This window comes from Acinetobacter sp. 8I-beige (assembly GCF_902505955.1).
Classification (GTDB): Bacteria; Pseudomonadota; Gammaproteobacteria; order Pseudomonadales; family Moraxellaceae; genus Acinetobacter; species Acinetobacter johnsonii.
In genome coordinates this window covers 1,495,156-1,610,498 of the sequence record NZ_LR732790.1, presented here as the reverse complement: position 1 = coordinate 1,610,498, position 115,343 = coordinate 1,495,156, and the positions used below count along the sequence as shown (strand labels likewise).

Here is a 115,343-nt window from a genome sequence, read left to right as displayed (position 1 = left end):
TTACGAGCGCAACGCTGCTTGTAATTTCGCTCCATTAATCAAGTGGGGGCAAGCTGGTGCTACACCTGTCAAAGATATTCAATCTATGATTGATTTGTCTGTGGAGCATTCAGGCACATCACCAAGTATGGCTCTGACGACATCGAAGGTGTACAACACCTTGATTAAAGACCCAGAGTTTAAAGAAAAGTTTATTGCACCGTATGCTGGTATTAACGTACCACTCACACCAACATTTGATCAGATTGATAAACCTCAGTTCCGTGGCACTGTTGATAATATTGAATTCTGGACGTATGACGTTAAGCACAGCATTGGTGGTGGTCAATCAGAGCGATTCATTCCTGAAGACTTCTTTGGCTTAATCTCAGATGCAAATGGTTGGATTGCACATTGTGCATTGCAGAACGTAGAAGCATTTGGCCAAGCTTTAGAATTTTACCTAAGCCAATGGCAGGAAAAGAACCCATCTAGCATTCAAATGTTAGCTGAATCATCACCACTTGCAGTCCCTAACAATAAGAACGGTCTTGTTGGTGGTCGTGGGTTTGTATAAGGAAAATAGCATGCCAAAGTACATTGCAAAACAGTCCCTAGGTCACTACCGACCAGGGCAAGAAGTCAAAGGGCTTGAAGATAAACAACTTCAGGCCCTTTTAGCATCTGGAGCTATTGAAGAAGAAAAAGCTCCAGAACAACCTAAGGCCGATGGTACTGCTGCCCAGCTTGCAAGCCTTGCTGCAGAAGTGGCAGAGCTGAAAGCAAATGAGGTAATCCTTATTGAGGGTAAAGATAAAGCCGATGCAGAAGTGGCAGAGCTTCAAAAGAAATTAGAAGGCTTGGAAAAGGCTTTAGCCACAACTGAAGCTGCTTTAAAGAAAGCCACCACCGAAGCCAAGAAAGCTACAGCTGATAAGTAGGGTGATCCATGTACGCGACTGAAGCTGATTTAAAAACACGGTTTGGTGCGCAGGTAATTGATGATCTTAAGTTGGGGCGTGAAGGTGGGGCAGATCCTGTTGATGTTGTACAAGTCGCACTGCAGGATGCAGAGGAAGAAATTAACGGTTACATCGGTAGCCGTTATTCTTTGCCACTCGCAAGTGTACCTTCCAACTTAAAACGTATAGCGTGTGATATCGCACGTTATCGTCTTTACACTGAAGATCCTCTGGAGCATATCACCAAGCTTTATGACGATGCGATTGCTTTCTTAAAACGCGTCCAAGACAAGAAAGCGGATCTGCAAATCATCGATGAGCAGAGTAAAGAAATTATCGACGATGCACCTAAAAACAAACCATCTACAGCCCCAGTAGGCACGACTTATACAGGTGGTGTTTTTGGTGATGATGTCCTTGGAAAAATGCCGAGCATTAAGTGAGGTGATGCATGCCAGGCACATTAATTGAAATCCGTGCCGATGGTGACTCAGCGATCTCAAAAGCTCTAAGTTTGTATGCTGACGTTGAAGAGCGTCAGTCCAGACTTTATGAGCGCATGGGTGCAGCCTTGGTGGAGAATATCCGCGAACGCTGGTCACGCGGGGAGGGCTTATACGGCAAGTGGCCATTATCCGTAAGGGTGATGCGCCAAGGCGGTACCACGCTTCGTGACACATCGCGACTAATGAACTCTATCACCAACAACAACATCAGCAATGGTTTTGAGGCTGGTACAGACGTTGAGTATGGTGCGATCCATCACTTTGGCGGTGAAATCAAACATGAGGCACGTCAAAGCACGGTTTACTTCCGACAGAACCAAAAGACCGGTGTTGTCGGTAATCGTTTTGTTCGTCAAACACGATCTAACTTTGCTCAAGATGTGACCGTTGGTGCTTATACCGTGAAAATGCCTGCACGTGCTTGGTTGGGTTTAACTGTAGATGACGAGCAGGATTTATTAAACATTGTTGAGGATGTTGTGCTAGATGAGCGATGAAAATCTATATGCGGTACGAGATGAAATAGTAGCGCGCCTCGAGCAGTTCATGGATGAATGGGGTGTAAAGAAAATCTATACCCCTAAGAATCTCGGCATGACGACTGAGCTATCCCAAGTCACCCCCAACATCCAAGTTAATTTTCGCCGTACCAAAAGCGCAGGAGTGGTGAGTAAGGGTGATGCACTTAAGCTGAAAGTGGTCTGGGAAGTCACAGCGTGTTGTAAGCATGCCGCATCACAAGTGACAGATGGTTCTAAAGCATTTGATATGGCTGGTGATCTAACCATTAAGATCATCAAAAAACTGAGTGGCTGGGAACCTGAATCTAGTGCCGAGCCACTGATTTATATGAACACCGAAGAAGACATTTCTAAAAGCTGTGTCTACTCAACGGTGGTTCTAGAGTCCGAGCTATTCATTCAAACCGAACCTGATTAAGGAACCTTATGAAAATGCAATACAAAGCCTTAAAGCCGATTGGTCCATGGGTTAACGGTCAAATTGTGGGCGATTTACCACAAGCAAAAATTAAACAGCTTTTAGAGGATGGCGTGATTGAAGCAATCAAGCCTGAGGTAAAAGCAGAAGCTAAACCAAAAACAAAAGAGGTGCCTGCGAATGGCTAAGAAGTACATTTCATTGCGCGGTAAGTTCTCCCTTGCCCCGATTGTTGAAGGCGTTGTTGGTGCCATGCGTGAACTCGGCAACATTCCTGACTTTACGCTTGAAATCACAGCTGACAAGATCGAACATACCGAGTCAATGTCAGGTGATGATACGACCGATTTAGTGCTATACAACACCACTGCGGTTTCGTTCAGTGGCACACTTGAGCAAGTTGATGCAGATAACCTGGCATATATCCTGTCGGGTAAAAATGTAGCTGTAGCGACCAAAACCGTAGCTGACCATGATTTAGGTGCAGTCACCAAAGGTCAGAAGATTAAACTGGATGGTTTTAATCTAACTCTACCAACAGTGACTGATGGTGCATCAACACCAATTCCTATTGAATCAACGAAATATAAGCTAGATGCGGTTTATGGCACTATCGAGTTTCTTGATGATCTGCCAAAAGTTGTGATTGGTTATACGACTGGCGCCGTGACACATACTACGATCGCATCTGATTTCGGTGCTGAATATGCATTGTTCTTTGAAGGTATTGATAAGATCAGCAAAGACAAAGTGTTCTTAGCTTTGCACCGTACAATTAAATCGCCCGATTCGAGCTTTGGCCTAATTCATGAAGAATTTGGTTCATACGAAATCAGTGGTGATGCCTTAGGTGATCTGACCAAAGACAAAGATGGTGCGCTTGGCTTATACGGTTACTACACCCAAATCCCTAAAGCAGCATAAACACATACAGGCACTTAAATAGGATGCATTAGGCATCTTTTTTTGTGCCCATAAAAAGCAAAAGCCCAGCGACTGCAATCGTTGGGCTTTTTATTTCCACCCGCCAGATAAAAGCAAGGGAAAGAAACTTGTGGTTGAAATTATAGCAGTAGTTTTACAAAAAGTAGAGGTTGTAATGGAAAAACATGGTTATTGGAAAGTAACAGGTGCCATTTTGATGGGTATTTTTATCTGGCAACTCTCAAACATCATTAATGCATTTGTGGCACTAGCTAAGGTATTTCAATGAATGATTTTTTTATCGCTTCAAATCGACCTGTCAAAGTTGGTGAGCTATCGGTGCACCAGCTGCAGATGAATAACTTTGATGAGTGGTCGGGTGCAGCGCAGGTCATCAAAGACTTTTTGAATAATCATCCAGATGAAACTACACAAAAGATTTTTGATACTCATCCATTTGAATCGACTCAATTGATAGCCCATTGTATGCAACACAACATTGAACAGGTCATCGATCTATTTAAGAAAGAGGGCTCACTCAATGTCTTGTTATTGGATACTGTCATTAAAGTGAATGACACATTTTTTTCCGAGCCGAAACCTAAACACCGGGATGATGTAGATCCGCGTAAAAAGAGTAGTTGGTTTGATGTATTTCAGCTTCTCGTATCCAATGGCCACTCACATGAAAGCATCATGCAAATGAGCTACGGTTCATTCCGACACTATCTTAAAGCGGCTCAAAAAGCTGAGCGTATGAAGATGCGTAATTTAGCGATTGCAACTCGGGCGCAGAATGCTATCAATAAGAAGTTCAATGAATTCATTAAGAGCCTTGAGAAAGAACAGTAACTTTCACATTGTGCTGTGAATTTGATCACGCTATGATTTACCCAATTATAACGAGGGGTAAATTCATGAAAAAATTACTTGCTGGCTTGTTATTAGTCACATCATTTTCGGTCATGGCTGCTGAAACTCGCAGTTTCCGTGTAGGCGGTGATATTGTTCAAGTTGGCGATTCGGTTGGCTCATTAGTAATTAAAGCAGGAAAGCCTATTCATCAACAATCTTATACAGTTGATACTGGCAACAATACTACGATCTCAGTGACAGATTACATTTATGAAGTTGGAAACGAGATTTATACCGTAACCGTTCGTGAAGGTCGCGTATCTAAAATTACTTGGGAACGTCGTTGAGGGTTGGATGGCAAATAAATGTATTAGCTGTAATAACTGTGGTCATATAGGATGGTCGAAAAATCGTGGTAATTTTCTAATCACGTTAGTTTTAGCATTCTTCTTTTTCTTACCAGCTATTGTTTACGAGATCTGGCGCAGAACTGGGGTGGGTGTTTGTGAGAATTGTGGCAGTGATTTAGTTACACCATCTCGTGCTTGCGCAAGCAACAAACCCTCGGATTTAGGGGATCTATTAGTGCTAGGTGTATTGGGGGTTATTGGTGGAATTGTTGTAGTAGCTTTATATGCTTTAACAAACGCCGCTATTAATGCTTATAAAAATAAGGACGCACCACCACCCCAACTAACACAGCAAGATTACGAGTCGAGCTGTATGTTGCATGGCATTAAATATTACCAATCAATTAAACAGCACCCTATTACAAGTAGTGGTGAGTTGGTTTTGGATAAAGTTCAAGCAGTTTGCAAAGGCTCCAAAGATGGAAACTATAAAGCACCCTAGGGTGCTTTTTTATCGAGGTAAAATTAATGAATAATCCTAAAATTGATGTGAATGCTATCGAGAGTTATACGCCTGAGGCATACCCGAAGCTATTTAAGCAGGTTGGTACACAAGGTCTAATTGAAATACAAAAACACGATCAAGATTCAGCAGAGCTTGTTTCGAAACTCCCTGAGTGTGATTTAGTTGAGTATGTTGGACATTCAAGCACGAAAAGTAACTATCCAGACCAAATTGCCTCATTCGTTGATTGTAAAAATGGCAAGCGATTTTATGTTGTGAATCGAATAGTTCAAAAATGATTTAAATAAGCACTTCAAACCCACCGATTGGTGGGTTTTTTAATGCCTGAAATTTGAGGTCGCCATGTCTGGTAAAAATTTAACTTTCAAATTAATCATGGATGGCGATAGTAAAGGCCTTGTTGCTGCAGCTAAACAATCCAAAGATGTTAGTAAAAAACTATTTGAAACCATTGGAAGTGAAGCTGAAAGATTAAAGCAAACAAGTGCTGAAACCGCAAAAGAGATTGGTAAAATCATACCAACAGACTTGCCAAAAAAAGCTGAACAAGTAAAAGGTGAGTTGGGCGAACTTGGTAGCGAACTACAGGATGTAGCAAATACTGCCAAAAATACTGGTGCAGAAATTGGAAACATCATTCCAAAAAATGCCAGCGAACGCGCAGCAACTTTAATTAAATCGCTTAATGAAACAACCGAGATTATTAAGAGCACAGGTACAAGTGTTGTAGGTACTTCAGATAGTTTTGAGAAGTTTGGAGTCGACTCCGTACGATCATTAAATCTTCTTAAAGCAAACTTAGCTACTGCAAAAACTAAACTTGAAGAATTTTCAAAGACCAAAGCCACGCCCGAAGATATTCGAATTGCTCAGCAACAGATCGACTCGTTAGAAAGAGAGGTCAAGCAAGCTGATCAGGCATTTAGCGCATTCAAATCAGAACTAAGTCTCATTACCCCTGAATTAAGCAAGCTGGATGCTGAATTAGGTAAAGCAAATGCGGAACTCCAAAAAAATGAGGCACTAGTAAGGCAAGTTAGTGGGGAGATTCAAGGCTTAAAAACTGGTTATACAGCATTAACCAGTGCAATGGCTACACTTGGAATTGGCATGTCCTTAATGGATATTGGCCGAACTGCTGATGAATTTAAGGTTTTAGAAGCAAGGATTGATCTTGCAACCTCTAAAAGTGGGAACTTCGCAGAAGCTTTTGAGGGTGTAAAAAATATTGCAATTGAAACTCGCTCAAATCTTACTGCTACTGCAGAGTTATTTACGCGGGTTAAAAGTGCAACCGATCAGCTGGGTTATTCGCAGGAGCGAGCTTTAGGAATAACTGATTTAGTTAATAAATCACTGATTGTTGGTGGTGGTCTTGCAGCATCAAATGAGGCTGCTATTTATCAATTTAACCAAGCCTTGCAGTCAGGAGTTCTTCGTGGCGAAGAATTCAATAGTGTGATGGAGCAAGCTCCACGCTTAGCAAGAGCCCTTGCAGATGGCTTGGGCGTAAATATTGGTAAGTTACGTGCAATGGCGGGTGAAGGAAAGCTTACATCCGAAGTGATTGTTAAGGCACTTGAAAGTCAATCCAAAGCCTTAAATGCTGAATTTGGGAAAATGCCTGTCACAATAGGTCAGTCAATAGAGAATCTTAAGACTGCTTGGACCTTGTATATAGGTGAGGCGGATTCTGCAACTGGTGCAAGTGAAAGAGTTGCTAATGCTATTAAGTTTGTATCAGAAAACCTCGATCAAATTGTATCAACTCTTATTTTGGCAGGTCAGGCATTTATTGCTTATAAAGCATTAAACATTGCCAACGTATTTCTTGATAAGGCTGCAGGAGTAAAAGCAGCACAAGTTGCGATAACTCAAGAAACAGCGTCTGTGGTTGCTAACACACAAGCTCAACTTGCAAATGCTGCTGCTACACGCTCAGCAGCTGCCGCTAAAACCCAATTAGCTACAAATACAACCGTTGCTGCTACAACTGCAACTACTGCCAGCGGATCTGTGATGACCTTAATTAGTCGTTTAGGTGCGCTAGGTGTTGCTGTAACAGCTGTAGGGGTGTTAATTCCAACAGTATTTATGCCTGTTGGCACAGCCATTGGTGAGGGGGTTGCCAAAGGGGTTGAAAGGGCAACTATTGCTTTTGATAACCTAGAGAAGTCTGCAAATGGTGTAAAACTCAAATACACAGATACTATTTCAGCATCCGAAAAACTTGAGTTTCAACTAGCGAATGAAGAGGCACAGACAAAAGCTGTGGCGGAGGTAAAAAAATCCTTTGCTGATGCCGCAGACAAAGCACGCGATAAAACATACCAGCTCACCGAAGAGTCTAAAAAGTTAGTCAAGGAGTTCGATGAGCTAATCAAGAAAGGAGCACCAACCAAAGAGGCCCTTGATAAAATTTCTGGTGCTATGAAATTTGATTCAACCAAGGGAATCAATGATGCTGTCACAAGTCTTAATCTTCTTCGCGAACAGGGAAAAATTACATCTGAGGAGATGCAAGCAAGGCTGGTTGCTGCACTAGATGGTAAGGACCTTTTAGTTTTTCAAACCAATGCTAAAGCTGCCTTTGCTGGAACTGCACAAGAAGCCGCTAAATCTGCCGCAGTCACAGAAGCGGTAATGAAAGCTGCATTGGGGCGAACAGGTTTAGAAACCCAGCAACTTAAAGGTGCATTTTCAAGTACATTCCAGTCTGCTAATAACGACATCCAAGTCATTATTGGCAATCTTGAAGCCTACAAAGCCCAAGGGATTGATACTGGTTTAGCTTTAAGTGCAAATCTCAATAAGGCTATTGACTCAGCCCAAACCAGAGCTGAAATTGATTACGCTAAAAGTGCGCTGATTGAGTTCGGTAAGCAGGGATTGATTGCAGGGGAACAGGTTGCTCTAGGTTTAAGTAAGATCGAACAAAAAGCGGCACAGTTACCTGAGATCCTAAACCCAGCACAAGCTGCTTTTAATGCCATGGGTGTTAAAACTCAAGAACAGTTAGATTCAGCAGCACAATCAGCACAGGCTAATTTTGATGTGATTAGCAAAAGTGGTCAGGCAACTGCTGATGGTATTCAGCAAGCGTACAAGCTGATGCTGGATTCAACCATTGCAACTGGTGATAAGGCCAAAATTGCTGTTGCTCAGGCAAAAGCAGCAAGTCTTGGTCTACAAGTCCAACTGGATGCTACTGGCAAAGCCACAGTTACTAAACTGGGTGAGATCCAGCAGGCTGCAATCGAGACTCAGCGCACTGTAAGTCAAGTTAGCCAATCTACGGCACGGGAAGAACCTGAGATCAGTGCTGAGCAGCAGGCTACCAATGACCATTGGGATGATTTCAAGGCCAAGATGAAAGCACGTACCGATGAGCTGAATGCCAAATCACAAGCACGTGGTACAGGTGGTGCTAATGCTTCATTACTGTCGAATAGTAGTGATTCAACTCAGCAAATCTCTGCCGTGCCTGATGCGCCACTTATTGCGACTTCATTCGATATACAGGGAATTGAAAACATGCAACCGACTGAAAAGAAAGTGCTTGAATTGCAATCTGGTGGTAAAGCAGCAGAGCTACAAGGTACGCCTGAAGCCGTAGATAGTGTTGAAGAGATGCTTCGTGAATTTGAAATGCTTAAACGGAGTATGTAATGAAGTTAATTCGTAAAACTACAGGAGAAACCATCCAACTAGAGGATGGTTTTTTTTGGTCTGATGAAAACTGGTCTGTCGTTGAACAGAACCAGGAGTATGCCATTAGTGGTGCCTTGATTATCCAAGAGGGGCGTAAGCAAGCAGGTCGACCAATCACCTTACAGCCAGCCAATAAAACTAAAGGTTGGATCAAGCTGAGCGACCTGAATACGCTTCGTTTATGGCAGAACCTGCAGGAGCAATTCACGCTTCAGTTTGAATGGCCACATGACCAGCGTGTATTCAATGTGATTTTGAATCATAAAGACGGTGCGCTGGAAAGCTCTACAGTTAAAGGCACTCCAGCAACATCACTTGATACTTATTTTAACGTTACCATGCGATTCATTGAGGTAAGCGATGCCAATTGAAACCAAAAATTTAAAGCTCCTTGAGTCAGAACGCATCCGTACAGATGCTGATGATGGTGGGGGTAAATACTCTGGCCGTGAAATTATCGACGGCCAAAGTAATAACCTGTTCAATGATATTTCTGAGATGGATCGCACCACAGGTCGTACTTCGATCCAAAAGATCTATGCTGCAGTGGATACAGCCGATACCGATGCATTGATGGGGGCGACGGTATTCATCTCGCAGAATGCCCAAGACCCCAATGTTTCCGCCGTGTTATTCAGTACAGATAGCTGGACGGATGAGCGTAAAGAAGCGCAGAATCGCATTGAAAACTATAATGCCAAAGGTGCTCAGATTGCTGGTACACCGTTGGACACGCATTGGAAAGGCATGAAGTCTCTACAAGTGGCCATGTTTCCTCAGGAAGCGGAAAGCGCTATTGGCACATCAATTGCGTTGATCTCGAATGAGGGCAAAACTTTAGAAATTGAGCAATACCTACGGATCACTGAGGTGTCGACCCGCACGGCTTATGTGATGGTCGACGGCAAACAGGTGGAATATAAGATTGCGACTTATGGTCTGAGTGATGCATTAAAAGCTGATTTTGTGGGGCTATCTGCGAAGCAATGGTATAGCGGGGAAAAAAGTACCACTATCATCCGTGACACCATTGTGGCGGATACAGGGAAGTATTACTCCAGTGCTAATCTTAAAGAAGCTGCACAAGTCGGTGATTACTCTGTGGTTGCAGAGGATGTCTATACGCAGTTGGTTCCTTCAGCGCAGACTGAAACCCCCATGGTAAATATCAATGCTGCAGGTGATTCTGTGGCCTTGGTGAAAGCCAAGAATGGTTTACTGAGCAAGACTTTCAGTAATGTCATCATTAATACTGTGTCGAGCCTGTATCTCGGCTCATCCGTCATGCCGAAATCGGTAGAGTTCACATTATTTGGCTCCGCGATCACCGATGTCGGCGGTGAACTTAAAAATGCCGCCGGTACATCCATTGGTACCATCAACTATCAAAATGGTTCTATTGTGTGGAACGCAAGCGCAGGGACAGGTACTACAAACTTAACGATTAACTTTATGCCCGCAGCTGCAGTAACAGCACCTGTTGAATCCGATCTTATCTATGTCAATCAAGAGAACATCGGTTTTAACTGGATCCGTAATTTGGTCCCGTTGCCATCACCAGGCAGTTTGCAAGTGTCGTACTTGGTACAGAATCAGGTCTACACGCTTCGAGACAATGGTGCAGGGCAGTTGCGCGGTGGGGATTCGTCATTTGGCTCAGGCAGTATTGATTACGATACCGGTACCATGTCATTAACGACAGGTGAGCTCGCCGATGTCGGCAGTGCAATCCTGATAACGTGGAGCAATATGATCACGGCTCAGGAGCGTTCAGGATTAACCATCAATAAAGCCTATGTCGAGATCCCTGTAAATGATTCGATTGTGGCAGGAAGCTTAACGGTCGGCTGGCTTTTGAATGGTGTAGCCAAGTCAGCAACCGATAATGGTCAGGGACAATTCACAGGGGATGCCACAGGGACCATTGATTATGCGGATGGTGTGGCCAAGTTGATGCCAACCTTGTTACCCAATGGTGGTACCACGTTCAATGTATCAGGCCAGAAAGGATCCAAGTCAGCAGTTCAGGTGACTGCGGTACCGACTAACGGGACAATCTCAATTGAATTGGACAATGGCTCTGCTGCACTCATTCCCAAGTCTGTGAAAGTACGTGTACCCGTCAAGTATATGAGCCACACGGGTGAGGTTGAACTGCGCGATATGCCGATTGATGCCACAACAGGGCGTTTAATCAATGGTGAGGGGCAACAACAAGGCACCATTAACTATTCATCTCGTACGATGAGTATCACTCCGAGCACTACACTTGAAGCGATTGAGCGCGAGAAGATCATGCGTCCTTACTACGGCACGCACAATACTTCGCAGGAGGCAATTGAAGCTGGTCTTTTGGGTATGACGATCAAATATCAAAACACCAGCGAAACGCACACTTTAAACTTGAATGAAGTAGCGACTGCTGTGACAGTGAGTGTCTCATATCGCGATAGTTCAGCGGCTCAATCATGGTCGGATACTGTCATTGGGTCTACCCTAAAAACGGATTTAACCGAAGGCTTTGCTGAGCAGATTCTTGCAGGTTCGGTTCGCTTTACCTTAGCCAGCTCAACCTATGTCGATAAACTTGGATCACTGTATCGTAACCCATCGGTGACCACGGGTGCGGGAACGGTAGCTGGCCAGATCCATTATGGAAATGGCGTGGTCGAGTTATCCACTTGGGATGTAGGTGGTGCGAATAATCCGACCATAGAGACCTTAGTAACTCAGCTTGAAAGTGTAAAAACCAACCAAGTGGCATACCGTGCACCAATGATCCCGATCCGGGCGCAGTCCTTAACCTTGTCAGCAACAAAGGTGGAAGGTGGTGTTTTGAATATTATACCAGCGGGATCTGGTGTGATTGATACAGCGGAGTGCGATGGTTTTTTTAACTACGATCAGGGTTATGGTCAGTTTGTTTTTCGCGAAAAGATTGAAGTGACTTCTGCAAACCGTGCTGAAATTATGGCGCAGGATTGGTATGTGGCAGAGCTTGAATATACCAGGGATGGCAAGCAGTGGATTCACAAGCCCATTATGGTCCTGCCTGAAACCATCAAATACAGTGCAGTGGGTTATAGCTATATCCCAATTGATGCTGAGTTATTGGGTTTATCTGCAGTACGTTTGCCGATTGATGGTCGGGTACCGATTTTCCGTTCGGGTGAAATTGGGATTGTGAGTGCGAGTAAGTCGCAGGAATTACCTGATTTTATTGCTGGTCAAACCTACCCATTGAATGATGCACGGATCTCCTGGTGTGAACTTGAAGATGCCGATGGTATTAAAATTCCATTTGATATGTATGTGGTTGATTATGACTACAGCAAAGTGACTTTAAACGGTGATTTTGCTTTAGGTAATCTGACTGGACCACTTACTGCTAAGTATCGCTATCAGGATATGGGCTTGGTCCGTGATGTCAAAATTAATGGCCAAGTGACTTTCACAAAACCACTGACCCACAACTATGATCCAGTAAATACGATTGTGGGCTCGGTGTTGGTGATTGGAGACATGCAGTCTCGCTACACACGTAAGTTTGTACAGTCGACATGGGATAACTTGTGGAAGGATGAGGCGGTTGGTGCTGCCATATCAGCCAACTACAACGACACACTTTATCCGATTGAGGTTACAAATCAGGGCAATATTCAAGAGCGTTGGGCAATTGTATTCACAGGAAACTCTGCATTCCGAGTTATCGGTGAATATTCTGGCCAGATTGAAACTGGTGTAACAACAGAAGATTGCTCACCAATCAACCCAGTCACAAACGCACCTTACTTCATCATCAAAAAAGAAGGTTGGGGTAGTGGTTGGGCGAGCGGAAATACGTTGCGTTTTAATACGATCGCAACCAATCACCCAATCTGGGTGATTCGTACGGTGAAGCAGTCTGAGCCAACAGTGCTGTCTGATTCTTTCCAGATTATGCTACGCGGTGATATAGACCGAGTTACTTAGTTCTTAATTTCAATAAGACCGCTTTTGCGGTCTTTTTTATGGACCTTCGCTTATGGCAACAGATGTAGATGTTCAGTATTTTAGCCATTTGAATGGCTTGGTTCTTGATAACAACTGGGGTGATATGATCCGTCTTTTGGATGCATGTCTGGTAAATGGGGTTGAACTGCCTAGTGTGACATCAGCTTCAATTGATGAGCAGGGTGATGTGCATCTAACCTTATTTTCCCCTCATAAGGCCATGCTATTACAAGTTGTTGAGCTTGCAGGTTTTGAGCCAGTCTCCCTTAATCAAAAGTATCGAATCAAAGGAATACCAAGTCCTACACAATTAATTCTAAAACCTCAAAACACGATTGTTGAAACCGCGGTTACGACAAAAGGTGTAAGCAAATTAGCATCATTAGGTTATGACATGGTTTTCAGAGATGCAAATGATGTTAAGCGAGTTTATCGTGCTAAAAATCCTACAGCTCGGCACCCTTATATTCGTGTTGATGAAAGCTTAACAAGTCTTGATGGGGTGAGTGGAGTTTATAGTTCAGCATATGCAAAATCCGCCATGGTGGGGTTGCTTGAGCATATGGATCATATTGATGACTTCAGGAACCCAGAAGTTCTTCAGTTACCCATGGATACTGCCAACCTTACAAAGAACTGGGAAATCAATGGAACAAGCGGTGATGTAATCCGAGGTTGGTCACGATGGCATTACGCCAATAATGGTAACTATGTTATGGGTGGCGATGGTGAGTCTTTAATTCCACATAATGGGGCTAGAAACTTTACTCTAATCGGTGATCAGGATTGTTTTTACTTAGATCGATCCATGACAGCTGGTAGTGTTGATAAAATTTTATGTGGCTGTGGGCTGTTCAATTCAGCATTACCCGATGATGTTGTGCCACCATGGTTTTTAGCAGCTTATACCCGAATAAATACTGCAAATAATGGACTCTATTATGCCAATCAAGCCCGTGATACTGGTACACACCCATTTATGTTTGGAGCCAATGAAGCAAGTGTACAGCTACCTAAATTTGATGCACTCAGGAGAATATCAAATAGTCAGTGGGCTATTCCGTTGATGCCATCCTATGCTTCTGGTGGGGCAGATTATTATAAGAATAATGTTGCAGCCTTAGAAATACCTCTTGTTGATAGTGATACATATTTGAGAGGAACCTTTAAGCATATTGCATATTCTGGAAAAGCACTCGGGAGTGTAAATACATCACCGTTTATATCTGAAAATTCGATGTATGTTTATGATTCTTTATCTATTTTTAGATCTGTTGGTGGAATTTGCTTTTACCTAGGAGAGCTATGATGAAGCCATGTGGAAGAAAGGTATTCAATAGCGGGAATTTATTGCAAGGTGCCTTAATTGGAATGAATTCGGTTGCTTCTATTCGCGGTTCAACTAAAAAACTAGGAAAGAAATATAAAAATGCACTGGTGGTTTTGTTCAGCAAAGCAAATCTAAGCCCACTTGCTGTAAGAAAGCCAGATGCAAATTGTGAATATCAATTCGCAGGTCTTACTACTGACTTAAAAACTTTTATTGTGGCCTTTGATCAAAATCAGCACTACAACGCAGTCATTCAAGATAATGTGGTGCCAAAATGATTACACCATCGCTCAAAGCTGGGCTTGCACAACTGCGAGCATTGGCTGATTTTATTGACCTGGGAAGCGGAAATGCTTCCTTTGTTTATTATGAGTCTGCAAAACCTGAAAGCACATTAGTTCCGGCAGACGATACGACCAAACTGGCAACACTAACATTGCCAAAACCTTGTTTTAATCGACTAAACGAAGACAGCATTGAACTCAAACCAACCAACGACGCACTTGCGCTTAAATCTGGAACAGTTGTTTGGGCAAGATTATTTAATGCCAGTGGTGAGGTTGTCGCTGATTTTGAAATGGGTGTAGATATTATTTTGAATAGCTATGAGATCGTAATGGGTGCCACACAACGGCTTGATTCTATAATTTTAAAACCAGTGATTTAGGTGTCTTATGAGCGACAATTATGAGCACAAGGAACCGTATTCGCTCACAGCATCTTATCTTGATATTGTTGAGCCAAGCGCATTAACTGCGCCATATGACCTTCATGTTGTTTACGATCCTGAATTGGTTGCAAATTACCTAAGAGCCACACTGAATACTGGTTTTATCTCTGAAATCACAGGCCTAAATCTTCAACCTGTAGACAATAGTGGTTATGTTGATGCTTACATAAGCTGTGGGCTTAATTCACTATCAACTGGCTTTCAGGATATTAATCATCAGTTGGGCGTTGAGCGTAGGTTTGGTAGTCATTTTAAAAAGAGTAAATCTCTACTTGGTTTTAGAGGAATGGCGTGGCAGAAGTCAATTTTAAGAGTCTCGAATGAGGCTCTTTTTTTTGATCAAGGCTTGGTGATCAGTCATAGGAATGAGATTGGCTTTGATCGCGGTTTAACTTTATCTGAATCTATTCATGCTGCATTTAACCAGGGAATAAAGCTCAGTCGAAACCAAAGAGTATCCTGGCAAGAAAACCTGAAGATTCGAATTACGCGTGATCTGTATTTTGATGAGTCAATCAAGATTCAATTGAATCGTGAATTGGCACATCAAGAAATGATCCGCAAACGCCGCAATATCTCGTTTTCACACCAAGTCGCGCATGTGTTTGAAAAGCGATTCAGCTTCGATTGGGACAAAGGGCTGGAGCTGGTCACACAAGATGAAATCCCTTGGGATAAGGCTAAGTCCCTACATTATCGTAAGCATCCCATTGAGCCGTGGCCAGAGCCTGAAACTCCTCAGTATGAAGGTACAAGGGATCTTGAGTTTATATGTCTATGTCATGAGGTGGATTCGCATGATGTTGTTCTTAACTTCGGTGCAGATGATTGCATACCAGGCATTCCGAATCGTAATTGGTGGTACATATTGAATAGTTTATCTGTGACTCGCTTAGATAATGGCATAAAAATTGAAGTCTATGATGGGAATTACAGTACCGATCGCAGCTGCTGGTGTTGGTCCTATAGTTTGACTGTACCGGCTGCTGAGATTGGCAAACTTGAACCCATCAATGGCCAACCTGTGATTTTAAAAATTATCGTGAATGGTACCGAGCATCAGATGTTGCTTGAGAACCGCCGACGTTCTCGTAAATTCGCCCAAGATACCTACACCTTGATTGGTCGCAGTCAAACTGCACTCCTTGCAGGACCGACAGCGCCTTTACGCTCATTCTTACAAGAGAATGTTCGAACCTCAGTCCAGTTATGCCAAGCAGAGCTTGATCGCGTGTTTAGCGATACGGTGTTGAACTGGCAACTGATAGATGCACTGGGCTGGATCGTTGAGCGTGAATGTTTGAGTTATTCTAATTTAGCGCCGATTGATGCGATCAAAATGGTGGTTGAAAGCGGTGGTGGGTTTATTTATAGCGAAAAGGGCAGCAATACACTGACCATTAAACCGCTTTACAAAAAGACATTTTGGGATGTGCTATCGATCGCTGAATATGATCGCTTGTTGCCTGAATCTGCGGTGGTAAGTCAATCCACAGATTATCAAATCTATCCCGATTACAACGGCATCACGCTGACCAACGATCGTAAAGCATTAGTGGCTCAAGTGAAACGTACCGGTACAAGTGCGGACACCTTACTTCAACCTGAAAATAATCCACTGTTTAACCATGTCAGCATGGGGGCTTATGGTAAGGCTAAACTCGCCAAAGCGGGGATGATTGAAACACACACCTATAGCATGCCGATTTCCCCTGAAGTGGGTGAGTGTGTACCTGGAGAAATCCTTGCCTTTAATGCGGAATGGTGGGGCATTGTAGATAGTATTAGCGTCTCGTTCAGTCATGCGCTGGTCAATCAAATAGTGAAAGTGGAGCGCGTCAATCGTGAGTAATGCATTACAGCGTTTAATTGATTTACTTCCTACAACCCCTGAGTTCGTAGGAACCATTACCAGTGTGGATCATCCAAACTATAAAGTCTTGGTGGTTGGGGGCTCAGGTTTAAATTTGGTGACCAGTTCATCACGTTATAACTTGGGCGCAACTGTATTTGTCTCTGATGGCGAGATCAAACGATTCGCACCACTCGGTGATGTGATTCAAATTGAGGTATAGAAATGGCAGGTGTAAGACTTGAGTTTGCTCAATTTGGGCACTTTGATTATTTCAATATTTATAGAAATTCAGTTTCAACCGCTATAGAAAATTTAGAGCAACCGATTGGTACGTCATCAACAATGTACTATGAAGATTTAACTACTGAGCCAAACAACGACTATTACTATCGCATTGGAGTTGTTCGGGATTCAATTGAAGAGTTTAGTGAAGAGATCCATGTAAGAACTGAGGTTATGTTTGATCCTCCTTACAATCTTATTGTTGAATTTAAGAATGATGAAACCAATCGCTTAGAATTGAATTGGAGCTTGGATGGTTTTGTTGATGAGCAGCGTTATTACTGCTCTGAAACACCGATTGAACTAAATGCTTTACCTGTTCCTAAGGCTTTTTTGGCTGGTGATGTACGGACTTATGTGGACAATGTTGATATACATATCGGAAGAAAAAAATATATTGTGATCAGCTCAATTAAGAGTTTAGTTGAAAAAGTCAGCTCTCAAAAATTAGCGTATTGCTTACAATCTCCGCCAAAAGTGTGGTCAGAATTTAAAGAAAATTTAAATGAAGATTTTGGCACGATTTGGACTGCAAGAAACGGTGCAGCAATTTCAAATAATGCTTTAAAGCTTGTTAGATCGAGTGCGCAAAGAGTCGATGCACCGCATTCTGATAAATTTCATTTTTCAAATAGTGAAGATGTGACGATCAGATTTAAAGCTAAAATTTCAAGCTTTGCTTCAGATCGCCGAGTTTTATTTACAACTCGAATGGAAGGAAGCGGTGCAAAAAACTGGTGTATTTACGCAGTGCCAAACGGTATCAATTTTCTTATTTGGCGATCTGATATAGCGGGGAATATAATCGATAAGACATGGAGTTCAGCATATCAATTTAATGAAGAAACTGAATTTTCATTAGAGCGAAAAAATATGATTTGGAGGCTCTACGTAAACGGAAACTTACTTGGTGGTTCCATTACCCAGAATATGAGCTACACACCGCTCTCTCAAAAGTTGACAATTGGTTCTGAGTTTAATAGTAATAGTTCTAATGATAAGTCAAGAGATTTTGATGGTGAAATCTCAATGTTTCAAATCTTACCAACTGCAATTGGTAATGGCGGATCTACAACACCACGGATTTAAATATCAGCTTATAGCACCCAATAGGGTGCTTTTTTATTACCAAAAATTAGGGGGGGAAATAAATGGAACCAGTGTCCACAAGTGGTTTTGCTGCGTTTTTAAAGTTCTACGGTGCAGCAATTATGGTCACTTTAGCGATAGCACTTGTTGCAACGGTTGTCATCATGATGCGTTTGCCACGCTCACCACAAGAGTGGGCAGTGGGTTTGATTTGCACGGTTGTATCCAGTCTGACTGGTGGAGCTTTCATTATTGTGAAATGGGGGCTTCATGAGTGGGTAACGGATATTTGGGGGATGATTGCTTTAGGCGGTTTCTTCTTTGTATGTGGGTTGCCGGGTTGGGCTGTTGTGCGGTGGACGTTTAACTTCATCAATAAACAGGAGGGGAAGACCATTATTGAAGTAGTTAAAGAGCTTAAAGAAGCCAGAGAAGATTTGAAGAAATAACGCACCAAATGATATGCCGCCTTAGGGCGGTTTTTTAATACTTGAAGGAAAGTAAAATGAAATTAATTGAAAATTGGCAACAGGCTTGGAAACTCAAGTCAGTACAAGTAGGCGCAGCAAGCGCCTTTTTTTATGCCTTGATTTTATTATCTGAGCAGTTTTTAGGTGTGTGGAACGTAATCCCACAGGAGCTTAAAAATAAGATCCCTGAAAACCTTGCTGAGTGGTTGGGGATGTTTGTTGGTGTAGCCATGGTTCTTGCACGTTTGAAAAAGCAGCCTGAAGTGCATCCTGTACCTAAACTATTAGGCTTTGCCACACTGCCCACAAATTCGATTACCTTTGATCAAGCCTTTCAACGATTGATTGGCCATGAAGGTGGGTACAGTAATGATGAGCGTGATCCAGGGAACTGGACTGACGGCAAGGTTGGGGTAGGTACTTTAAAAGGCACAAAGTTCGGCTTAGCTGCTAACACATACCCAAGTCTTGATATTAAAAACATCACATTAGCCCAAGCTAAAGAGATTTATAAAAAAGACTGGTGGGATAAATTAGGCGGTCACGGTCTGCATTCAGCTATTACTTTTCAGCTTTGGGACTTTGCAATTAATGCGGGGAAGAAACGAGCAATCATTGAACTTCAACAGGTTGCGGGTGTGACTGCTGATGGCATGATTGGACCTAAAACAATTGCAGCAGTGAATGCACTCGATCTGAATGATGTGCTGCTTTCATTAACGGCCGAACGATTGAAGTTTTATACATCACTTTCAACATGGACAACATACGGAAAGGGCTGGACGAATCGTGTAGCGGATAACTTGAAATATGCTGCTCAGGATAATTAGCCTCATGTTGCTGTGCATCCTCTTATCAGGTTGCACAGCGCATTCGATTTCGACAAAGGTGCATATCACGGTATGTGTGCAGTGTGTGAATTGAGACGTTTTGAAATTTTGTAGTAGCTTGATAATTGTAAGTGTTTGTGGAACTTTTATGTTCCACACTATTGCTTATTTATAGCAAATGCTATACTTTGAATAACAATAAAAGGTAAGAATAGTCTTGCCTTTTGTCGTATCTATATGAAGGATTTTAAAATGTACACCGTCACTGTTTTTCGACAATGTTGAGTCTTAGTCTATTATTTCTAAGTTCTGTTGATATTAGTGTTTTATGTGAGGTGGGTTATGAATAATTATAAAGCAATTGATATTGCTAACTATATTGTTGAATATGTAAATCAATCTTTAGGTAAAACAAGCTTAACTCCAATCAAATTACAAAAGATTTTATATTACGTATATGTAAACTGCTTAGTTAATCGTAATAAAAAACTCTTTGAGCAACCAATTGAGAAATGGAAATTTGGTCCAGTTGTTAGCCATGTTTATCATAACTTTAAAGTGTTTGGTACGGGACATATCGACTCTACAATTTCTACATTTCAGTTTTCGGATGAAACAAATGGAGGATTTTCTTTTACGGAAATCAAGTTTAATCCAAATAACCTTGCTCTAACGCCAGAAGTTCAAGAGGAAATTCATTTAACAATTCAATCTTTAATTGATGAAAAGCCTTTTGATCTCGTTGAAAGAACGCATAATGAAGATCCTTGGAAGCTTTGTGAGCCGCGTATTCTTGCAGGAGAAAGGGGTTTGGTTTATACGGATCAAGAAATTAAAGACTATTTTTTAAATAAACAATAATTTTAGGTAGGGTTAGTTTTGGATTTGCAGACAGATATACTCAATATTTTTGTGTCTCGTTTAATATCTAGCCCTGCTAATGATGACGCCATACAAAGTTTAATAAGAATTTTTGATCAAGTTATTGTTCTTAAAAGATGCCTACCAAACTTTGATATTCCTTACGATGATATTACTGAGCTGATTTATGATTATTCTCAAGATATTAATCTTGATGAATTAGATTTAATGATGGAAGAGTTGGAAGGTCGTTATCAGGAAATATATCCACCTTTAGAGGGTGGACAAAAGCATCCTCATCATAAGTGTTTAACCAAATTTAGAAGACATATATATTTGGCTGCGACGCAAAGAAATTACATTAAAAAAGTTACTCAAGAAGAAGCAAAAACAGCTCGAAACATTGCTCAGTCTGCGCAAGAGATATCAAGGAAAGCAGAAGGAATATCAGCTAAAGCAGAATTATTAGCCCAAAAATCTGAGCAACTGGCTACTGAGGCTGACCATCAGGCCAAATCAACAATTGCCAACTATATTTCTATTCTAGGTATTTTTGCTTCAATTATTTTTACATTATTCGGTGGTGTTAATTTAATAGGCTCTACAGTAAAGCTTTTGGAAGTTAACTCTAGGTGGCCATACTTAACTTTTATCATTGCACTTCTAATGATTTGTCTACTGACGCTATTGAATATGATGGTTAAGTGGATTAACTCGATGAGCAATTTAAAAAGGGCATTAGAAAATCAGAATATGTCAGAGAATGCAGGTGTTGAAGAATTCAATTGGTGTGAGCCAAAAACATGGGACTTCTACACAAAATCAGTAGCTGGGTTTTTGATTATTCTAATTGTTAGTTTGGTTGGAATGTATAGAGTAAATAAAGAGAATTTATTTACTCTAACAACAGAAACTACTACTAAAACACCACCAAAGGTTGAAGGAAATACACCTCTGAAGCCGACAGGCGTTGAAGGAAATACACCTCTGAAGCCGACAGGCGTTGAAGGAAATATTCCTAAAGCAGATTTGAAACAAGAGTCTAATGGTGAGGCTAAAGAAATTACCATAGTGGAAAAATTTACTTTATCAAATCATTCGAATGAAAAGAGTTCCGATAAAGAAGAGTGAGCGTAATTTACTTTGAAAAAAAGACCCTCAAGTGAAGGCTATTTTTCTTAAACATGAATGAAATAGAAAAGAAAATTATCATCTAATAATTCATATGGTTTTATATAAAAATTCTCATGTTGTTGGTGAAACTATAAAGCTTAATTAAGTGATTTCCTAAATTCTATAATATCCTTAAATACATTATCTAATGCTACATTTAATTTATCATTATATTTGTTGACAGCAGCAGGATCATTATTCCTACGGTAGTGATTATAAAAGCCATTGCTAATATAAAAGCATCTTTGCAATAGTTCTTTATGCTCTTCTGAGGAGGATTCAGCCTGAAAAGCTTCATTATCAATACTTACTCTATAAAAACAAGCATCCAGTCCTTTAATACATGAATTCAAAACATCATATGCATCACGCCCAAAAGACTTTGACATAAATGCATGTGAACTAACCTTGTCATCATATAAATAAATTTTTAAATTTAAAATTCTTAATTTCTCAAGTAGGGAAAAGATATTCTTAAAATCAGGCAATTCAAACTTCTCTTTTTCAAAATCTTCATTGAATACAGAATTGTATAAAATATTTTTCATTAGAGATGTACAAACCCTTGTGTCTTGACGGACTTCGCTGATTGCGTTAGAAATCTCAGAAAGCACATGAACCATTTCTGTTATTAATTCTAGATTTGCATTGTATTTAGTTTGATCTTTCCAGCTATCTAAAAGAAAAAAAGCAGCTACTGGTGCAAAAATTGTTGCAGACCATCCTAACAAACCAATTATTGCATTAACCTTTTCAGCACCACTGGTGGGGAGTACAACTAAACTGTAAACTAAAAAACATAGAGCTAAGATGAAAATATAAGTAATAATTAATTTCGCAATTAAATCAATTTTCTTATCCATAACAATTATTTGAAAAATAAATCAATAATGGATAATTAATCATTTACAGTCAACATGCCTTCCCAGCTAAAATAATCCCTCGTCAAACTCGCACGACTCATCGACCAGCCGCGATTCGGTAATTTACATGACCCAATCGCAAGCTTCTTATCTCCAAACCTTTCCTTAACACCTTCCATTGCAAGCTGCAGCTTCTCATTTCGCTCAATAGATTCAATATCACTGAGTAGATCAGGAATGTAAGTAGCCTTGTTCTCGATACACGTTAAAATCACACCACACTTTTTAAACTCAATACCTTCTTGAAATAGTTCATCCATTTGCTTCATCACAGCTTTATTCATGACTGCAGCAGAATCGGTTGGTTCAGCAAAACCTACACTGATTGATTTCTTGTAAAAGGGCTTATTCTTATCAAATGGATTAGATTCTGCAAAAGCAATCACACATCCACATAAGCTTTTGTCCTCACGTAGACGTTTAACTGCTGACTGCAGGTAATCACTCATTGCCTCAGACAAAGATTCTTTATCCGTTACACGTTGGCCAAACGACCTTGATGAGATGATTTGTTTTTTAGCGGGTGGAGCATGTTCAATTTCAATGCATGAAATACCTTGCAGCTCGGCTACCGTCTTGGCCATAACAATAGAAAAGAGTCTTTTAATATTGCGTGGTTCGGTTCGGGTGAGATCCTGAACGGTGTGAATACCCATGGCATGCAGTTTCTTACTGTGCTGTCGACCAACGCCCCAAACCTCAGATACGTCGATCAAACTAAAAAAGTAATCCTTATGTTTTGGGTCCATGGTTACCAAATTGCAGACACCCGAAAAGCGTTTGGCTTTCTTGGCCATGTGGTTGGCAATCTTGGCTTCGGTCTTACTTCGACCAATTCCAACCGATACAGGCAAGCCGATCCATTTAGAGATACGCTCGCGCATGTCTTGAGCGTATTCAGTTAAATCGAATTTATGCTCATATGCAGTCAGATCTAGAAAGCATTCATCGATCGAATAAATCTCATGCTCTCCTGGTGCAACATATTCGGCAAGGATGCTGTGAAAGCGCTTGGACATCTCTGCATAGACTTTATAGTTACTCGAAAGCACTTCTACCTTATGCTTTTCAACAATGTCTTTGATTTGGAATAGGGGCACACCCATTTTAATCCCAAGATCTTTAGCTTCCTGTGAACGTGCCACTGCACAGCCGTCATTGTTTGAAAGCACAATGACCGGTCTATTATTCAACTTTGGATTAAACACACGCTCACAACTGACGTAACAATTGTTCACGTCAATTAAGGCATAGATCTTATTTTCGCTTCTCATCTGAAGCTCTTTAGAACGCGGGTGACAACACCCCAAATAATGAACTCTTGTCCTTCACTGAAATGAATGTCGTCGTAATCAGGGTTTTCAGCTTTTAGCCAACATACTCCAGCATCTTCGCACATGAGGCGCTTTACTGTGAACTCATTATCGACCAGTGCAATTACGATGTCCCAATGCTTTGCCTCAAGGCTACGATCGACAATCAACTCATCACCAATATCGATACCAATATTGATGAGAGAAAGTGAATTAACACGCACGATGAACGTAGCGGCTGGATTCTTTATCAGGTGCTCATTAAGGTCTAGGGTCTTATCAACATGATCTTGGGCAGGAGAAGGGAAACCCGCTTGAACGCGCTCAGTGGCTAATGGAATAGCCATATGTGTGACTGGATCAACTTGGCGTATGTGATCGATTTCAGGATCAGATTTCGCCTTCTTTAGAAAGGCTTTGATTTCTAAAACGGAAGAGTTTGGTACACGGATAAGTGTGGTCAACTCAGAGCGTTTTCGTCCCGCACCCGGTCTCACACCACCATGGTTTTTGATATCGTTCATAGCCAAACTTGATTTCTGTAACAGATTTCAAGATTGTAGATTTTGGTTAAAATAAATTCAAATTTAAAAGCTGTGGATAATCAAAGGGCCTTCAAATTAAATTAGGTTGAGCACCATTTTCAGATAAGCGGGATTTAGGGAAGGTGATGTACTCATCCTGCATTTCAAAGAAGAACTCATGCGCCTCTTTAAAGCTGCAATTCAGCCACTCTTCGCGGTATTCGTCAGGTATAACGATGATCGAGCGCTTCTCATCTTTAGGCTTGTGAAATTGCTTCATGAAGGGGTGTTGGTCTGCATTGATGGTCAGCATGCTCATCGATCGGATCTGCTCTCTATCGATGACAGCATTCTCATATATGGCCGCCACGGTAAAGGGCATACCATCTCCACGTGCAATTCCATACCAATGTGATTTACCGTCAATGTATTTGGGTTCAAAGATGGTTTCGACAGGAATTAAACCAAATTGAGACTTATGCCACGCTTCTCTAAAGCTAGGTTTCTCGGCGACGGTTTCAGTTCGGGCATTGTAGGTGTACTTACCGAAGGTCTTTTCTTTGGCCCATTTAGGAATCATACCAAAATTGACTGATCTCCATTCGATCTTACCCTTATTGGAAAAGACCAAAGGTGAGGGGTAGTTCGGAAATATGTCTTCAGGGAACTCTAATTGATCAGGCTCAGGGAGATCTAGCAAAAATGCACGATTCTTTCTGATCGCTTCAAAGTTTGCGCACATAGACTTATCCCTGTTTATTCTTTATGATCATCGCACAAATAATAACCCAACCAAGAATAAAAAATGATTTCAAAACAATTTAGGATCGTCAATGGAATACTCGCAGTCATTGGTATTGCTGCATTCATATTTTTCCAGTATCAAATGAGACCAGACAAGCTTGGAGGCTTCACGGAAGGCACAGAAGAGTATTACGGCTATCAATATGCACGTGATAACAATCTAAAGAATGCGGATCAATGTGATGATGAAAAAGATGATCCCGAAATGAACATTAATGAAAAATTCTTGAAAGGTTGCAGGACGTATTTTGATAAATAATATGAAAAACTAATTTTTATTAAATTCTAAAATAAATGATCAAATCTATAAAACTGTACAAATGGTTAATAAATATACCGAATGGTAAATTTTGTGTAATTTTGCAATACCTTTCTTGTATTGATAGTGAAATAATATTGGCGGTGAATTTATTCACTTAATAGTCATTACAAATTAGAAAATGACTAATAATCAATATAAAGGGTATAAGATGATTCAAAATATTATTCGTGGCGCTATTTTTGCTTGCGCACTGGGTGTTTCTATCAATGCTGTTGCGGCTCAACACACAATTTCTGTTGGCTATGCACAAACAAAAGCAGAAGACTTTAAAGATTTAAAAGGCGTGAATGCACAATACCGCTTTGAAAATGAATCTCCAGTAGGTGTAGTGGTTTCTGCATCATATGTATCTGGTGATGACAAATCTAATTATGGTTATGGTGTTGAAGAAGCCGAAGTTAAATCATTTTCACTTTTAGCTGGTCCAGCATACCGCTTTAACGAGTATGTAAGTGCATATGCCTTAGCTGGTTTTGCTAATGTTAAGAGCGATTATAGCGATCATGAGTTTGATGGAAGTTACAGCTATTCAAGCAGTCTTACTAAAACAGAATTTGCATATGGCGCGGGTGTGGCTGTTAATCCAGCACAAAATGTATCTGTACATGTAGGTTATGAAGGCACTAAAGTTAAATTTGAAGGCGAGAGTGCTAAATTAAATGGCTTCAATATCGGTGTTGGTTACCGCTTCTAAGCTAATTTAGTTTCAATTGTTTTATAGACAAACAAAAGCCCTCTAAGAGAGGGCTTTTGTATAAGCACTACTATGTTAAATAAATAACCTGCGTTCGATTATTTTTTTTGTATAAATGGGTTATTGGTGTCACTTCCTTGTTTCTTCTCAATGTAGCACTTCACCACAGCCTTAATGATCAGTTGTATTCACTTTGTTCTGTAAGATAGTTTTTCTCAATCACAATATATATTTTTAACACTTATCTGCTTATACTGTGCGAAGTTTTTAGCAACATTCTTTTTGCACGTCGTTTGTACTTTTACAGTTGAGTACATGATTGTGTACATATTTTTAGAGTAGTTTATGGCAGTTGTAAAAAAGTCTGTAGATATCAATAATATACGAAACTTTAGCATTATTGCTCACATTGACCACGGGAAGTCAACGCTCGCTGACCGCTTTATTCAAACCTGTGGTGGTTTGCAAGATCGTGAAATGCAAGCACAAGTACTTGACTCCATGGAGCTTGAACGTGAGCGTGGTATTACCATTAAAGCTGCGTCGGTTACTTTGTATTACACCCATCCAAATGGCCAAGAGTATCAGTTGAACTTTATTGATACACCAGGGCACGTCGACTTTTCATATGAAGTGTCACGCTCATTGGCGGCTTGTGAAGGTGCATTGTTGGTTGTAGATGCAGCACAAGGCGTGGAAGCACAGTCAGTTGCGAACTGTTATACCGCAATTGAGCAAGGTCTCGAAGTTCTACCAGTGCTCAATAAAATAGATTTACCGCAGGCTGAACCTGAACGTGTGATTCAAGAAATTGAAGACATTATTGGTATTGAAGCGACTGAAGCGCCAACCTGTTCGGCAAAAACAGGTCTTGGGATTGATAGCGTTTTAGAAACCCTTGTTAATGTCATTCCTGCACCTACTGGTGATCGTAATGCGCCATTACAAGCTTTAATTATCGACTCTTGGTTTGATAACTACTTAGGTGTGGTTTCTTTGGTGCGCGTGAAAGAAGGTCGTGTGCGTAAGGGCGACAAGATGTTGATGAAATCAACAGGCCAAACGCACATTATTACTTCTGTGGGTATTTTCAATCCTAAACATACTGAGACAGACATCCTTGAAGCGGGTGAAGTTGGTTTCGTAATTGCAGGGATTAAAGACATTTTTGGTGCGCCAGTCGGTGATACGATTACCCTTGCCAACACACCAGAAGTCAAAACCTTGCCAGGCTTTAAAAAAGTGAAGCCGCAGGTGTATGCAGGTTTGTTCCCAATTGATTCAAGTGAATTTGAACCGTTCCGTGAAGCTTTGCATAAACTTCAGATCAATGACTCGGCGTTATTCTTTGAACCTGAAAGCTCAGATGCTTTAGGTTTTGGTTTCCGTTGTGGCTTCTTAGGCATGCTACACATGGAAATCGTGCAAGAGCGTTTAGAGCGCGAGTATGATTTAGACCTCATTTCATCTGCACCGACTGTGATTTATGAAGCGGTGATGAAGAATGGTGAAACGATTTATATCGATAGCCCATCTAAAATGCCAGATGGTTCAACGGTCGAAGACCTACGTGAGCCGATTGCTGAGTGCCATATCCTTGTACCACAAGAGTATTTGGGTAATGTCATGACTTTATGTGTGGAACGCCGTGGTGTTCAAAAAGACATGAAGTTTATGGCGAACCAAGTTTCGATCACTTTTGAAATTCCAATGGCGGAAGTGGTGATGGACTTCTTTGATAAATTGAAGTCGTGTTCACGCGGTTTTGCGTCGCTCGATTATAACTTTGTACGTTTTGAAAGTTCATCATTGGTAAAAGTCGATGTTCTAATCAATGGCGATAAAGTCGATGCCTTGGCAATGATTTGTCACCGTCAAGATGCACGTCACCGTGGTATTGCATTAGTTGAAAAAATGAAAGATTTGATTCCACGTCAAATGTTTGATGTGGCAATTCAAGCGGCCATTGGCGCACAAATTATTGCTCGTTCAACCGTAAAGGCAATGCGTAAAAACGTATTGGCGAAATGTTATGGTGGTGACGTTTCTCGTAAGAAGAAACTGCTATCGAAGCAAAAAGAAGGTAAGAAACGCATGAAGCAAGTGGGAAGTGTAGAAATCCCACAAGAAGCGTTCTTGGCTGTGTTGAAAGTAGAAAGATAAAAAGGTAGGAATATAAGCCCATGGATTTTGATTTTAATTTGATACTTGTTCCTGTCACACTGATTTTCTTTTTGGTGTGGTTGCTCGATAAGTTTGTATTTAAACAACGAGCGACGAAAGGTAAGGGAAATGAAAATTTTGTCATTACGTGGGCTTATGATTTTTGGCCAGTCCTTGCGATTGTTCTATGTCTACGTTCATTCTTTTATGAACCTTTTAATATTCCTTCGGACTCGATGGTGCCGACTTTAGAAACTGGTGACTTCATCTTGGTCAATAAGTTTGACTATGGTGTGCGCCTACCGATTGTGAATAAAAAAGTGATTGATGTGGGTGAGCCTGAGCGTGGTGATGTGATTGTCTTCCGTTATCCACCGCAACCGACGATCAGCTATATCAAACGTGTAGTTGGTATTCCTGGCGATCACATTGTTTTTGATCATGGACAATTAACTATTAATGGTCAAAAAGTTGCTAAAGTTCCTGTTGAATTTAGCCGTGAAAAAGACCGTTTAGACACGCCTACTTCGATATATCATAAAGAAACCATTGGCAAGCATACCTTTACCATGCGTGAGCTAGAAGGTGTTAATGTTGCACGCCAAGCACCCTATATTAACTTTGTAGAAAATGGTAAATACTCTGCTGAAAATGGTTTATATTGGGAAGTGAAAGTAAAAGAAGGTGAGTACTTTGCGATGGGGGATAATCGCGACCAAAGTGCTGACAGTCGTTTCTGGGGAATGGTTCCTGAACAGAACCTAACAGGTCGTGCTTTCTATATTTGGATGCATAAAGAGCCTGGTTTTAAGTTGCCGTCATTTAACCGTAACGGTAGCATTGACTAATATCGATTCGGAAAATAAAAAATGCGCAAGAATCAACAAGGAGCATCTTATATCGCCATTTTATTTGCAATCATGGGGTTTGCATTTATGGCGAAAGTGGCAATTGCAGTTTGGGCTCCCTATTTTGATGATCGAATGATCAATAGCCAAATTGAGGAAGTATTTCAAAGCAGCCCGAAAAATATTCAGCCCGCGGAGTTTGAGAGTCAGCTTTCAAAGCGTTTGGATATGAATGGCATTCGTGATGTGAAGATTAAAGAAATTATGCAAGTCACCAATACCGAAGGGTTGCAGGTGAAAAAGGAGTATGAGGTAAGAAAACCATTCTTGCTGAATATAGATTTAGTATTAAAGTTCGAGAAAAGTTTTGATCAAAGCTCAGTCCAAGTTAAGTGAAGCCCGCTTAGCGAGCCGTATCGGTTATCAGTTTAAACAACCTGAGTTACTTCAGCTTGCACTGACCCACCGATCGGTGAGCCACAAATACAACTACGAGCGCCTAGAGTTTCTAGGCGATTCTTTGTTAGGGATGATTATTGCGAATTATCTCTATAAAGCTTATCCGACTGAAAACGAAGGCCGTTTGACGCGTATGCGTGCAACCTTGGTTCGTCAGGAAGCTTTAGGTAAAATTGCAAATGATTTAAAACTGAGCCAGTCACTCATTTTAAGTACAGGCGAGTTAAAATCAGGTGGACATCATCGCGAGTCCATCCTTGCGGATACGGTTGAATCGATTATTGGTGCAATCTATGTGGATTGTAGTGACTTAACGGTGTTGGAGCCGATTGTGTTAAAATGGTACGAACCATATTTAGACCATATCGAGCCAACCGATCAACTTAAAGATCCTAAATCTCGTTTACAAGAATATCTTCAGGCACGAAAAAAAGCTCTCCCAGTTTATGATGTGGTCGATATTCAAGGTGATGCACCCAATCAGCATTTCAAAGTGGAATGTAAAGTGGATGGATTGTCTGTTGTAAATGGTGAGGGCACCAGTCGCCGTTTTGCTGAACAAGCTGCTGCGGCGGATATTTTAAAACTTTTGGAGCAGTAATCTGCCATGTCAAATTCTTCCGATCACATCGATGCTGATCACGAGTCGCAAAGCGACAGTAATGATTTAATTAGCCAGTTTTTTAGCGAACAAGGCACAGAAATCCCAACGGATTTTCGTAGCGGCTTTGTGGCAATTGTAGGTCGTCCAAACGTAGGCAAGTCTACGTTGATGAACCATTTGTTGGGTCAAAAATTATCGATTACTTCACGTAAACCACAAACCACACGTCATAAAATTGTGGGAATTGATTCACGTGCAAAATCTCAAGCAGTATTTGTTGATACGCCAGGGATGCATAAAAAAGAAGTGCGTGCCATCAATAAAATGATGAACCGTGCTGCGTCTTCTGCATTGCGTGATGTCAACTTGGTATTGTTTGTTCTAGATGCAGACAAGTGGACTCAAAACGATGAGCTCGTTTTGGAAAAACTCAAAAATGCTGAGATGCCTGTGATTCTTGTGATCAATAAAATTGATACGCTTGAAAATAAAAACCATGCATTACCTTTAATTCAAGAACGTGCAAAATTAATGAATTTTGCTGAGATTGTTCCTGTTTCTGCACTACGTGGTGCAAACTTAGACCATCTGCGCGATACCATTGAAAAATATTTACCTTTCCAACCACCGATGTATTCATTGGATCAACTGACAGATCGTTCTGAACGTTTCTTGGCATCAGAAATTATCCGCGAAAAGATTATGCGTCAGTTGGGTGAAGAACTACCTTATGATTTAACCGTGCAAATTGAGTCGTTTAAGACTGAAGAAGCAACGGTGAATGAAAAAACAGGTCGTCCAAAACCAGCGTGTACATACATTGATGCAACGATTTTTGTAGACCGTCCAGGCCAGAAAGCGATTGTGATTGGTGAAAAAGGCGCTAAGCTTAAAAAAATTGGTATGGATGCCCGTATCGATATGGAAAAAATGTTTGAACAAAAGATCATGTTGACACTTTGGGTTAAAGTGAAAGGCGGTTGGTCTGATGATGAACGTGCATTGAAAAGCTTAGGTTATAGCGATATCTAAGTTTTAAGAAAACAAATTTTTATAGGGATGGTGTTATGGTCAAAGTGTTCGCAGTAATGGCTTGTATGTTGTTTTTGCAAGGTTGTATACACAAGATCGTCACCGTTCCTGTAAAGATTGCGTATAAAACCACAAAAGGCGTGGTGAAAGGAACCGCAGCGGTGGTTGGTGCTGTTATCCCAGATGGGGATGATGAAGACAGTGAACAGAATGATAAAGATAAAAAAGATTAGTTAATTCCTCATGCGCAATGAAGTACTGCATGGTTATTTAATTCACCACAGAAAATACCGTGAACGTAGTCATATTGTGCATTTATTTACCCAAGAGCATGGGCGAGTTGATGGCATTCTAAGACAAACCCCGCCGCCACAATATCAGCCGATTTGTTTACAAGCTTCGGGTAAATCTGAACTCAAAAATTTTACAAAACTTGAAATTGTCAATCAGCCGATTTTTTTCTTTGGGGATGCTTTTTTTTCAGGTTTTTATCTCAATGAGATTCTGCTCAGACTATGTCCGCTCGAAGTACAAATGGAGCAAAGTTTTGCTCAATATGCACATACGCTAACGCAATTACAACAACTTGCGCAGCAAGCAAATCCTAATCAGTTTTTAAAACAAATTCTAAGACAGTTTGAGCATGAACTGCTGGAAGATTTGGGCTATGCCTTAGATTTTTCGACCGATGCCAATCAACTTGAAATTCAAGCATCACTCAACTATATATTCCAGCTGAATGAAGGCTTTATTCCTACTGCACAAGCCTCGCGAGCGACCTTAAACGGACAGCAAATTTTAAGCATGTGCCAATATGAAAAGGGTAGGGATTTTGGTTTGGAACAGTTACAATTGCTGACCAAGTTGTATCGACAAATGATCAGTTCATTGTTGGGCGATCGACCCTTAAAAAGTCGTCAATTGTGGATTCAGAATACTCAAACTCAATCGTAATTAGGAAATGAATATGGCTGCATTACTTGGTGTAAATATTGACCACGTGGCAACTTTACGACAAGCGCGTGGGACTTCTTATCCAGATCCAGTTAATGCAGCATTGATCTGTGAGCAAGCAGGAGCGGAAGGGATTACCTTGCATTTACGTGAAGACCGTCGTCATATTCAAGATGATGATGTGCGTCGTATGCGCCCAGTACTAAAAACACGTATGAATTTGGAACTTGCAGTTACAGATGAAATGATTGCATTTGCCAAAGAAATTAAACCGCACCATGTATGTTTTGTTCCTGAAAAGCGCCAAGAAGTGACGACTGAAGGTGGTTTAGATGTGATTGGACATTTTGACGATGTCAAAGCGGCAACTCAAGCCTTGTCTGAGATTGGCTGTGATGTGTCCTTGTTTATTGATGCTGACTTTGCACAAATTGATGCAGCAGTTGCTTGTGGTGCACCAACCATTGAAATTCATACAGGTGCTTATGCTGATGCAGAAACCCCTGAAGCTCAGCAACATGAGCTTGAACGTATTGTCAAAGGTGCTGAATATGCAGCATCTAAAGGTTTAGTGGTGAATGCTGGGCATGGGCTCAACCTTGAAAATGTGACGCCAATTGCGCAAATTCCACAGATTCACGAATTAAACATCGGACACTCACTAATTGCCGATGCTATTTTTGTGGGCTTGGAACAAGCCGTGCGTGAAATGAAAGCGGTTATTAAAGCTGCACGTTAATTTTAAAGTTTTTAAGATTTGAATATGTCGAATATCAATTATGATGAACTCATGAAGCCCGTCATGGATTTCTTGGGTTGTGAAACACCAAAAGCTTGGTTGACTGAAGCACTGACTAATCTTGATGTGCTGATGCAAGACCACGCGAATTGTGAGAAGAAAGCTGCAGGTACAGCGATGAACCTGATGTTTCGTTATAGCTTTTTTACCGATCTACAAGTTAAGCTTGCACAACTGGTTCGCGAAGAAATGCTGCATTATGAGCAAGTGCTTGAATTTATGAAAAAGCGCGGGTTAGATTGGAGCAATCTGAGTGCGGGTCGCTATGCGGGTGGTTTACGTAAAGAAGTGCGGACTTATGAGCCCGAGGCTTTAATTGATATTTTAATCATTGGTGCCTTTGTCGAAGCGCGTTCATGTGAGCGTTTCTACGCGTTAGCACCTTTGGTGGATGATGAATTAGGTCGTTACTATCGCTACTTGCTAAAGTCTGAATCACGCCATTTTGAAGACTACTTGGCTTTGGCCCTAGAGGTTGCGCAAACGGGTAAATTGAAGAATCCGAAAGAAGATATTCAAGCTCGTATTGATCATATCCGTAACGTTGAAAAAGAGCTAATTAGTACACCTGATGATGTGTTCCGTTTCCATAGTGGTGTGCCTGCGGAAGTGGCTTAGGAATAAAGCGGGTGAATGCTACAGTTTGTAAACTGTTAAAAATTTACAGATTCTCAGTGTAGATAGCCCTGACTCATTAAAAAGCCCAATTTTATCGATTGGGCTTTTTTATTAAAGAAGGGTAGATATGATGTATTGAGGGCTGTAATTTCTTTCAATAAAGTCGCGAAATATGAGTCAGTGGAATGAGTTGTTTGAGTAGGGATGCTTAAGGATTTTGACGAAGATTTATTGTACTTTTTTCATATCTTCTAGGTTCCACCATTGCAGCTCATGAAAAAATGTTGCATCAGAAAGAGTATTTTGCAAAATTTCAGAGACATGACTTAATTGCGTTGAAAGATCTATTTTCTTAAAAAATATTTTTTAATGAATGGTTGTGATGGGTGAATAAAAATTAAAAATAAGTTGTCATTTTGCTCATAGCGATTATATCCAATAGAAATATCTTTATAAGCGGAATCACTAAAACTAAGCTGGTATCTCCAATCCTCATCGTGAATTGCAGCGATCTTGAGTTGTTGATTGAATTGTTCAGCAAGATGTTGGGCCAATAATTCACCGATAATTTGTCCTTCCCATTTTTTTATTTCAGTTGCTGTGATCGGGAAGTGATCTGAACGAACATCTATATGTGTTTTAAATGTGCCAATGACTTTTATTGTGAATCATTTATTAGTGTTTTTAAGATAAGTTATTTTTCGAGAGTGGCTTAGTTCTGGCTTTCTGTTGGGTTTAACTCGGGGATTTACCTCTTAAGCAGCGAAACTTTTAAGACGTAGAAAAGAAAAAAGCCCACGACATATAGTGTGGGCTTTCTAGAATTTGGCTCTCCAACCTGGGCTCGAACCAGGGACCTGCGGATTAACAGTCCGTCGCTCTACCGACTGAGCTATTGGAGAATCTGCATGCGATTATAAGGACATTTCATAGTGGGTCAAGTCTAAAATGTCATGTTGCTGTCATTTTTATATTGGATGCTTTTTATTTGAACAAAAAAATCATTTTCAAAAAAAATCGTATTGAAGTGCTTGCAATGTTGAAAAGTCGTTGATAGTCTGATTTCAACAACAGAGCGTTTAAGTGAAAACTTAAACAGTGTGGATTTATAACCAACTTGCCAGCACTAAAATGGCTAAACAGGAGAAAGCGAATGAATACGCTTACCATTTCCGATATTTTTACAAACCTAGCTGATTACCAAGATCAGTATCTCTCTATTATTTCAAACCCTGAACAATACTATACCCCTGTAGAGTCTGCCTATATTGATGTTTGGCCAGTCGGTTGTACAGACTTGTATTTGGGTGATTTATTACAACTTTGGTTTAGTGAGCGTTGGCTGGTCAATAGTCCTTGTCAGTTACTTTCAACACAGTCGACGACTACTCTTAAAAAGACTGTGCAGCGAGAACATGATCTGTATTTGTATCAGTTGTCAGGCAGTGCTTTATCAGGTAATAATCGTTCAAAAGTCTGGTCTGCTGCTGAAGGTAAAAGTTTAGACGTGAGTTTAGACAGCGCATTTAAATACTATTGTATTTATAAAGGGGCTGAGCGTCCCGATGTCTCAAAATTGCAGACGCTGAAGAGGTTTAAAACCGCAATTTGATCTGTCGTGCTGCATTAAAGTTTGCTTTAGCGTGAAAAAAGGCACTGAAATTTATCAGTGCCTTTCGTTTTTAGGAACGAATAATCATACAGGTGGCTGTGGCATGGGCGTAGAGTTTACCGTCTTCATCTACAATTTTACCTTCAGAAATACCTAAATTTTTACTGATGTTGATCACGCTACCGACGGCGAGTAGTTCTTTGTCTTTTGGAATCGGTCGGCACATTTTAATATTCAGGTCAATGGTGCCATAGCCAACACCTGCTTCAAGCATAGTATGTACGGCACAACCCGTCACTGAGTCGAGTACTGTTGCTGCAAAGCCACCATGCACGCCACCAAGCGGGTTTAAATGGCGATGATCTGCTTTTGCTTTAAAGCTAATTTTCCCTTCAGAAACTTCAAAAGGCTGCATGGGAATGGTTTCACTGATACTTGCAGGTAGAATTTTTCCTGTAGACATGGCTTCTAAGAGTTGTAGTCCTGTCATTTCTTTGGGATTCATCTTGTTCAGTCCTATATTTATCTATGAGTTCCTTTTTGGAACTTGTTACCTAATTAAGCAAAATTCAGTCTTTTCGTCAATATTGAGCATTGGATTGATCAGTATAAAATCAACGAAACCGTAATGATGGATTGAGCTCATGCTATGAACATATTGTAGGGAAAAGATTTAGGATTATTCATTTTGATAATTTGAGTGTTGATAGAACGGAGCAGCCTAAACGTGAGCATTGTTTTAAAATGGTGCACAAAATTTATACACTCTTTTGTTTTTTATTTATATATAAGATAAACAAGGTTTTAGTAATTTTACACAGTCTTCACATGAAGAAGGAACTCACAATGAACGTGTCCTGTTTATGCGGTAAAACTAAGTTCCAAGCAGCACTTAAAAATCATGATGTGCATGCTTGTCATTGTTCTATGTGCCGCCAGCAGTCGAGCGGGGTGCTCATGAGTATTGATGTCGAACCTAGTAGTTTAAAGTTTGACAATCAAGAATATTTAAAATTATTCAAGTCGTCGGATTGGGGGGAGCGTGGTTTTTGTAGCGAATGTGGCACGTCACTTTTTTGGCGAACTCAGGACGGCAGCTATTGCAATATCAATGTATTTGCGATGGAAGAACAGCCAAAAGATTTAAAACTTACAACAGAAATTTATATTGATAATAAGCCTGATTTTTACCAATTCAAGTATTCTACAGAGCAGCTCACGGAAGCGGATGTGATTGCTTTATTTTCACCAGATGATGATAAATAATAAGGTATTCAGGTTGAATCATCTGAGTTGCACATTGATATTGCTGATAAATTTCATGAGAAAAACTCTCTAGATTTAATAAGATATATTCGATATATCTAAAGCAGGCTGTTGAATAAGGACGCTCAAACATGCTGCTTAAAATTTCCATTGCAATGTTGGCCTTTGCAGCCAATTCGGTGCTATGTCGTTTAGCGTTGGCTGAGCAGCAGATTGATCCGATGAGTTTTAGCTTGCTTCGGGTCTGTAGCGGTGCAATGGTGTTATTTCTACTGTATATGCTCTCTACTCATAAGGCCAAAATAGAGTGGAGTATAAAAAACGGATTTTTTCTTGCCTTATATATTGTGGCTTTTTCACTGGCCTATTTGCATATTGATGCGGGTGTAGGTGCATTACTCCTGTTTGGGACAGTACAGTTGAGTATGGTCGGTTATGGCCTGTGTCATGGTGAAAAAATCAATTTGCGACGCGGGTTGGGGCTGTCGATTGCTATTTTAGGTCTTTTGATTTTATTACTACCAGGGGCTTCGGCACCTCCTTTGGGTTATGCTGCACTGATGATGCTTTCAGGCATAGGTTGGGCTATGTATAGCATCGCAGGTAAAAATATGCATAATCCATTGGCTAGTAGCTTGGCAAATTTTGTAGTGGGGATTCCTTTTGTTGTCTTGGTTTATTTATTTTTTTACACACAGAGTTTTATTAACCCAAAAGGTATGCTGTTGGCACTCTTATCTGGTGGTTTAGCATCGAGTGGGGCATATGTACTTTGGTATGCAATAGTGAAGAAAATTGATCGGGTCACGGCCAGTAGTGTGCAATTGTCCGTGCCATGTTTGGCGATTCTGGGTGGGGCATTGTTTATTGGGGAAGCGTTGAGTTTCCGAATCATTATTTCTGCGACGATTATTTTAGCAGGCATTGCCTTGGTGATCTCGGCGTCATCGAGCAATAAAGACGTAGATACCATAGATTCTGCTGGTACTACACGGCTCTAAAATTATTTAAACGGGCTTAAGAGCAAATTTTTCAGATTTTGTTAAAAAATAAAAAACCCGCGAAGTTCGCGGGTTTCTCTAATCTAACTTTAAAGGGTTAAATTATTTTTCAGCAGCAATTGAAGCAATCGCAGCATCTACGCCTTCGATTGAATCAGCTGCTTTCTTGATACGTGCAAGCGCATCTACAAGTACGTCATCAGCAGTTGCATAAGAAATACGCATGAAACCGCCTAAGCCGAATGCATCACCAGGAACTACGGCAACGCCAGTTTCTTCCAATAACCATTCAGAGAATTCTGTGCAAGATTTTAAGCCTTTCGCACGAATTAATGGACGGATGTTTGCATATGCATAGAATGCACCATCAGCAGGTAAGCAAGAAATACCGTTGATGTCGTTCAAACCGCTAACAACTAAGTCATGACGGCGTTTGAATGCTTCAATCATTGGCTCAAGAACATCTTGAGGGCCATTCAACGCAGCTTCAGCAGCAACTTGTGAAATAGAAGTTGGGTTTGAAGTTGATTGCGATTGGATTTTTTTCATTGCGCCAATAAGCTTAGCAGGGCCTGCTGCATAGCCAATACGCCAGCCAGTCATTGCATACGCTTTAGACACACCATTTAACACGATTGTGCGGTCATAAAGGTCTGGTGCAACTGTTGCGATGTTATAGAATTCGTCATCCCAACGGATTGGTTCGTACATATCGTCAGAAGCGATATAAACTTCTGGGTATTTACGAAGAACGTCAGCCAAAGCTTCTAATTCAGCTTTAGTGTAGATCATACCTGTTGGGTTTGATGGGCTGTTTAAAACCACTAAACGCGTTTTATCTGTGATCGCTGCTTCAAGTTGAGCAGGTGTGATTTTGAAACGTTGTTCTTCACCACATTTTACAATAACAGGAACACCTTCAGCGATAATCACCATATCTGGGTAGCTTACCCAAAATGGTGCAGGGATGATCACTTCATCACCTTTGTTTAACAAAGCTAATGCTAAGTTAAAGAATGACTGCTTGCCGCCACAAGAAACCAAAATTTGGTTTGCAGCATAATCAAGGTTATTGTCACGCTTGAATTTTGCAATAATCGCTTTTTTAAGGCCAGGCGTACCATCTACAGCGGTGTACTTTGTGAAACCGTTGTTAATCGCTGCAATTGCTGCATCTTTGATGTGTTGTGGGGTGTCGAAGTCAGGTTCACCTGCGCCCAAGCCAATAACGTTCTTGCCTGCCGCTTTTAATTCAGCAGCTTTGTTGGTAACAGCAAGAGTTGGGGACGGTTTGATGGCATTCACACGATCAGAGAGACGTACGTCCACGGCAGTATTCCTTCTTATAGGGTTTAAAAAATAAAAAGCACACTATCTTAGCTTAAAAAACTCAAGCAAGGCGTTTAAAAACACAGATTTTCTGCAAAAAACATAAAAAAAATTCAATTTTGAATTAATGATTTCAAAAATGTACAGAATTAGGAAGTTTCTCGCATCTTTATGAAAAAAACTTTAAAATAAGCGCAATTTGATGAGAGTGATGGTCATGAGTAAGCAACAGCCTACTTCAAAAAAACCTTTGGTGAATCTCCCATTCCCAATGCCAAATGCAGAACAAAGTGCTGACGATGTTGCACATAATCAGGTTCGTCCAAAACCTGAACAGTATGCAGATCGTACTTGGATGCCACCACGTGGCACCCGTCGTTCAATGGGTAAACGTTGATTCGCCATTGAGATAAAAAAGCGCCCTAAAACAGGGCGCTTTTTTATTGATCATTCGCTGGGTTGTAATTGCTAACCCGTCGATCATTTTCTGCATAGTAGGTTTTTTTGTGTTCATACATCGCAGTGTCGGCACGTTTAAGCATATCTTCAACCCGCTCATTTGGATGGCTGGTAGCAGTGCCAACCGACACACTAATCGGTTGATGATTATTAAATTGGTTATCCACCATTAAAAGCTCATGCAAACTTTCAATACAGTGGTTCAATGCGGCTTCATCGGCGGCAGGTAATAGCACCACAAATTCATCACCACCGATCCTTGATGCTGAGTATTGGGTATTTTCAATTAACTGATTCAGGGTATTCCCCATACGGCGTAATAAGCTATCGCCTTGATCATGACCAAGGTTATCATTGATAGCTTTTAAGCCATTCATATCTAAGAAAATACAAGACACAGGGCGTAGGTTGTTGCGCTCAAGTCGGTTAATTTCAGTGCTGTAGAAAGAGCGGTTATAAAGTTTGGTTAAGACATCATGCTTGCCTAAGTATTCAAGATAATTTTCAGCTTTTTTACGCGCGGTAATATCGGTGAGCGCCAGTTGAACCATACCCCAATCGTCTTCGAAGCCTGGAAACACGGCAAAATGTAACAGCACGTGGCGAATACTGCCATCGAGTGCGTAATTGACCGCCTCGCAGTTATGTTGAATATTGCCATCCCACAGTTCGAGCAGTTGATGTCGAAAGGTCTGTTGGGTTTCGTTCTGAAAGACTTTATGCAAATTTTTAAGTAAATGGTCTTTGTCACGTGCCGCAAACAAATCGAGTGTGGCTTGGTTGACATCGGTAACCATGATGTCTCTGAGACATTCATTAATAAAGTCATTGTGGACATCAAGGAAAGTTTTAAAGTCACTGATCCCCAAACGACGTAAATGATCTAAACGTGCTTTGACTCGGCTAAAGTCCTCAACCCAAAGTGAAGTGGGCGAGTATTGAAAACGTGCCTCAGCAATTAAACGACTTTTTTCTTCTAAACGTTGTGCATTGGCATAAGGTGTAATGTCTTCCGTGGTGATCAGAACCAATGAAAGATCGTGTTCATGACCCGGAAGTACTGTCCCACGCAGGCGAATGTCAAGGCGATGGCCTGTAAGCGTATAGTTTACAGCAGTATTTTCAAATAAGGTCTCACCATTCCAAAGCGCGACCAGCTCATTTAAATGAGTGCTTGACATATCTGCTTTAAAAATTTGCGCAAGGTTTGCGGTTAAGTCTTCAAAACTTTGGGCTTCAAATTGTTTTAAGGTTTGCGGGTTGACATGCAGGACTTTAATTTTATGCGCACAACTTAAAATACGTGATTCATCTTCCAACAGAAAGGACGCAATATCTTCAACACCTTCACTCCGCCAAAGATCGAATTGTTTTTGTACTTCGCTGAAGTCTTCTAACCACATGGCAATGGGAGATAATTCAAAAATAGGAGAGTCCAATAATTGCATTTATATCTCGTTTTTATGTTGGAATTTAAAGCAGTATAAGCGCTAAAAAAACTTTTTAAAATAATGTGATAAAAAAAGTTATTTTAAAAACTTATGTGAGTTTATGGGGTGCTTTAGTTAAAAAATGCATATTTATTGCTCATAGAAAGTGCATAAGTTCCAATGGTTTTGGAGCTTAAAGAGCGTATATGCTGATATTGATAAGCGCTAAATGCTTTGAGGTCGATAGCGAAAAGTTTGTGATTGTTGATATTGATGGTCGCGCCAAAATAAATTGATCACCAACAGGTTTGGAAGCAATACCATGAAGAATAAATACATCAAAAAATTGCTTCGTTGTTGTTGGTAGATCTGCAGGAAGTCTTGGCTGCTGATGGTTGTATTGTCCGCTGTGACCGATAACACCAAAACTTCTGGGTAGATAAACTGGCGACTGTCTGTGTAATAACGGATACTGACTTTTTGCTCTTGCAGGTCTTCTAAGAGCGGGCAGCTCTTAAAACGATCTATAAAATTACAGACCAGTCTTAGTGCTTGCTGCTGAGAAGGCTCATTTAAAACAACATCTTCATAATGTGATTTATTACGCCCAGAGCCCACAGTGTAGCTGTTTAAGAGAATTTGTCCCTCGACGTGTTGCGGGTTGGGTATATGTTTTGCAATACGCACAGCCGAATAGTCAGTAAATTTGCTGAGACTGGAAAGTGCAAAAACATTAATGATGAAGAAGGGCGCCGTCATGAATAAAATATTTAAGAGGAGGTTGTTCTTTTTTGGTTGTTCGTTCTTTGTCTTTTTGAGGAAGGATAAGCATACAATGAAGATAAAGTAGACTGGGGATAGATTTATAAAATTAAAATCCTGAAACTGAGGCAGTTGATAAAATGCAATCAGCATGACAACGGCAATAGCCACACTAAAAACGGCATGCTTATTTCTTTTAGACTTTAATGCTTCGATGTGTAGATTGGTTCGCATAATGTATTTAAATTTTTGAAAAATATAATTATGATTTGCAGTGTAAATCTATTTACATCAGTCGAAAAGAAAAAATCTGCAACACCTAAGTCACGTATAGACACGTTGAGCTGATATGGCGTTACGTTTAACGATCAGTTTTTATGCAAATCTATGACGCAAAAAGCCAACTCATAGAGTTGGCTTTTGGGTTTGAAAGATGGGTTTCAACGTGAGGCTTTCCGCGCACGATGTTCGGGTTTTGGTGGTGCGATTTCTCGGCTGCCTTGCCAAACCTCAATGAAGTCTTGTTCATTGAGATTATAAAGTTCCAGCAGCGCTAGAATGGCACCACCAAAAAGCATGCGCCCCTCAGCGTTGGTCTCAAAATCAAATATTTTCCCAGATAGTGCATGTAAAATATCTTCAATTTCAAACACACGATCGCGACCATTACTGTCGGTTGGATACATGCGCGTGTTGAGGATAATTTTGGCTAAGCTTTTTTCATTATCGGTTAAGGCCAAATGCTGAATCAGCATGTCATCATTTTGGGTACTGAAAATCACAGCATCGTTAAAAATGGTGTGCAAAAATTTTTTACTCAGACGTGGCAGTGTTCTTTCCACAAATGGGCGAAATGATGCGGGGAAAATAACATTATGAGAAATGCCTTTAAACATAGGAGCAATTTCTTCAACTTTATAACCTGCAATACCACAGCCAATAGAGGTTAGAAAGTAAGTCATTTTAGGGTGATTTTTGGTATAGATTTTAAAGTCATCAATATAGTGTTGGATTTGCGAGAGCGGCATTTGTTGTAAGTGTTCGTTCATAGTGGGAATGGCATAACTTTGCCCTGACCATCCGCGCCCGACGCCTTTGATTGCGCCAAAGTGTTCAAGTGCAGTTCGGGCAGCGCCATCTGCATGTTGACCTGCCATGTTACTACCAAACACAAATACGGTATGTTCATCTAGGTTTTTGACGATGCTTTCGTCATGATATTGGTAAGTCATAGGCTCTGATTTTTCGCTCTTCTTCACTTCATGTTGCCCTTGAAATACGGGGGGGTCAAGTGAAAAATCTTTGTAATATTTTCAGTAAATTACATTAAAAATCTAAAAGCAAGAATTGCTCGGGATTGAATCTGTTAAAATAGTCGGTTGATGAAGCAAATCTTGGGATATGTCTGTGAGTGAGAAACAACCTTTTGATTTAGTCACCAATTACCAACCCGCAGGTGATCAGCCGCAAGCTATCGAAAAGCTTGTTGCTGGAATAGAAAAGGGCTATCACGACCAGTTGTTACTTGGGGTTACGGGTTCTGGTAAAACCTATACCATGGCCAACGTGATTGCGCGGACGCAACGTCCGACCATTGTCATGGCACATAATAAAACCTTAGCTGCACAGCTTTATGGTGAGTTCAAATCTTTCTTTCCGAACAATGCCGTCGAATATTTTGTCAGTTATTATGACTATTACCAACCTGAAGCCTATGTGCCATCTTCAGATACGTTTATTGAGAAAGATTCAGCGATCAATGACCACATTGACCAAATGCGTTTATCTGCAACACGTTCTCTCTTAGAACGTCGCGATGCAATTATTGTTGCTTCAGTTTCTGCTATTTATGGTTTGGGTGATCCTAATGCTTATATGAGCATGCTGCTGCATATTGTACAGGGCGATCGTATCGCACGTGATGACATCATTCGTCGTTTGGTGGAAATGCAATATAGCCGTAATGAGCTTGAGTTTTTACGTGGTACCTATCGTATCCGTGGGGAAATTATTGATATTTTCCCTGCGGAATCGGACCAGCACGCAATTCGGATTGAGTTGTTTGATGATGAAGTCGATTCGATTCGTTGGTTTGATCCACTGACAGGCAAACTCGTCCGTAAAGTTCCGCGTGTAACCATTTATCCAAAAAGTCACTATGTAACACCGAAAGATAATTTAGAACGCGCTATTGGGACGATTCGTGAAGAGTTAAAAGATCGTTTAGGATTCTTCCGTGCACATGACAAATTGCTTGAAGCACAGCGAATTGAACAACGCACTCGATATGATTTAGAAATGATGCAGCAGTTGGGCTATACCAACGGTATTGAAAACTATTCACGTCATTTATCCGGTCGTCCCGCGGGCGAAGCGCCGCCAACCTTATTTGATTATGTTCCTGATGATGCCTTACTAATTATTGATGAGTCACACGTGACTGTGCCGCAAATTGGCGCGATGTATAAAGGTGACCGTTCGCGTAAAGAAAACTTGGTGAATTATGGTTTCCGTCTTCCTAGTGCTTTAGACAACCGCCCAATGCAGTTTGAAGAATGGGAACGGATTACGCCAGCAACGATTTATGTCAGTGCTACACCAGCCAAATACGAGCTTGAAAAAGCCGAGCAAATAGCTGAGCAGGTGGTTCGTCCTACAGGGTTGATTGACCCCGAAATTGAAGTACGTCCGGTATTGACTCAAGTTGATGATGTGTTGTCTGAGATCAATATCCGTAAAGATTTAGACGAGCGTGTCTTGGTTACCACCTTAACCAAACGTATGGCAGAGGATTTAAGCTCGTATTTGAAAGAGTATGGGGTCAAAGTTGCTTATCTGCACTCAGATATTGACACTGTTGAGCGGGTGAAGATTATTCATGACTTACGTTCGGGTGTCTACGATGTTCTCGTCGGGATCAACTTACTACGTGAAGGCTTGGACATGCCTGAAGTGTCTTTAGTGGCTATCTTGGATGCAGACAAAGAGGGTTTCTTACGTTCTGAGCGCTCTTTGATTCAAACCATTGGGCGTGCAGCGCGTAATGTAAAAGGCAAAGCGATTTTATATGGTGATCGTATTACCGATTCGATGCAAAAAGCCATCGATGAAACAGCCCGTCGTCGTGAAAAACAAATGGCCTTTAATGAGCTGCATGGCATTATTCCGCGTAGCACCATCAGACAAAATAAAAAGGATATTGATACAGGCGAAGTGCTGACAGATGATCAAGTTGAAAGTGGTATCACAGATCAACATCAAACGCTCAGTGCAGATGAGCAGCACTTGCTGTCCGATCCGAAACTTCTTGCCAAGCATTTAAGTAAGTTGGAAAAAGAAATGCTCAAAGCTTCTAAAGAGTTACAATTTGAGCAAGCTGCGCGTCTGCGAGATGAAATTTTGCGCTTAAAAGCACAACTTCTAACCTAAGTTGCATTTACATAACGCTACAGTAATTTGGGCAGAAAGCATTATTTTTTAAAGAGATGTTTATTTTTAGATCATAAATTCTGAAATATTAAAGGTACAGTTTATGTCTGCAAATCTTCCCAAGGCGGGTTTTACGCTTGCCAAAATTGCTGTAGGTGGTGCTGTTTTAGTCGGGTTAGGCATGGCAACCATGGCTTATGCCCAGAGCAAACCCTTAGCCGTGGTAGATAAGGTTGAATTAGACCGTTATTTGGGTGTTTGGTACGAAATTGCACGTAAGCCCATGTACTTCCAAAATAAATGCGGAAGTAATGTCTCGGCTACCTATACCTTGAATGAAAATGGCAATGTGACAGTAGATAACCGCTGTTATGCCCAAGATGGTAAGCTGATGCAGTCCATAGGTGAAGCATTTGTACAAAACCCACCTTTTAATAGTAAGTTGAAAGTGAGTTTTTTACCTGAGGCGGTGCGTTGGTTACCTGTGGCACGCGGGGATTATTGGATTTTAAAAATTGATGATGACTATGAAACGGTTTTAGTGGGTGAGCCACGTCGTAAGTACATGTGGGTGCTTTCTCGCTCGCCACAACCAGACCAAAAGGTCATTAATGAATACTTAGAATATGCAAAGTCAGTGGGTTATGATTTGAATGATTTGATTCATACCAAACAATTGCAAAAGTAAAATCTATTAAGCCTTGAAAGCCATGCTGAAGCATGGCTTTTTTAGTTTCATATACGTATCTTAAAACTTGAATAATAAAGCTTTATACAGTCGAACGCTTTATAATCGGAACCTAGTAAAAAATCGTGTAATTCAATGTGGGGTGAAGGATGTATAAAGGTGTCGCACTATCGGTTTTAGCATCCGTCACTTTTGGGGTTTTGTATTTTTATACCTTTTTTTTAAAGCCTTTAGATAGTGAGCAAACTTTTGCTTGGCGTATGCTTTCGACCTTACCCTTTTTAACCGCATTCATGTGGTGGAGTGGTGATTTAAAACTCATTTCGGAGTTGTTTAAGCGTATCTTTAAACAACCTTGGATGATTGCTTGGTTATTGTTTAGTTCGGTTTTATGTACCACGCAGTTGTGGCTATTTTTATGGGGACCCATGAATGGTCGCGGTCTACAAGTGTCGCTCGGTTATTTTTTGCTGCCTTTGGTCATGGTGTTGGTTGGTTGCATCCTTTACAAGGAAAAACTATCTCGCTGGCAAATGGCTGCGGTAGCCCTTGCAGTGCTAGGGGTAGGACATGAAATTTGGCGTATTGGTAGCATGGCATGGGAAACAGTCTATATCGCTTTGGCTTATCCTTTGTATTTCTTCCTGCGCCGTGTTTGTAAAACGGATCATTTGGGTGGCTTCTGGTGGGATCTGTTTTTAATTTTACCTGTCGCGTTCTATTTGGGCTTTGTGCATAGCGATAGTTTGGCTTTGATACAACAGTTTCCACACCTGATTTTGGCGGTCATCGGACTGGGTTTCTTAAGTGCGATGGGACTTGGAAGTTATATACTTGCGAGTCGTTATTTACCTTTTGTGATCTTTGGTTTGCTGAGTTATTTGGAGCCTGTTTTATTAGCAGGAGCATCAGTTGCCATGGGGGAGCGTATAGAGGCAGGTGAGTGGTTTACTTATATTCCAATTTGGTTTGCAGTCTTATTGCTTATTATTGAAGGCGTGTTGCATTTATATAAACAGCAACAAAATAAAAAACAGCTCGAACGAAATATTGAGCATTTTGAAAAACAGCACCATTCAGACTAATTTGATGATGTTTGGAGCTGTCATTGCACTAGAATTTGGGCGATAAGCAAGTTTCTTATTTGTTTCTTGCCCTTTAAGAATAGTTGACTGTTTGATAAAACATCATTTGCGTAACTGTTTATTTTTTATCTAAAAAATATTTTTTTAATTTTTATACTGCAAAATCATAAGACTAAATGCAATCATTTCTTAAATTAATAATGGATATACGACAAAAAACATCATGCATTTGCAGCTTTCGATTCAAACTTGGCGCTAAATCCTTTACAATTGTTGGGTTTTAAAATTTACGCTTAGATTAAATTAATTAGAGGACGTATCTGTGAGCAAAGAGACTATCATCGCCCTACACGCAGAACACCAAGGTCGCTGGAAAAACCGTGAAGAAATCGCGGAACAAATGATCGCTTTGATCGGTCAGCTTTACCGTGAAAAAAATATTGTGGTTTCAGTGTTTGGACGTTCTTTAGTTAACCGTTCAGTTATCCAAATTTTAAAAGCGCACCGTTTCACTCGTATGATGGACGTTGAGCTTTCAGTTGTACACACGTTCCCAATTCTTGAAGCGTTGGCTAAAATTGAAAATATTGGTACTGCTGAAATTGATCTAGGCAAATTAGCCGTTGCTTTTAAAGAGCAAGGTGGCGATGTTGATGCATTTGTTGCAGCAGCTGTTAAATCAGTAGAAGGTCGTGCGACTTCAGTAGAAGGTCGTGACGTTGTTCTTTATGGTTTTGGTCGTATCGGTCGTATTCTTGCACGTTTAATGATTGGTCAGTCTGGTCTTGGACGTGGTTTGAACCTAAAAGCGATTGTGGTTCGTAAGTCATCTGATGGTGATTTGGAAAAACGTGCATCTTTATTACGCCGTGACTCAATCCATGGTCCATTCTCTGGTACGATTTCTGTTGATGAAGAAAACGAAGCAATCATTGCAAACGGTCAATTCATTAAAGTCATTTATGCGTCGAACCCAACTGAAGTTGATTATACCGATTATGGTATTAGCAATGCGTTAGTGATCGACAACACGGGTAAATGGCGTGATGCTGAAGGTCTTGCTCAACACCTTAAGTGCCCAGGCGCTGCACGTGTGATCTTGACTGCACCAGGTAAAGGCGACATGAAGAACGTAGTGTTTGGTGTGAACCAAGCTGACATTCTTGATGAAGATACCATTATCTCTGCAGCAAGCTGTACAACCAACGCAATTACACCAACACTTAAAGTATTACATGACAAATACACAGTGTTGAATGGTCATGTTGAAACAGTTCACTCGTTCACAAACGACCAGAACTTAATCGACAACTACCATAAAGCAGACCGTCGTGGTCGTGCTGCAACGTTAAACATGGTGATTACTGAAACTGGTGCGGCTAAAGCAGTAGCTAAAGCACTTCCAGCACTTCAAGGTAAACTGACAGGTAACTCTGTACGTGTTCCAACACCAAACGTTTCACTTGCGATTTTGAACTTAACTTTAGATAAAGAAGTTGATCGTGATGAAGTGAACGAATACATTCGTAAAATTTCAATCAGCTCTAGCCTTCAAGGTCAGATCGGTTATACCAACTCGACTGAAGTTGTATCATCTGACTTTATCGGTTCGCGTACAGCAGGTGTATTTGATGCGCAAGCAACAATCACTTCGGGTAACCGTTTAACTGCTTATGTTTGGTACGATAACGAAGTAGGTTATAGCTGCCAAGTTTTACGTATTGCAGAGCAAATGGGTGGCGTAAGCTATCCAAAAATTCCAGCTGAAACAAATGCATAATTTGTAGTAGCGCAAAAAAAGAGCCTCAATTGAGGCTCTTTTTTTGCGCTGTTGTTGTGGATGAGGCCAATCAGGTGCGTTGGAGTGACATAAGTATTGGCTTGAGTGCTAAGAGTTGCCAATGTTTAATCCCTAGTAATTTACTTAGAATAATTAGAATACTGTGTAAAATAGGACGATAAAAACTAAAGAGTCTGGTTGGTATACCGTCCCCAATGACTTTCTAAGCTGACAAAAGGATGATATTTGTCAGATAAAAGAAAATAAAACAAAAGGAATTTGAATTTGCAAGTGAAGCATGTGCTAAGTGGATTGGCATTCATTGTGTTGGCATCTGTATGCGGTGTGCTTATCGCTATTTGGACGTTTAAACACTTTAATATTTATATTCCCTTAGAAAATCAAAAAGTCAGTATTGATCTGCAAGAGCCTTTACAAGCCGAAGTTAAAATTCATGATGCCTTAGATGTGGATGTCACAGGACGCGTTAATGCAGAAATTCCGATTCGTGAAAACCTGAATATTCCCCTGACCCAAACGCTGACTCCACGAGTATATTTTGATAATCAAGTTCCGATTAAAACCACCATTCCAGTACGTGAAACCTTGAAAATTAATCAGAACATGCCTGTAGATACCAAGGTACAGGTGAAAGTTATGGGACGAGATGTGACTTTACCTTTAAAAGGTAATATTCCCATTCAACTGGATGTGCCGATTCATATTGATGTGCCACTTGAACAGCAGGTACACCTCAAATTTGATGCGCCTGTGAAAACCGTACTGAAAGAAAACTTACATATTCCAGTAAATACCGTGGTTAAGACCAATATTCCAATACAAGGGCATTTAAACGTTCCAATTAAAACAGCATTGAAAGCGTCGGTGGATGTGCAAAATACATTACCAATTGAAATCAAGCAGGGTGAGTTGAAAATTCCACTGAATAGCTTGCAATTACTGCGTGAAAAACCTCAACCTCAAGAACACGTGAAGCCATAGGAGGGAGTATGTGGATATTCCAGTCTACGAAGCGGCTTGTATTGAGTTTTGTATGCGTTGTAATTTTAGTGGGTGCACTGTTTTGGTTGTACCTGAATATTCAAGCCAGTATGCAAGTGTCTGCGAGTGAAGCACAAATTCAACTATCAGACTCCTTACCGACAAAAATCCAAGTGGGTAATTATTTAGAAACCCAATCTGTTGGGACTCTAGATACGCAACTGAAAATTGATCAAAAAATCAACCTGCCTTTGACGGGGAAATATTTGGCAAATTTAGAGTTTGAAGTAGAAGTACCTGTTTCAGTATCGGTTGATTATCAAACCGAGGTGCTGATTGATCAAAACATGCCGTTGGAGACAACTACAGATCTAATTTATCAGAATAAACTGTTGCCTAAGTTTCCACTCACTTTAGATATTCCAATTAAGCTGGCTGTACCATTTCATTTAAAGCAAGACTATCAGGTCCCGATCAAAATTATGTTTAAGGGCTTGGTCTATTTTGAGTTCAATGAGCAAGTGCGACTGCATGTGTTGCATCAGTTTGCACCACAGTTAAATTTGAATGACCCAATGACTATGCGCAAAATAGCAAGCTTCAATGCCACCATGTACAACATAGAGCGAAGCACAACTGCGAATTTAGAGATGAATATGACTCTACCCGTGAAGAATATTCATCCATAAAAAACACCGCCAATCATTGGCGGTGTTTGAATGTGAAGATTAAAAGAGTGCCTTAAAGTGCAGCTTTAATCGCATCTTGAATACTGGTGGTCTTACGTCCAATCAATTGTTCTAAGTCTTTGCTGTCGCTGTACATCGCACCTTTGGCGGTTTGCACATCGGCATCTACAATCACATCAATCAAGTGTGCTGGGAGGCTGGCTTGAATTAAGCCTTGACGCAGGTCATCGGCAGACAAATTTTGATAGATGACTGGCTTATGTGTTGCCTGACTGATGAATTGAGCCAAATCAGCTTTAGTAAAACTTTCAGAGCCTGCCAATTCATAGGTTTTATTCTCATGGCCCGTTGAGGTTAAGACTTTAGCTGCAGCTTCAGCAAAATCTATACGTGATGCTGAGCTAATTCGGCCATCTTGAGCTGCGCCAAAAAGAGTCCCAATTTCAATGGTGTGAGCAACACCTGCAAGGTAGTTTTCGCTATACCAGTTATTTCTTAAGAAGGTATAAGTGATTCCACTGTCTTGAATTAGTTTTTCGGTTTCGCGGTGTTCTTGGGCTAAGCCGAGTGGGGACTTATCTGCACGAAGTAAGCTGGTATAAGCAAGATAAGGTACGCTGGCCACTTTCGCAGCATCAATCACTGCTTGGTGTTGAGGTGTACGGCGACCAATTTCATTGGCTGAAATCAGTAATAACTTATCTATTCCTGATAGAGCAGGAGCTAGTGTTTCAGGGTGGTCATAATCAAACTCACGCAGCTCAATACCTTGGACTTTGAAATGTTCAGCTTTATCGATGTTACGAACTAACGCAACAATATTCTGGGCAGCAGTCAACTGCAAGAGTTGCTCTATAACGAGGTTGCCAAGTTGTCCTGTTGCGCCTGTGATTGCAATTTTCATAATTCACCTATATTGGTTGTTTTCTATACTTGATGGTTGTATCTTAATCTGTTAACTTACTAAATGTAAGTACATACCAAAAAGTAAGTAATAAACCAAATGGAGAGAAATGATGCACACCTATGCGACAAGCAAATTGTTAGGTCAAGTTTTATCCACGGAGTGTCCGTCTCGTGAAATTTTGGAGCATCTTACGAGTAAATGGTCGGTATTGGTGTTGCGTTGTTTAAGTGATGGCGTACATCGTTTTAGTGAACTCAAGCAGCGTATAGAAGGGGTGAGTGAGAAAATGCTTTCTCAAACGCTCAAAACGCTTGAGCATGATGGCTTTATTCTACGGACGGTCTATCCCGTGGTGCCGCCCAAAGTAGAGTACCAATTGACGATCTTGGGTTCACAAGCTGCTGAGAAAACCATGTATTTGATTGGGTGGATTGAAAAAAGTTTACCTGAAATTCTAGAAAGCAAAGAACAAGTGGCAGCTTTAAAATAAAAGATGACAAGTATTCTGGATTGGTTGTGACAATCCTTAATTGCATTTTAAGAGTGAATTCCTCCAGAGTGCGGAAGTGGATTAGATTTGATTAGAATTTCAGGCTCTGAAAAAGGCTTGTGATCAAACAATCTACTCTTTTAGCACGCTATTTTCTTATAAAAATCCTTCTTGAAAATAAAAGTTGAGTAGGATTGAATAAAATAACTCGAAGAGCGATCTAACGACTAAATGGTCAGCTCATTTAAATTAAAAATGAATAAAATCAGGTGAAAAGTGTCAAAAAATTAGATTTTGGTATTTTTGTGACTAAATTTCATGTTTCGCTGAATAATTCTATTCGAGAAATTTTGTAAAATATGGCAGAATATGCGGTTTTAAAGTATTTAGAGGATTGGCAGCATGCGCTTTGTTGATGAAGCAGTCATTACCGTAGAGGCTGGCGACGGTGGCAATGGCGTAGCCAGTTTTCGCCGTGAAAAATTCGTACCTTTTGGTGGTCCAGACGGTGGTGATGGTGGTCGTGGTGGTAGCGTATTTATCGAAGCTGATGATAATACCAGTACCCTTGTAGACTTCCGTTATACTCGCCGCTTCCGTGCGGAGCGAGCTAAAAATGGTCGTGGCGCGAACTGCGCGGGCCGTGGTGGTGAAGACACAGTATTAAAGGTTCCTGTAGGTACAACCATTGTTGACACTGACTCAGGTGACATTATTGGCGACTTGGTTGAAAGTGGTCAGCGTGTACTTGTCGCAGCGGGTGGTGATGGTGGTTTGGGTAATACTCACTTTAAATCATCGACGAACCGTTCGCCACGTAAGTGTACCCATGGTTTTAAAGGCGAATTTCGTGAAATTCGTTTAGAGCTAAAAGTATTAGCCGATGTCGGCTTACTGGGTATGCCAAACGCAGGTAAATCGACGTTTATTCGTGCTGTATCAGCAGCAAAACCTAAAGTTGCAGACTATCCGTTTACTACGATGGTTCCAAACCTTGGTGTGGTTGATGCGGACAGTCACCGTTCATTTGTAATGGCGGATATTCCTGGCTTGATCGAAGGGGCTTCTGAAGGTGCGGGTCTTGGTATTCGTTTCTTAAAGCACTTGGCGCGTACGCGTATTTTGCTTCACATTGTGGATGTTCAGCCGATTGATGGTTCTGATCCTGCATACAATGCAAAAGCGATCTTGGGTGAGTTAGAGAAATTCTCTCCGACACTTTCAAAGTTACCTATCGTTCTAGTGTTAAACAAAGTTGACCAACTTGCAGACGATACGCGTGATGAATGGTGTCAGCATATCTTAGATGAAATGCAGTGGGATGGCCCTGTATTCAAAACTTCAGGTTTGATGTCTGAAGGGACAAAACCAGTTGTATATTACCTGATGGATCAAATTGAGCAACAACGCGAACGTGAGCTTGAAGATCCTGATTATGCAGCAGAAGTAAAAGCATTCCGTGAGCAGCTTGAAGCTGAAACACGCGAACAAACGATTGCCGCTAAAGAAGCATATCGTGAAATGCGTCGCCAACAACGTCTTGCTGGCCTGTTGGCTGATGATGATGAAGACGATGATGAAGATGACGGCGAAATGGAAGTGTTTTACGTACGTTAAGCTCGTAATGAGTAACTGAGGACAAGATGATAGAAGTGGTAGATGGGCAACGTAAGCTCGAAGCTTGTAAACGAATCGTTGTTAAAATCGGATCATCTTTACTCACAGCAAATGGGCAAGGTTTAGATATAGATGCAATTTCGCATTGGGCGAAACAAATTGCAGATCTACACAATGCAGGACATGAGATTATTCTGGTGTCGTCAGGAGCTGTGGCTGAAGGTATGGTTCGTATGAAGCTAGACAGCCGACCCACCGATCTACCCAGTCTTCAGGCGTGTGCTGCCATTGGTCAGATGGGCCTTATACATACGTGGTCAAGTGTGCTTGAAAAACATCACATTCAGACTGCGCAAGTGTTATTAACCCATGATGACTTGGCAGACCGTCGTCGTTATTTGAACTCATGTGACGCGTTACAGAACTTGATTGAATGGCATGTCATTCCTGTAATCAACGAGAATGACACGGTTTCGACCGATGAAATTCGTTTTGGTGACAATGACACGCTTGCTGCGATGGTTGCTGGTCAAGTCCATGCTGATTTGTTAATTATTTTGACCGACCAGCAGGGGATGTTCGACTCAGACCCACGTTCAAATCCAGACGCTAAATTGTTCCATACTGTGCGTGCTTTAGATGAGAGCTTGTTTGATATGGCTGGCGGTGGCGGTAAGTTTGGTCGTGGTGGGATGTTGACCAAAGTTCGTGCTGCACGCTTGGCTGCAAAGTCTGGCTGTCCAACGCTGATTGCCAGTGGTGAAAGTGACAATGTGCTTGCACGTTTGATGGATGGTGAAATGCTTGGGACATTGTTTATTACTGACAATGACCGCATTACTGCTCATCAACAGTGGTTAGCGGCTCACTTACAAACTGCGGGTCGTTTGGTGTTGGATGATGGTGCTGTCAAAGCCATTAAAGACAACCATCGTAGTTTGCTTCCAGTTGGCGTGAAAGCTGTGGAAGGGCATTTTGAGCGCGGTGACGTGGTTGAGTGCGTTGATATTCAAGGCGGTCGTGTTGCAGTCGGGCGTGTCAATTTTAGTTCGCGTTCTGCGGAGCTGGTAAAGGGCTTGGCGTCAGATAAAGTACACCAAGTCCTAGGTGAAGCACGTTCACTTGAGATGATCCATCGCAACCACATGGCGATCTACTGATTTAAACGCATTAAAAAAATCCCGCTTTCGAGCGGGATTTTTTGTTTTAAAGCAATAGTTATTTGATATAGCCTTTTTGAATAAGTGGCTTAAATAAGTAAAAGTGAATGGTGAGTGCCCATTGCATGATTTTCTCTTTATAGAGATTCCAAAGCTTTAATCCAAAGAAGTTTAAGGCAAAAGCCAATAGAAAAGCCCCGAGCATATCTAAAGGGAAGTGCACACCAAGATAAACACGTGACCATGCAACCAGCCAAGCCATAATCAAGAGAAAAGCTCCCACTTTACGCTGCGCAGAGAATAGATAAGAAAAGGCGATACTGCTAAAAATCAACATATGGTCACTCGGGAAAGAGCCATTGGGTGCATGGTAAATGAGTGTGCGTCCGACCTCCATGACGAAAGGCCGTGGGTGATAATACACATGAGAAATACATTGGCTGATCAAAATGGCGATACTGGTAAAGATAAACGCCTTCAATATCTGTTTTTTAGTGTCATAGTTACCACGTAGCCAAAACCAAGCAAACAGTAAAATCATACAATAGAGCAGGTCATTGGCGATGAAAATGGCAAAATGAATACTAGTATTAGTGGCTTCAGGAGAAGCATTAATCCATGAAAAAAGCGATAAATTAAGTTCTGAAAGAGTCATGAAAGTGGATTGTGTTTATCAAGTATGGAAGAGAGTCATAATTTTGTCATATTGTTAAAATAAAAAAGACCACAAAAATGTAGTCTTTTTTACTAGTTCAATGTAGTTGAACGAATTGGCTTTCAGTTTTAGAAGTCAAATGACGTTTGAAGGTAGAAGGTACGTGGTTGCCCTACATATTTTCCGCCTGTTGAGTCAGTAGAACGTGTGAAATATTGTTTATCAAACACGTTTTTAACGCCACCCGCGATTTTTAAACCGTGGAATTGCTCACCAAAGTCATAGGCTGTACGCACGGCAAAAGTGGAATAACCTGGAATATCACCTAATTTTCCATCATCCGATTCGTCAGTTTGATAGGTATCACCCGAACCTGGAGAATGCTGCTTAGATTGGGCAAACATATCTGCATTGACGCTCCATTGATTCACTTTATAGCCTAAACCAACATTTGCTGTGTGGCGTGAGTAGAACGGAAGATCTTTGTCTTCAAAGTCGCCTGCTTCAGCCACAGCTTTGGTGAAGGTGTAGTTGCTATAGAGTTTTAAGCCCTCAAGCGCATCGGTTAAATAGGCAAAGTCATAAGCCAGACCAAGTTCTACACCTTTATGACTAGTTGCTCCAAGATCCGTCCAAATATTACTATTTTGAGCACTAGGTACTAAGCTGAGTTCTTTGTCGAAATCTAAATAAAACGCGGTTAATTCTGCATTTAGACCATTGCCTAAATACTTCGTCCCAATTTCATAGTTGTTGGACTTTTCAGGGTGCAAGCCATCAGTTGTGCTTTGTGCAACACCACCTTCTAAACGTGCCAATTGGTTATATTGTTGTGGGCCGAATGAAACGCCCGCATTGGCAAAAATGTTCCAATTGTCTGACGCTTTATACATAACCGATAGGCTTGGTAAAAACTCATCTGAATCAATTTTTGGTGAAACGGTATTAACTGCTACGCCTTGGTTATAGGCAGTAAAATTGTTATGTGTTTCAATTGATTCAAAACGTAGTCCCGGTGTGATGACCCAGTTACCTAAATCGAAGCGGTTATCTGCATAAATTGCATGTGCTTTAGTGCCACCTTCACTAGTGGTACGTGCTTTAATTTCGGTCACAGGTGCATTCAATGCATATGTAGATGAGCGACCTGAGAACTCAGAACTATCTTCATCTAAATAACGATAGCCGATAGTAAATTCGCTATTTGAGTTACCTAATTGGTATGCACGAGACCAACGCGGTTCAATGGCAAAAACTTTATAGTCGCGTGGAGAGGTATCCATACGCGAAGTCGTTGTACTAACATCTTTCTCTAAGTCGCTCGTGCGAAATGAGTCAATATAATAGGTCAGCAATTCAAAGTTATTTTTTTCATCTTGATGTGTATAGCGGAATGACACATCTGAGCGGCGACCAGAGAAATAATTACGTGACTTATTTGACTGATAAGGGTTTTGTGCATATTTTTCAGCAGTTAAGCCTTCAGGCATTTCACCATAACTTCATAGTGATGTAGGTTTAAGGCAATCGCATCAGCATCCGTAATTTGATAGGCCATTTTTAACATGACATCATCAATGTCAGTTTTATTATTGGCTTCACGGTAGCCATCACCTTTTGTACCCGAATATAGCAGAGCAAGGCCTAAACCATTATCTAAGGTTCCGCCTACAAATAGGTTCGGGCTGTATTTAACTTGATCTGTACCCGAAGCATATTCGGTCGTTAGGCTGATATTACCTGCAAACTCTTGAGGAATCGCGCGAGTTGCAAAGTTAATGATACCGCCAACGTTCTGCGGTCCAAAACGTACAGAACCTGCTCCACGAACCACATCCACAGATTCAATATTGCCTAATGATACCGGTGCTAGAGAAAGCTGAGGCTGTCCATAAGGCGCAAATGATAGCGGGACACCATCAAGCAGTACTGTAGAACGAGGAGATAAACGTGAGGCTAAACCACGAACACCAATATTGAGTGAAACATCACTGCCACCAGTACCATTATTTTCTTGGACTTGAACACCAGGCACTTGCTTCAGGGCATCTTTAATTGAAGTCGCAGCAACTTCATCTAAGCGATTGCGAGTAATAATCGTACGAGCACCTGCATGCTTTTGCACTTTTTCTGCATTAGCATCTTCTAACCAGTTGCCTTGTGCTTCAAGTTTGATGGTCGGAAGCACATTGTTGCTCGTTGCTTCAGTGAGTTCTTCTGCTTGTGCATAGGTCAAGCAGCTCATAGAAAGCCCAATCGCAATGCTGAGTTGTTTGGCTTTGAATAATCTGCGATCCTGCAGATGAAGACGTGATGAAATCATGCTTTTGTGCGCAATCCATAATAAATAGCGCGGCTATCATATGCTGAACTTTGTTGAAATCAAATAATAACCATTATCACTTATTGCAATTAAAACACTGAAATTAATAGGCGAATTAAAGTTTTCTTGATGGACACACAATAAAAAAGCCACGTTTAACGTGGCTTTTTAGATGAATTTGAATGAAATCTGTTATTTAAGTTGAACAGTACCATTTGCATTCACAGTGATTTTAGATTCACCGCCAGCTACATCTTGCATTGGCGCATCAGCTGCTGCAAATTTTGCACTTTCTGCACGCATCATGACTGGGCGAGGGTAGTAGTTGCTGGTATTAATGTTTAAGTTAACCAAGTTATAACCTGACTTACTCCATGCTTGTGCTAATGATTGCGCACGCTGTTGAAAGTTTTTCGATGCTTCAACAATCAGCTCATTTTCCACTTTCTTACGTTGTGTGTCGGACACACTAAAGCCGATTGACTGGGTTTGGAAATTTTGCTGTAGCTCACCAATCAACTGGCTCGCTGCTTTAAAATCGGTACTTTCTAAATTAATTTCAGCACGACCACGCCATTCTTTTAACTTTTGGTTGTCATCGTTGTAAATTGGGTAGGTGGTTTGAGAACCTGTTTCGACTTTTACGCTTGGATATTTACGAGCTAAAGCTGTGGCTTGATTCATGAGCTGCGTAATTTGTGTTGCGAGTTCAGCAGGTTGTTTGTTACTACGTTCAATGTAAAGCGTTGCATTCATTAAATCGTTGGATACTTGGCGTGTTGCCTCGGCCTGAACATTGACAATATTGTAGTTTAATTGGTTCTCAGACTGAGCAAAAACTGCTGAGCTAAATAAAGCACTAAGCGCGATTGCTGGGATGAAGAATTGACGCATTTTTATTCCTTTTTTATTTAGGAGGAGTTTTGCAACATTTGTAAAAAGCTTAAAGCCAATTTGTGGTGAATTTGCGAAAATATTGTGGTTGGATTGTAAAAAAAGGTACAAAATGTTTTTTAAAAAAACCTAGATAAAGTTATTTATTTCAAAAACTTATTTTTCAACTCAGGTGCGTATTTTGAAATTTTGCGGCGAAGTTGAAAAATAAATAAATTCATCGGCTTTTCTTTACGTTGTCACACTATAAGAGGATAATTTAAGCTATGGTTTGGCATGATATATTTTTTTAGTAAATTTCTGGCAGATAATGTCCAAAAGCTGTTTATTTTATTGAAAATTTCTGTATCATCCGCCTCCTAGTTATGAAGTATCCAAACGCTATCTGACTAGATTTATAAAGCGCCGAGTCAAAGGACCAAAAGTCACCCGACTTATTTCTTTCAACCCATATCAGAGATGGTAATTCGATATGAGCGTTTCTTCTGTAAACCCTGCCACTAATACTACTAACGAATACTATTTGACTCGCCAAAGTCAGATGGAATCCAATGTTCGTAGCTATCCACGGAAATTACCGTTAGCGATAGCCAAAGCATTAGGCTGCTGGGTTACTGATGTTGAAGGTACAGAGTACCTCGATTGTTTAGCTGGGGCAGGAACATTGGCTTTGGGCCATAATCATCCTGCGGTAATTCAAAGTATTCAAGATACACTTGCAAGTGGTCTTCCTTTACATACTTTGGATTTAACGACACCTTTAAAAGATGCATTTACTGAAGCATTACTTGAACAATTACCAGGCGGTAAGGAAGAGTATTGTCTACAGTTCTGTGGTCCATCTGGTGCAGATGGCACGGAAGCAGCAATTAAATTAGCGAAGACGTATACCGGTCGTAGCACAGTGATTAGTTTCTCTGGTGGTTACCATGGTATGACGCACGGCGCTCTTGCAATGACAGGTAACCTGTCTGCGAAAAATGCTGTAAATGGTTTAATGCCAGGCGTTCAATTTATGCCGTATCCGCATGAATACCGTTGCCCACTTGGTTTAGGTGGTGAAGCGGGTGTGGATGCTTTGACATATTTCTTTGAAAACTTCATTGAAGATGTTGAAAGTGGTGTAACCAAGCCAGCGGCTGTCATTCTTGAAGCAATTCAAGGTGAAGGCGGTGTGGTAACTGCGCCAACCAAATGGTTGAAAAAAATCCGCGAAGTGACTGAAAAACACAACATTGTGTTGATTCTTGACGAAGTTCAAGCAGGCTTTGCACGTTCAGGCAAAATGTTCGCATTTGAACATGCGGGTATTGAACCTGACGTAGTGGTGATGTCTAAAGCCGTTGGTGGTAGCTTACCGCTTGCTGTGTTAGGTATTAAACGTAAGTTTGATGCTTGGCAGCCAGCAGGTCACACGGGTACTTTCCGTGGTAACCAATTGGCAATGGGTACTGGTCTTGCAACAATCAAAACCATCAAAGAACAAAACCTTGCGCAAAATGCACAAGAACGTGGTGATTTCTTACAAGCTGAATTTAAAAAGCTTGCTCAAGAGTTCCCATGTATCGGTAACGTGCGTGGCCGTGGTTTGATGATTGGTGTTGAAATTGTTGATGAACGTAAACCAGCGGATCATATGGGGTCTTTACCTGCAGATGGTCAATTGGCAGCAGCGATCCAAGCGGCATGCTTTAACAACAAATTGTTGTTAGAAAAAGGCGGTCGTAACGGTACAGTCATTCGTTTACTTTGCCCACTTATCATCACTCATGATGAATGTGTTGAAGCGGTTTCTCGCTTCAAGAAAGCAATTGCTGAAGCACTTGTTGCAACTCGAGGCGCGTAATCATGGTTGATTTTGCAGAACACCGTAAGGCGTTACTCTGCAATGATGCTGCATCTATTGCTGACTACTCGTCAGCAATGGACCAAGCGACTAAAGCAGTTGCAGCATGGTTGCAAAACGACAAAATGTACACGGGCGGTAGCATCAAAGAGCTCCGCAGTGCGATTGCATTTAATCCTTCTAAAGAAGGTTTAGGTGTACAAAAGTCACTTGAACGTATGGTTGAGCTTTTCTTAAACAAAAGCTTAAAAGTCCATCACCCGCACTCGCTCGCGCACTTGCACTGTCCAACTATGGTGACCAGTCAAATTGCTGAAGTGCTGATTAATGCAACGAACCAATCAATGGATTCTTGGGACCAAAGTCCTGCAGGTTCATTGATGGAAGTTCAGTTGATTGACTGGCTTCGTCAAAAAGTGGGTTATGGTGCAGGTCAAGCTGGTGTGTTCACTTCTGGTGGTACACAGTCAAACTTGATGGGTGTACTGCTTGCACGTGATGCATGTATTGCGAAAAACTGGAAAGACGAAAACGGTAATCCGTGGTCTGTACAGCGTGATGGCGTGCCAGGCGATGCGATGCGCAACGTCAAAGTCATTTGTTCTGAAAATGCACACTTCTCTGTGCAAAAGAACATGGCGATGATGGGCATGGGCTTCCAATCAGTCGTGACCGTTCCTGTGAACGAGAACGCGCAGATGGATGTGGATGCACTTGAAAAAACCATGGCTCACCTTCAAGCTGAAGGTAAAATCGTGGCGTGTGTGGTTGCAACTGCGGGTACGACCGATGCAGGTGCAATTGATCCACTGAAGCAAATTCGTGAAATCACCAACAAATATGGCGCGTGGATGCACATCGATGCGGCGTGGGGTGGTGCTTTAATCCTATCGAACAATCATCGCGATATGTTGGATGGTATTGAGCTTTCTGACTCAATTACGCTGGATTTCCATAAGCATTACTTCCAAACCATCTCTTGTGGTGCGTTCTTACTAAAAGATGAAGCGAATTATCGTTTCATGCACTATGAAGCTGAGTATTTAAACTCTGCTTATGACGAAGAGCATGGCGTGCCTAACCTCGTGTCTAAGTCACTTCAAACCACACGTCGTTTTGACGCGTTGAAGCTTTGGATGACTGTTGAAGCGCTTGGTGAAGAACTGTATGGTTCTATGATTGACCACGGCGTGACGCTTACACGTGACGTTGCTGATTATATCAATGCAACTGCTGGTTTAGAGATGTTGGTTGATCCACAATTTGCATCTGTATTGTTCCGTGTGGTTCCAGAAGACTATCCAGTAGAATTGCTTGATACCTTAAACCAAAACGTTGCAGATGAATTGTTTGCACGTGGTGAAGCGAATATTGGCGTAACTAAAGTGGGTCAAAATCAATCATTGAAAATGACGACTTTAAGTCCAGTTGCGACTTTAGATAACGTGAAGAACCTGCTTGGTCTTGTCCTTGCAGAAGCGGATCGTATCAAAGGTCCAATCGCAGATGGAACCTATACACCTGCAATTGCTTAATCGATTGTTTGTGTTAAAAAAGGAGCTGATATCAGCTCCTTTTTTTATGTGTTCTAAAGATTAAGGAATATAACATCACTGGCTAAGTTTCTAATTTTAATTATGTTGGAGAAGCTTTATTTTTCTATGAAGTAGTTTTCGATATCTGCTTGAACTATAATTTTCAGGAAAATGAGCTTCAATGCTTAAGACTAAAGCTAAATATTCGGGCTTTTGATTTTCAACAGGCAAATGATTTCCTTCATGAATTTTCAAGTTAAAGGCATGACCTCCGCAACAGGCAAGTCCTTGTCATAATCACGGCAAATTGGGGCAAATAAACGTGTTTGGCTAGCTGTCATGAGAAATGTCGTATTCATGACTTGTCATGCTTCTTACGAAAAATGAATGGTTAAGGCGGCAGTAAGGGGATGAGAAACCCAAAATCTCCTTCATTGAGCTATCTCTTAGAAAAAAAGATAAAGTGCTGTCCCCCAGAAATACCCATTATTTGGAGAAGTATTTTTAAAAATCAGAAAGGTGTCTGAGTCTAAAAGTCATAAATTGGCTCTCGTATTGGAGATGAGCATGGTATTTTTTCAGTAATAAACAAGAGATAAAAGGTAAAAAATTAAGACCTAAATGACGCTCAATTTTCTAAATATGACATCACTCATTTGTCATTTATGGGTTATGGAATTCTGACAAATGGCGAAGGTCTATGTGGATTCTGCATATGAGCATACGCAAATTTTTCTAGATTAAAAAGGGTTATACAAGATTAAAAAAATCAAAGCATATGGATTTTTATTTATTTTATACATTGATTTTAAAAGTTTTTATTTCTTATAAAAATTTGAAAAAGTTGGTGTAAAATGAACTACGTACTCGTGTTATATCAAAATAAGAAAAATTCTTTAGGTGTTTAAACTGGGTGAAATTAAACAAAGTGTAACGAATCATGGGCAAATAAAAATAAACATCATGAAAGTGTCACAATGCTGTAACTTGCTTGTCATATTCTGAAATCAAAATGCAGTTATCCAAAAAAGTACAAGACTGAATAAAAAGTGGCGTACTTCAAAATGTTTAATATGTGAGATAACAAATATGCGCTTAAACCATATCGCACTTGCAGTAGTAGTTTCTGGGGCAGCTGTAGCAACCACGGCAAACGCAGCTCGTGACACAATCCAAATTGCGGGTTCTTCAACAGTTTTACCATATGCAAGTATTGTTGCTGAAGAATTTGGCAATACTTTCCCACAATTTAAAGCACCCGTTGTTGGTTCTGGCGGTTCTTCAGGTGGCTTGAAACAGTTCTGTAATGGTGTGGGTGATAACACCATCGATATCGCAAACGCATCTCGTAAAATTAAAGATACAGAATTAGCGGCTTGTAAGAAAGCTGGTGTGAACCAAGTGATCGAAATCAAAATTGGTTATGACGGTATTGTGTTCGCTTCAAATGCAAGCAAAGCAGCATACAAATTACGTCCACAGCACGTCTATGCAGCTTTAGCAGCGCAGTTACCATCTAACGGTAAAATGGTTGCAAACCCATATACACGTTGGAACCAAATTGACAAAAGCCTTCCAAACGAACCAATCACTTTAGTGATTCCAGCATCAAACCACGGTACACGTGAAGTGTTCCAAGAAAAAATGGTTGATGCAGGCTGTGAAACTTATGCAGCAATCAAAGCAATGGATAAAGATGCACAAAAGAAAGCATGTTCAACTTTCCGTAAAGACGGCAAAGTGATTGAGATTGCGGGTGACTACACTGAAACTTTGGCGCGCTTAAAAACCTCGCCTAGCGCAGTGGGTGTGTTTGGTTTAGGTTTCTATGACCAAAACCGTGACAAGTTACGCGTAGCGACAGTGAACAATGTTGCACCATCTGAAAAGACGATTTTGAATGGTTCATATCCAGTTTCTCGCCCATTATTCTTCTACGTGAAGGGTGAGCATTTGAAATCAATCAAAGGCTTAAAAGAATACACTGAATACTTCGTTAGCAAGAAAGTATCAGGTAAAGGTTCTAAGCTTGAGCGTGCTGGTTTGATCTCAATGTCAGACAAAGAGCGTGCAGCAGTTCTTGCGAACTTCAAAGCAGGCAAAGCGGTTAAGTAATTAAGCGTAGAAACAGTCAACGGTAGGCAAGTCCTACCTTTGACGTTTTTTACTAGGATTAAGTTTTTTCAAATAATGAAAATTGAAAGAACCGTGGAGAATACATGAATCTGCTACTTATAGGTGTGTTATTGGCACTGATCGCCATAGCCTATCAAATGGGCTTAAGTCAGAGCCGTAACTTAGCAGGTAAGGGAAATAATTCTGCAAAATTACACTCACGTCCGGGGTATTACGGTGCGTTAGTGGCTTTGTGGTGTGGTATCCCTGCTTTTTTAATTTTGATTGTTTGGAATATTGTTGAACCAAATGTTTTGAATCATGTGGTGTTAAATCACGTGCCAGCACAAGTCGCTGCAACCTTAGATGCTGCTAGTACAGATGTGTTGATCAACCGTGTGGAAGCGATTGCCTCAGGTTTTGGTGTAACAGATACACCAGCCGCGTATGAGCTTGCTGCTGCGGAGCAACTGGCGAAGTTTCAAAGCATTGGTACATTTGCAAAAATTGCAGTGGTGATTTGTGCAGCACTGGCAGGTTTAGTCGCTGCGAAAAAGCGCATTGCAACTCAGTTCCGCGCTCGTAACCAAGTTGAGAAAACCATTAATGTTGCACTTGCGCTCTGTTCTGGTGTCGCGATTCTAACCACGATTGGTATCGTGATGTCGATGTTCAGCGAAGCGATGCGATTCTTCCACTTCGTGAGTCCGCTCGACTTTTTCTTCGGCACAGAATGGAACCCAGGCTTCAGTACTTCAGGTAGTGCAGATGGCAGTTATGGTTTGCTTCCGCTACTTTGGGGCACCTTAATGGTCAGTGGTATTGCACTCTTGGTTGCAGTCCCTGTGGGTTTAATGATCGCGATCTATCTTGCTGAATATGCATCTTCTGGTTTCCGCTCATGGGCAAAACCAACCATTGAAGTGCTCGCAGGGATTCCAACCATTGTTTACGGTGTATTTGCACTGATGATCATTGGCCCATTCTTTAAAATGCTTGGTGAATCCGTTGGTTTACACATCAACGCAACCAGCGCACTCACTGCTGGTTTCGTCATGGGTATCATGATTATTCCTTTCGTTTCATCGCTGTCTGACGACATTATCACGCAGGTACCACGTTCATTACGTGATGGTTCATTAGGTTTAGGCGCGACAAAGTCTGAAACCATTCGTCAGGTAGTGATACCAGCAGCACTTCCGGGCATTATCGGCGCGTTCTTGCTTGCAGCATCACGTGCCATCGGTGAGACCATGATTGTGGTGCTTGCAGCAGGGAATAGTCCTTTATTGCATGCCAATCCACTTGAAGCCATTTCAACTGTGACCATTACCATCGTAAACCAATTGACTGGTGATACTGACTTTGCAAGCCCGCAAGCTTTGGTGGCATTTGCACTAGGTCTGACCCTCTTTGTAATTACGCTTGGTTTGAACATTGTTGCACTGTACATCGTGCGTAAATATCGTGAGCAATACGACTAATGACGACTTCTAATAGCACAGCAGATCAAGTATTTGATCCACAACATGCGGCAGAATTACGAGAAAAGCGTAAGCAAACGATCAGTAATTCATTGGCAAAACGTCACCGTAAAGAAAAAACCTTTCGTTTCTTTGGTTTCTCGGCAGTGATTGCAGGTTTATTCTTTGTCGCGTTACTTTTTGGCAGTATTTTATCGAAAGGTTTACCTGCTTTTTGGCAAAGTAGCATGAGTTTACCCGTGTACTTTGACCCTGCCATTATTACGACAGGTGCAAAACCTGTACAGCGTGCAGGCGAATCTCCAGCGCAGTTTGAGGAGCGTTTTATTGCTTGGCAAACTGAAATGGGCATGGTGGATTGGGATGCTTTAATCGTGAATGCCATGATTGCAAAAGACCCAGCACTTGCTTCTAAACGCGATGATTTGGCTTCTTTGTACACCAGTTCTGAAGCGTATCGCTTACGTGATATGGTGATGAAAGATCCATCATTAGTCGGGAAAAAAGAAGACATTAAAGTACTTGCCGATGCAAACGTTGATGTGTGGCTCGCAGGAAATATTGACCGTAGTTTGCCTGATGAACAGCAACAGTTGAGCCCAGAAGTTCGTCAACTTGCCGATGAAATGAAAGCTTCAGGGGTAATGGAAAATACTTTCAATACCAACATCTTCGTCAGTCCAGACTCGCGTAGTTCTCCTGCAACTTCAGGTTTAGCAGGGGCATTCATGGGATCGCTGTTCATGATGCTGATCGTGATCATTATTTCGATTCCAATTGGTGTGGCATCTGCAATTTATCTTGAAGAATTTGCGCCTAAAAACTGGATCACTGATGTCATTGAAGTCAACATTAACAACCTTGCAGCTGTACCATCAATTGTTTTTGGTTTGCTCGGTGCTGCGATTTTTATTGGCTGGATGCATTTACCGCTTTCTGCGCCATTGGTCGGTGGTTTGGTACTGAGCTTAATGACTTTACCAACGGTGATTATTACGACACGTGCATCGTTGAAAGCTGTACCTCCTTCAATTCGTCAGGCAGCTTTAGGGCTAGGTGCTTCACGTGTACAAACCGTATTCCATCACGTTTTACCCCTTGCACTACCGGGGATTCTAACGGGTGCAATTATTGGTGTAGCACAAGCATTAGGTGAGACTGCACCGCTGTTATTAATTGGTATGAGTGCATTTGTTGCAAGCGTGCCTACAACTCCATTTGATCAATCGAGTGCTTTACCTGTACAGATTTTCTTGTGGCAAGGTAATGAGCTGCGTAACTTCTTCGAAGGACGTACAGCGGCTGCGATTATTGTTCTGCTTGCAATGATGATTGGACTCAACAGTATTGCAATTTGGTTACGTAAGAAATTTGAAGTCCGTTGGTAAGTGAGGGCAAAATATGAATACCGTTGTTAAAAATTCCTTAGATCAGGATCAAACAGTGAATCAAGAACACACTCAATTTACAAACTCGAATACGACCTCAGGTCAGCAGGGTACTTCTTTTGTGTCGCAGTTTGATACACAGACTTCTGCTAAGAAAGATCAGGCACAAGGACAAGTCAAACTCAGCACTTCAGATGTACATGTTTACTATGGCGAAGCTGAAGCGATTAAAGGGATTGATCTGAATATCTACGAAAATGAAGTGATTGCATTTATTGGGCCATCGGGCTGCGGTAAATCGACCTTCTTGCGTACATTGAACCGTATGAACGACACCATTGATAGCTGTCGTGTGACGGGTAAAGTGATGTTGGATAATCAAGATATTTATGACCCAAACCTCGATGTGGTACTGCTTCGCGCTCAAGTAGGTATGGTATTCCAAAAACCAAACCCATTCCCAAAGTCAATTTTTGATAACGTGGCTTATGGCCCTAAACTGCATGGTTTAGCGCGTGATAAGTATGACTTAGAAGAAATTGTAGAAAACAGCTTACGTAAAGCGGGCCTTTGGGATGAAGTCAAAGACCGTTTAAACCAACCGGGCACAGGCTTGTCCGGTGGTCAGCAGCAGCGTTTATGTATTGCACGTACCATTGCGGTGAGCCCTGAAGTGATTTTGATGGATGAGCCATGTTCAGCGCTTGACCCGATTGCAACAGCGAAAGTGGAAGAGCTTATTTCTGAGCTTTCAACGCAGTATACGATTGCGATTGTGACGCACTCAATGCAGCAGGCTGCACGTGTATCAGACCGTACCGCTTACTTCCATTTAGGTGACTTGATTGAAGTGAACTCAACCGAGAAAGTCTTCACTCAGCCAGATCATCAGTTAACTGAAGCCTATATTACAGGTCGTTTCGGTTAATACGCACAACTTGAAATATTTTAAAAAACAGAGCCTACGCGCTCTGTTTTTTTATGAGTGAGCATTAAGTTTGGTGATTCAACAGTCATGATAATGGACATTGTGTATTAGAGTCATATTGGACAAAAGATGCGAAGGTGTGCTGTCTGAGAGATTGACTCATCTTGTAAATGATTAAATGTGAAAGATAACGCATTACAGAATAAAACAAAAAATGGCTATTGAAAAAAAATGCCATTGACCTAATCTAGGTCATATACCGACGTATTATTTTAGAGAATATAATTTCTATGTTATTTCATTTACCGAAACTTCCCGCTGAAATTCGAATTACACATTTAAATGCGCGTATCAATGAACAACGTAAAAAAATTGCGCAAACAACAGCCTCTAAATTGGAGTTATTGCAGCTGACTCAGCAGTTAGCGAAAGAGTCTCGTCACCGTAAAAAAGCCAATCAAAAAGTTTATATTCTAGATTTTAAAGGTGATACTGCGGCAACAGCGGTAGAAAGCTTACGTGAAGAAATTACCTTGATTTTAGCGACAGCCAAAGCAGGCCGTGATCGCGTTGTGGTACGTTTAGAAAGCCCAGGCGGTATGGTACATGGATATGGTTTGGCTGCTGCACAATTGGTACGTTTACGTGATGCAGGTTTCAATCTCACTATCTGTGTCGATAAAGTTGCAGCGAGTGGCGGTTATATGATGGCGTGTATCGCCAATCAGATTATTGCTGCACCTTTTGCGGTTGTTGGTTCAATTGGTGTAGTCGCGCAAGTCCCTAACTTTAATCGTCTGCTAAAAGAACACAATATCGATTTTGAACTGTACACAGCAGGCCAATATAAACGTACAGTGACGATGTTTGGTGAAAATACAGCAGAAGGTAAGGCGAAGTTTGAAGAAGAGTTACAACAGACGCATGTGCTGTTTAAACACTTTGTTGAAAAATACCGTCCACAACTCAATGTTGAGAAAGTTGCGACAGGTGAGCACTGGTATGGACAAGATGCTTTAGATTTGAATTTGGTCGATCAGTTGCAAACCTCAGATGCTTATTTACTTAATTTGCTGACCGATCATGATGTTTATGTCATCTCAACGCGTAAGAAACCGACTTTAGGTGAGAAGTTAGGCTTACAAGCTGCGCAAATGGCAGATGCCTTGGTACCGGCAGTCATGAATAAAGTGATAGAAACCTTAACTAAAACCAATGCAAATTTGGTTCAAATGCGTGATCCAAAACTTTAATATTTAGTTGGCCAATTCATTTCAAAAAGTCTGGTTCCGAAATATGCAAAAAGCAATTTTAGAACCAGACTTTTTGTCTTAAGCCAAGTACGCTTTAATCATTTTCACTAGACGTTCAATCAGTTGATCCGCCTGATCTTTGGTAATGTTCAAGGTCGGCAGTAAACGCACTACAGAACCCGCAGTAACGTTAATAATGGTGTGGTATTCATCACGAGCAATGTTGACCAAGTCACCACATGCTTTTGGTAGCTCCACACCAATCATCAAACCAAAGCCACGGACAATCACATTTTGATCGGCAAGTTGGTTACGCAGTTGTTCTACGATGTACGCACCTTGTTCAGCCGCATTTTGAACAATGTTTTCTTTTTGCATAATGTCGATGATGGTATACACCACACGCGAACCCAATGCTGAACCACTGTACGTAGAACCGTGGTTACCCGCGGTCAATACGCCTACACCACGGCCTTGAGTCATCACCGCACCAATGGGGAAGCCATTGCCTAAACCTTTGGCTGTGGTGAGTACATCAGGAATGATGTTGGTGTGTTGGTAAGCAAAGTATTCGCCCGTACGACCATTACCTGTTTGAACTTCGTCCAACATCATCAGCCAGTTGTGTTGATTACAGATTTGACGAATCTCTTCCAAGTAGCTAAAGCCTTGCGGAGCAGTGTTGACCCCACCTTCGCCCTGAATTGGTTCGACAAAGATTGCGACGATGTCTGGATGGTGAATTGCGGCTTCTTCAATGGCTTCAATGTCGCCGAATGGGACACGAATAAAACCTTCAACCAATGGGCCAAAGCCTTCTTGGACTTTTTTGTTGCCTGTTGCCGATAACGTTGCCATGGTACGCCCATGGAAAGAGTGCTCTGCAACAATGATTTTTGGATTGGCAATGCCTTGCATGTAGCCAAATTTACGGGCAATTTTGATTGCACCTTCATTGGACTCTGCACCACTGTTTGAAAAGAATACTTCTTCCATGCCAGCAACTTCAGCAAGTTTTTGTGCTGCAGCCGTTTGCCAAGGCACTTCAAACAAGTTACTGGTATGAATGAGCGTTGCCGCTTGTTCTGCAATCGCTTCCGCAATGACAGGATGAGCATGGCCTAAACCACAGACTGCAATGCCCGTTAGCGCATCAAAGTATTCAGTACCATCCTCAGTGTACAGATAAGAGCCTCGACCTCGGACAAAGCTGATCGGCTGACGGCCAAATACTGGCATCAAATGAGAGGGTTGATCAGTTTGTACAGGAGCAAGGGTAATGTTATTCATGACTAACTCTTATCTGTTAGAGGGTAAGTGAAATCCAATATTAAGCAATTATGCTTGTAGTTTTAAAGCCTAAATCTAAATAAAAGTCGAAATATTGCTTTAGGCATACTGTTTTTCTACGTTTTGGGTATAATGCGGGTTAGATTAGTTGAGGATTGATCAATGACTGAACAAGCACGCGATACCGAAGCGTTAATTCGTGACCAAATTGCAAAACACGCTGTACTTCTTTATATGAAAGGCACCCCACAGTTTCCACAATGTGGTTTCTCTGCACGTGCTGTAGAAGCGCTTAGTCAAATTGGTCGTCCGTTTGCTTATGTGAATATTCTTGAAAATCCAGATATTCGTGCTTTGTTACCACAAATTGCAAACTGGCCTACATTCCCACAGTTATGGATCAACGGTGAGTTGATTGGTGGTAGTGACATTATTCTAGACATGTTCCAAAAAGGTGAATTACAACCTTTAGTTGAGCAGCATAGTCCAGCACCTGAAGCTTAATCTTCAGTTGTAAAAAAAGCGCCATTGAGGCGCTTTTTTTTTGTTTGAGGGAAAGGGTTAATCCGCTGTAGTTACTGTGCTTATGGCTTCAGAAGTGTGTTCCGATGCATTTTCAGTTGCAACGGTCTTCTTTTCAGCTTTTGCCTTTTTTTTGTCCTTCTTCTTTTTTTTCTTTTTCTTCGGCTCTTCTTCAAACTCAGCACCATCTTCAATGGCTTGCCAATAATCTAGCTGATCCATCACCGCCGCATAAATAGACTTCTTGGTATAGCGTCCTTTCTTGTCTAAAGTGCCGACTGGTCGAGCCATAAGTAGTTCAAGCGCTTGATCAATCGTATCTATAGCATGAATGTGGAACTGGCCATTTGAAACCGCTTCAATCACGTCTTTACGTAACATTAAATGTTGCATGTTTTGACGTGGAATAATCACACCTTGCTTACCAGTTAAACCTTGAAGTTTACATGCATCAAAGAAACCTTCAATTTTAGCATTGACACCACCAATCGGTTGAACTTGACCCAATTGGTTCATTGAGCCAGTAATCGCCCAAGACTGATCAATCGGTAGCTGACTAATTGCAGAGATTAAAGCAGACAGCTCTGCAACCGTAGCACTGTCACCATCGACTTGACCATAGCTTTGTTCAAAGGCAAGTGCGGCAGAGAAGTGTAGCGTTTGCTCACGCCCGAAATGTGCTTTTAAGAACGATGACATCAATAGCACACCTTTCGCATGCAGAGAGCCACCGAGTTCGACGCTACGCTCAATATCCAGAATATCACCACCGCCTTGATACACAGAGGCTGTTAAACGTGATGGTAAGCCAAACTCAACATCTGCATAGTGAATGACCGAAAGTGCATTAATTTGGCCGAGGCGGTGTCCGCGTGTTTCGATGAGCTGCGTACCACGTGACAAATCCTGCCAATAGAGCTCACGTAAATAGCCTAAGCGATATTTGCGATGATCTAATGCCATATTAATGTGTTGATCCGAGACCATTTTATCGCCTGATTGAAAGGCGTGATGATGCGCCTCACGAATCAAATCACCCAATGTGAGGGCATGTAGAGATAAGGAGCTTTGATCTTCGGCTTGACGGCTAGAATCAGTTAAAAGTGCAGAAAGCGCAGATCGATCGAAAGGAAGTAATTTATCGGCCTGTACATAGTCTGCAATCAGTTGCATATAGGCTTGTTCATTTACTTCATTACGTTGCAACGTATCAGTAAAGTCGGCACGGATTTTAAAGACACTGCCAAGCTCAGGTTCTACTTCGAGTATTTCATAATAAATTTCAGGCTCAGCCAGTAAAACCACTTTCAAATTAAGCGGGATTGCCTCAGGTTCAATTGAGATACTTCCTGTCAGTGTCAACATATGCTCAAGTGAAGAAAGTTTTAACTGGCCTGATTTTAAAGCGCGTTTTAGACCTTGCCATGCATAAGGCTGTTCAAGCAGTTGTTCTGCTTCTAACATTAAAAAACCACCATTGGCTTTATGTAATGTCCCAGGGCGGATTAAGGTAAAGTCTGTAGTAATGGTGCCATGTTGAGTTAACTGTTCTACATGACCAAGCAAGTTGTAGTGTGTTGGGAAGTCTTCAAAAATAACCGGTGCGCCAGCATTGGGTTTATGCGACACAATGACATTGGCTTGGTAGCGTGAAGGGATACGACTAAACAGGCCTGGGGTAAAGTCATCTTCTTCTTGTTCGAGCACAACCTCGACATTGTTAATAATGTCTTCAGCATAATATTTTAAATAGTCTTTTAAGCCTTCAACCTCAGCAAACTTAGTCAGTAACTGTTCGACTTTAGGTAATAAAACTTGCTTGGCAATATCGCGATTCAACACTTGAACCTTATCGCGGGCATCCTCCTCCAAGTCGCCTAAATGCATGCCTAAACGCTCAAGTTTTTTATCCATGTGGCGTATATTGGCATTAATTTCAGAACGTTCTTTAGAGCTTAACGCATTGATGTCGGCCTGCGTCATTTCTAACACTTTATCGTCTACATACTGGACAGGGATAAAGCAGTGCTCATCATTACGGGAGATCAGCTTCAGGTCGAGTTCTTCACCTTCTTGGGTCAATTCAATCAAGGCTTGTTGCTGAACATCACCCGTTTGTTGGCGAATGGCTTCTATACGGTTGTGGTAGGTTTCAGCAGTAAAGCGGCGCTCGAGCTGCTTTAAAGTGGTTTGCCATGTTTGATGTAACATGGTTTGAAATTTTACCGCCTGACCCGCGGGTAATTCTAAAGCAATCGGTTGACGTGGGCTTTTAAAATTATAAACGTAAACCCAATCGTTCGGTGTCGGCATATTTTTGGCATGTTGCTGGAGTAAACGCTTGACCATGGTGCGCTTGCCCAAGCCAGCTGTCCCTACGGCAAAGATGTTATAGCCAGAGTAAGGTAAGGAAATGCCTGCTTCAACTGAAGCACGTGCACGGTCTTGCCCTAAAAAATTATTGAGCGGTTTAATACGACGCGTTGAGGCTGGAATCTTATCCAGAGCAGGGGTGTGCGTCAGTTGCTCTGCTTGAAGTTGTGTCTTTGCTAAGGTCGTTTGAATTTCGGGTTGGTCAAATGCTGAACTAAGGTTGTTTTCTGGATTTTCTTGACTATTTAATGCAGGTGGTACAGATAAAGAAGAGCTCATTTGATCGTGTTTTTGGGTCACTTTGAAATCCGAAACTAAAGATTGCGTTAGAAACTTAAAGGTATACAGGTTTAATGCAAAAGATCAAGCAAAGTCGCAGTGTTTGTCGACAAAAATAGAACATTGATTTTATAAATCAGGTTGAAACAAATTGTATTAAGGGTTTGAATAGCAGCATTGGTTTTAAGACAACAAAAACGTAATGACAACACAATCTTCAGGATGGAAATCCGCCTTTACTGCATTTTTAGATCGCCGTGCGTTGATCATGCTGTTTTTGGGTTTCTCAGCAGGTATTCCAATCCTGTTAATTTTCTCGAGCTTATCTTTATGGCTAGGTGAAGCAGGTATCGATAAGAGCGCTGTGACTTTTTTTAGTTGGGCTGCTCTGGGTTATTCATTCAAATTTGTTTGGGCTCCTTTGGTCGATGAATTGCCTGTACCAGTGCTGACCAAATTATTGGGTCGTCGCCGTGCGTGGTTATTGATCGCACAACTCTTAATTATCTGTGCCATTTCTATCATGGCTTTTTCAGATCCGTCTCTTGGTCAGAGCTATCTTTACCAAATGGCTGCGGGTGCTGTGCTTTTAGGTTTTTCTGCTGCGACACAAGATATTGTGATTGATGCCTATCGTATTGAGCTGGCAGAAACGCAAATGCAAACGGTGTTGGCTTCAACTTATAACGCTGGTTATCGCATCGGCATGATCGTTGCGGGTGCAGGCGCGTTATTTTTAGCGGCTTATTTGGGTACAGCTAAGGGCAACTATATTTATGAGGCATGGAAGTGGACGTATTTGGCAATGGCTGCGGTCATGTTGGTCGGGATCGCAACCACTTTATGTATACGTGAGCCACAAGTTGATCGGGTACGTAAAGAATATAAACGAGTAGATTATTATCGTTTAGTGGCAGTTTTTTTTGTATCTGTGGTGAGTTTTGTGCTGAGTTATATTTACTCAGGCAAGTTAACTGAAATGCTGATTCAGCTCTGGTCGATCAAAGATAGTTTTGCACTGTTTTGTTTTGAGGCTTTACGTTTTATTGGCTCTGGCGCTGTTGCATTTTTAGTGGGTTCAAGCCTTGTCAAAATCGGCGCTGTGAACAAGCAAATGGCCTATGAAACATGGGTGAATCCTGTTGCTGACTTCTTTAAGCGCTATGGCGTGAAATTGGCGTTGGTATTGCTATTGTTGATTGGTTTTTACCGTATTTCCGACATTATTGCAGGTGTGATCTCTAATGTGTTTTATCAAGACTTAAACTTTACCAAAGAGCAGATTGCTGAAGCGGTGAAAGTTTATGGGGTGATTTTTAGTTTGGTTGGTGGGTTTTTAGGAGGACTACTGGCGCAGCGTATGAACATCATGAAATTGATGTTTGTCGGAGCAATCTTGGCCAGTTCAACCAATCTCATCTTTATTGGTTTGGTCAAATCAGGACAACCTTTAAATGATGTTGTGATCAATGTTGGTGAGCAAAGTTTCAAAACTCAAGCGGATGAGACAGGTGCATGGGCAATTAAGGTTCCTGTTGAGCAACTTCAGGCAAATGAACGTCTAACTGCAACGGCCAGTTTTCAAAATGATACTTCACAGCCTGTCTCGGTCACATTGCCTTATATTAGTCAACCGGGTGCATCTACGGCATTGCTCTTGCTTCCGATCACGGCTGATAATGTGATTGATCAACGAGAGTCTGAAGGAAGTATCGTGGTACGAGGTCAATACCTTGCTACACTGGCTGAAAACCAAAGTATTAAATTGAGCTTAGATGGTCAAAGCTTTGATGCAAAGTTAGACAAAGAAGGTGTGTTTAGCGCAGCAATCCCTGCTCAACTGCTTCTTGATTCAAACTCTAAAAAGCTGAATGCCATATTGATGCAAAATGAGCGTGCGCAACAACACACTGCGCTGAATTATCAGGTGGATCCCGCAGCTGCAAAATCTGTAACTTTAGATGTTGATCTTCAACCGATTAATTTGAATGAAGCAGTTGATGGGCAGTTAGAAGTTAAAGGGAAGGTGATTAAGGAATATAGTTCAAACTGGCTGTATTTTGCGATTATTGTCGACAACTTGGCATCAGGTTTAGCTGGTGCTGCATTTATTGCATTTCTATCAAGTTTGACCAGCGTATCTTTCACTGCTGTTCAGTATGCGATTTTTAGTTCATTGATGACGTTGACACCTAAAATACTAGGTGGATATTCAGGGACAATTGTGTCCAATATTGGCTATCCAAATTTCTTCTTGCTGACCACACTCATTGGAATCCCAATTTTAATCTTAGTGGTCTGGGTGGCGAAACTTCTACGTGAGCATGCCGCTGAGCAAAGTTAAAGCATCGATTTGTTTCGAATGAAAAAAGTAGCCCTTGTGGCTGCTTTTTTTGTGGTTGAGGTTTGAAATATAGGACGGCTTTGCCTATATTGGGGGCTGAGAATAAATCATGAGGAAAATTCCAATGCGCATGCTACATACCATGCTACGTGTAGGCAATTTAGAACAATCTTTGGCGTTCTATACTGAAGTGCTTGGTATGACTTTGCTTCGTAAGCGTGATTATGAAGAAGGTCGTTTTACTTTGGCATTTGTGGGTTATGGCGATGAAGAAAATCATACGGTTTTAGAGCTGACGCATAACTGGGATACGGACAGTTATGAATTGGGCAATGCTTATGGTCATATTGCCATTGCTGTAGACGATGCATATAAAGCTTGTGAGGAAATCAAAGCACGCGGTGGCAATGTCGTGCGTGAAGCTGGACCAATGAAGGGTGGTGTAACGGTTATTGCCTTTGTAGAAGATCCGGATGGTTATAAAATTGAACTGATTCAACAAGATAATAATGCACGTAATAACTAAGCCGTTATTAGGTCATATGCAGCGTGTATGCACAGTATTAATTAAAAAAATATTGAACATATCCTGTAAACGCTAGCTTTATTTATATAGCTCAGTAAGATGAATTTACCCAAAGGTAAATTAGTCACTGGGCTTTTTCATTTTTAGAGGAATGACAGGATGTTGGTATGTTGAAATTATTGGCACTCGATCGGTTTACGTTATTGCTATTTGTTATGGTGCTCTTAGCCAGCTTCGTCCCTGTTTCAGGTCAAGCTGCCAGTGTATTTGGTGTACTGACGACGGTCGCGATTGCGATATTGTTCTTTTTGCATGGCGCTAAACTATCCCGTGAAGCCGTGATTCAGGGCATGATGCATTGGAAACTCCACGCGTTGGTTTTTGCATTTACCTTCATCCTTTTTCCAGTTTTAGGTTTACTTGCTAAACCTGTATTGGTACCACTACTTGGGCAGGAGTTGTATTGGGGCTTTTTGTTTATGTGCTTTTTGCCATCGACAGTACAGTCTTCAATTGCGTTTACTTCGGTCGCGCAAGGCAATGTGGCTGGGGCGGTATGTAGTGCTTCATTCTCGAATTTGATCGGGATGTTTATTACCCCTGTGATGGTGGCCTTTTTCATTTTGGGGCAATCAGAGCATGGTTTTGATCCAACCTCGTCTATACTTCAAATCACTTTATTGCTGTTGGTTCCATTTGTCCTTGGACAGTTACTTCGACCATATGTATTTCCGTATATGCAAAAAATGCCAAGCATTGTCAAAGCATTCGATCAGGGGTCGATATTAATGGTGGTGTACGGTGCTTTCAGCGGTGCGGTGGTAGCGGGCCTATGGCAAGAGGTGAGTGTCGGTACTTTAATCCTATTGATTATTGTGTGTTCGGTCCTATTGACGATTATTATGTTACTTGGGTTGTTTTTACCACGTTGGTTGGGCTTTAATCGTGCTGATCAGAAAACCATTTTTTTCTGTGGTTCAAAAAAGACCTTAGCCAGTGGCGTTCCAATGGCACAGATTCTTTTTATTGGACAACCTTTGGGGATGATTGTTTTACCGATTATGATTTTTCATCAAATACAGCTGATGGTGTGTGGGATTATTGCTAACTATTGGGCCAAGCAATCTGAAATTGAAACGAAAGAATAATTGGCTATCTGATACTATATCTCGTATAATATTTGCCACTTGTTGTGCTTAGCTCTGACGGTATCCGTCTCGGTGGGCCAAAAGAATGGTCTGTTATGGTGTTGATCTGCAACTTAATTTAATTAAGTGGCCCTTTCCTCAATTTTGAGAGTGATCAATTGCGATGACAGCAAAACCTTCTTTAATTTTTATGGAGTAATCGACGATGCGCGCCGATATTCACCCAAAATACCAAACTTTAGTTGCTACATGTTCTTGCGGTAACGTAATCGAAACTCGTTCAGCACTTGGTAAAGAAACTGTTTACCTAGACGTATGTTCAGCTTGCCACCCATTCTACACTGGTAAGCAAAAGAACGTTGACACTGGCGGTCGTATCGACAAGTTCAAACAACGTTTTGCTGGCATGTCACGTTCTATCAAACGCGACTAATAGCAAAAGAAAAAAACGGGCATTTGCCCGTTTTTTTATGCCTATGATTTGGATACAGAGTCATAGGACCGATAGCTAGATCATAAATAAAAAGACCTCATATAGAGGTCTTGAAATTTAGAGGCTATGATCCAAGGTTTAACCTTTACTGATCCTGAACGTCAATCAGATGATCGAGTTTCTTCTGGAAATAATCGCCTTGAATAAAGCGGGCATCGACATTCCATGCATTGGCAAACGAAGTCATATCATTCAGATCACGCAGCATAATTTGAATGTTTTTCAATTGATGGTATACCGCAACTTTTTCTTGCAACTCTTCCGTGTTGGCGTCGCTACTGAGCATGCGAGTTAAGTTTTCATGTAAAGTGAGATTGTTGATATCGAGCTGACGTAGGATCGATTCACTATAAATACTATTACCAAAGTCACGAATCGAAACTTCAGCACCATATTGGCGAAGCTGGGCAATGTATTTTTGTGCTTCAGCAATGTTCTGGCTGATATCATCCTCAGAGAACTGAAGGGTAATCGGGTGACTTAACTTACTGCGTACAATGGTAATCAGTTTGGCGATAAATTCAGGGAAAGTACGGTCATTCAACAGTACGGCTTTGTTTAAGTTTACAATCAACTTTGCTTCAGGATACTGAGTGATAAAATTGTGTAGCTGTTTACACGACTCAACTAAAATCCAGCGGTCAAGCTTAATAGACAGTTCGTGGTCTTCACTTAACTCTTTGAGGCTCGATATATCTTTCCATGTATTACCATAAATAAAGCCACTGGTGACCTCATAGGTATATAAATTGGTGTCTTCTTTATCGTAAAGCTGTTGATATTTAAGATGAATCTCACCACGCTCTAAAGCTAGATGTAAAGCTTTAAGTACCGTAGGTTCATTTGCTGTTTTTTGAGTGTCTAAAATATCGCTGACTGTAGGATTAATCAACTCAATCACAGGCATGTCAATACTGGCTTTTTGCTCAATTTCGCAATCGTCTTGATTGGTCGGTAAAGCGGTTTTAAAGGCTGAGCACAGTAAGTGTTCAAACTGATCTTGATTTGAAATTTCACCTTTCAATAAAGTGTAGCCAATGCGCAAATTTACTGGATAGCTATTGTTTTCTACCGTGATGAGCTGTGGTTTGGTGAGCGCATTTAACGCAATCAGCTTGGATTCGAGTTTGGCCTGTGATTCTGCTTGGAATAAACCAACGATGGTTTGCCCACTCGCCTTAAATAGAGGAATATGAGTCTGTTCATTTAAAAAGCTGTAAATATTGTTAAAATAATCACGCGTGGTTGCCCAGTTGGCTTTAAAAATTTCATCTGGACAAGAGCTAAGTGCAAAGCTAACCAACGCATTCTGATCAGAAGGCTGTTTGGTCATAGCACGGTTAATTTGTTGATACGTATTAGGTTTTGTCGCATGCTTTTCAGTGTTGACCGATGGAGCAGCAGGGCGTTCAGATTCGACTTCAATCGTCAGTTGGAGAGCATCATCTTCAGGTGCGGCTAAAAACTCAACTTTTAAAGGATTTTTAGTTTGGGCATTGCTATTGAGAGTAGCAACTTCAAAAGCACCTAAATCAAACTGACCTTGTGAAATTTTCTTAAAACGGATTTTGAAATCGTTTACATCTTTCGGCTGGAGAATATCAAGCAGCGGTTGACCAATAATATCATCTTCAGAGCTTAGGCCGAACAGTTGTAAGTATTCAGCATTGGCTGAAACATGAATCCCTTCTTGAATTAAAGCGATGGCTTTATTGCTTTCTTCAACTAAAGCCTGTGCCTGACTTTGCGCTGTTTCAAGCTCATTCATGAGTTGTTGTTGGCTTTGCAATAAACGACTTAATGACAGCGCACGCAATAGACCTAAGTAAAAGCTATCCGCTTCTTCTAAGTCCAAAATATCATAGACCCCTTTACGAATAAAACTTGCGTATTGGGTTGATTGATATTCATCGGGCTTTAATAAAATCAGCGGTAAATTGACTTGGTTAGAGTTGCGAATCAAAGTCAGTGCTTGTTCATACTTTAAGTCATAAGCGCGACCAAAAATCACGACATCCCAAGGCAGATGGAGCTGTTTTTCAAAGTTTTGTAAGTCATCCAGTAAAGTGGCATGAACTTGATGATCGCTAGAAGTTAAAAGGTCACGAATTTGGTTATAACGGATCTGATTATCATCAATAATGAGTAAACGTGTTTCCGTACGTTTTAACTTTTTAGATAATAATGGATTTCTCACTTCAATGCTTCCCATAAATCGTGATTCTTAATAGCATTCATTTGCTTTTGAATAAAACTTTGAACCAATGGTTCTTGTTGGTCATTCAACAATTCATAATCAAAACGAATAAAACTTTGTGTAATTAAATGTGCTTTTACTAAATAAATTTTAAGATCTTCATCACCTAAACGTAAGTGGATGGTTTGTTTTTCTCGGTACATATTCGAACCTGGCACAATGAGACTGGTCTGTACTTCATCTAGCTGGGACGTTTGTACCAATAACGCAGGTTGATAGTTCTGAGTGGTTCGGTCTGTTTTTACCATAACAGCACATGGGAAAAGATCTTGTGCTAAGATTTCTAACCCTAGTTCCAAGCTTTTTTCACTTGATTGTTTAATCCAGCGAATCACACCACCACGCCATTGGCTATGCGCATTTTCTTGGACCAAAATAAACTCACCTGTTTTTAAATGTGCAGGTGTTGGTCCAGTCCAACGAATACGGTAACCATTCACACTAATATCTAAAACTTCGGCAGGGTAGATTTGTTTCGATTCACGATCAATCATACGAGCAGAACTTGTTTCCACAGGAATATTACTGTTCATGGAGTTGATCACGTGACTTTCATTCTGAAAGTTGTAGTTACCTTCTAGCTCTAAAGTTTCATTAAAGTTCTTGCCTTTAGACAAATAGAAATGTGCGACTGACAGGCCAAAACAAATTTGTAATTGGGCCGAGTATTCATAACGTTCATGCTTACGTTCAATATTATTGGTCAATAAGTTATGAATGTGAAAATGCAGAGCAGGGGTAAGGAAAATCTTCTCATCGCGCGATAGTGGCTCAGCGCGTTTGGTTTGCATCTCTGAGAGATGGTCAAGCAGAGCTTGCGTCGAGATAAAAATATTCGGCTGAATGTGACTATTTTTTTGAGAATTATAAGTTGGTGGATAATCTTTTGATGCATCGACAATATAGCGAGATAAGGTGGTTTCTTTAGGTAAAATTTGAATCAGTTTCGCCCAATCAAAACTACACAAAAATAGTCCTTGAATTTCACCTGGACGGATTTGATGGGTGTTGAAAATATCTAATAGAATGAGCTGCGCATAGGCTTGGCTAATATTGTTCAGTTGATGCTGCGTGCCTTGTATCTGATTAATATTGGTCAAATAAAAGTTATTTTGAATAGCAGAATCCAAGAGCTGATGAGCCGCTAACCACTGACCTGGAATTGGTGAGCTATAGAGCAAATGCTGTTGGTACAACAACAGGGACAGTTGTTGTAAAGCATAATAACTTGATACGGTTCGAGCCGTTTGTAGGTTCTTTTTTTGGTTAAAAGCAAATAGAGAAAACTTATTTTGAGTGATTTGCTGAGAAACACGTTTTGCAATGTCGATATAGACTTTTGCAAAATGACTACGCATTAATAAGGCAAGCTCAATAATATGGTCATTTCGATCTGTGGTGATGAGGCCCTGATTAAAAAAATGTTTCTCTAAGCTGGTAAGCACATTTTCCAAATTTGGATGCAGCACTTGAACCAAATCAAAGCGAAGTGTTTCGCTGACTTGAAGCTCGGATACTTCAAGTAATGCTTGAAATAAGGAACGAGAAGAGTCACCCAATTGTAAAATGGATAAGTTTGCCAACCATTCTTGTAAGCCTTTGACTGTGCTTGGGCAGAAACTAAGCTTATCCAACTTTAATTCGGTTGGTTTCTGGAAGATATCTGAAGTACTCGTCGTCATCATCGTTATTATTTAACTCAAAAAGTTGAAACCCCGAAAAGTGGTGTCTTATTCTTTTCTCCCGCAATTTCCCTGACCAGCTTGGGAACCAGATAGCCGGGTAGATTCGCCAATAATCCTTGATATAGAACATCAATGTCTTGCGGGTTTAAATCAAAATGGTGAGCCCCTTTTACTTTATCTAAAACATGTAAATAGTATGGCAATACACCTGCATCGAATAAACGGTAGCTCAAATCTGTCAAAATTTGAACGTGATCATTGACCCCTTTCAACAAAACCGCCTGATTGAAAACGGTGATTTTTTCTGCGACTAATTGCTGTAATTGACGGCAGGTAAAATCATCCAATTCCGATGCATGATTTGAGTGTACCACTAGAATAATGCGCAGCCTACTGTTTTTTAAGATGGAAATTAGCTCATCATCGACACGGTTAGGCATTACGATAGGAACTCGTGAGTGAATTCTCAAAAATTTAAGTTGAGGAATACTTTCTAAGCGTTCAATCCATAATTTTATTTTACGATTGGACAGCGTTAAGGGGTCTCCACCACTCAAAATGACTTCATTAATGTCAGGTTGCGACTGAATATAGTGTTGAATATTGATCCAATCTTCCGACTTTGGCAGGTTCTCTTGATAGGGGAAATGTCGGCGAAAACAGTAACGACAATGAACGGCACAAGCCCCAGTCAGGGTTAGTAAAAAACGAGTTTTATATTTGTGCAAAACACCGGGTTGTTGGTTGGCTTGTTCCTCACCCAATGGGTCGGTCACAAAGCCGGGATGTTCTTCAAGCTCAAGATGATGGGGTAGGACTTGAAGGAGTAAAGGATCAAGCGGATTACCTTTTTGCATTCTTGTCACAAAAGTACGCGGAACACGGAGTTTAAATTGGGTTGACGCAAGCAGTGCGCCTGACAGCAGTTGCTCAGGAGAAAGTTCTAGAATGTTAAGTAATTCTAAAGGATCGGTGATTAAATCACTGAGTTGAGCTTGCCAATTTTGCTCTTGGTACAAATAATGAGTCATGCAATAAGGGGTCAAATACTAGGTCAAAAGAAAGTTAGGTCATCAAATCGGGTGATGTCGAAACGAGTTGTTCGGATGTGTGCAGTCTAAAAAGGCTTTTTCAATACACAAAAACACGCGGAACGGGGCTATTTTATCAAGATCTTCGGCTTATAGGCAGTGGATTTTCATTGCTTCATAACACCTTGCTCATTTACAATACGAGGCATCAAAAAAGATGCCCTATCTTTATGGCCCTGCTTTTCAAAGCTTTGGTGTCTAAGATAAAGACATAAATATTTAAGTTAGTTAGTTTGGAGTGCGCCAGTCATGGCCTATTATTCTACGAATGATTTCAAGTCAGGCCTTAAGGTCATGCTTGATGGTAACCCATGTTCAATCATGGAAAATGAATATGTAAAGCCAGGTAAAGGTCAAGCATTTAACCGCGTAAAACTACGTAATTTACGTTCTGGTAAAGTTTTAGAAAAAACATTTAAGTCTGGTGATTCTTTAGAAGCGGCTGACATTGTAGAAGTAGAAATGGAATACTTGTACAACGACGGCGAAATGTGGAACTTCATGGATCCTGTATCATTTGAACAGATCGCTGCTGACAAAACAGCAATGGGCGATGCTGCAAAATGGTTAAAAGATGATTCAAATGAAAAATGTACTATTATGCTGTTCAATGGCGTGCCATTAACAGTAAATCCACCAAACTTCGTAGTTTTGAAAATTGTTGAAACTGATCCGGGTGTACGTGGTGATACTTCTGGCGGTGGTGGTAAACCTGCAAAATTGGAAACAGGTGCTGTAGTACGTGTTCCATTATTTGTACAGCAAGAAGAAAGCGTTCGTGTAGATACTCGTACTGGCGATTATTTAGAACGTGCATAATGGTTTAAAAATAGACTATTATCGGAAGGGATGATGAAAATCATCCCTTTTTTTATGCCAAAGTATTAGATCAAAACAAGGAGATGCAGAGTAAAGTCGCAAAGGAAAACAGCAGTACCTCGAATAATTAAAGACGCTGATTGAATGCAACAAATATGAGGGATTGAAATGGAATCTGTTCAGCCGAAGTCAACCCTGACTTCAAAAATCATCTGGCTACTGGTAGCCATCGTCGGTGCAGTCTCTTTTGGGATATTGGCACTGAGTCGTGGTGAGCATGTCAATGCCATCTGGCTCGTACTTGCTGCGGGCTGTATTTATAGTATTGCTTATCGCTTCTATAGTTTATTTATTGCAAATAAAGTTTTTGAGCTTGATGAACGTCGCTTAACTCCCGCGCATCGTTTGAATGATGGTCTGGACTATGTTCCAACCAACAAAAGTGTTCTATTTGGACATCACTTTGCAGCGATTGCAGGTGCTGGTCCATTAGTAGGGCCTATTTTAGCAGCGCAAATGGGCTATTTACCTGGCACGATTTGGTTACTTGTCGGTGTAGTGCTTGCAGGTGCAGTACAAGACTTTTTGGTATTGTTTATTTCTACCCGTCGTGATGGACGTTCACTCGGTGAAATGGCAAAACAAGAGCTTGGAACGTTTGCAGGTATTGTGGTTATGCTTGGTGCGTTGGGGGTAATGATTATTATCCTTGCTGTTTTGGCACTAGTCGTGGTCAAAGCACTTGCACACAGCCCATGGGGCGTATTTAGTATTGCGGCAACGATTCCAATTGCGCTCTTCATGGGGATTTACATGCGTTTTATCCGCCCGGGTAAAATTGCAGAAGTATCTATTATTGGTTTCGTTTTGATGATGCTCGGCATTGTCTACGGTGAAAATATTGCCCAGCATCCATATTGGGGTGCGTTCTTTACACTGTCGGGCACTCAGTTGACTTGGGCGCTGATTATTTATGGTTTCGTGGCTTCAGCACTACCTGTATGGTTGTTGCTTGCACCACGAGATTACTTATCAACCTTCCTAAAGATTGGTGTCATTGCAGGTTTGGCAGTCGGTATTATTTTCGCAATGCCAGAAATGAAGCTGCCAGCATTCACGCAATTTATTGATGGTACTGGCCCTGTATTTGCAGGTTCAATGTTCCCGTTCTTATTTATTACCATTGCTTGTGGTGCAATTTCAGGTTTCCACGCTTTAGTGTCGTCTGGAACTACGCCGAAACTTGTGAACAATGAACGTGATATTCGTATGATCGGATATGGCGGTATGCTCATGGAGTCATTTGTTGCAATCATGGCTCTGATCTGTGCCGCAGTGCTTGATCCGGGTGTGTATTTTGCGATTAACTCACCAGCCGCTTTACTGGGTACAAGTGTAGACACCGCAGCTGAAGCTGTTCGTAACTTAGGTTTTGTTGTTACTCCAGAAACATTAACTTTACTGGCTCAAGAAGTGGGTGAAAGTACCATTCTTTCACGTACTGGCGGTGCGCCAACTTTTGCTATTGGTATGGCTCACATCATTACGGAAATTTTCAATAGCCGTGAAATGATGGCGTTTTGGTATCACTTTGCCATTTTATTCGAAGCACTATTTATTTTAACAGCAGTTGATGCGGGTACGCGTGCGTGTCGTTTCATGGTGCAAGACACAGTTGGGATTGTGATTCCTGCGGTGAAAAACTCACATAACTTCTTCGGAAATTTGTTGGGTACAGCAGTTGCGGTTTCAGGGTGGGGCTTCTTTGTTTACCAAGGTGTCGTCGATCCGCTCGGGGGCATCAATAGCTTATGGCCACTGTTTGGTGTGGGTAACCAGATGCTTGCGGCAATGGCATTGATCTTAGGTACGGTTATCCTCTTCAAAATGAAGAAAGAGAAATATGTATGGGTCACGATTATCCCGACCATATTCTTGTTGATAACCTGTATGACAGCGGGCTGGCAGAAAATTTTCCACGAAAATCCGAAAATTGGTTTCTTGGCACAAGCTGAACGCTTTAACAATGCAATTGCAAACAATGAAATTTTAGCACCAGCGAAAACAGTTGCTGAAATGCAGACCGTTGCGATGTCGAATCAGATCAATGCCGCACTCTGTGGATTCTTTATGATTGTGGCGATTGTGATGCTGTTTGCTGCGATTAGAGTGATTCGTCGTGCATTGGCAAGCCCAGTTCCGACGGTGCATGAGGCAGAAGCCATTTATCGTGATCCTGAAGACATTCAGCCATCAAAAGCTGGGCATTAAGGAGAGTCAGATGAATCTAAAATTTGCTAAAAGTGGAAAAACGATGATTTATAAAATCATTAAAATGACCGTGATGTCGCAGAAAGATTTGATTCTGAACCCTAAAAATTGGTCTCGAATTGCGACGCTGTGGCAACGTTTGCAGCAAAGTTTCCGCTTGATGGTGGGGGTGCCTGACTATCCAAACTATTTGGAGCATATGAAAAAGCACCATCCTGATTTAGAAGCGATGGATGCTAAAACTTTTTATCGTCATTGTGTGGATGCGCGTTATCCATCTGCAACGAATGGCATGAAAAAGTGCCCTTGTTAATGTAATTAATCAGTTGAAAGACGGCACTTCGGTGCCGTTTTTTTGTGAAAAATCGAGTGAAAATAATCAATTACATGCGGTTGCTCGTGTTAGATTCGACGGTGTACTTTTTGCATGAAGCAAGTTGTTACATCATGGATTCAATCATAACGCAACACGGAGTGTGAGGCATAAAAGGTTCATGTCGTATATTTGACAGCTTTTGATTGTTATAGCTCTTAAAATACTGGAATGTTTGCAAAGGGAAATTGAATGAAAATATATATTTATGGTGCTGGAAGCATTGGGTGTTATTTAGGCGGAAGTTTGGCTGCTGCGGGTAGTGATGTTACTTTTATCACGCGTCCACGTATTCATGCAGAGCTTTCCCAATTTGGCTTAGTGTTAACCGATTATTTAGGCAAAAATATCAAACTTGCACCTCATCAACTCAAACTAACGACTGATCCTGCTCAGGTTGTGGATGCTGATGTTGTTTTTATTTGTGTGAAATCGGCAGCAACGGAACAAGTTGCGCATGAACTTAAAGAATATTTAGGAACTAAAACACGGCTGATCATCAGCTTTCAAAATGGCTTAAGCAATGTCCCTATTTTAAAAAGAGTTTTGCAAGGGCAGATGATTTTAGAGGGGATGGTTCCTTTTAACGTCGCCACGCAAGAAGCTGGGCATTATCATCAAGGTACCTCTGGTGCATTAAGTGTTAAGCAATATCCGAATCAAAATTTGCTTGAGAATGCATTTCAAAAAGCAGGTTTAGAGATTGTTTTTGAAAAAGACATGCTGGCTGTGCAGTGGGCCAAGCTTTTACTTAATTTAAATAATTCAATCAATGCATTGTCAAAAAAACCGCTAAAGGAACAATTGTCGATTCGTAAATATCGCCAATGTGTGGCAATGGCGCAGCAGGAAGCTTTAGCACTGCTTGATTCTGCTCAGATTAAACCTGCAAAGTTAACCGCAGTTCCGACCCATTTGATTCCCAAATTGCTGAGTTTACCCAATCCACTATTTAAATTATTAAGTCGTAAAATGTTGGCAATCGATCCGCTGGCTCGGTCGTCTATGCAAGATGATTTAATTGCAGGCCGTCCCACAGAGGTCGACTGGATTAATGGTGAGGTTTTAAAACTCGCAGAACAATGCGGTAGACAGGCTCCAATCAATGCACGACTCATAGAATTGATTAAGCAAGCAGAGAAATCATCTCCTTTATTTTCAATGAGTGCAGATGCTTTAAAAGATCAGTTGAAATTTGCAGCGAAACAATAGTTTGAGCTGAGGGAAGTCATTCATACGCAAATCATTGAAGATTTATAAGGATCACCTTTGAGTATGGTTGAAAAACCTGTATGTTAAACTTTGATTTATATTTTGATTGGGGAGAATAAGGTGCTTTGGGGAAAAGAAAAAACGGTAGAAACACTGCAATATGCCATGCTCGATGAATCACAATTAAGTGTTTTTTATCCAAAAATCCAAGAATTCCTCAACCAAGTCAATCAAATCGTTTTGGATAAAAATCAACAAACCCAATTGGCTTTATGCAGCCTTTTAGCTAGTGGGCATATATTGTTTGAAGACTTGCCTGGTTTAGGCAAAACCACACTGGCTAGTAGCTTGGCCCATTTGGCCGGTCTTCAATTTAAACGGATTCAGTTTACCAATGACATGCTGGCAAGTGATGTGATTGGGGTGAATATGTTTAACCAAAAAGAACATCTGTTTGAGTTTAAGCAAGGGCCAATTTTTACTCAAATTTTACTCGCAGATGAAATTAACCGCTGTAGTCCGAAAACGCAGAGTGCGCTCTTAGAGGCGATGGAAGAGGGTGTGGTGACGATCGATGCAAGTCGTTATGTACTACCGCAGCCTTTTTGGGTAATTGCAACGCAAAACCCACTTTTTCAAAGTGGAACTTATGCACTACCAGAGTCACAGCTCGACCGTTTTCTTATGCGTTTATCTTTGGGTTATCCATCCCGTCAGGCAGAAAAGACTTTATTGCAGCAACAATCCCGTCATGACTTGATTCAGCAGTTGATGACTGTATTTTCTGAACAAGACATTCTGGCCTTACAAACTTTGGTGCCACAGATTTATCTGTCTGAGGAAGTCTTGGATTATATTCTAGATTTGGCGGCTGAGACCCGTAAAGGTCGACATGGGTTATCTACACGTGGCGTACTGGCTTTGAAGAAAGCAGCACAAGCCTATGCTTTGGTTAAAGCCCGTGCATTTGTTACACCGGATGATGTACAGGCTGTATTTGTCGCAGTGACCGCGCATCGAATAGGGCTGGGTGAAGCTGAAACTGAGCAACTTATGAAGCAAGTCAAAGTTCACTGATAGGATAAGCTGACGCATGCTGTGGCAAAACTGGATAAATAAACGCTTTCAATTTAAGGCTGAAAAACAACTGACCCAAAAAGAGGTACTGGTTTTTATTTATCAGCAAGGATATGTGTATGTGGTGCTGATTTTAATCACCTTTATTGCAGGGGTGAATTATGCCAATAACTTAATTTTAGCGTTTTGTTTTTTAATCAGTGCCGTGCTGTGTATGAGTTTTTATTTGACCTTTAAGCAGCTACATGGGTTAAGTATTGACCTTGTATTGCCTGAAATAGGGCGGGTTGAGAGTGCATTGCAATTACAAATGCATTTCAAACAACAGCATTCACAGCCCCGATACCTTTGGATTACTTATGCTGATCATATAGAACAGTTGTTTATTCAAGATACCCATCAGGTGGTCGATTTAAATTTTTTTCCAAAAGAGCGCGGACAGTTTAGTTTTCCAGAGATTAAAATATATTCGACTTATCCATTTGGTCTCGTTCGCGCTTGGAGTTATTTTTTCATTCAGAAAACCCTGTGGATTGCGCCTAAAGCTAAGTCTTTAGCGGCAGAAAATAAACAGCAACAGCACAGTTTTGAACCGGACATGGATGAATTCCGAGAATTGCGAAATTTTAAAGAGGGTGACTCTTTACAGGCGGTTTCATGGAAACAAGTGGCACAAGGACAAGGTTTATTTATTAAAGTCTTTGAGCAGCATCAGGATCAACACAGTTTAGACATCCACTATGCACATATGCCGAGTCCTTCACATGAAGAAAAATTAAGCTTAATGATGGGCTTGGTTGAACAATGTGAGCAGTTGCAATACGCCTATGCACTGTATTTGCCCCATGCTGAACTAGCCAAAGGGATAGGGCGAGAACACTACCTTCAAGCCAAATTACTTTTGGCTCAGGCATAGCGAGAACAGTATGCATTCTTCTATTCGTATTGCCATTGTACTGACACTGAGTTTGATTTGGATCACACAACTAAGTTTTAGTCCTGTGCTCTTGAGTGTCATTTTCGCCATTTGTATCGGCTGTCTATGGTATTTCATGAAATCTACGGGCAACCATTTTCCGAAATGGGCAATTTACATTTTGACCCTTGTTGCTCTAGTGGTGACTTTTTGGAGCTATCAAAGCTTTTTAGGGGTGGAAGCGGGCGTAGCCGTTTTAAGTATCTTTCTCTTTGCTAAAGCTTTAGAAACAAAAACGCAGCGTGATGTGATCATTCTGTTTAACTTTGCATTATTCGTTGCGGCGAGTATGTTTTTACATAGTCAGTCATTTATGACGGCTGTGATGGTTTTACTCTGTTTATTGAGCTGTTTGTTGGGGCTATATCGAGTGCAAACCCATACTTTTGCATCTGAAAACTCGAATCGTATGGCATTAAGGCAAGATGCAAAACATGTCATTAAATTTGTAGGTCTCGCACTGCCTTTTTTTGTGCTGCTGTTTATCTTTTTTCCGCGTTTACCCCCACTTTGGCATATTCCAATTCCTGAAAATAAAGCAGTGACAGGCATGAGTGACAGTATGTCACCTGGAGATATTGCGCAATTATCCCAGTCCAGTCATTTGGCTTTTCGTATTATTGGTGATGTCACTCAGCTCCCAAATCGTTCAGAGCTTTATTGGCGCGCGATGGTCTTAGATCAATATGATGGGCAAAAGTGGACCAGTAGTTTTATTAATCAACAAAGTATTTCGGATGAGACATTAACGCAAATCTCTACATCCAAAAAATGGAACTATCAATATTTACCCGCTGATGTCGCGATTCCGTGGATTATGGCATTGGAATATTCACAACCTTTAGAGCGACGTTATCAGCTACGTCAGGATTGGAGTATTCAAGCTTATCGTCAAGTGCAGCGGGTGGAACCTATTGCATTGCAATGGATGGGAAATGTTCAATTTTCACAAAGTGAATTATCTAAAATACAACGAAGCATAAACTTAAAAGCGCCTGAGCACATGGACTTGGAAGCACAGCAATTTGCACAGCAGCTGTTTAGCCAAAGTGAGCAGAACCCGAAACGTTATATCCAAAATATTTTGCAATGGTATCGCAATAATGGTTTTAGTTATACCTTGCAACCGGGCTTGTTGGGGCAGCATCGTATTGATGAGTTTTTGTTTCAATCCAAACAAGGTTTTTGTGAACATTATGCTTCTAGCTTCGTGATGCTGATGCGTTATGTGGGTATTCCAGCGCGTATTGTGGTTGGGTATCAAGGTGGTCAGCCTTCACTAGATGCAAAAAGTTGGGAAGTTCGACAGTTAGATGCGCATGCATGGACGGAAGTATTTGTGGATGGGCACTGGAAACGCTATGACCCAACAGCCATGATTACACCGCAGCGTATTGAACAGGGTATGCAAGATCTAATGAGCCAGGATGCCAGTGTTTGGGGGGAGAGTAGTCGATGGAATGTACAGCGCTATTCGGTATTAAACAAAATACGCATTTGGAGCGACTATGCAAGCTACCAATGGCAAAGTAAGGTGGTTGGCTATAATGCAGAGACTCAACGAGGTTGGTTACAGAAGCTAGGACTCGAATCCAGTTATTCATTGGTATTGCTGATTATGATTAGCATTGGTGGGTTAGTTTTACTGTACTGGGGCGTTATATTTTGGCATAAACGTGCTCAAACTTCTGAATATGACATGGTCATTCAGTCTTTTTCTCGAAGCTTAACAACTGAGCAGCGTAAACAAGATGCCGAAACGGTAAATAAGTGGTTGTTACGTTTAGCTCAAGACGTTAAACCTGAACAGCAAGTTTTATTTAAGCAGGCGGCTGATTATTATCAACAAATGCGTTATTCCAAAACGTTAAATTCAAAAAATATTCAACAATTTAAACGAATGCTTAAAACTTGTGCATCTGCTTTAAAAAACAAGAAATAGCGCTTGTCATAGTTTTTAAAAGTGAATATTATGCTTTTACTTCAGGTGTATAGCTCAGTTGGTTAGAGCGCTACGTTGACATCGTAGAGGTCTCCAGTTCGAGTCTGGATATACCTACCATATATTTATCAAAGGTTTATAAGCGAAAACAGTGGCTTATAGGCCTTTTTAATGTCTGCTTGGTGCAGCGCTTGCTTTACTTGCTGTATCTAATATCGCAAATAAAGCTCGTTTTGTGTCAGGATTTGTGTCAAAAATCGGGTCGGAACACTTTAAATATATTGAGATGTTCTACAATTCAAAACGCAGACATGGTTCTAATGGTCAACGTTCTCCATTAGAGCATAAAAAAGTCTATTTCAATCGGGCTATGTGTGTCTGAATTTTTGGTGGCTATTCATTAGTCTGTATAAATTATGTTATTGAATGGTCATGTTTTAAAGTTCTAAGCGATCATCACAAAAACATTGCTGAAAATAATGAACCTAATAATACAATAGGAGCAACATATGAGTGAGCCGATAACGGGCCCTACCTTGTTTATTTGTCATAGATGCTGTTTACATATAGAGAAAAAGACCAAAAAAGGTTTCAAATATAGACTAGTTACTGCTTTTTAAATTTCACTGTTTCTAATGCTTTTGAGTGTCCCAATAAAGCTGAGAAAATCTGAAATCATCATCGTTGAAGCTTTTTTCTCTTTGAGCATTTATTAACGCTTTATTTCGACTTTCATTTTCTTCTAAGTTTAATGCACCAGTATCATGATTGATTAAGTAATAGTGTGACCTTTCAAAGGAGCTCATATTTGCGGTATGTCTACGGTCTTCCTGTGTTTTGAATAAATCGTTTTCATGTTGTTGTATTGAATTTAATTCTTGCTGTTTGGCAGACTTAAAAAAATCAAATGGCTGTTGAGTCGAGTTCACCTCCAAACTTGGTTTTTCTAATGGATGTAGCTGGGGTTGAGCCAAAGAAAGTGTCGATGTCGTGATTGTTGTAGTAAAAGTGATCCCATACACAGCTAAAAGCATGTTTCTTTTCATTAAGGTGATCCAATTTTTAAAGCTGCCTATTTTAAAATAAAACTACATAAATAGGGTAGTAGTTCTAAAAAGTGAAGGCAATTAAAAGCGTAGAATGCCATTATATTTTTAGTGTGATTTTTGATTATCTTGTCCACGCTGCTGATATTCAGCTTGAAACTAAACTTAGGCAAAAGGCAGTATGTATATAAGATGAAATCATCTATAGAAATGTTTTACAAGCCTGTAAAACATTTCTATTCATGTCAGGAAGAACAGAGTTCAATTTTGGACAAAATCAACTTGTTATGGGGTATCTAGGCTACAGGCTAATATGCTCTAGGATTTACAAAAAAATTATGATGAGAGTCGTTATAATTGATTGTAGGTCGATATTTAAGCTGATTTTTTTGTGGCTTTAAACAAATAAATATTTGAAAAATAATAACAAATTTTCATGAATAATGGTTTGTTATGACTTTGAAAAAAGGATCATTTTTTTTATCGATAAATGTACTGGGCTATAAATATTTGCATAGTAAAATATAAGCATAATAATAATGATTATCACTAATTATTACTTAACCTACATTATGACTTCACAATTCCGAATAAAAACTCTTAGCTTAGCTGTTCAATCCATCTTAGTTTACGGGGCAATAACGCACTTTGCTTGGGCAAATGAACAAAATCAAATAGCGAATACAGCAACACTCGCGACCATTACATCTAAAGCGACAGTCAGTGATAAAACAGAGGGGACGGGAAGTTTTAAAGCAAATAAATCAAAATCTTCATCAAAACTAGATTTAAATTTAAAAGAAACTCCTCAGTCCGTAAGTGTCATTACACAAGAACAAATTGAACAGCGTAATCTTGTCAGTATCGACGATGTAATGGCGGTGACACCAGGTGTAACTGCAACCAAACAAGATAGTGAACGTTCAAGTTACTATGCCCGCGGTTTTTCTATTACCAACCGACAAATTGATGGTATGCCAGTAGGAGACAATAGTCCGCGTGCGGATAGTTTTTTCTTCGACCGAGTTGAGGTAATTAAAGGGGCAAGTGGTCTAACTGGATCAACAGGGAATCCATCAGCGACGATTAACATGGTACGTAAGCGTCCAAATAGAGAATTCTCAGGCAGCGTAAGTTCAACATATGGCAGCTGGGATAATACTCGTGTAACAGCTGATGTCTCGATTCCCTTGACTCAAGATGGCAGTGTACGTAGTAGGGTAATGGCTGCATATACGGATAAAGAATCCTATATGGATTTCTATGAGCTAAAATCAACTGCGGCCATGGCCATTGTAGAAGCAGATTTAACCGATAATACGACGGCATCTGTCGGGTTCCAATATCAAGATAATGACCCTAAAGGGTCAACATGGGGAACAGTTCCTTACTTTAATGCGGATGGTAGCCTTGCTCACTTGCCACGAAGCTTTAGTTTAACGACAGACTGGAGTGCAATTAAGCATAAAGATGAAACTATTTTTGCAGATATTCAGCATCACTTTGACAGCGGTTGGATGGTAAAAGCAGCTGCTGCACATAGTACGTCGGATAATAGTTGGTTCGTTGCTTACGGTGGAAGCGGGTTCCCAGATCCTTCAACGGGTAAAGGTCTGAGTATATGGACTCAGCTATCACCTTACTCAGAGAGTAAAAAACTCAATTTAGACTTATATGCAACAGGTCCTTTTCAACTACTTGGTCGCGAACATGAGTTAATTGTAGGTTACAGTGGCTTTAAATCAGAGACTACATCGCAATCTGTAAAGCCATTTCCGAAATTGGGATATGAAGTCGACATTCCAGATTATCGTGATTGGACGGGGGATTTGCCAAAGCCAACCTATATTAAAACGGGTGCTGGGAGTAAAACCACCACAGAGTTATTTGGTTACTATTCAACAGTGCGGCTGAATTTATCCGATCCACTTAAGTTGATTTTAGGCGGTCGTTTTAATACCTATGATTATAAAAACAAGACATGGTTGATGAACAAGAAACCTGAAAAACCTCGGAGTTTTGAGCAGTTTGTCCCTTATGTGGGGTTACTTTATGATTTCAATGATAATTACACAGCTTATGCAAGTTATACCGACATGTTTACACCTTCAAGCAAAAGGGATAGAAATGGTAATTACTTGGACCCAGAGATTGGTAGTAGTACAGAACTAGGAGTTAAAGCTGAATTTTTTGATGCTCAATTATTAACAAGCGCTGCAGTATTTTGGTCATCCGTCAAAGATCTTGCTGTTGAAGATAAGGAATATCGCGATGGTGTAGCCAATAAAACTATTCCTAAAGTAGATAATATGGATACGGCATATATGTCCTCTGGTAAAGGACTAAAAGTGAATGGCTTTGAAATTGATGCAATTGGTAAGTTACAAGACAATTGGAATGTGAGTGCTGGTTATACTTATGTGAATAGTGTGAGTTCAGCAATATCAAACTCAACGACCACAATTCCACAAAACCAAGTTAAGTTTTTTACCAGCTATACATTGCCAGAAAATTGGTGGAATGGAGCTAATAAGCTGACTGTTGGAGGCGGAGTCAATTGGCAAAGTGAGATTTTTCAAAACTGGGGAACTGCGCTGGAGAATGCTTATAACGGTGGTACAGTGGTACAAAAATCGTATTATTTAGCAAATGCCTTTGCGAGTTATAAGTTTAGTGATGAGTTGTCTGCGAGCTTAAATATTAATAACTTGTTTGATGAAAAATACTATCTCAATGTGGGCTTCTATAATGGCGTCTATTGGGGTGAGCCAAGAAATGTAACATTTACAGTCCGCGCAAAATTTTAAATTTTATTTAGTCAAAAAAACCGCCTAAAAGGGCGGTTTTTTTATACAAAAATGTTGCAAATTATTTACCAATCAATATAATTGCGAACGATTATCAATTATAATTATGGTCTTAATAATATGTTAAATAAAATATTTTTCAATCAGAAAGTTCTAAGTGTTGCGATTCAAAGTCTTTTAGGGGTGAGCCTCTTTTCGAGCATGGCTCATGCTGAAGACACTCAGCCAGAGAAACTGGCAACGATTACAGTCACAGCCAGTCAAACAGAGCATGATCAAAAAAGTGCACCAGCAACCATTAGTGTCATTACCCAAGAAGACTTAGCAAAACAACCTGTTTATGATCTTGCAGATGCCTTACAACAGAGTGCGGGTATCCATATCAATACATCCTCTGCTTATGGTCGTAAAGAAATTAAAATTCGTGGATTAGACTCAGACTACACTTTGATATTGGTCAATGGACGTCGTGTGAATTCTAGAGACGCATTAACCTCTAATTATTCAAATGATTTTGATTTGTCATCTATTCCTTTGGCTGCAGTAGATCGAATTGAAGTGGTGCGTGGTCCAATGTCATCCATTTATGGTGCAGATGCTTTGGGCGGCGTGGTTAACATTATTTTAAAGAAACCTAGCGAACAATTAGAAACCGCGTTTAACTATAGTTATGAGTTACCAACTGAAGGAGATGATGGGGCAATTCATAAAGCAAGTGCCTACATTGGTGGTAGCCTGATTGAAAATAAACTCTTGGCAAATTTGGTACTTGAGGGTATCGATCAACAGGCTTGGCGTTCTGAACAAAGCATCTATAAAAATACGGATGCAGCGGAAAAACGTAAAGGTTTCAGCATCCTTTCAAATGTCAGTTGGCTGATTAATGATAACCAGACATTAGATGTTGATTTAACCCATCGTTCAGATGGCCGTAAAGCGGTATGGAACAACTACGGTTTGTCATTCCCGACCAATATCCAAGAAATGGATCGTACCAGTGTGGGACTGACTTATTCTGCGAATTGGAATGCTATCAACAGTAGACTACGTTATTACTATGAAAACGTAGACTTGATGGATAACTCAGAAATCATCACCAATTTATATAAAAAGACGGGAGATATTCAACAAACCAACCATACGATTGATGCTCAAGTGAGTGGACATATTGGAGAGCAGCATTTAGTGACTGGTGGGGCTGAATTCCGTAAAACAGAATTAGAACATTATCAAAACCTGAATGGATCTGCATCCGTAAATCAAAAGGCATTATATCTACAAGATGAGTGGAAAATTGACCGACTATCCCTGACCTTTGCTGGACGTTTTGATGACTATGATAGCTTTGGCAGCGAGTTTAGCCCACGCTTCTACAGTGTGTATCAAGTTACGGATCAATTTAATTTAAAAGGGGGAATCGGTAAATCGTTCAAGGCTCCAAGTTTGTCACAATCAGATCCGACCTATTCTGTATTGGCCTGTCGTGGCATGTGTCAGGTGATTGGAAACCCTGACTTAGAACCTGAAACTGCAACAAGTTATGAGTTTGGTGGTGTGTATGAAAATGACCAGTTTTATGCAAGTTTAATGTACTTTGATAATGACATTAAAAACATGATTGTAAGCGATGGTTGGAGAGCAGGATACCGTCCAAGTGTCATGACTTATACCAATGTACATTCAGCATCAGTCAAAGGTGTCGAATTAGAAAGCCAATATGATGTGAATGATGCTTTAGGGGTGAAGTTTAATTACACTTATTCAGATGCTAAAAATAAAGATACGGACAAAGAACTAGACTATAGCCCGCGTCATACAGGCAATATGGCTTTGGATTGGCGTGTGAATGATGCGTTGGGATTGAACCTTAACTATCAATATATTGGTAGCCAAATGCTCTATGTACCTGCCATTTCTAAGAGTCAGAAATCAGATGATTACCACGTTTTAGGCCTAAGTGGGCAGTATCAATTTAATCCGAGTTTTACTATGCAAGCGGGGATTAAAAACTTAACCAATACTAAGCGCGATGATGTTGCACGTTCGATTGATTACATTTTAATGGGTCGAACGGCTTTTGTTGGTTTTAATTTTAAGTATTGATTGAAACGGTTATAAAGTAAAAGCACCTTTGGGTGCTTTTCTAATTTCGCTTTATAAGATGCATTTCCTCTAAATAATGTCAGAGACCGTGGATGAGCATATGGATGAATATTCATCATTTTCACGTGATAGGGCCAACATTAGTCTGAGTGTTTTTTGTTCTTTTAACTTTGTGAGGTGCAGATAAAGTTGCTTCAGGCTTTCGAAAATATCTTTCACTAAGGTATGATGACTGGCCTGTGATTGCTGGGGCAAAAATCCCAAAACTGTACCAACAGTAAAAAATAATCACTTGCTTTTTATAATAATTTTTATTTTTATTGGGTAAATTAGATGACCAAAAGTCACAATTTTGTGGGTTTAAAACGCCAATTTTTTCCTTCTGTTTTAGCGCTTGCGATTGGTAGTGTTCTCGTGGGTTGCGGAGGAGGTGGTGGGGGAGGTTTGGCTGAAACGAGTTCTCATATCACGCAACCGCCAACTAAAGGAGAAAATAATCCTGGTTCTGGTGGTCAAGATACGGGTACTGGCGGTGAGCAAAATCCTAATTCAGCATATATCTATGATCCGCAAAAATTTAATGTCGAAGAGCCTGATACTTCCCTAAATAAAGTGGGTGTGGGGGTGCTAGATTCTGGTGTGGGTATCAATGACTATTTAGAAGATTCTGTCAAAAAGGTTTTCCGTTATATTGAGGACTATCAAGCGGGGACTCTTACACGTGAAGACTTAACAAATCGTGGGATTGACATTCAAGATATTGATCCTGGAACCCATGGCACAATTGTCGCGCAAATTATTGCGGGTAAAATCCCTGCGAATGCAAAATATCCAGTAACAAGAAGTATTGAAGGAATCGCTAAAGATATTGCTGAAATTTATGGCGTTTCTACAAGCGAGAGCAATAACGGTATCGGTTACGCAACCACAGCATATCAAGCTGCACTGGAGCTCAATAAACAGTATGGCGTGAAGTTATTTAATGGTTCCTTCGGTACTGTGGGTATGCGCGGGATTTTCCATGATGACGTTACTCAATATGCAGCGCGTTTAGCCGATGGTGGCTCTTTAGTGGTCATGGCAACAGGTAATGCTGGTCTTGCTGTGCCAAGTGATGAGGTGTTGTTGCCAACCCGAAATAGTGCAATTGAAAAAGGTTGGTTGGCTGTTACAGGCTTAAATGAGGAACATACTGACTTGTATCGCAATACCAAAGGCGAAGGTGCGAATAATTGCGGACTTGCTGCACGTTGGTGCTTAGCTGCTGATTATATCGTTGGCCCTATTCAAAGTGATAGTGCAGGTGGCTTGATTATGTTCTACGGAACATCGGGTGCAACACCACAAGTTACCTCAGCTGCGGCGTTGGTATGGAGTAAATATCCATGGATGAGCAATGACCAAGTACGACAAGTATTACTGACCAATGCCGACTATATGGATGACGGTTCTGGTCTCAATCAACTCTATAACGAGCGCTTTGGCTGGGGTGCACTGGATATCTGGAATTCGTTAAGTGGTCCGCAGTCCTTTTTAAAAGTGTTTAATGAAAACTTTGAAGCAAACGTGACATCCAATGTTGCGATTTTTTCTAATGACATTGATGGCGATGCAGGTCTTATTAAACAAGGAACTGGTACTTTGGTAATGGGTGGTGACAGCAATTATACGGGAGCAACAGATGTCCAATTAGGCAAGTTACAAGTCACTGGAAATATTGATTCTACCGTGCGTGTGGGAACGAGTGGGACTTTATCTGGTTCGGGGCAGACAGGGGCTGTCGTCAATCAAGGGACTGTTTCAAGCAAAGATGGTCGTTTAACGGTGAACGGTAACTATACGCAAGAAAGTACAGGAACTCTTGCTTATGGTTTAGAGCACTATTTAACAGTGAAAGGCAATGCCACACTTGCTGGAAAGCTCGAAGTTTCTGCACAGAATAAAGGCATGGTGACAGAAGGAGTGCATCAGGTACTGAATGCAAATCATGTTGCAGGTCAGTTTGATAGTTATAGCTCGACCAGTGCATTTTTAACCGTGAAAGGGTTGAGTCAGACCAATCAAGATGTTGCGGTAGATGTTGCACTCGCGGATGCAAAAACAGCAGGAACGCTGAGTGGTGGAATTTCTGATGCCTCTGGTGAGTTGCTGAATAAACTGATGGCAAAAGCCAATACACAAGCAGTTTCAGGTCAATCGACGCAGTTAACGGACTATGTTGCTAATGTACAAAAAGTGGCAACGGCAACGGCTGCACAAGCAGTGTTGAACTCAAATGCGGGTGCTTTATTTGCAGAGACGCCATCAGTATTGCTTCGTAATGACACCTTGGTTAATGCACAAATTGCACAGCGCTCATATCAAGTGAGTAAACAAGGGCTAACAGGGGCATGGGTAACAGCAGGTTATCTAGATAATACCAGTGAAGCAAAAGGTTGGGATACTGTTGAGTCTGAAATTAAGACAGCATCTGCAGGTGCTGACTTCAAAGTGACAGACCATGCTATTTTAGGTGCCTACATTTCGGACTACAACGAAGACTCTAAATTTAGCGCATCGAATGGCAAGAGCGAAACTGAGCTGACAACAATAGGTATATATGGTCAGTGGTTATCAGATCGTAACTATTATGCTGCTGCAAATGCACAATATGGCTTTGGTGATACAACTTTCGACAGAACTGTGACCGATGGCATCAAGACTGACGCGAGCCATGCTAAAGCCGATTTAGATAAATATGGTATTTATACTGAGTTTGGCTATGCTCTGCCAATGGAGCAATTCTCCATTTCACCATACCTTGCACTTAGTCATAATGCTGTATCTCTAGATCAAGTGAAAGAGTCGAGTGATCTAGGGGTGACGGTTGGTGATACGACTGCCAAAGAAAGCAAAGCACATGTTGGAACGCGTGCAGACTATCAAGTGACACAGCAGCTGAAGTTGGGTGGTTATGCGGAATATGCATATGCCTTTGATCGTTCATTGCCGAATGTAAGTTTGACATCAAACATTGATCATTCAGTAGATGTTCGCTATCGCGCACCGTCATTTGACAAAGACTTTTTACTTTATGGTCTAGGCTTTAATTATTTAACAGCAAACTCTAAATGGAATATTTTTGGGGATGTGGCTGGGAATGCACTTAATGCAGAAGACTATCAAATGCAGCTTGGTCTGAAATATGCATTTTAAGTTTTTTGCTAAATAAATCGTGATTTGAAAGTAAAATAAAGGTCATGTAGGACTTGTCCCACATGACCTTTTTTAATAAACGCTTAGATATGACGTTTATTTCTTAAACTCAGTAATCTGGATTGGCTTGTCTTTGACAAACTCGACAATGCCTTCACTTCCTTTGATGTGAATAGAAACACCTTTGCCGTCAGTCATGAGCATACCACTTGCTGCTGGTGCACTTTTCAGCATGAATGTTCGATCTGAGTTATCCGTCATCATCGCTGTTTCAAAATTATCAGATGACTTCAGTTCAATGGTTAAATCCATTGGGCCAGTGAAGTGAATCACTTGTGTTTCTGCAGCATTACTGCCTGATGTATTTTCTTGAGTGACTTTTCCCGTTGGTACAGAAGTACAGCCCACTAAGGCTAAAGTAATGAGTGTTGCACCTAAAATATTTTTCATAAAACTGACCTTTTTATATATAAATCATAAGTCCGTATATACTATTTGTTATACCTTAAGTTTAAAAGTTTGCTTTACATTCGCCTTACATAAATGGAGCTTTACGCTGTATAAACGTACTTTTATTCACCTTAAATGATTCAAAATACGGTTCAAAGTGTTGATTTAAACCTTACACAATAGAGTAAATTGATATTTAAAAGTTCAATTTATTCAGTGGCATTAAATGCGTCATGATAACTGACAACACCCTGAGGTATTTCTCCATTGAAACTAAGGGCTTGAAAGTATTCGCTAGGAACGCCAGGTAAAACCAACTCTAGATGAGGCTGAAACCCAAAGCGATGATAATAATTGGGATCTCCTAATAGAACACAGCCTTTGGCACCCAGTTGTTTTAATTTTTCAAGGGATGCTTGCATCAGTTGTGACCCAATGCCCAAACCTTGTTTAGTTGGGCAGACAGAAATTGGGCCTAGGCCATACCAACCTGTTGTACCTGTCGAGATGGATATAGGTGAAATGGCGACATGACCGATAATTGAATCGTCTTCAACAGCAACCAAAGAAATCGTAAGTTGACCACTTTTTCGGAGGCTGTTCACAATGAATTGTTCCGTATGGCTGGTATGCTCTGCATTTAAAAATGCAGTACGAGTCAACCTCTCAATGCCTTTAACATCTTCTGGCTGTTCGTCTCGAATCGTGATGTTCATTCAAAAAATCCTTATGAGTATTCGTTCAGTTGAAAGTGACACTACTTTTATGAAGATAAGACTTCAACCCACTCTAAATAGCTCCGACCAGTTGCTTAAATAGGCAGGAGAGCGATTGCACTGATTCATTTGCCAAGGCTCTTTCCTCTCATGGCAAACCCCCAAAGAAATCAAATTCTTACCAAAGCGTTCAGTAATGGCATCCATCGTATTTGAGAGCTCTTTACGGTCGTTTCTATGGCTATAGTCGGTAAAAAGATCATGCACAAATTTAGATTTATCCATAATTTCCAAAAGGACAATGCCCGCCTTTTTGTATTTAAACCCTGACTTGTAAATTTGGTCAATGCCTTTCATGGCCGCCTGCGTTATTTCAAGTAGATCATCGGTATGTTCAAGCATGTGCACAATGGTATAGGGCGAGTAACGTTCACTTTGACTAAAACGACCTGTTTGAATATACACCCCGATCATTTTACAAATAGAGCCATCATGACGTAAGCGTTTAACCGCACTGGCAACATATAAGCGTACAGAGGCTTTGATGTCATCAATTTCATACACAGCTTGACCATATGAACGACTACTAATAATTTGCTTATGCGCAACCGCCTCACTTTCAATATTGATGCAAGACAACCCCTGAAGTTCACGGACAGTCTTTTCCATGACAATACTAAAGTGCTTTTTAATTTCACTCGGCTTGGATTCGATCAAATCCAAAACCGTATAAATACCCATCGCGTTCAGCTTTTTGCAGTTCTGTCGACCGACGCCCCAGACTTCACCAACTTCCACATCTGCAAGCATGTATTCAGCAGTACATGGGTCCATGTGTGCCAAATTGCACACGCCATTCAACGCCTTATTTTTCTTGGCCAGATGATTGGCTATTTTGGCTTCTGTTTTGGAACGACCAATTCCAATACAGCAGGGAAGACCAAGCCATTGCCATGCCTTGTCTTTCATGTCTTTGGCATAGTCAGTGAGGTTAAATAAATGCTCATAAGCGGTTAGCTTTAAAAAACATTCATCAATGGAATAGATCTCTTGTTCATCGGCTGCCACATATTGCCCCAATAACTGCATGAAGCGGCGAGACATTTCCCCATATAAAGCATAGTTACTCGAAAACACGTGAATATTATGTTGCTGCACGAGTTCTTGAATTTGAAAAAAAGGGACAGCCATGCCAATGCCGAGGTCTTTGGCTTCTTGGCTTCGAGCAACCACACAACCATCATTATTACTTAACACAATCACAGGACGGTCATTGAGCTTTGGATTAAAGACGCGTTCACACGAGACATAGCAATTATTCACGTCAACGAGCGCGAATATTTCAGTTTCATTTTTCATGTTGCTTCTTCTTATTATTCTTAACGGTGGTACAAACGTTTTAAGTTAAACGTCACCACTCCCCAAATGACAAAGGTTTGATTTTCTGTAGGAATAATATGTTCATACTCGGGGTTTTCAGCTTTTAGCCAAAGTTGAGGCAAAGGGTAGTTTTCATCTCCAAAAATGTCTTTGATATCCGACTTTGACATTTTGCTTGTCATCATCAGTCTTTTAATAGTGGAGTCATTATTATCAATTAAAGCCACCACAATGTCGTAGTGTTTGGCTTCAATACTCCGATCAATAATAATTGGGTCATTTACTTCAAGACCTGCGCCTAACATTGACTCACTGTCTACATGAGCGATGAAAGTTGAAATGGGGTTTTGTATTAAGAACTCATTGAGATCGATGGCTTTGCCTTGCTCATCTTTAGTGCTGAACGCTGGGCCTGCTGGAATGCGTTCTAAAGAAACAGGAATAGAGACTTTGGACTGAGGTAGAACAGGAATTAGTCCAAGTTGATCCGCAAGTTCAGCTTGCTGCACAATTTGTTCGAGCATGCTATTGATGGTGGGGCTGGGTTTGCCGTCTGGCCCCATGATATCTTGTAGAGACGACCATGCGTCGTCCGAGAAGTAGATGGGTAACTTCTTTGACATGTTGAATACTCCTACGCTACAAGGCGTGTTTGGAAGTGAAATCTGTCTGTTTAGAATATGCTGATGTGGGTGAAAACTCAAATTTAAAAATGCTGAATAAACAATGCTCCGTCAATTTTGGTCGCGGATAAGAAAAGTAAGAAACTTTCTTTTGGGTGATAAATAGCCCTTTGATCAGGGCTATTATTAGTGCTGATTATATTATTAAGCCGATGATCTAACTGAAAACTTAGGGATTAGTTCCTAAAAACTCAAAAGGTTTGGTGACTTTAAAGGATGCATTGGCTTTGCCTGCATATGTCATCGCTTGGTCTGGGCCAAGTTCTAACTTCTTAGTTTGACCATCTTTAAAGTTAATCTCTTTTAAATCGACCCAAAACACATTGGGTGAAACAGCAGATTCAAAGAAATATAAACCGCGTTTATGGTCGACCACTGTACGCCAACGGGTTGAGGAAATATTTGGTTCTTCTTCAGTGTTCAATCCAAAGGGTACGGACGCATTGCGAATGACACCAAAAACACTCGCTAATGAGTGTTTATAATTCGCATTTTTCGGGATGGCATTGATATAAAAAGACGCTCTTGCAAAACGATCGGCTGCCCGGTTTGTGCCCGGGAGCATGGTTGTTCCACCAATTTGCTTCCAATAAGCATTTAGCGCCAACTGCTGATCAAAAATTGGTGAGTTGGTCATTACTTGGTATTGGCGACTGTGATGAATCACTTGTTTTCCACCAATATATTCAATGATGGCACTGTCACCCGTGGCATCTGAAATAGATAAATGCAGTGTCGCTAACCGTTTTTCACCTGGAACTTGGTCGGTCACTACCGTGAATGGTTCTTTTTCCAATGCCTGAATGGCCTCATTCACCGTGGCATAATTATCTAAGACATATTGCGCCCACAGTGAAATGCCCAAAGGTGGCTTTTTAGAGGTTTTTACATTTGGATATTCAGATTCAACCAACCACAGTAAGTTTGCCATTAGCCCTTTTTCATTGACGCCATCGGTAGTGGAGATGTCATAACCCGTTGCAACGACACTGCCGTACTTAGATGTCCATTGAATCGATTTTGGCCCCGCCATACCATTACGTTTGACATTATTGGGTAAAATCCACAAGTTGGTTCCAATATCGCTTTTCCAGTCCATTGAACGTGCTGTCATGACGTCATTATTGCCCAGATAAACCACACGGGTACATGCCATAGCTGCTTCTGCTACCACAAATATTCCTGCGGCAAATAATACTTTTTTTAATACATTGTTCATTATCATGCTCTCTTAGAAAATAGGTAACTGTGTTGTTGAATGTCTTAATAAAAATTATTCGCTTTATAATCGTGTTCAAAATAACGATAACCTGTTCCGAGATTTATTTTGGATCGCTTTGAGTTGTGTAGTCTTAGGAGGTAGATACGCTTGATTGTAAATCCTATAACTGGTTTGATCTAATGAGGTATTTAAAGCAATAAGCAGGGACAATGCATGTTTTTCTTGAGAGGTTGCAGCTGTTTGCCAGTCAGCAAAAGAATTAAAGCTTTCTTGGCTTATTGTGTTGCCTTCATCTGCACCAAAGGCATAGATGTTCGGGTTCAGCTTTAACGCGCCGTGCAAGCCTTTTATAAAGCGTTTAGCCTGAGTACTTTGGCTCATAAAAATACCGATTGAAAGTAATGAATATGTTTTAATTTTCATGTCATTGCCTTTTTTATATATTTTTACCACACGATATAAAAATAGAGTATGGCTTATTTGATCATTTTTAGCACAGTTTTATTTTAATGTCGGGTGAGTCTAAAAGATATCTTCAGAAGATAAATAGCAACCAACGTATGGCCAAATTTTAATAAAATGATTGCACATTTTATGATTTAAATATGCTACTCATATTTTTATGTACTTATTCAGAATATCGGCAGCACCGACATTCTGAATAATCCGCAGTTGCTGGTGCTATGAAACATCATAAATGGGTAAATAACAGCTTCAGCGCCAGAGCAATTAATATGAGGCCCATCAATCGCTCAAACTGTTTTCCCATCTTTAAAAATTGCTGTCGAACGACGGGTCGAGAAAACAAAACAGCGACCAGCATGAACCAAAGTGCATTGACGATACACATCCATATTCCATAAGCAAATTGTACTTTCATCGGAGTTGTCGGACTGACGAGTGTGGTAAATATAGCCAGAAAAAAAATAGTCGCTTTGGGATTGAGCGCATTGGTCATAAAGCCCGTTATAAAGGCTTTGCTTTGACTCAAAGGCATATTGGCAGTTTCTTCAATCGAGGGATCGATATTGACAGAGGGAGCACGTAATAAACTCCAACCTAAATAAATTAAATATAGTGCGCCTGCGATTCTTAAAATAAGCATGAACCACGGACTTTGTTGAATAATAATGCCCAAGCCTACAAGGGTATATAAAATATGAACTGAAATTCCTATACCAATGCCAATAGCCGTGATGCACCCAATTGCATAGCCATAGCGCACGCTATTTCTAACTGTAATGGCGAAGTCAGGGCCGGGTAAAAGGACTGCAAGAAAATGCACCAAAGCCAAAGCTAAAAATTCTGAACTATATTGCATCCACATATTATTGATGCTCATCCGAAACGCGATAGCTCACGGTTAACTTATCTTTTTTAAGTTTATAGCCTGTAATTTCGAGCGTTCCAATTTCAGATAAATTTTGGACATGGGTTCCACCACAAGCAAAAGCAGGTAAAGTTCCAAAACTGACTTCACGGTAGCCATCAGCATTTTGTTGGGCCAGTCTGACGAGTTGGCTAGAAATATATTGATTGCATATCTGCTGTAAAGTTTCTAAATCTTGGTCTTCAGAATGATCTTGTCTGACAAATTGGACTTTGCATTCGTCTGGCCAGTGCTGTGCTTTGGTGGGTTGCCAGCCAAAGGCTTGCATTACATGCCCGATTAAGTGTCCTGCGGAGTGTAGGCGACTGTGATAGTGGCGTCGGGTTACGTCAACTTGAGCCTGTGCCAGACCTAAAGTAATCGCGTGATTAGAATAATGAATAATTTGATCATCTTGCATAGTAACATGAAGCACATCTATACCATTGATTTTACCTAAATCACTGGGTTGACCACCACCTTGTGGATGAAACGGTGTTTGGGCAAGCTGAATGGCAAATCGACCATCGTCAGTAGGTTCACATCTTAAAATTTCTACCTCAGCCTGAGTGATGTCAGATAGATATAAAGCTTGAGTCATGGTTATCTCTGTCAAAATTTCACAGAAAAGATTATATGAGGCTTAATTATTGATGATAATCTAGTAAAAAATTAAATTACTTTTTCCTCATGAGCACAAATCAAAGTATGGCTTTACTCCAAGAAATGGCTATTTTTGTTAAAGTTGTGGAGACTGGCAGTTTTTCAGAAACGGCTCGACAGCTTGGAAATACGCCGTCTGCAGTGAGTAAAGCCATTAGCCGATTGGAACGGGCTTTAGGAACACGGCTGCTCGAAAGAACAACGCGAAAACTGCGTTTAAGTGAGAGTGGAAAACAAACTTATGATCATTGTTTAGAGATGGTTAGAGCTGCCCAAGCAGTGATTGAGCATTCAGGAAAATTCAATACTGAACCCAGTGGTACCGTTCGGATCAGTGTACCGAAAGCCGTAGGGCATTATTTGATTCATCCACATATACCCGAGTTTCTTGAACTTTATCCTCAGATAGATATTCAACTGCTGTTGGAAGATCGTTTCATAGACTTTATTGACGATGAAATTGACTTGGCCATACGCATTACCAATGAACCGCCGTTGGGCTTAAAGGGTCGACAGCTGATTCGTATTGATCATGTCTTAGTGGCGACAGCCGAGTATTTAAAAAAGAATGGAACGCCTCAGCAACCGAGTGATTTAAATCAACACCAATGTATTTTTTTAGGTGAACAAGTCAGCGATTCAAAGTGGAAATTCCAAAAGGGTAATAAAACCACCAGTGTGACTGTAAAAGGACGATATTCGGCGAATCATACGGGTATCCGACTAGATGCGGCTTTAAAGCATATGGGAGTCGCAAGTTTGCCTTATTTTATGGCGAGACATGCTTTAAATAACCAAGCACTGATTCAAGTATTACCAGATTGGCATTTCAAGACCTATTATAGTGGAGATGCTTGGTTACTATATCCACCCACACGTTATTTAGCTCCGAAAATAGAGGTCTTTATTCAGTTTATTGCGCAGAAACTGAGTTTAGAACCCGTCCTAAAAACTGCAGAGACGCTTGCTTAATTTATTAAGATGGCATCATTCAAAGAGCTTAGAGCATGACTAATATTTATGCTGAGCTAGATAGGCGATGAAGAGTAAACATTGATGATGCATCTTTGAGATAGCCTAAGCAGACTATCGATATTTAAGCTATAGTATATGCATCGAATGTACCGCATAATTTGAATGATTTAATGTTTAAGTCCTAGCGTTGAAAAGACTTTAAAATGAAATAAGCAATTTAATAAGAGATACGCAATGAAAAAACATCTACTTTATTCTTCTATTTTGGGTTTAAGCATCCCTACTTTGGGCTATGCAGATACAACCAATATTCATGTTTTAAGTGCAACGGTAAAAGATCAAAATATTGCGAATGCACAAGTCATTTTACAAAAAAATGGTGAACAGTCTGCATCAACGTCAACCAATGCAGACGGCCGAGCAACGGTGAACAGTAGTAGTGCGAATGGCGCAGACAATTTATTGATTATCAAAAAATCAGGCTATTCAACATTGGTTGCAAAATGTCCCTGTGATGGCATGACCTATGCCTTAAGTCCTATATTGAAAGACTTAAACAGTATGCGAATTGTTTTAAACTGGGGACAGAGTCCTTTAGATTTGGACTCGCATTTAAGCTATAAAAATCAACATGTGTATTGGGACAATAAACAAGGGCAAGATGCCAATTTAGATGTCGACGATACAGACTCTTATGGCCCAGAAACCGTAACCATCGATAAGCGTTTAGACGGGCAATATTATGTTTATTCAGTGCATGATTATTCAGATCGCGCCAAACCCAATACTGCGAACCTGTCGAATAGCCAAGCAAAAGTTATGGTCTATGCTGGCGAGTCTTTGATCCGTTCTTATTATATTCCAACGGGGTTGACAGGAAATTTATGGACTGTGTTCCGCATTAGTCCAGAGGGTGAAATCCAAGATATTAATCGTATTTCAGGGACAACTATTGGGGCAAGCCAAGTGGGTTCAACTGTATCGAGTTATCAAAGCCAAGCGACGCAGCTGCATTATGTTCCTGTTTCAGCCAACGCACAGGCAAGGGCTAAAGCACTGAATTTGAAAGCGGATAAAGCGTATAAAAACAATCAATTTGAACAAGCTGCCCTGATTTATCAACAATCTATTGATTACAATCCAAACGTTGGACAAACCTATAGTAATCTTGCTGTTGCTTATCAAAAGTTGAATCGTTCATCTGAAGCGTTATGGGCAAATCAAAAGGCGATTGCTTTAGCGTCTAATGACAATACCAAAGCGTATTCACATTACAACATTGGTAAAATTTATGAAAATAATCAGGACTATGCTGAAGCCAAACAACATTACCAATTCGCAAATCAATACAAGCCAAGTGCGACTTACGATGAAGCCATTCAACGAGTGAGTCGCTAAGTCTATTAATAAAGGATTTAGATTATATTGAATGAATAAAAAAGCACCTGGAGGTGCTTTTTTATAAATACAGATTGAAGTGTTGTAGATGTCTAGGTTTCAAATGAATAATCGATTATTTTGGTTCGGTAATCACTGATAATTTCTCTACACCGACACGTTCTATACTGGCTAAAAGTTTAGCCACTGTACCATAAGGGACAGTTTCATCGGCATTTAGGTTTAATGCTAACTTGCTGTTGGCATTTTTACGCTGTGTAATTTCTTGCTCAAAATTTTCGAGATTGACTGGGTCTTTATCTAAAAAAATTGCACCATCTGGTTTTACACTAATCACTAGTGCTTTGTTTTGATCTGTAGATTGTGTCGGTGCAGCTTTGGGTAAGTTGACTTTTACGCTATTGGTTAATAAAGGCGCCGTGACGATAAACACGATCAATAGCACCAACATCACATCGACCAGTGGGGTAATGTTAATGTCACTGACGACATCGTCATCTTGAGAAGTTGAAATAGCCATTTAAGCCAAAGCCTCCTTTTCTTGAGATGATAGTTGATGTGCTGCCACTGGTTTTGCCGCAACATGGGCGGTTTGAGTTTTGGTTGGCAGTTGGAAACCTACTTTTTGAGTGAGGCTAACAAAGTCTGTTGCAAAGTCGTCTAAATCGGCACCAATGCCTTTTACTTTACGAACAAAATAGTTATAGGCAAGTACAGCAGGTACAGCCACAGCAATACCAATACCTGTTGCAACCAGTGCCTGACCAATTGGACCTGCGACCACATCCATACTTGCACTACCAGATTGGGCAATTGCTTGTAAGGCATGAATAATTCCAAACACAGTTCCAAATAAACCAATAAATGGGGCATTGTTCCCAATCGATGCGAGAACGGCTGAACCTTTTTCCAGTTGACGACGTTCAGCAAGAATTTGCTTGCGTAAGTGTCGCTCTAACAAATCCTGACGACTCCAGGTTTGTTGTAAGTCTTGATGGGTTTTTTCATTGGCTTCAGTCAAGGTTTTAAAACCAGTTTGGGCAATACGTGCTGTCGGTCCCTGCGCATCTTCAGACTGACCAATTGCATCTGCCAAGTTCTGAGCTGACCAAAAACTGTCGACAAAAAGTTTACTTTGTTTAGTGGCCTTTGAGGTTTGTACGGCTTTCACCACTATTAGCACCCACGTTACGATCGAAAAACCGATCAATAACCAAATGGTTGCATCATGAATAATCGTATTAATATCAGACATATCGAATTTTCCTAAGATAAAATTTTACAGTTTAATTGGGTAATTTGAAGTGAATTGGAACATCGACCCAACCTTCTACTGGCGTACTGCCACGCAGTGCAGGTGAAAATTTCCAGCGCTTCACAGTTTTTACTGCTGCATCATCCAGTGCTTTTTTGCCGCTGCTATTTTTCAGGTTGATTTCCAATGGACTGCCTGTGGGTGAGACTTTCACACGTAACATCACAACACCCTCCCAACCACGGTCTAACGCCACTTCTGGGTATTCAGGTGCAGGATTACTCAAGTAACCTGCATAACCTTTGGCTGCAGTCACAGGGAGGTTTTCTTGTGCGGGTTTACTCACAGGTTCAGCGACTTTTGGGATTGGTGCGACGTTTTCTGTAGGCTCAGCTTGCGGTACAGGTTGAGCAACTGATTTGGCAGTAGGTCGAGGCTGCTCAATCTGCTTCTGCACTACAGGTTTTTGCACGGGCTTTTCAACCACAGGTTTTTGTACGGGCTGAGGCTTTGCGGAAACAGGTGGAATGATCGGTTTTTGTATTTCCTGTTTGAGTTTGGGTTCAATCACCTTAGGCGGCTCTTCCTTGGGTTTTTCAATTACAATCGCGATAGGTTCGGGTTTTTTCACGACTAAGGGCGGTGTTGGAAGATGCTCTGCAAGATAAAAAATGCCGTAATGTAACGTCAGAACAGCACCAATTGCCCAAAAGATCTTATGGGTCTGAACAGGTTTTTCTGCTGTGATCGGACTTGCTAAGTGGGCAACAAATGGATCTACAGCATGAAATACATTGGACTGAACATTTTGAAGTTGTTCAAACAAAATTGCCTTTCTATAAGGACTTCGACTGACTTCGCTCATATCAGTAATGCACCATTCAATAAGATTTAATTTGCATTGCAGAATATTTTTTATTTCATTAATTAAATTGGATTAATTTGAATAAGGAAATATTCTTTCAATTTTAAGTTTTTAATTAATTCACAGATGCGTGGAATAATTTAGTTAAATGAGAGGTTGAAAATATAATGAGTGATTTTTATAAAATAGAAAAAGAATTTTTTTAGATTAGTATTTTGATAAAAAGTGATAAAAGAATAATTAAAGATGGTGTCTTAGAATAATTATAGATAATTTATTTTATATTTGAGATATCTGCTTGTGGTTAAGCTTGTATTTAATTTTTATTATGGGGTAATTTTATATCTCTGCTAAATAAATCTATTTATATGCAATAAGACTGTCCATATACAGGGCAGCCTTATTCTATTTAAAGCTAAGATTTTTAAAAAATGGTGCAATAATGCTTAACTAAAGAATTTTGGCCACTTTTAAAAAGTGCTCACGCGCTCTAATACGTTCGATCCATGCTTTTAAGTGCGTATGATCATGCTGGCGCTCAACATCTAAATTGAACCAGTGATTGAGGGCTAAAGCCAAAGGAATATCGGCAACACCAAAACTAGAGCCAGATAAATAGGGCTGTTGAGCCAGCTCGACATTGGCAACATCCAAGATCTTTTCTAGTTTTTCTGCCGCGACTTTGACCGCAGCCAAATCTCTTTTGTCTTCAGGCTGTCGAACCAAATTAAAAAACACGATTCCAAACACAGGCAGGACGGTGGTGGTGTACCAGTCTATCCATTTTTCTGCGCTAAAGCGTAATTTCGGGTCTACAATCCACAATGTATTTTTTCCATAAACTTCAGTCAAATAACGCAAAATGGTGTTGGACTCCCACAAAACCGTGTCACCATCTTGAATAACAGGAATCAAACCATTGGGATTGAGCGCTAAAAATTCAGCAGTATCTGTCAGGCCATACCGCTGTCCCGCAGGAATATGTTCAAATTGAAGTCCAAGTTCGGCTGCAAGCCAAAGTACTTTGTGGACATTTAAAGAATTGGGTCTACCCCAAATGGTGATGCTCATATATTTTCTCAGAAATTTGGAATGTGAAGATGCCGTACTTTGGTAAAATCTAGCATTTAAGCGATCACCATTCTGAATAGTCAAAACGACAGAGGCGATATTACAATTTCACCAAAGTATTTAGGTTTAAGTGATTTTAGAAACGATAGCTGACACGACCATAGTAATAACCACCATAGAGTCCAAACGGCGAAAGCTGGGCATAGTAGTTTTCACCTAAGCCATCGACAATGTTGGATTTTTCTGGGTAGGTGTTGAACACGTTATCTGCACCTAAAGTCAAAGACAGACTGTCTGTGAGGTTATATGTCGCATCTAAATCGACAATCCATTTGGCTTCAAAAGTCTGGTCTGTCGCAGCTGTCTCGCTGCGTGCAATGTAACTGCCATAACGGGATAAACGGGTATTTAAATCCAGTTTTGCGTATTGCCAATTCGCTGCTAAGGTGAATTTGGTTTTCGGATCTGCATCGGTGACCATGCCTTTGGTACGACGAGTGATACGATCAATATTGATACCGTCTAACTGGCTTGGATTATCCGCTATCGCTGTAATATCGGTTTCATTCCAGTTGAAACCTAAGCTCCAGCGGATACGACCGTATTGATTCAGCTGTTGGGTGTAGTCCGCAACAACATCGACTCCATTGGTTTCTGTATCAAATAAGTTGGCATAGTAAGTAACGTAATTGACGTTGGAAAAACCGTTGGTCGTCAAGATGTTATTGATACCCGTTCCTGTAAGTCCCGCCGTGGACGCAATACGATCTTTCAGTTCAATCCGATAAGCATCGACCGCAAGGTTAAAGTTCTTGAATGGGCTATAGGTTAAACCCAGTGAGAAGTTAGTCGATTCGGTGGGATCAAGTGCCTCTGCACCTAAAGCTTTTCCTAATGCTGAATCGGTACGTACAGATTTACTGTATACATCTGAGCGAACGCCATTGTTTACCGTACTCACAATACCCGTACTGGCAAAACCTTGTTGATATAAAGAGGGGGCAATAAAGCCTGTGCTGGCTGTTCCGCGTACCGCCAGTTGTGGGCTGAACTCATAACGGCTGTTAATTTTACCGTTAAATGTATCGCCCGAACTGTCATCATAATGCTCAAAACGGCCTGCTAAACCCACAAACCAGTTTTCGGTTACATCTAAACCCAAATCTAAATAGGCAGCGGTGTTACTCCGGCTAATATCGGCTTCATCTTCAGGTAAAAGTACACGAGCACCAAAGGTTCCAACAGTTGCAGGTAAGCCAGCATTATCACCTGTAGGAATAATATAACCGCCATTTTTATAGGCTAAAGGATCAGTGGCTTTAGAAGACCAACCTTCTTTACGATAGTCGAGGCCCCAAGCAACGCTGAGCGGCGTTGCACCAAAACCAACATCGAAAGTTTTCTTCAGGTCAAGGTTGCTGACCCATTGGTAAGCATCGTATTTTTGCAAACCAAATGAAGCCGGGCTAGACGGTCCAAGAGATGGATTTAGGTTATTTTGCGTAGAGTGGTCTTGCGTGTTTTTACCATAGGAGCTACTCACATCCCATGCCCAGCCGAGCACATTATCGCCTTTTAATCCCCAAACGGTTTGTACATCCGTTTCACTTAAAATGACATCAGGTGTAGTACCATTTGGAAAGATTTCAACAATACCCGATCTGGAGTTTGGACGACGGTAGGATGCACCAGTCGAGGCATCACGCCAGCCCGCGGTGGTGTAGCTATATAGGGTGGCTGCATTGCTTAGAGGAAGCTCAGCATTTGCAGAAACGTTAAACTGTTCAACGGAAGGCAGGCCTAATTTATTTAAATTACGATCTATGGTCGCTTCACGTGGGTCATCTTGACCATTTACTTTTGAATAAATATTGCCTGAAACAGCCCCTGCACGGGTGGTGGCATCTTGATTTTTCAGATCAAAACCAAAATTGATAAAACCATCTTGGCCTAGAGGTGCACCAACGTTGGCATTCAGTTGGAAGGTTTCTCCATTTCGGTCAGTGCCTGAATAATGCTCGCGACCACCATAGGTGGTACTAATATTGCCGCCATTATCAGCCGATTTGAGCACAATGTTGATCACCCCAGCAATGGCATCGGAACCATATTGAGCGGCTGCACCATCACGTAAAACTTCAACTCGTGCAATAGCACCAATTGGAATCAGATCTAAGTCCGCTGCTTGGTAGCCCTCGCCAAAACCGTATTTGTTAATGGCCAAAGCACCGACATGACGACGTTTGCCATTCACAAGTACGAGCGTATGCCCACCACCCAAACCACGTAAACCCGCAGAACGGGCTACAGCTCCGTAACCATCAGGTTGGCTAGGCACTGTAGCCACGCTAAAAGAAGGAATTACTTTTGCCAAAATGTCTCTTAAAGCGAGGGTGTTGCCTTGTTTGACGAGTTGTTCGCCACTAATCACATCTACAGGTGCAGGGCTTTCAGTGATGGTACGAATACCACCGCGGTTGCCCACCACGACTACGCTTTCGAGTTGTTGAACATCTTCTTTTTCAACGGATGTTACGGTTTTTTGCTGAATATCTTCAGCGTAGATTGAGCCGGTAATTCCGCAAGTTAATGCAAAAAAAATGGATTGATGAAGGAGTGATATTTTAAAACCCAGCTTTTCAGGCTGAGGCTGTATTAACTTGGTGTGCAGCATTATCTTTTCCAATGATGATGTAATTTATAGAGGTTTACTTAAAACAATAATCTGATGAGTATTTCGACTCTGGTAGTCAATATATCGATTGTTTTTTTATTGTTAAATATTAAATAATCATTTAAATATCAGTTTTGAGTAAATATGTTTATATTGAAATATTAATAAGTTTTTCTTTATTTTTAATAACAATTCAATCTCTTTGTGAAAATCATATTTTCACTTTTTTATATAACTTTAAGTT

104 protein-coding genes, 2 tRNA genes and 3 pseudogenes (1 of these 109 running past the window's edge) are annotated in these 115,343 nt (G+C 40.8%); 75 read left to right on the top strand and 34 right to left on the bottom strand.

What is annotated here, in order from left to right; translation table 11 throughout:
* The 25 genes from GVX98_RS07620 to GVX98_RS07500 form a co-directional block, all read left to right on the top strand.
* Window positions 1–556, top strand: the 3' portion of a protein-coding gene (locus GVX98_RS07620) for a major capsid protein (protein ID WP_062034622.1). The gene continues 521 nt to the left of window position 1, outside the view; only the last 556 of its 1,077 coding nucleotides appear in the window; its start codon lies beyond the left edge, outside the window; its stop codon occupies window positions 554–556.
* A gap of 10 nt (window positions 557–566) precedes the next feature.
* Window positions 567–920, top strand: coding sequence for a hypothetical protein (locus GVX98_RS07615; protein ID WP_159127698.1), 354 nt, complete (start codon window positions 567–569; stop codon window positions 918–920).
* Between the two features lie 8 nt (window positions 921–928).
* Window positions 929–1,384, top strand: coding sequence for a gp436 family protein (locus tag GVX98_RS07610; RefSeq protein ID WP_159127697.1), 456 nt, complete (start codon window positions 929–931; stop codon window positions 1,382–1,384).
* A gap of 8 nt (window positions 1,385–1,392) precedes the next feature.
* Complete coding sequence (locus tag GVX98_RS07605; protein WP_159127696.1) at window positions 1,393–1,944, top strand: phage virion morphogenesis protein; 552 nt, start codon at window positions 1,393–1,395, stop codon at window positions 1,942–1,944.
* A complete protein-coding gene (locus GVX98_RS07600; protein WP_159127695.1) occupies window positions 1,934–2,386 on the top strand; it encodes a hypothetical protein in 453 nt (150 codons plus the stop codon). The genes GVX98_RS07605 and GVX98_RS07600 overlap by 11 nt, the downstream gene beginning before the upstream one ends.
* Before the next feature lie 8 nt (window positions 2,387–2,394).
* The gene (locus GVX98_RS07595; protein WP_159127694.1) at window positions 2,395–2,574 is read left to right on the top strand and encodes a hypothetical protein; all 180 of its coding nucleotides are present in this window, start codon (window positions 2,395–2,397) and stop codon (window positions 2,572–2,574) included.
* Window positions 2,567–3,310, top strand: a complete 744-nt coding sequence (locus tag GVX98_RS07590; RefSeq protein WP_159127693.1) for a hypothetical protein — start codon at window positions 2,567–2,569, stop codon at window positions 3,308–3,310. Before GVX98_RS07595 ends, GVX98_RS07590 begins: the two co-directional genes overlap by 8 nt.
* A 130-nt stretch (window positions 3,311–3,440) precedes the next feature.
* Entirely contained in the window at window positions 3,441–3,599 is a 159-nt protein-coding gene (locus GVX98_RS16755) for a hypothetical protein (RefSeq protein WP_171264384.1), read from the top strand.
* On the top strand, window positions 3,596–4,162 hold the full coding sequence (locus GVX98_RS07585; RefSeq protein ID WP_159127692.1) for a hypothetical protein: 567 nt from the start codon (window positions 3,596–3,598) through the stop codon (window positions 4,160–4,162). The genes GVX98_RS16755 and GVX98_RS07585 overlap by 4 nt, the downstream gene beginning before the upstream one ends.
* Before the next feature lie 65 nt (window positions 4,163–4,227).
* Window positions 4,228–4,512: a DUF2845 domain-containing protein gene (locus GVX98_RS07580; protein ID WP_159127691.1), complete on the top strand. Its 285-nt coding sequence runs from the start codon at window positions 4,228–4,230 to the stop codon at window positions 4,510–4,512.
* Between the two features lie 7 nt (window positions 4,513–4,519).
* A complete protein-coding gene (locus GVX98_RS07575; RefSeq protein ID WP_159127690.1) occupies window positions 4,520–5,017 on the top strand; it encodes a Pmp3 family protein in 498 nt (165 codons plus the stop codon).
* A gap of 26 nt (window positions 5,018–5,043) precedes the next feature.
* Window positions 5,044–5,319, top strand: a complete 276-nt coding sequence (locus GVX98_RS07570) for a hypothetical protein (protein ID WP_159127689.1) — start codon at window positions 5,044–5,046, stop codon at window positions 5,317–5,319.
* A 64-nt stretch (window positions 5,320–5,383) separates the two neighbouring features.
* Window positions 5,384–8,710, top strand: coding sequence for a tape measure protein (locus tag GVX98_RS07565; RefSeq protein ID WP_159127688.1), 3,327 nt, complete (start codon window positions 5,384–5,386; stop codon window positions 8,708–8,710).
* Window positions 8,710–9,123 carry a hypothetical protein gene (locus GVX98_RS07560; RefSeq protein WP_159127687.1) on the top strand — a complete coding sequence of 138 codons (414 nt, stop codon included), beginning with the start codon at window positions 8,710–8,712 and terminating at the stop codon, window positions 9,121–9,123. Before GVX98_RS07565 ends, GVX98_RS07560 begins: the two co-directional genes overlap by 1 nt.
* Window positions 9,113–12,724, top strand: coding sequence for a hypothetical protein (locus tag GVX98_RS07555; protein WP_159127686.1), 3,612 nt, complete (start codon window positions 9,113–9,115; stop codon window positions 12,722–12,724). Before GVX98_RS07560 ends, GVX98_RS07555 begins: the two co-directional genes overlap by 11 nt.
* 52 nt (window positions 12,725–12,776) lie before the next feature.
* Entirely contained in the window at window positions 12,777–14,054 is a 1,278-nt protein-coding gene (locus tag GVX98_RS07550; protein ID WP_159127685.1) for a hypothetical protein, read from the top strand.
* A complete protein-coding gene (locus tag GVX98_RS07545; protein WP_323843775.1) occupies window positions 14,051–14,353 on the top strand; it encodes a hypothetical protein in 303 nt (100 codons plus the stop codon). Before GVX98_RS07550 ends, GVX98_RS07545 begins: the two co-directional genes overlap by 4 nt.
* Entirely contained in the window at window positions 14,350–14,742 is a 393-nt protein-coding gene (locus GVX98_RS07540; RefSeq protein ID WP_159127684.1) for a hypothetical protein, read from the top strand. Before GVX98_RS07545 ends, GVX98_RS07540 begins: the two co-directional genes overlap by 4 nt.
* Before the next feature lie 7 nt (window positions 14,743–14,749).
* Entirely contained in the window at window positions 14,750–16,657 is a 1,908-nt protein-coding gene (locus GVX98_RS07535) for a hypothetical protein (protein ID WP_159127683.1), read from the top strand.
* A complete protein-coding gene (locus GVX98_RS07530) occupies window positions 16,650–16,880 on the top strand; it encodes a hypothetical protein (RefSeq protein ID WP_159127682.1) in 231 nt (76 codons plus the stop codon). Before GVX98_RS07535 ends, GVX98_RS07530 begins: the two co-directional genes overlap by 8 nt.
* A gap of 2 nt (window positions 16,881–16,882) precedes the next feature.
* Window positions 16,883–18,031 carry a LamG-like jellyroll fold domain-containing protein gene (locus GVX98_RS07525; protein WP_159127681.1) on the top strand — a complete coding sequence of 383 codons (1,149 nt, stop codon included), beginning with the start codon at window positions 16,883–16,885 and terminating at the stop codon, window positions 18,029–18,031.
* Window positions 18,032–18,093: 62 nt separating this feature from the next.
* Window positions 18,094–18,480: a hypothetical protein gene (locus GVX98_RS07520; RefSeq protein ID WP_004980415.1), complete on the top strand. Its 387-nt coding sequence runs from the start codon at window positions 18,094–18,096 to the stop codon at window positions 18,478–18,480.
* Between the two features lie 56 nt (window positions 18,481–18,536).
* A complete protein-coding gene (locus tag GVX98_RS16920; RefSeq protein ID WP_228716274.1) occupies window positions 18,537–19,331 on the top strand; it encodes a glycoside hydrolase family 108 protein in 795 nt (264 codons plus the stop codon).
* Window positions 19,332–19,673: 342 nt separating this feature from the next.
* Complete coding sequence (locus GVX98_RS07505) at window positions 19,674–20,192, top strand: Panacea domain-containing protein (protein ID WP_159127680.1); 519 nt, start codon at window positions 19,674–19,676, stop codon at window positions 20,190–20,192.
* Window positions 20,193–20,210: 18 nt separating this feature from the next.
* Window positions 20,211–21,323, top strand: coding sequence for a hypothetical protein (locus GVX98_RS07500; protein ID WP_159127679.1), 1,113 nt, complete (start codon window positions 20,211–20,213; stop codon window positions 21,321–21,323).
* A 140-nt stretch (window positions 21,324–21,463) separates the two neighbouring features.
* On the opposite strand, the gene GVX98_RS07495 is transcribed toward GVX98_RS07500, so the two are convergent.
* The 4 genes from GVX98_RS07495 to GVX98_RS07480 all read right to left on the bottom strand — a co-directional run bounded on the left by GVX98_RS07495 (window position 21,464) and on the right by GVX98_RS07480 (window position 24,867).
* A complete protein-coding gene (locus tag GVX98_RS07495; RefSeq protein WP_148826286.1) occupies window positions 21,464–22,228 on the bottom strand; it encodes a hypothetical protein in 765 nt (254 codons plus the stop codon).
* A 35-nt stretch (window positions 22,229–22,263) separates the two neighbouring features.
* Window positions 22,264–23,562, bottom strand: coding sequence for a Y-family DNA polymerase (locus GVX98_RS07490; protein ID WP_159127678.1), 1,299 nt, complete (start codon window positions 23,560–23,562; stop codon window positions 22,264–22,266).
* Window positions 23,559–24,125, bottom strand: a complete 567-nt coding sequence (locus tag GVX98_RS07485; protein ID WP_078389812.1) for a LexA family transcriptional regulator — start codon at window positions 24,123–24,125, stop codon at window positions 23,559–23,561. The genes GVX98_RS07490 and GVX98_RS07485 overlap by 4 nt, the downstream gene beginning before the upstream one ends.
* Window positions 24,126–24,216: 91 nt before the next feature.
* Complete coding sequence (locus tag GVX98_RS07480) at window positions 24,217–24,867, bottom strand: SOS response-associated peptidase family protein (protein WP_159127677.1); 651 nt, start codon at window positions 24,865–24,867, stop codon at window positions 24,217–24,219.
* Between the two features lie 63 nt (window positions 24,868–24,930).
* On the opposite strand from GVX98_RS07480, the gene GVX98_RS07475 reads away from it, so the two are divergent.
* From GVX98_RS07475 to GVX98_RS07425, 11 genes are all read left to right on the top strand, one after another.
* Entirely contained in the window at window positions 24,931–25,188 is a 258-nt protein-coding gene (locus tag GVX98_RS07475; RefSeq protein ID WP_159127676.1) for a hypothetical protein, read from the top strand.
* A 211-nt stretch (window positions 25,189–25,399) separates the two neighbouring features.
* Window positions 25,400–25,945 (top strand): Ail/Lom family outer membrane beta-barrel protein, encoded by a 546-nt coding sequence (locus GVX98_RS07470; RefSeq protein WP_004980406.1) that lies wholly within the window; start codon window positions 25,400–25,402, stop codon window positions 25,943–25,945.
* A 345-nt stretch (window positions 25,946–26,290) separates the two neighbouring features.
* The gene (gene lepA / locus GVX98_RS07465) at window positions 26,291–28,108 is read left to right on the top strand and encodes a translation elongation factor 4 (protein WP_004693672.1); all 1,818 of its coding nucleotides are present in this window, start codon (window positions 26,291–26,293) and stop codon (window positions 28,106–28,108) included.
* Window positions 28,109–28,128: 20 nt separating this feature from the next.
* Window positions 28,129–28,956 carry a signal peptidase I gene (lepB, locus tag GVX98_RS07460; protein ID WP_004693669.1) on the top strand — a complete coding sequence of 276 codons (828 nt, stop codon included), beginning with the start codon at window positions 28,129–28,131 and terminating at the stop codon, window positions 28,954–28,956.
* Window positions 28,957–28,977: 21 nt separating this feature from the next.
* Window positions 28,978–29,352: a DUF4845 domain-containing protein gene (locus GVX98_RS07455; RefSeq protein ID WP_159127675.1), complete on the top strand. Its 375-nt coding sequence runs from the start codon at window positions 28,978–28,980 to the stop codon at window positions 29,350–29,352.
* Entirely contained in the window at window positions 29,324–30,016 is a 693-nt protein-coding gene (gene rnc, locus GVX98_RS07450; RefSeq protein ID WP_004693665.1) for a ribonuclease III, read from the top strand. The genes GVX98_RS07455 and rnc overlap by 29 nt, the downstream gene beginning before the upstream one ends.
* A 6-nt stretch (window positions 30,017–30,022) precedes the next feature.
* Window positions 30,023–31,051, top strand: coding sequence for a GTPase Era (gene era / locus GVX98_RS07445; RefSeq protein WP_004693663.1), 1,029 nt, complete (start codon window positions 30,023–30,025; stop codon window positions 31,049–31,051).
* A gap of 35 nt (window positions 31,052–31,086) precedes the next feature.
* Window positions 31,087–31,284 (top strand): NF038104 family lipoprotein, encoded by a 198-nt coding sequence (locus tag GVX98_RS07440; protein WP_004693662.1) that lies wholly within the window; start codon window positions 31,087–31,089, stop codon window positions 31,282–31,284.
* A 10-nt stretch (window positions 31,285–31,294) separates the two neighbouring features.
* Window positions 31,295–32,005 carry a DNA repair protein RecO gene (recO, locus tag GVX98_RS07435; RefSeq protein ID WP_159127674.1) on the top strand — a complete coding sequence of 237 codons (711 nt, stop codon included), beginning with the start codon at window positions 31,295–31,297 and terminating at the stop codon, window positions 32,003–32,005.
* Between the two features lie 13 nt (window positions 32,006–32,018).
* Complete coding sequence (gene pdxJ, locus GVX98_RS07430; protein WP_159127673.1) at window positions 32,019–32,744, top strand: pyridoxine 5'-phosphate synthase; 726 nt, start codon at window positions 32,019–32,021, stop codon at window positions 32,742–32,744.
* A gap of 24 nt (window positions 32,745–32,768) precedes the next feature.
* On the top strand, window positions 32,769–33,422 hold the full coding sequence (locus tag GVX98_RS07425; RefSeq protein ID WP_159127672.1) for a tRNA-(ms[2]io[6]A)-hydroxylase: 654 nt from the start codon (window positions 32,769–32,771) through the stop codon (window positions 33,420–33,422).
* Between the two features lie 826 nt (window positions 33,423–34,248).
* On the opposite strand, the gene GVX98_RS07420 is transcribed toward GVX98_RS07425, so the two are convergent.
* A tRNA-Asn gene (locus GVX98_RS07420) sits at window positions 34,249–34,324 on the bottom strand.
* Window positions 34,325–34,575: 251 nt separating this feature from the next.
* Here GVX98_RS07420 and GVX98_RS07415 point away from each other — a divergent pair.
* Entirely contained in the window at window positions 34,576–35,034 is a 459-nt protein-coding gene (locus tag GVX98_RS07415; RefSeq protein WP_004980396.1) for a hypothetical protein, read from the top strand.
* A gap of 70 nt (window positions 35,035–35,104) precedes the next feature.
* Here GVX98_RS07415 and GVX98_RS07410 read toward each other — a convergent pair whose 3' ends face one another.
* Window positions 35,105–35,539, bottom strand: coding sequence for a PaaI family thioesterase (locus GVX98_RS07410; RefSeq protein WP_004980394.1), 435 nt, complete (start codon window positions 35,537–35,539; stop codon window positions 35,105–35,107).
* 341 nt (window positions 35,540–35,880) lie between these two features.
* Between GVX98_RS07410 and GVX98_RS07405 the strand changes: the two genes are divergently transcribed.
* On the top strand, window positions 35,881–36,300 hold the full coding sequence (locus GVX98_RS07405; protein WP_004980391.1) for a GFA family protein: 420 nt from the start codon (window positions 35,881–35,883) through the stop codon (window positions 36,298–36,300).
* 131 nt (window positions 36,301–36,431) lie between these two features.
* Window positions 36,432–37,301 carry a DMT family transporter gene (locus GVX98_RS07400; RefSeq protein ID WP_159127671.1) on the top strand — a complete coding sequence of 290 codons (870 nt, stop codon included), beginning with the start codon at window positions 36,432–36,434 and terminating at the stop codon, window positions 37,299–37,301.
* Between the two features lie 102 nt (window positions 37,302–37,403).
* On the opposite strand, the gene GVX98_RS07395 is transcribed toward GVX98_RS07400, so the two are convergent.
* Complete coding sequence (locus tag GVX98_RS07395; protein ID WP_004693649.1) at window positions 37,404–38,630, bottom strand: pyridoxal phosphate-dependent aminotransferase; 1,227 nt, start codon at window positions 38,628–38,630, stop codon at window positions 37,404–37,406.
* A gap of 217 nt (window positions 38,631–38,847) precedes the next feature.
* Here GVX98_RS07395 and GVX98_RS07390 point away from each other — a divergent pair, with 217 nt between their 5' ends.
* Window positions 38,848–39,027, top strand: coding sequence for a hypothetical protein (locus tag GVX98_RS07390; protein ID WP_004693646.1), 180 nt, complete (start codon window positions 38,848–38,850; stop codon window positions 39,025–39,027).
* A gap of 43 nt (window positions 39,028–39,070) precedes the next feature.
* On the opposite strand, the gene GVX98_RS07385 is transcribed toward GVX98_RS07390, so the two are convergent.
* The 3 genes from GVX98_RS07385 to GVX98_RS07375 form a co-directional block, all read right to left on the bottom strand.
* Complete coding sequence (locus tag GVX98_RS07385; protein WP_159127670.1) at window positions 39,071–40,537, bottom strand: sensor domain-containing diguanylate cyclase; 1,467 nt, start codon at window positions 40,535–40,537, stop codon at window positions 39,071–39,073.
* 207 nt (window positions 40,538–40,744) lie between these two features.
* Window positions 40,745–41,278, bottom strand: coding sequence for a hypothetical protein (locus GVX98_RS07380; protein ID WP_159127669.1), 534 nt, complete (start codon window positions 41,276–41,278; stop codon window positions 40,745–40,747).
* A gap of 443 nt (window positions 41,279–41,721) precedes the next feature.
* The gene (locus GVX98_RS07375; protein WP_159127668.1) at window positions 41,722–42,513 is read right to left on the bottom strand and encodes a hypothetical protein; all 792 of its coding nucleotides are present in this window, start codon (window positions 42,511–42,513) and stop codon (window positions 41,722–41,724) included.
* Between the two features lie 175 nt (window positions 42,514–42,688).
* Between GVX98_RS07375 and uvrB the strand changes: the two genes are divergently transcribed.
* From uvrB to GVX98_RS07345, 6 genes are all read left to right on the top strand, one after another.
* A complete protein-coding gene (gene uvrB, locus GVX98_RS07370) occupies window positions 42,689–44,710 on the top strand; it encodes an excinuclease ABC subunit UvrB (RefSeq protein ID WP_159127667.1) in 2,022 nt (673 codons plus the stop codon).
* A gap of 103 nt (window positions 44,711–44,813) precedes the next feature.
* Window positions 44,814–45,398 (top strand): lipocalin family protein, encoded by a 585-nt coding sequence (locus tag GVX98_RS07365; protein ID WP_078389000.1) that lies wholly within the window; start codon window positions 44,814–44,816, stop codon window positions 45,396–45,398.
* 149 nt (window positions 45,399–45,547) lie between these two features.
* A complete protein-coding gene (rarD, locus tag GVX98_RS07360; protein WP_159127666.1) occupies window positions 45,548–46,483 on the top strand; it encodes an EamA family transporter RarD in 936 nt (311 codons plus the stop codon).
* A 322-nt stretch (window positions 46,484–46,805) separates the two neighbouring features.
* On the top strand, window positions 46,806–48,263 hold the full coding sequence (locus GVX98_RS07355) for a glyceraldehyde-3-phosphate dehydrogenase (protein ID WP_004980374.1): 1,458 nt from the start codon (window positions 46,806–46,808) through the stop codon (window positions 48,261–48,263).
* Between the two features lie 285 nt (window positions 48,264–48,548).
* Entirely contained in the window at window positions 48,549–49,265 is a 717-nt protein-coding gene (locus GVX98_RS07350; protein WP_159127665.1) for an MFS transporter, read from the top strand.
* An 8-nt stretch (window positions 49,266–49,273) separates the two neighbouring features.
* Entirely contained in the window at window positions 49,274–49,954 is a 681-nt protein-coding gene (locus GVX98_RS07345; RefSeq protein ID WP_159127664.1) for a hypothetical protein, read from the top strand.
* A gap of 52 nt (window positions 49,955–50,006) precedes the next feature.
* Here GVX98_RS07345 and GVX98_RS07340 read toward each other — a convergent pair whose 3' ends face one another.
* Entirely contained in the window at window positions 50,007–50,858 is an 852-nt protein-coding gene (locus GVX98_RS07340; protein ID WP_159127663.1) for an SDR family oxidoreductase, read from the bottom strand.
* A gap of 112 nt (window positions 50,859–50,970) precedes the next feature.
* Here GVX98_RS07340 and GVX98_RS07335 point away from each other — a divergent pair, with 112 nt between their 5' ends.
* The 3 genes from GVX98_RS07335 (at window position 50,971) to proB (ending at window position 54,128) form a co-directional block, all read left to right on the top strand.
* On the top strand, window positions 50,971–51,351 hold the full coding sequence (locus GVX98_RS07335; RefSeq protein ID WP_159127969.1) for a helix-turn-helix domain-containing protein: 381 nt from the start codon (window positions 50,971–50,973) through the stop codon (window positions 51,349–51,351).
* Window positions 51,352–51,753: 402 nt separating this feature from the next.
* Entirely contained in the window at window positions 51,754–52,968 is a 1,215-nt protein-coding gene (gene cgtA / locus GVX98_RS07330) for an Obg family GTPase CgtA (RefSeq protein ID WP_004980365.1), read from the top strand.
* Between the two features lie 26 nt (window positions 52,969–52,994).
* Complete coding sequence (gene proB, locus GVX98_RS07325) at window positions 52,995–54,128, top strand: glutamate 5-kinase (RefSeq protein ID WP_005399671.1); 1,134 nt, start codon at window positions 52,995–52,997, stop codon at window positions 54,126–54,128.
* A 58-nt stretch (window positions 54,129–54,186) separates the two neighbouring features.
* Here the strand turns inward: proB and GVX98_RS07320 are convergent, their stop codons facing one another.
* From GVX98_RS07320 to GVX98_RS07310, 3 genes and pseudogenes are all read right to left on the bottom strand, one after another.
* On the bottom strand, window positions 54,187–54,783 hold the full coding sequence (locus GVX98_RS07320) for a phosphatase PAP2 family protein (RefSeq protein WP_078426719.1): 597 nt from the start codon (window positions 54,781–54,783) through the stop codon (window positions 54,187–54,189).
* A 128-nt stretch (window positions 54,784–54,911) separates the two neighbouring features.
* Window positions 54,912–57,106: pseudogene (locus GVX98_RS07315) on the bottom strand (TonB-dependent receptor family protein).
* 192 nt (window positions 57,107–57,298) lie between these two features.
* The gene (locus GVX98_RS07310) at window positions 57,299–58,000 is read right to left on the bottom strand and encodes an SIMPL domain-containing protein (RefSeq protein ID WP_004693610.1); all 702 of its coding nucleotides are present in this window, start codon (window positions 57,998–58,000) and stop codon (window positions 57,299–57,301) included.
* A gap of 472 nt (window positions 58,001–58,472) precedes the next feature.
* Between GVX98_RS07310 and GVX98_RS07305 the strand changes: the two genes are divergently transcribed.
* Both GVX98_RS07305 and GVX98_RS07300 read left to right on the top strand, forming a co-directional pair.
* Window positions 58,473–59,846 carry a diaminobutyrate--2-oxoglutarate transaminase gene (locus GVX98_RS07305; RefSeq protein ID WP_004693606.1) on the top strand — a complete coding sequence of 458 codons (1,374 nt, stop codon included), beginning with the start codon at window positions 58,473–58,475 and terminating at the stop codon, window positions 59,844–59,846.
* Window positions 59,847–59,848: 2 nt separating this feature from the next.
* Window positions 59,849–61,381 carry an aspartate aminotransferase family protein gene (locus GVX98_RS07300; RefSeq protein ID WP_159127662.1) on the top strand — a complete coding sequence of 511 codons (1,533 nt, stop codon included), beginning with the start codon at window positions 59,849–59,851 and terminating at the stop codon, window positions 61,379–61,381.
* A gap of 96 nt (window positions 61,382–61,477) precedes the next feature.
* Here GVX98_RS07300 and GVX98_RS16915 read toward each other — a convergent pair.
* Window positions 61,478–61,812, bottom strand: a pseudogene (locus GVX98_RS16915) (aromatic ring-hydroxylating dioxygenase subunit alpha); the annotation flags it as partial.
* A 658-nt stretch (window positions 61,813–62,470) separates the two neighbouring features.
* Between GVX98_RS16915 and GVX98_RS07295 the strand changes: the two are divergent.
* The 5 genes from GVX98_RS07295 (at window position 62,471) to sohB (ending at window position 68,549) form a co-directional block, all read left to right on the top strand.
* A complete protein-coding gene (locus GVX98_RS07295; RefSeq protein ID WP_159127661.1) occupies window positions 62,471–63,496 on the top strand; it encodes a substrate-binding domain-containing protein in 1,026 nt (341 codons plus the stop codon).
* 104 nt (window positions 63,497–63,600) lie between these two features.
* Entirely contained in the window at window positions 63,601–64,980 is a 1,380-nt protein-coding gene (gene pstC, locus GVX98_RS07290; RefSeq protein ID WP_004980352.1) for a phosphate ABC transporter permease subunit PstC, read from the top strand.
* The gene (gene pstA / locus GVX98_RS07285; protein WP_004693595.1) at window positions 64,980–66,368 is read left to right on the top strand and encodes a phosphate ABC transporter permease PstA; all 1,389 of its coding nucleotides are present in this window, start codon (window positions 64,980–64,982) and stop codon (window positions 66,366–66,368) included. Before pstC ends, pstA begins: the two co-directional genes overlap by 1 nt.
* A gap of 13 nt (window positions 66,369–66,381) precedes the next feature.
* Window positions 66,382–67,296: a phosphate ABC transporter ATP-binding protein PstB gene (gene pstB, locus GVX98_RS07280; protein ID WP_159127660.1), complete on the top strand. Its 915-nt coding sequence runs from the start codon at window positions 66,382–66,384 to the stop codon at window positions 67,294–67,296.
* 281 nt (window positions 67,297–67,577) lie between these two features.
* Entirely contained in the window at window positions 67,578–68,549 is a 972-nt protein-coding gene (gene sohB, locus GVX98_RS07275; protein ID WP_317455073.1) for a protease SohB, read from the top strand.
* A gap of 78 nt (window positions 68,550–68,627) precedes the next feature.
* Here the strand turns inward: sohB and GVX98_RS07270 are convergent, their stop codons facing one another.
* Complete coding sequence (locus tag GVX98_RS07270) at window positions 68,628–69,839, bottom strand: aspartate aminotransferase family protein (protein ID WP_005399664.1); 1,212 nt, start codon at window positions 69,837–69,839, stop codon at window positions 68,628–68,630.
* Between the two features lie 162 nt (window positions 69,840–70,001).
* On the opposite strand from GVX98_RS07270, the gene grxD reads away from it, so the two are divergent.
* Entirely contained in the window at window positions 70,002–70,343 is a 342-nt protein-coding gene (grxD, locus tag GVX98_RS07265; protein ID WP_004693588.1) for a Grx4 family monothiol glutaredoxin, read from the top strand.
* Between the two features lie 57 nt (window positions 70,344–70,400).
* Here the strand turns inward: grxD and GVX98_RS07260 are convergent, their stop codons facing one another.
* Window positions 70,401–73,034 carry a Lon protease family protein gene (locus GVX98_RS07260; protein WP_159127659.1) on the bottom strand — a complete coding sequence of 878 codons (2,634 nt, stop codon included), beginning with the start codon at window positions 73,032–73,034 and terminating at the stop codon, window positions 70,401–70,403.
* 181 nt (window positions 73,035–73,215) lie between these two features.
* Between GVX98_RS07260 and GVX98_RS07255 the strand changes: the two genes are divergently transcribed.
* From GVX98_RS07255 to rpmE, 4 genes are all read left to right on the top strand, one after another.
* Window positions 73,216–75,357: an MFS transporter gene (locus GVX98_RS07255; protein WP_159127658.1), complete on the top strand. Its 2,142-nt coding sequence runs from the start codon at window positions 73,216–73,218 to the stop codon at window positions 75,355–75,357.
* A gap of 124 nt (window positions 75,358–75,481) precedes the next feature.
* Window positions 75,482–75,883, top strand: a complete 402-nt coding sequence (gloA, locus tag GVX98_RS07250; protein WP_004693583.1) for a lactoylglutathione lyase — start codon at window positions 75,482–75,484, stop codon at window positions 75,881–75,883.
* A gap of 167 nt (window positions 75,884–76,050) precedes the next feature.
* A complete protein-coding gene (locus tag GVX98_RS07245; RefSeq protein WP_004693581.1) occupies window positions 76,051–77,031 on the top strand; it encodes a bile acid:sodium symporter family protein in 981 nt (326 codons plus the stop codon).
* 205 nt (window positions 77,032–77,236) lie between these two features.
* Complete coding sequence (rpmE, locus tag GVX98_RS07240; protein WP_004693579.1) at window positions 77,237–77,464, top strand: 50S ribosomal protein L31; 228 nt, start codon at window positions 77,237–77,239, stop codon at window positions 77,462–77,464.
* A 145-nt stretch (window positions 77,465–77,609) separates the two neighbouring features.
* Here the strand turns inward: rpmE and GVX98_RS07235 are convergent, their stop codons facing one another.
* The 3 genes from GVX98_RS07235 to epmB are packed head-to-tail and all read right to left on the bottom strand — an operon-like array spanning window position 77,610 to window position 82,497.
* Entirely contained in the window at window positions 77,610–79,736 is a 2,127-nt protein-coding gene (locus GVX98_RS07235; RefSeq protein ID WP_159127657.1) for an EAL domain-containing protein, read from the bottom strand.
* Window positions 79,718–81,463, bottom strand: a complete 1,746-nt coding sequence (locus GVX98_RS07230) for a GTPase (protein WP_148827089.1) — start codon at window positions 81,461–81,463, stop codon at window positions 79,718–79,720. The genes GVX98_RS07235 and GVX98_RS07230 overlap by 19 nt, the downstream gene beginning before the upstream one ends.
* A 17-nt stretch (window positions 81,464–81,480) precedes the next feature.
* On the bottom strand, window positions 81,481–82,497 hold the full coding sequence (epmB, locus tag GVX98_RS07225; RefSeq protein WP_159127656.1) for an EF-P beta-lysylation protein EpmB: 1,017 nt from the start codon (window positions 82,495–82,497) through the stop codon (window positions 81,481–81,483).
* Window positions 82,498–82,806: 309 nt separating this feature from the next.
* On the opposite strand from epmB, the gene efp reads away from it, so the two are divergent.
* The 9 genes and pseudogenes from efp to GVX98_RS16910 all read left to right on the top strand — a co-directional run.
* Window positions 82,807–83,376, top strand: coding sequence for an elongation factor P (gene efp / locus GVX98_RS07220; RefSeq protein WP_004693574.1), 570 nt, complete (start codon window positions 82,807–82,809; stop codon window positions 83,374–83,376).
* A gap of 168 nt (window positions 83,377–83,544) precedes the next feature.
* Complete coding sequence (locus tag GVX98_RS07215) at window positions 83,545–85,647, top strand: carbon starvation CstA family protein (RefSeq protein ID WP_159127655.1); 2,103 nt, start codon at window positions 83,545–83,547, stop codon at window positions 85,645–85,647.
* Window positions 85,648–85,657: 10 nt separating this feature from the next.
* Window positions 85,658–85,960, top strand: coding sequence for a YbdD/YjiX family protein (locus GVX98_RS07210; protein WP_004693572.1), 303 nt, complete (start codon window positions 85,658–85,660; stop codon window positions 85,958–85,960).
* Window positions 85,961–86,212: 252 nt separating this feature from the next.
* Complete coding sequence (locus GVX98_RS07205) at window positions 86,213–87,232, top strand: 2-dehydropantoate 2-reductase (RefSeq protein WP_159127654.1); 1,020 nt, start codon at window positions 86,213–86,215, stop codon at window positions 87,230–87,232.
* A gap of 165 nt (window positions 87,233–87,397) precedes the next feature.
* The gene (locus GVX98_RS07200; protein WP_159127968.1) at window positions 87,398–88,309 is read left to right on the top strand and encodes a MoxR family ATPase; all 912 of its coding nucleotides are present in this window, start codon (window positions 87,398–87,400) and stop codon (window positions 88,307–88,309) included.
* Window positions 88,310–88,325: 16 nt separating this feature from the next.
* On the top strand, window positions 88,326–89,225 hold the full coding sequence (locus GVX98_RS07195; RefSeq protein WP_159127653.1) for a DUF58 domain-containing protein: 900 nt from the start codon (window positions 88,326–88,328) through the stop codon (window positions 89,223–89,225).
* 10 nt (window positions 89,226–89,235) lie between these two features.
* On the top strand, window positions 89,236–91,227 hold the full coding sequence (locus tag GVX98_RS07190; protein WP_159127652.1) for a DUF3488 and transglutaminase-like domain-containing protein: 1,992 nt from the start codon (window positions 89,236–89,238) through the stop codon (window positions 91,225–91,227).
* Window positions 91,228–91,270: 43 nt separating this feature from the next.
* Window positions 91,271–91,347 (top strand) — tRNA-Val (locus GVX98_RS07185).
* 142 nt (window positions 91,348–91,489) lie between these two features.
* Window positions 91,490–91,609: pseudogene (locus tag GVX98_RS16910) on the top strand (IS3 family transposase); the annotation flags it as partial.
* A 250-nt stretch (window positions 91,610–91,859) separates the two neighbouring features.
* On the opposite strand, the gene GVX98_RS07180 reads toward GVX98_RS16910, so the two are convergent.
* Complete coding sequence (locus tag GVX98_RS07180) at window positions 91,860–92,273, bottom strand: hypothetical protein (protein ID WP_004980317.1); 414 nt, start codon at window positions 92,271–92,273, stop codon at window positions 91,860–91,862.
* 572 nt (window positions 92,274–92,845) lie between these two features.
* On the opposite strand from GVX98_RS07180, the gene GVX98_RS07175 reads away from it, so the two are divergent.
* From GVX98_RS07175 to GVX98_RS07165, 3 genes are all read left to right on the top strand, one after another.
* A complete protein-coding gene (locus tag GVX98_RS07175) occupies window positions 92,846–95,080 on the top strand; it encodes a TonB-dependent siderophore receptor (protein WP_159127967.1) in 2,235 nt (744 codons plus the stop codon).
* 120 nt (window positions 95,081–95,200) lie between these two features.
* Window positions 95,201–97,183: a TonB-dependent siderophore receptor gene (locus GVX98_RS07170; RefSeq protein WP_159127651.1), complete on the top strand. Its 1,983-nt coding sequence runs from the start codon at window positions 95,201–95,203 to the stop codon at window positions 97,181–97,183.
* A gap of 333 nt (window positions 97,184–97,516) precedes the next feature.
* Window positions 97,517–100,378, top strand: coding sequence for an autotransporter domain-containing protein (locus GVX98_RS07165; protein ID WP_159127650.1), 2,862 nt, complete (start codon window positions 97,517–97,519; stop codon window positions 100,376–100,378).
* Between the two features lie 96 nt (window positions 100,379–100,474).
* Here the strand turns inward: GVX98_RS07165 and GVX98_RS07160 are convergent, their stop codons facing one another.
* The 8 genes from GVX98_RS07160 to GVX98_RS07125 form a co-directional block, all read right to left on the bottom strand.
* Window positions 100,475–100,828, bottom strand: coding sequence for a hypothetical protein (locus GVX98_RS07160; RefSeq protein ID WP_004980310.1), 354 nt, complete (start codon window positions 100,826–100,828; stop codon window positions 100,475–100,477).
* 209 nt (window positions 100,829–101,037) lie between these two features.
* Entirely contained in the window at window positions 101,038–101,544 is a 507-nt protein-coding gene (locus GVX98_RS07155; protein ID WP_004980309.1) for a GNAT family N-acetyltransferase, read from the bottom strand.
* A gap of 63 nt (window positions 101,545–101,607) precedes the next feature.
* Entirely contained in the window at window positions 101,608–102,903 is a 1,296-nt protein-coding gene (locus GVX98_RS07150) for a Y-family DNA polymerase (RefSeq protein ID WP_159127649.1), read from the bottom strand.
* A gap of 20 nt (window positions 102,904–102,923) precedes the next feature.
* Window positions 102,924–103,547 (bottom strand): LexA family transcriptional regulator, encoded by a 624-nt coding sequence (locus tag GVX98_RS07145; RefSeq protein WP_159127648.1) that lies wholly within the window; start codon window positions 103,545–103,547, stop codon window positions 102,924–102,926.
* 229 nt (window positions 103,548–103,776) lie between these two features.
* Window positions 103,777–104,826 (bottom strand): linear amide C-N hydrolase, encoded by a 1,050-nt coding sequence (locus GVX98_RS07140; RefSeq protein ID WP_159127647.1) that lies wholly within the window; start codon window positions 104,824–104,826, stop codon window positions 103,777–103,779.
* 75 nt (window positions 104,827–104,901) lie between these two features.
* Complete coding sequence (locus tag GVX98_RS07135) at window positions 104,902–105,252, bottom strand: hypothetical protein (protein ID WP_159127646.1); 351 nt, start codon at window positions 105,250–105,252, stop codon at window positions 104,902–104,904.
* A gap of 268 nt (window positions 105,253–105,520) precedes the next feature.
* Window positions 105,521–106,156, bottom strand: coding sequence for a LysE family translocator (locus tag GVX98_RS07130; RefSeq protein ID WP_159127966.1), 636 nt, complete (start codon window positions 106,154–106,156; stop codon window positions 105,521–105,523).
* 1 nt (window position 106,157) lies between these two features.
* Entirely contained in the window at window positions 106,158–106,799 is a 642-nt protein-coding gene (locus tag GVX98_RS07125) for a hypothetical protein (RefSeq protein ID WP_004980292.1), read from the bottom strand.
* An 89-nt stretch (window positions 106,800–106,888) separates the two neighbouring features.
* Here GVX98_RS07125 and GVX98_RS07120 point away from each other — a divergent pair, with 89 nt between their 5' ends.
* Window positions 106,889–107,833, top strand: a complete 945-nt coding sequence (locus GVX98_RS07120) for a LysR family transcriptional regulator (protein ID WP_004980289.1) — start codon at window positions 106,889–106,891, stop codon at window positions 107,831–107,833.
* Window positions 107,834–108,070: 237 nt separating this feature from the next.
* A complete protein-coding gene (locus tag GVX98_RS07115) occupies window positions 108,071–109,234 on the top strand; it encodes a tetratricopeptide repeat protein (protein ID WP_159127645.1) in 1,164 nt (387 codons plus the stop codon).
* Window positions 109,235–109,349: 115 nt separating this feature from the next.
* Here the strand turns inward: GVX98_RS07115 and GVX98_RS07110 are convergent, their stop codons facing one another.
* The 5 genes from GVX98_RS07110 to GVX98_RS07090 form a co-directional block, all read right to left on the bottom strand.
* Window positions 109,350–109,754, bottom strand: coding sequence for a biopolymer transporter ExbD (locus GVX98_RS07110; RefSeq protein WP_159127644.1), 405 nt, complete (start codon window positions 109,752–109,754; stop codon window positions 109,350–109,352).
* The gene (locus tag GVX98_RS07105) at window positions 109,755–110,489 is read right to left on the bottom strand and encodes a MotA/TolQ/ExbB proton channel family protein (protein WP_159127643.1); all 735 of its coding nucleotides are present in this window, start codon (window positions 110,487–110,489) and stop codon (window positions 109,755–109,757) included.
* A 31-nt stretch (window positions 110,490–110,520) separates the two neighbouring features.
* Window positions 110,521–111,354, bottom strand: a complete 834-nt coding sequence (locus GVX98_RS07100; protein ID WP_159127642.1) for an energy transducer TonB — start codon at window positions 111,352–111,354, stop codon at window positions 110,521–110,523.
* Window positions 111,355–111,804: 450 nt separating this feature from the next.
* Window positions 111,805–112,425: a glutathione S-transferase family protein gene (locus GVX98_RS07095; protein ID WP_004980274.1), complete on the bottom strand. Its 621-nt coding sequence runs from the start codon at window positions 112,423–112,425 to the stop codon at window positions 111,805–111,807.
* Window positions 112,426–112,561: 136 nt separating this feature from the next.
* Entirely contained in the window at window positions 112,562–115,099 is a 2,538-nt protein-coding gene (locus GVX98_RS07090) for a TonB-dependent siderophore receptor (RefSeq protein ID WP_004980273.1), read from the bottom strand.
* Between the last annotated feature and the right edge of the window lie 244 nt (window positions 115,100–115,343).

Bases quoted from the DNA above. Each gene is read 5' to 3' on its own strand.
- GVX98_RS07615 (WP_159127698.1), top strand. From the start codon at position 567: ATGCCAAAGTACATTGCAAAACAGTCCCTAGGTCACTACCGACCAGGG.
- GVX98_RS07610 (WP_159127697.1), top strand. From the start codon at position 929: ATGTACGCGACTGAAGCTGATTTAAAAACACGGTTTGGTGCGCAGGTA.
- GVX98_RS07605 (WP_159127696.1), top strand. From the start codon at position 1,393: ATGCCAGGCACATTAATTGAAATCCGTGCCGATGGTGACTCAGCGATC.
- GVX98_RS07600 (WP_159127695.1), top strand. From the start codon at position 1,934: ATGAGCGATGAAAATCTATATGCGGTACGAGATGAAATAGTAGCGCGC.
- GVX98_RS07595 (WP_159127694.1), top strand. From the start codon at position 2,395: ATGAAAATGCAATACAAAGCCTTAAAGCCGATTGGTCCATGGGTTAAC.
- GVX98_RS07590 (WP_159127693.1), top strand. From the start codon at position 2,567: ATGGCTAAGAAGTACATTTCATTGCGCGGTAAGTTCTCCCTTGCCCCG.
- GVX98_RS07585 (WP_159127692.1), top strand. From the start codon at position 3,596: ATGAATGATTTTTTTATCGCTTCAAATCGACCTGTCAAAGTTGGTGAG.
- GVX98_RS07580 (WP_159127691.1), top strand. From the start codon at position 4,228: ATGAAAAAATTACTTGCTGGCTTGTTATTAGTCACATCATTTTCGGTC.
- GVX98_RS07575 (WP_159127690.1), top strand. From the start codon at position 4,520: ATGGCAAATAAATGTATTAGCTGTAATAACTGTGGTCATATAGGATGG.
- GVX98_RS07570 (WP_159127689.1), top strand. From the start codon at position 5,044: ATGAATAATCCTAAAATTGATGTGAATGCTATCGAGAGTTATACGCCT.
- GVX98_RS07565 (WP_159127688.1), top strand. From the start codon at position 5,384: ATGTCTGGTAAAAATTTAACTTTCAAATTAATCATGGATGGCGATAGT.
- GVX98_RS07560 (WP_159127687.1), top strand. From the start codon at position 8,710: ATGAAGTTAATTCGTAAAACTACAGGAGAAACCATCCAACTAGAGGAT.
- GVX98_RS07555 (WP_159127686.1), top strand. From the start codon at position 9,113: ATGCCAATTGAAACCAAAAATTTAAAGCTCCTTGAGTCAGAACGCATC.
- GVX98_RS07550 (WP_159127685.1), top strand. From the start codon at position 12,777: ATGGCAACAGATGTAGATGTTCAGTATTTTAGCCATTTGAATGGCTTG.
- GVX98_RS07545 (WP_323843775.1), top strand. From the start codon at position 14,051: ATGATGAAGCCATGTGGAAGAAAGGTATTCAATAGCGGGAATTTATTG.
- GVX98_RS07540 (WP_159127684.1), top strand. From the start codon at position 14,350: ATGATTACACCATCGCTCAAAGCTGGGCTTGCACAACTGCGAGCATTG.
- GVX98_RS07535 (WP_159127683.1), top strand. From the start codon at position 14,750: ATGAGCGACAATTATGAGCACAAGGAACCGTATTCGCTCACAGCATCT.
- GVX98_RS07525 (WP_159127681.1), top strand. From the start codon at position 16,883: ATGGCAGGTGTAAGACTTGAGTTTGCTCAATTTGGGCACTTTGATTAT.
- GVX98_RS07520 (WP_004980415.1), top strand. From the start codon at position 18,094: ATGGAACCAGTGTCCACAAGTGGTTTTGCTGCGTTTTTAAAGTTCTAC.
- GVX98_RS16920 (WP_228716274.1), top strand. From the start codon at position 18,537: ATGAAATTAATTGAAAATTGGCAACAGGCTTGGAAACTCAAGTCAGTA.
- GVX98_RS07505 (WP_159127680.1), top strand. From the start codon at position 19,674: ATGAATAATTATAAAGCAATTGATATTGCTAACTATATTGTTGAATAT.
- GVX98_RS07495 (WP_148826286.1), bottom strand. From the start codon at position 22,228: ATGGATAAGAAAATTGATTTAATTGCGAAATTAATTATTACTTATATT.
- GVX98_RS07490 (WP_159127678.1), bottom strand. From the start codon at position 23,562: ATGAGAAGCGAAAATAAGATCTATGCCTTAATTGACGTGAACAATTGT.
- GVX98_RS07485 (WP_078389812.1), bottom strand. From the start codon at position 24,125: ATGAACGATATCAAAAACCATGGTGGTGTGAGACCGGGTGCGGGACGA.
- GVX98_RS07480 (WP_159127677.1), bottom strand. From the start codon at position 24,867: ATGTGCGCAAACTTTGAAGCGATCAGAAAGAATCGTGCATTTTTGCTA.
- GVX98_RS07475 (WP_159127676.1), top strand. From the start codon at position 24,931: ATGATTTCAAAACAATTTAGGATCGTCAATGGAATACTCGCAGTCATT.
- GVX98_RS07470 (WP_004980406.1), top strand. From the start codon at position 25,400: ATGATTCAAAATATTATTCGTGGCGCTATTTTTGCTTGCGCACTGGGT.
- lepA (WP_004693672.1), top strand. From the start codon at position 26,291: ATGGCAGTTGTAAAAAAGTCTGTAGATATCAATAATATACGAAACTTT.
- lepB (WP_004693669.1), top strand. From the start codon at position 28,129: ATGGATTTTGATTTTAATTTGATACTTGTTCCTGTCACACTGATTTTC.
- GVX98_RS07455 (WP_159127675.1), top strand. From the start codon at position 28,978: ATGCGCAAGAATCAACAAGGAGCATCTTATATCGCCATTTTATTTGCA.
- era (WP_004693663.1), top strand. From the start codon at position 30,023: ATGTCAAATTCTTCCGATCACATCGATGCTGATCACGAGTCGCAAAGC.
- GVX98_RS07440 (WP_004693662.1), top strand. From the start codon at position 31,087: ATGGTCAAAGTGTTCGCAGTAATGGCTTGTATGTTGTTTTTGCAAGGT.
- recO (WP_159127674.1), top strand. From the start codon at position 31,295: ATGCGCAATGAAGTACTGCATGGTTATTTAATTCACCACAGAAAATAC.
- pdxJ (WP_159127673.1), top strand. From the start codon at position 32,019: ATGGCTGCATTACTTGGTGTAAATATTGACCACGTGGCAACTTTACGA.
- GVX98_RS07425 (WP_159127672.1), top strand. From the start codon at position 32,769: ATGTCGAATATCAATTATGATGAACTCATGAAGCCCGTCATGGATTTC.
- GVX98_RS07415 (WP_004980396.1), top strand. From the start codon at position 34,576: ATGAATACGCTTACCATTTCCGATATTTTTACAAACCTAGCTGATTAC.
- GVX98_RS07410 (WP_004980394.1), bottom strand. From the start codon at position 35,539: ATGAATCCCAAAGAAATGACAGGACTACAACTCTTAGAAGCCATGTCT.
- GVX98_RS07405 (WP_004980391.1), top strand. From the start codon at position 35,881: ATGAACGTGTCCTGTTTATGCGGTAAAACTAAGTTCCAAGCAGCACTT.
- GVX98_RS07400 (WP_159127671.1), top strand. From the start codon at position 36,432: ATGCTGCTTAAAATTTCCATTGCAATGTTGGCCTTTGCAGCCAATTCG.
- GVX98_RS07390 (WP_004693646.1), top strand. From the start codon at position 38,848: ATGAGTAAGCAACAGCCTACTTCAAAAAAACCTTTGGTGAATCTCCCA.
- GVX98_RS07385 (WP_159127670.1), bottom strand. From the start codon at position 40,537: ATGCAATTATTGGACTCTCCTATTTTTGAATTATCTCCCATTGCCATG.
- GVX98_RS07380 (WP_159127669.1), bottom strand. From the start codon at position 41,278: ATGACGGCGCCCTTCTTCATCATTAATGTTTTTGCACTTTCCAGTCTC.
- GVX98_RS07375 (WP_159127668.1), bottom strand. From the start codon at position 42,513: ATGACTTACCAATATCATGACGAAAGCATCGTCAAAAACCTAGATGAA.
- GVX98_RS07365 (WP_078389000.1), top strand. From the start codon at position 44,814: ATGTCTGCAAATCTTCCCAAGGCGGGTTTTACGCTTGCCAAAATTGCT.
- rarD (WP_159127666.1), top strand. From the start codon at position 45,548: ATGTATAAAGGTGTCGCACTATCGGTTTTAGCATCCGTCACTTTTGGG.
- GVX98_RS07345 (WP_159127664.1), top strand. From the start codon at position 49,274: ATGTGGATATTCCAGTCTACGAAGCGGCTTGTATTGAGTTTTGTATGC.
- GVX98_RS07340 (WP_159127663.1), bottom strand. From the start codon at position 50,858: ATGAAAATTGCAATCACAGGCGCAACAGGACAACTTGGCAACCTCGTT.
- GVX98_RS07335 (WP_159127969.1), top strand. From the start codon at position 50,971: ATGCACACCTATGCGACAAGCAAATTGTTAGGTCAAGTTTTATCCACG.
- cgtA (WP_004980365.1), top strand. From the start codon at position 51,754: ATGCGCTTTGTTGATGAAGCAGTCATTACCGTAGAGGCTGGCGACGGT.
- proB (WP_005399671.1), top strand. From the start codon at position 52,995: ATGATAGAAGTGGTAGATGGGCAACGTAAGCTCGAAGCTTGTAAACGA.
- GVX98_RS07320 (WP_078426719.1), bottom strand. From the start codon at position 54,783: ATGACTCTTTCAGAACTTAATTTATCGCTTTTTTCATGGATTAATGCT.
- GVX98_RS07310 (WP_004693610.1), bottom strand. From the start codon at position 58,000: ATGCGTCAATTCTTCATCCCAGCAATCGCGCTTAGTGCTTTATTTAGC.
- GVX98_RS07305 (WP_004693606.1), top strand. From the start codon at position 58,473: ATGAGCGTTTCTTCTGTAAACCCTGCCACTAATACTACTAACGAATAC.
- GVX98_RS07300 (WP_159127662.1), top strand. From the start codon at position 59,849: ATGGTTGATTTTGCAGAACACCGTAAGGCGTTACTCTGCAATGATGCT.
- GVX98_RS07295 (WP_159127661.1), top strand. From the start codon at position 62,471: ATGCGCTTAAACCATATCGCACTTGCAGTAGTAGTTTCTGGGGCAGCT.
- pstC (WP_004980352.1), top strand. From the start codon at position 63,601: ATGAATCTGCTACTTATAGGTGTGTTATTGGCACTGATCGCCATAGCC.
- pstA (WP_004693595.1), top strand. From the start codon at position 64,980: ATGACGACTTCTAATAGCACAGCAGATCAAGTATTTGATCCACAACAT.
- pstB (WP_159127660.1), top strand. From the start codon at position 66,382: ATGAATACCGTTGTTAAAAATTCCTTAGATCAGGATCAAACAGTGAAT.
- GVX98_RS07270 (WP_005399664.1), bottom strand. From the start codon at position 69,839: ATGAATAACATTACCCTTGCTCCTGTACAAACTGATCAACCCTCTCAT.
- grxD (WP_004693588.1), top strand. From the start codon at position 70,002: ATGACTGAACAAGCACGCGATACCGAAGCGTTAATTCGTGACCAAATT.
- GVX98_RS07255 (WP_159127658.1), top strand. From the start codon at position 73,216: ATGACAACACAATCTTCAGGATGGAAATCCGCCTTTACTGCATTTTTA.
- gloA (WP_004693583.1), top strand. From the start codon at position 75,482: ATGCGCATGCTACATACCATGCTACGTGTAGGCAATTTAGAACAATCT.
- GVX98_RS07245 (WP_004693581.1), top strand. From the start codon at position 76,051: ATGTTGAAATTATTGGCACTCGATCGGTTTACGTTATTGCTATTTGTT.
- rpmE (WP_004693579.1), top strand. From the start codon at position 77,237: ATGCGCGCCGATATTCACCCAAAATACCAAACTTTAGTTGCTACATGT.
- GVX98_RS07235 (WP_159127657.1), bottom strand. From the start codon at position 79,736: ATGGGAAGCATTGAAGTGAGAAATCCATTATTATCTAAAAAGTTAAAA.
- GVX98_RS07230 (WP_148827089.1), bottom strand. From the start codon at position 81,463: ATGACGACGAGTACTTCAGATATCTTCCAGAAACCAACCGAATTAAAG.
- epmB (WP_159127656.1), bottom strand. From the start codon at position 82,497: ATGACTCATTATTTGTACCAAGAGCAAAATTGGCAAGCTCAACTCAGT.
- efp (WP_004693574.1), top strand. From the start codon at position 82,807: ATGGCCTATTATTCTACGAATGATTTCAAGTCAGGCCTTAAGGTCATG.
- GVX98_RS07215 (WP_159127655.1), top strand. From the start codon at position 83,545: ATGGAATCTGTTCAGCCGAAGTCAACCCTGACTTCAAAAATCATCTGG.
- GVX98_RS07210 (WP_004693572.1), top strand. From the start codon at position 85,658: ATGAATCTAAAATTTGCTAAAAGTGGAAAAACGATGATTTATAAAATC.
- GVX98_RS07205 (WP_159127654.1), top strand. From the start codon at position 86,213: ATGAAAATATATATTTATGGTGCTGGAAGCATTGGGTGTTATTTAGGC.
- GVX98_RS07200 (WP_159127968.1), top strand. From the start codon at position 87,398: ATGCTCGATGAATCACAATTAAGTGTTTTTTATCCAAAAATCCAAGAA.
- GVX98_RS07195 (WP_159127653.1), top strand. From the start codon at position 88,326: ATGCTGTGGCAAAACTGGATAAATAAACGCTTTCAATTTAAGGCTGAA.
- GVX98_RS07190 (WP_159127652.1), top strand. From the start codon at position 89,236: ATGCATTCTTCTATTCGTATTGCCATTGTACTGACACTGAGTTTGATT.
- GVX98_RS07180 (WP_004980317.1), bottom strand. From the start codon at position 92,273: ATGAAAAGAAACATGCTTTTAGCTGTGTATGGGATCACTTTTACTACA.
- GVX98_RS07175 (WP_159127967.1), top strand. From the start codon at position 92,846: ATGACTTCACAATTCCGAATAAAAACTCTTAGCTTAGCTGTTCAATCC.
- GVX98_RS07170 (WP_159127651.1), top strand. From the start codon at position 95,201: ATGTTAAATAAAATATTTTTCAATCAGAAAGTTCTAAGTGTTGCGATT.
- GVX98_RS07165 (WP_159127650.1), top strand. From the start codon at position 97,517: ATGACCAAAAGTCACAATTTTGTGGGTTTAAAACGCCAATTTTTTCCT.
- GVX98_RS07160 (WP_004980310.1), bottom strand. From the start codon at position 100,828: ATGAAAAATATTTTAGGTGCAACACTCATTACTTTAGCCTTAGTGGGC.
- GVX98_RS07155 (WP_004980309.1), bottom strand. From the start codon at position 101,544: ATGAACATCACGATTCGAGACGAACAGCCAGAAGATGTTAAAGGCATT.
- GVX98_RS07150 (WP_159127649.1), bottom strand. From the start codon at position 102,903: ATGAAAAATGAAACTGAAATATTCGCGCTCGTTGACGTGAATAATTGC.
- GVX98_RS07145 (WP_159127648.1), bottom strand. From the start codon at position 103,547: ATGTCAAAGAAGTTACCCATCTACTTCTCGGACGACGCATGGTCGTCT.
- GVX98_RS07140 (WP_159127647.1), bottom strand. From the start codon at position 104,826: ATGAACAATGTATTAAAAAAAGTATTATTTGCCGCAGGAATATTTGTG.
- GVX98_RS07135 (WP_159127646.1), bottom strand. From the start codon at position 105,252: ATGAAAATTAAAACATATTCATTACTTTCAATCGGTATTTTTATGAGC.
- GVX98_RS07130 (WP_159127966.1), bottom strand. From the start codon at position 106,156: ATGTGGATGCAATATAGTTCAGAATTTTTAGCTTTGGCTTTGGTGCAT.
- GVX98_RS07125 (WP_004980292.1), bottom strand. From the start codon at position 106,799: ATGACTCAAGCTTTATATCTATCTGACATCACTCAGGCTGAGGTAGAA.
- GVX98_RS07120 (WP_004980289.1), top strand. From the start codon at position 106,889: ATGAGCACAAATCAAAGTATGGCTTTACTCCAAGAAATGGCTATTTTT.
- GVX98_RS07115 (WP_159127645.1), top strand. From the start codon at position 108,071: ATGAAAAAACATCTACTTTATTCTTCTATTTTGGGTTTAAGCATCCCT.
- GVX98_RS07110 (WP_159127644.1), bottom strand. From the start codon at position 109,754: ATGGCTATTTCAACTTCTCAAGATGACGATGTCGTCAGTGACATTAAC.
- GVX98_RS07105 (WP_159127643.1), bottom strand. From the start codon at position 110,489: ATGTCTGATATTAATACGATTATTCATGATGCAACCATTTGGTTATTG.
- GVX98_RS07100 (WP_159127642.1), bottom strand. From the start codon at position 111,354: ATGAGCGAAGTCAGTCGAAGTCCTTATAGAAAGGCAATTTTGTTTGAA.
- GVX98_RS07095 (WP_004980274.1), bottom strand. From the start codon at position 112,425: ATGAGCATCACCATTTGGGGTAGACCCAATTCTTTAAATGTCCACAAA.
- GVX98_RS07090 (WP_004980273.1), bottom strand. From the start codon at position 115,099: ATGCTGCACACCAAGTTAATACAGCCTCAGCCTGAAAAGCTGGGTTTT.